Here is a 96,202-nt window from a genome sequence, read left to right as displayed (position 1 = left end):
CACTGCATTCACACTGCAGGGGTCGCAAGTTCGAACCTTGCATCGCCCACCATTCTTAGAACAGGCTCCCCAGGCTTCCGCCCTGGGCCAGACCTGTGTAATTCCAGTGCAATTTCAGCCAAAGGCCCGCTTCATGGCCTCGCGCTGCTGCTTGACCTGCAGGTGGGCGTAGCGCGTCGTCGTCTGGATGTTGGAGTGCCCGAGGATCTTTGCCACGGTGTACAGATCGGCCCCTGACGCCACCAGCAGGGACGCGGCCGAGTGCCGCAGATCGTGGAAGTTGACGTGCTCCATGCCGGCAGCTTTCCGACCGCGCTGGAACCCCGTCTTCAGCCCCTCGAAGTTCTTGTAGGGCAGGGGCAGGTACTTCAACCAGGGGCGCAGCGGCTTGACGATGGGAATGACCCGGGAACGCTTCGTCTTGGTGTTCTGGGCGTGGATCGTCAGCGTGTGCTTGGACACGTCCTCCGGCTGCATGGCGAGGATTTCTCCGCGCCTGGCCCCGGTGTACAGGGCGATCCAGATTGCAGCTTGAACGGACTCCGTACAGTGGCTGGCGAGGTGCTGGACCTGCGCGGGCGTGAGGAACACCTCGCGCTTGTTGTTGGGCGGCAGCGCCTTCACCGCGGCGCCGTAGTTGACCTCCGTCATGCCCAGTTCCCACGCCAGCGTCAGCGCCTTCTTGAGCGTGGCAAGACTGCGGTTGATCGTCGCTGGCGCATAGGCTGACTTCATGTCCCGGATGATGTTGGCGGCCACCTCGCGGACCTGAGACGCGCGAAACCCCTCCAACCAGGGCGCGATGCGTTGAGCGGCGATTTCTGCCACGCTCGTCCACTTGGAGTGCTTCGCGTGCTCCATGTACAGCGGCATGACTTCCACAAGCAGCGGATCGCTGTACTGGCCCGGCCTGCGGGTCAGTTGCTTTCGGAGATCAGCCTCAAGCTGCTTGGCATCACTCGCCGTCGCACCTTCTGGGAGGATGCGATGAACTCTTCGACCTTGGACCATGAGCCCGACATGCCGACGGCCTTGCTTGTCAGTCCAGATTGACATTGCTTTCTCGGTTGATGGGTGCGTAGCCAAGCCTTGCACTCGGCCAAATCGTAGCGTTTGGACCTGCCCACGGGCGTGCAGGGCAGGCCGTCCAGCTCAAGGCGCCGGACCGTGGACTCGCTGATGCGCAGCTTTACGCACAGCTCTTGACGGGTGAGTGATCGATCTTCCACCTCAACCCCCCGTTTCCTCGCGGGCAAACAAGTCACCGACGGCCTTCCTGGCGCGGCGTGTGGCCTGAGCGTTGACGGCCCGCATGGGTGCGTCCAGCTTGTTGTGGCACCGCTGGCATAGAGCGGCGAGGTTCGTTTCGTCGCAGTTCGCTGGGTCGGGATCATGCAGGTGCGCGATGGTCAGGACGATATCCACCATCTTTCCCGCGTCATAGTCGGCGAATCGCCTGAACCCGAGGTGCTTACCGCTGTTCGCGCAGTAGATGCAGCCATCGTCAGTCATGTAGGTATCGGCGTCTTCACCCTGGCCGCGCGCGATGCGCGTGTGGTTCTGGACGTTGCACTGCTCGCAGCGGTCACCCGCGCGGCGCAGAATTTCGGCTCGAATGTCCGACCAGTTGGCGGGGTAGCGGGCCTTGTTCTCGGGCTTGATCGGCACCTCACACCCCCTTCGCCCTGCTTGCGGCGTCCATTGCTGCTGCGGCTTTCACGATGGCGCGACGGGCTGCTGTGAGCGGTTCGTCCACATCCGTCTCTTCGACGTAGACCGACAGGCTGCCCGGAGTGACGGTTTGGGCACACGTGTTGCCCATGTAGTGGCGAACGGTGAGGTTCAGCTTCACAGCCAGCCGAAACGCTTCCGAATCGCTGATGAGCGGGTTCCAGTAGTACTCGTGCTCGGCGCGGTAGATGCCGCAATGGATCGGATTGTCGTTCTCGAAGTAGCGGCCCTCGATTCCCGCAGCCCTCGCCGCAGCCTCCAGCAGTTGCCTATCGTCCATTGCCATCCTCCCTGCCGGCGCGTGCCGAGTCGATGGCGGCGCGGAGATCGTGAGGAGACACGCACACGTCTCGGCTCCCGATTCGTCCGGTGCCAACGTCGATGATGTGGCCATCGTCGAGGTAGATGGTGTCCACCAGTTGCTCGGTCAGCCAGTCCAGCCGCTCCGCATCCGCCCTCAGCCCCTCGATCTCGCCTCGCTGCGCCTTCGTAAACCGCCCTAGTTCCTGGATGCGGTCGCTTGCCACCTTGGCCTCGGTTCTTAGCTGCTCGACCTGGGCCTGGAGGCGGTCATGGTCGGCGAGGAGGGCGCGGATCGTTCCGGGCTCGGCCTCGGTGATGTACCGTGCAACGACCGGCGCAACGAGCTTATTGGCGAGCACGTCTACGCGGATGTTCGGCCAGTCCTCGGTCTCGTCGATCTGGACTGCGGACTTGCTCTTGTGGAACGACCCGCAAGGCGCCATCGCATCCAGCGCCTTTCTCAAGGCTTCGTACTTCTCGCTCACTTCGTCTGCTCCTTGAGGGCGAGAACCGCATTGGCGAAATCTCGCTCGTCGGGGAAATCGCTGCCGCTCGCATTGCGGGCGCGAGCCAGGACCGCCTGCGCAGCCCGCTCCAGCGACTCCAGCACCCGATCAGCGGCGTACTGCTCAAGCTGGGTGGCGGTGTAGACGGCGCTGGTGCTGTGGCAGAGGCTGTGCGTCTGATCCCATGGCGCATGCTGGAAACTCATGATCCCGGCTTGCTTGAAGTCGGAGACATAGCCGAACGGCTCCGGCTTCTTCAGTTCACTGGGCATGGTCATCTCCAATCGGTTTGAAGAGGCACGGCACCGACGGCCAGTCGCTGTCGACCCACCATGTCTTTTCTGGCCAGGGCTTCCAACGGATGCCGCGATGGATGCCGCTGCTGCCCGGTTCGATCAGGAGCACTTCGACATTCGTTGGGCCGTAGGAGGTTTCTTTCCAACCAAGTTCTTTCAGCCGCTGGAATGCAGAGCACATCATGCGCGCGGCGTCTTGCTCGGTTGGCATCAAATCAGCACGGCGCGCCCTCTCGGCCTCGATTGAAGCCATGACGGCATTGGCCTCGCTCTCGTGCAGCGGCTCGTGACGGAAACTGCCGTCCTCGTTGCGGAACGTCTTGTGCCCGACGATGGGGTCGATATCGCTCATGCTGTCCACCCGTGAATCAGAGGTTTGATGATCGACCAGAGCCAGGGCAGGCCGTAGGCGACAGCAACGCCGAGCGCGAAGGCCGCGACGATGCAGACGATGATGAAGTTGACGATCGCTCGCGTGATGGCTTCACCGTACATGCTCACCTCCAGCCGCAGTGATGAGCCGCAAAACATCATCTGCGGTTTCAGCAACCTCGATAGTGTTGCCATTGAACAAATGCAGGTAGCAGCGGATGCCGTGCCATTGAGCCGACGGTCCCGCGGCGACGACGCGAGCGATATCTTGTGGACACACGTACCGCGTAGTAGAGGCCCCACGGTTGAGAGAAGTGAGTCGGAGGATCATTCCTGCTCACCTCCAGCGGGGCGGATGCCGACAGGCTTCCGATGCGAGCGCACGTACTCCTCGAAGGTCGGCGGGTTGACCATGAACATGCACGCCTGTCGCCATTCGCGTATCAAGCGGTCGTGCTCGCTTTGCGTGAGGTAGATGTCCGGCTTCTCGTCGATGATGCGGATGCTCATGCCTGCTCCTTCCTCTCGGCGGCCAGGGCGGCGCCATGTGGCGGGAGGCTGATCGGGATGAGCCGCAGTCCTTCGTCGTAGCAGTCCCTGAACTCCTGCGCGAGTGTGGAGTGAAGGATCGAACGGTCGCCCCCAATCAGCGCCCACTTTGCGGCTGATTCCTCGTCGAAAACGACCCCCTCGCCGCACGGAGCCATGACGATCCAGTGGGTCGGCTCCGCATCCCTCCTGTCCGCCTCGACCCTGGCGGCGTCGGGCTTTGCGGCTGCTGCGCTGGAGGCCCGCAAGAGGTGGTGCACTACGGCTACCGCGCGTTTCTGATCGTCGGTGCCTGCATCCTTGACCATGGCATCCAGTTCCTCGATCCACCACTGGCCCTCTTGAAACTCGGTCAGTGGTTCATCCCCGGACGCCCTGGCGGCGTCGGTGGGCGGTGGGGAGGCGTAGAGCAAAGTGCCAACAGGAGGCGTCTTCTTGAGCCATGCAATGTTGCTGCCGATGGTTGGCTTCACGACCTTTGCCACCCCATCCGGTCGCGTGGTGTCGGCAACCATTTTGCTGGCGTCAGCAATATGGTCCTGACCGCCCACCGAGGGCGCGGGAGGGGCGGGAGGGGCGGAGGTGAGCATGGCCTTGTAGGCATCAACAACCTCCGGCAAATACGGCTCGACGATGCCTCCGAGATCGGGCGCATCCATGAGCGCGCGGATGCCATCGCCGATCTGCTTGGGGGTCGGCTCTACTGGCACGAGCCGCCATCCCTCGGGCACAGCCTGCCCGCCTCTTTGCTGGGGTGCGTTCACAGCGCCTCCCCACGGCGAGCACGCGCAGGCTTGCGGACGACGAAATTGTTCGCGTCGTACACGTACACGTCCCCGTCGTAAAACTGCACCAGCACATCGCCATCCGCCAGTTGCCAGCAGCCGGCATAGGGCTTGCCACCAGGCGTTCGGATGTACATGAATCGCGTGCCCGGCTTGCGGTCGCACGGCTCATCGGTCAGGCGAATCTCGCCGCCTTCCTTGGTGGGCGAGGTCGCAATCACCTCGGCTTGGGCGCCAAGGCTCAGCAGGGCGCAGAGGATGAGGGTCAGGTGTTTCATGGTCACACCGCCAGGAAGGAGCGGCCAGAGGCCAGGGGGGCGAAAGGAATTTCGTCGAAATCGTCGCCGCCGGACGGCTGGCGAGGCGGCGGCGGCGGGGGAGGCGCGCTCGCCTCCTGGCGTTGACCACGCGCCATCTCGATCTTCAGCACCTTGCCTTCGAGATTCACGCCCTGGTTGCCGTCCTGCTTGCTGTACGCGCGGATGTGCACGTCCTCCAGCACTGCGTCTACCTGCTTGCCCTTCGTCAGGTATGGCGAAATGGCCTCGGCCAGCTTTCCCCAAAGGGCGGCGCGGACCCATTGCGTGGGTTGCTTGCCGTCCTGGCCCTTGCGGCCGTAGTTGTACCCAAGGGAGAGCGTTGCGACCTTTTGGCCGTCGCTGGTGGTCCGCAGTTCAGCATCTCGGCCAAGGGTGAAGAGTCCGGTGAGAATGGTCATGGTCAGGCTGCTTGTTGTGCTTGTTCAGGGGTGCCCAGCGCCTTGCGCAGGGCGGCTTCGTACTTGTCCACGAGACGGGCGAACTCCATCAGGTCCGTCTCCAACTTCTCGATGGCGTCCTCATCGCGGGTGATGCGATGGATTTCCATGTGGCCCAGATCAGGAGCCCACAGGACGAGATCGACCCATTGCCGGCCCAGCAGCCAGAGATAGCCCGTGCACTGGTCCATGTAGGCGCTCAGATCGCGTTCAGCGACGGCAGTAAACAGGGTGTCACTCGACACCATCGTCTTGATCTCCAGCACGCCGTCTTCGTCGATGAAGCCGTCCGGGCTGAGGCCGAAACGCATGTCCTCGGTCGTGAAGAAGCCGACTTCCTCGACCAGATTGCCGGTGCGGGCCTCGTAGGCGGCGCGGGCCAGCGGCTCCTGTTCGGTGCCGGTGCGCATCGCGGCGTTCTGGAACTTCGCCGGGGCGGTGCCGCCGCAGCGTTCACGGGCCAGATCCCGGGCGTAGTCCAGGCACGCCTTGGACGGGCGGCCATCGCGCAGCTTGTCCCGGCAGTCCTTGAAGCGCGAGCCGGTGATGGCGCCGCGGCGGACTTGCAGCCACTGCTCGCTGCCCTGCTCGTAGTTGTGGTGCAGGATGGTCATGCCTTGGCTCCTTCCGCATCGGCAGCCTTGGCGGCTTCTTTGAGCGCCGGCAGTTCCGCTTTGAGTGCGGCGCGGGCGCCCTCGGAGAGGGTCTTCCAGTAGGCCCGCAGAGCTTCGCTGCCGCCCATCGCGGCATCCCTGGCGGGTTGCATCAGTTCATCAGGGGCAGGCGTATTTCCGTCCGTATCATCGCCGCCCTCGGCCACGCCACAGATGGCTTTGAGCGTGTACCGCGAAAGGTAGGAGATGGCGCTGGCACGAGCCTGGATCGCGTTCTTCGCGCCACCAGCGTCCGGAGGGCCTCCCATGCTCACCGACTCGGAATGGCCGCCGACGTGCTTGAGCGTGCACGTCACTTCAATCCAGTCCTTGTCGTCGCGGGTCAGCTTCCACGAAGCGCTGAGGCCGTGACGGGACAAAGCCGGCGTGACGGCATCGACCACGCCATGAAGCTCGGCATAACTCTTGCCCTTGAGCGGCCCGTCCTCGACCTTCTTGCCCTTGACGATCCGGACCGCCTCGGCTTTGAAGGCCGCGAACGCAGCGTTGTACGCCTTTTGCGCTTCCCGCTGCTCCCATCGATCCTGCAGATCCATCATCTGCCCGATCTGCTCCGGGCTGACGCCTTGGGACAGAGCGGACATCATCATGGCGGCAGGCGAATTCGCTGCCAGTGCGCCAGTCTGCTGCATAGCGGGCGCCGGATGCTGGATCGGCTCTGCCACGTCCAGCAGCGTCATTTCTTCGGTTTGGGTGTTCACAGGTTCCTCGCAATCAAATGCACCACCAGGCAGACCAGCAGCACGGGAAGGGGAAGGAGTAGGGCAGGCATCAGCGCACCCATGGGTTGAAATCCACAGGCGGCAGCCCCGCGACAGCGACGACGAGGGCGAACGTCAGCGCCAGGATCACGGCCACGGTCAGCAGCAGCTTGGACCACGGCACGTACAGTTCCGCCTGGCGCCTCGCATGCCCCTCGTGCTTGGACTGCTCCAGGGCGAGCTGAGCGGTACTCACCAGGCCGGCGCGGTCGGTGTCGTAGGTCATGCGCGCCTCGCTTTCAGCATCTCGTCCGCGATGGCATAGGCGTACTCCGGCACCTCGGCCATGCGGTCAAGGGGTTCGCCCGTCGCGTTGATGAGGGCCTGCATTGCGAGCCCCGCGAAGTGGTCGCGCAGGGACATGCCCGGGTACTGCCACGTGGACCCGCTGTCCTGATGGCCTTCTTGCGGGCTCCGCGTGCTGACCGGGTACGCCGGGCCGCCGTCGTTGAGGTGCGCGTCCATCACGCCCCCAGCCCGTTGAAGCACAGCGCAGCAACAAAGCCCAGCGCCATGACCGCGTAGAAGCAGATCGATTCGAGGCGCTTCATGCCGGCAGCCCCTTCCAGTTCGCGCCCAGCAGGCGCACCATGCGCACCCACTTGCGGGCATAGTTGCGGTTGACCTCGCGCGACACGAAGTCGCTGCTGAAGTGCTTGCGCACCATGGTCAGGTACTTGGTGTTCATGGCTCAGTCCTCCCACTTCCCGCTGCGCATCTCGTCCAGATCGTCGGCGTGCTGCCCGATCCAGTACTTCGCCGCGGCGAGCTTGAGCGCCTTGACCATCGGCGCGTCATTGAAGAGCAGGGCGGTCAGGACGGCCTGCGTCTGCGTGTCGTACTGGATGGCCTCTTTGATCGCATCGAGCACCGTCACGTGCCAGACCTCGCTGTAGGTCGGGCGGAACATCGTGCAGTTAGGAATCTCCGGCTGGTCGATCTTGAGGATGCAGGTCTGCACGAACGGCACGACCTTCTCCAGCGGCGAGCACTGCGTGATCACGTTGGTGATCTCGCGCTCGGCCGGCTCGACTGTGGGCGTGAGGACCGCGCTCATTGGGAGGCCTCCTCTTCGTAGTTGGCCGGATCGGTGCACCAACTGCACGGCGGGCTCACGTTCGGCCAGGAGCACATGCACCCCGTGGGCTGGAAGTCGTCGGGCATTTCGACGTGCTTGCGGCCGTCGCGCAGTTGGGCAGACAGGCGTTCGTAGGCCTGGATGCCTTGCCGGATGGATCGCTCCATGCCCCGTACGGCGTCCCGCGCCTCGACTCTCTGAACCCATGAGGCAAGGGACTCGGCTGCGCGCTTCCCGTCCATGAGCGCTTGGTAGATGTCGCTCATCTCGCTCATTGGGAGGCCCCTTGAGCCTTGGCCGCGTCGGCCCGGGTCTGCAGTTGCGCCCACAACTCATCGGCGTCGGCGAACACGGCGTATGCATCCTCCTGCGAGGCGTACCGCGTGAACCGCTCATCGTGCAGATGGTGGTAGTCGGCGCCGACCTTGACGCACGTCACCTTGCCGTCGTACATCGGATACTCCAGCAGCGACGGGCCACCGTGGAAGTGCAGTTGCGTTGCCGCGTCCTGCCACATGTGAGGACCCTCGAAGGCCGCGAAGTGCGGGTGCTTCGGGTAGATGTAGGCGTAGACGCACCAGCGGTGCGGGCCTTCGCAGTACACGCCCATGTCGCGATCAGCCTGCGTCTGCGGCTCGGAGTGGCGCTTGACCTCGATGAGGAAGTCCGTGCCTCTGCGGTGCCACACGTCCTTGTGGTCCCAGTTCGCCGCGCTCACGGCCGCGCCTCCTGGGGGTGGGAGATCACAGGCCACCCGAACGTGTGGTCCTTCTGGGCGCGCTTGAGCAGCGCGATCTCGCGGTCCAGCGCGGTGAGGTGCTTGTCCATCACAGGGCCTCCCGAGCGATGGCTGCGCGGATGCGGTCGGCTTCGCGCTGGGCGGCGGCGGCAAGGGCCTCAGCTGCCGCAAGGCGTTCGCGCGGGGTACGTCCACAGGTCAACGCCGTCATGGCATCGTCGATGCTCATGGGGGCCGGGGTTTGCTGCTTGTCCATCTGCCATCTCTCCTTGGGGTGGGCGATGGGTGGACTTTAGCAAACTAAACAGATTAGTCAAGCGCACTGAACCAAAAGGTTGAGTGAACTAAATGGACATGCAGGTATACAGGTTGTCTATGCCCAAGCCCTCCCTCTCGCCCCGCCGCCTGCAAGCCCTCCTGATCGAGCGCATCGAGGCGCTACCTGGCATGGCCGGCCAGGTCACGGACGTGCACACGGGAGGGGTGCGCTGGGTGGACGCCGGCCCAGGCGAGCCGAACTGGTACGTGCCGACCGGCGCCCAGCGGGAGGACTACCGCCTAGACGTAGCCCGGGTCATCAAGCAGACGCAGCTGGAGTACGACCTGGACGTGGATTGAGGGCGTACAGTGGCGGCATGACCGATCCGCTCCACCTCACCATCAGGCGCTTCCAGAACCGGGCCGAGGCACTGGACGAGCAGGGCAGTACCAGGGGCCTGGACGACGCAATCGCTGATCTCGCGGCCTGGATGGACGTCGCACTCGTCAAGCTCGATGACGTGGACCGCGCGGCGCTGATCGACATCGGCGGCCTGCTCTACCGCGAGGGACTGCGGCGGATCATGGGGGAATGAAAAAGCCGCCCCCCCCGGTGGGGGCAGCTAGGGGCCAAAAAGCAAGGGCCCTACCGAAGTAGGGCCCTGATAGTCGCCGCACGGAATTGCAATCTTCGCTGTGCGGAGGCCCCCTTTCGGGGGACTTAAGCCCGATGCTTTGTGGCAGAGCGGGTGCGCAAAGTGTATGGAGTCAGAGGTGATCGGTCAAATGGCCCAGCCCAATCCCATGGAGCACGCAGGCGAGAATGGCGTCCAAGTCGGGCTTTTCCAACACCCTCAAGTCGTACTGCCTGGCGCCGGTCCTCGGGTCTTTGCCGAGTTGCGGAACGAACAGGCGCTGAAACGCGACCGTGTACACCATGTCCGCTTTGACCCACATTTCTTTCGCGTTGTACGGCGCAGGCATCACCGGGTCAAATACCAACTTGTGGTTGTAGGCGCATACGTCATAGGGCCTTGTCGTACTGCACGGGACCACGTTCACCAGGTTGCCCCGATTGCGCAGGCGTGGGCCGATGACGATGACTGGCCTGCGCTTGATGATTTCCGGTTCAATGAAGCCGTTGAAATCGCAGATTAGGATCGTACCGGGCTGGGGATAAAACTGGATCGCCATGGGGGTGTTTTAAGCCACATGATGCCCGAATTCTGACGCGACAAGACTATTGTTCGCATCAAGCCTCCCGCTCAGGGCCGCCCCTACTCACACCTAAACAGGACTTCGGCGGGGGATGGGGGTGGGACTAGCTGCCAATCTCAGCAAGAAAAGCCGTGATGTATGGGCCTGGAACGGCGAAGACTTGCTCCCCGCCAGCGCCCCAAATCTTCAGGCTGATGCCCTCCGTCTGCTTCGACCGCAGGTATGCGGCATCGATGTCGACGAGCACCAATTCACCATACGAGCAGTTGTGCGACATGCATCGGAACACGTCGCGGCGCACCGACTGAACCGGCCAGGCGCGCCCATCAACGGTGTTGGCTCGGTCGAAGTAGGCCCAGGTCTTCCCGAAATAGAAGAGCGATGCATAGACAACGATCTTTGCCGGCGTGTCGGGCCGCTCCGATGACTTGGCTGCGCGCAAGTGGATGGCACTCTGTCCTGCCTTGATGTCGCCGCCTTGAATGGTGGTGACTTTGGTGTAGGGGTCCGCTTTGGTCTTGATCTGCGCGCCCCACGCAGCATCGGTCATTGCCGCTGGTGGCGTGGGCGCCGGCCGGGCGGCGCACCCAGCTAGTACGGCCACGACAACCAGTGCGCCGCAGCGCGTCCATGCGTCTGTCATTCCCTCTCTCCTATTCAGGTCTCCACTGGCTTGGCGACACAACAGCCCCGACAGCTTGTATTCCGTCCAATTCGGCTGTCTCGAACGTCAGTCGCTCGCCCCCGTTGACCGACATCACCTCGATTGAGCCAGGGCGTTGAATCAGCAGTTCTTTGACCATCTTCCTGCCATCTCGAAGCTTGAGAAGGACGTACTCACCGACTTGCGGCGCTGCATTCGGCTTGACTAAGACGTACCAGCCATCTCGAATTGCGGGAAACATGCTTTGCCCGCGCACACGAAGCCCGTAGGCGTTAGGGTCGTCGATGGCAATCTCAATGTGGCCGTCGCCGGCCCCTGGAATCGAACTGATTTCGTCGTAGTAGCCATCCTCGCCCAGTTTGGCGGTGCCCACCACCGGCACCAAGCCCACGGGTATGTTGCCGGCAAATTCCACGGCATCCCCGCTCTTCTTGGGAAGCTTTCCGGTCGTCAGCCAGGACGCGCGGTATCCGGTCGCTGCCTCAATGGCCGCCGCTGTATCCCCCTTGAGGTTCTTGGTGGTTCCGTCCAGCCACTGAGAGACCGCGCCGGCGGTTCGGCCTGTTTTGCGCGCGAGATCGGCGGCGGACAGCGCCGCTCCGTCCATCGCTTCCTTGATTCTGTCCTTTAAAGCCATCAGTGGAATTAAGCCACCTAAATGCTTTAGGCCGCTTGACTCGTGACAGTTTAGTGCTCTATAGTTAAGCGCCATGAAGACCGCCGATGCCATCGACAAGGCGAAGACCGCAGCCGCGCTCGCCGACATGCTGGGGATCACCCCCAGTGCAGTCTCCCAGTGGGGAGATGAGGTGCCGGAGGCGCGCGTGTGGCAGTTGCGTGTGCTGAAGCCGGATTGGTTCAACCCAGCTTCGCCCGAACTCGCCACCCCCACCCCCGCAGAGGTGGCCGAGAGGGAGGTGTGAGATGGAGTACGTCTCTCCCATCCGCTGGGAAACCACCACGACCACCGTGCGCCGTGAGTGGATGCGCTCTACCACCAGCGAGAGGCTGGCGATGTGCCGCCGATTCACGAATCGGGAGTCGCGACAGGACGTGTGGTGCTTCCCGCTGAACTCGCCCGTGCCCGTCAAGCTGGATGTGTTCCGGGAGGACTGGCCGACTGAATCGTCGCTTCCAGAAGCTCCATCGCTCGGCGCATCGCAAAGACCTGTACGTCGCCCACTGTGGCGTTCTCTTTTCGGCGGATGACCACTGTGAAGCTCACTGTCTCCGCCCCCGAAACCACCTCGTTGCAGGTCACTCGCCAATGGGCGATGTCCTCGACTTGCACGTTCATTCCGGCCGTCAATCTGGTCATGTCCGCTCCTTCCGTTGATGGTTGCCTGAGAAACGCCATCGTAAATCGGGAGGATCGGGCACCCCACCTCCTGACCCCCAGCACCGGCCTCGTCACCGAGCCCCGCACCAATCCCAACCTCCAGCACTGCGACGACTGCGGCAGCCCCATCCGCAACACCGGGACATGGAACCGTCCCCGGTACGTCTGTGGTAACTACTCCTGCCCCAAGTGCCCTTTCCAGAGGGATCGGGTCAACACATCTTTCTCTGTGGTGGAGGGATGAGACGTGCGACTGACCGGCGACCGCAACCAGTGCCAGGGCTGCAAGCAGTTCTTCAACAGCACCTTCGCTTTCGAGAAGCACCGCACTGGCGAGCACGGCAAGGACCGTCGCTGCCTGACCGAAGCCGAAATGCTGGCCAAGGGCATGAGCGTCAACGCTGCCGGCTTCTGGATCACGTCCGCCATGCCGCGCGACGTGCTCGATGCCGTCATCCAAGGAGCCTGAATGGACCCCGCCGATTCCCTCGCTGGCTTCATCTGCGCCTTCGGTGCTGGTGTCTTCGGCAGCCTCGCCTGGATTGGTGAGGACGTGTTCATGGCTGGCCTGGCTGTGACCTTCGCTGGTGCCCTGTACGGCTTCGCTTACGAGGCGTTCGCGGGCATGCGTGAGCAGTTCGGAGAGAACGAGTAGGGCGGCTTCATGCGCGGTCTTCCAGATGTGTCCACCAGTCAGGTCCGTCGCCAACGGCGGGCCTGCCAAGGCTTCGGCCTGGCTGGTCGGGCGCATCTGAAAGCTCGTGATTTTTCGCGTCGTCATGGGCATTTAGTTTTGGCTACCCGCGACTGGTTAGCCAACTGGTTAGACGTTGATTTCTTTCTATCGAGAGGCCCCTTGATGGATCAGTTGGAGTTCAAGCTCCTTGGGCGAATCGACGCTCCTAGCGTCTGCCCAGAGCAGTGGGTGCGGAAGGCAGAGACCTACCGCGATGTTGTTCGGCTTGCGTGGACGCTGCGGCGCGCCAAGGGCGCGAAAGCGGTGGACCTGGCGAGGCATTGCGAATTTCACGCCCAGCACGTCAGTGACTGGTTGGCGATGGACGACAAGCCGAAGCGCCGGAGCTTGCCGGCACATCACATCCCCGCATTCGAGGACTTCGTGGGCAACACGCTGGTGAGCCAGTGGCTTGCCCGGCATGCCCAACTGACCGTGCTGGAAGAAATCACCGCGACGAAGGCAGCCGCGTGAACAAGTTCACCTACCTCGCATGGTTCGGCTACTGGCTGCTTCGGCAGCGCAGCTGGTCGCGTGCGAAGTGGGTGATGGACTACGAAGGTCGGAAGTGGAACTGAGCATCGAGCAAATCCGGACGGACGGCGGCACCCAGTCGCGCGAGGCCCTGCACGAAGAGACGTACATGGAGTACGCCGACGCGATGCTGGCTGGAGACAACTTCCCGCCTGTCACCGTCTTCTTCGACGGCGCTTCCTACTGGCTCGCTGACGGGTTCCATCGCTTCTTTGGCGCGCAGCACGCCGGGCTGGACACGATCCATGCCGAGGTGAAGCAAGGCACCCAGGCTGACGCGCAACTGTTCAGCTACGGGGCGAATGGGAGCCACGGCCTCAGGCGGACCAATGCCGACAAGCGTCGGGCTGTCACTGGCGCCCTGAAGCATGCAACCTCTTGCAAGTGGAGCGACAACCAGATCGCCAAGCACTGCGGGGTTCACCATTCGACCGTTGGCGAAGTTCGTCGATCACTTGCGGAATCCGCAAGTGAGAAGCCGACGGCCCGGACCTACACGACAAAGCACGGCACCGAAGCCGTGATGAAGACCGAGAACATCGGCAAGACGAAACCGGCGCCTGCGCCCGCTCCGGCACCCTCGGCGCCGCCTGCCGCGCCCGAAGAGAACTACGACCCAGAGGACGACGCCCTCAGAGAGGCGCAGCACACGATCTCCGAGGTGGCGGCCGAGAACGAGGAACTGCGCACGCGCCTGGCCGTCGGCGTCATGGAGGGGTCCGACGAAGAAAAGAGGGAGGCCGCCCAGCTCATCGCCGATCTTCGCCAGCAAGTCAAGACGCTGGAGGCTGAGAACGAAGCCCTTCGCTCAAGCCGCGACCACTACCAGCGCGAGGCATCAGAGCTGCGCAAGCAGATCAAGATGAACGAGAAGGAGTTGAAGAAGGCGAGGGCCGCGGCATGAGCCTTCAGCTCTACACCTATCAAGAGGGAATCCTGGCGAAGCTGCGCGCTGGGTTCGCCGAAGGTCATCACGCCCAAATGCTCGTGGCCCCGACTGGCGCCGGCAAGACCGAGATGGCTATTGCGTTGCTGGAGGCGGCGAAGGCGCGTGGGAATCGTGCAGCAATGGTTCTGGATCGGGTTGTCCTGTGCGACCAGACCAGTGGCCGGTTGCAGAAATACGGCATCGACCACGGCGTCATCCAGTCGGGCCACTGGCGCTATCGGCCCTATGAGCCGATCCAGATTTGCAGCGCGCAGACCCTGGAGAAGCGCGGCAGCTTCCCGGGCCTGAAGCTGTTGATTGTGGATGAGGCGCACCAGACGCGCGCCCAAACCATCCAGTTCATCAAGAACAACCCCGAGGTGCGCGTGGTGGGCCTGAGCGCCACGCCGTTTACCAAGGGACTCGGCAAGACCTATAGCAATGTCGTGTCCAGTGTGACCACGGGCGAATTGGTGCGCCTCGGGCGTCTCGCTCCTCTGCGCGTCTTCATCGCCAAAGAGATCGACATGGAGGGCGCGAAGAAGGTTGCTGGCGAGTGGTCGGCGGATGTTGTGACCGAGCGCGGCCTGAAGATCACCGGCGACATCGTGGCCGAGTGGGTGAAGAAGACGCACGAGGTATTCGGCGGTCCGAGAAAGACCGTGGTTTTCTGTTCCGGCGTGGCTCACGGTGCCGACCTAGCGCAGAAGTTCGGGGATGCTGGGTACAACTTCGTCAGCCTGTCCTACCGTGATGACGACTCCTTCAAGGACGACGCTATCAAGGAATTCACCAAGGCCGATTCCTCGATTCATGGCCTGATTGCCACGGACATTCTGACCAAGGGCTTCGACGTGCCGGACGTGATGATCGGCGTGTCGGCCCGGCCATTCAGCAAGTCCCTGAGTTCCCACATCCAGCAAATGGGCCGCGTCATGCGAGCGCACCCGGGCAAGGAATTTGCCCTGTGGCTGGATCACTCCGGCAACTACCTTCGGTTCCGTGATGAGTGGGATGACGTGTACGAGAACGGCATCCATTCGCTGGACGAAGGCAGGGAGAAAGCGAAGCCCGAGCCGACCAAGGCAGAGAAGGAAGCGGCGAAGTGCCCGAAGTGCTCGCACGTGTGGCCTTCGGGAACCGACACATGCCCTTGCTGCGGCCACGTCCGGGAGCGCAGGAACGACATCACCGCCGTACCCGGCATGCTGGAAGAGTTGGCAGCGGCAAATGCCGCCAAAGCCCAGCAACGCGAATGGTATGCGCAGCTTCTCGGCTATGCGGTCGCGCACAACTACGCGCGCGGCTGGGCCTATCACAAGTTCAAAGAGAAGTTCGGCGTCGAGCCGAAGTTCCGTGACGTGATGCCCCTGGAGCCAACCGCCGAGGTTGGCCGCTGGATTCGGTCCCGCAACATCAAGTGGGCCAAGAGCCGCCAGAGGGCCGCATGACCACGCGAGCCATTCAACGCCGGGAGTACATGGCCGCCTGGCGTGCTGCCAACCGAGAGCGGCTGAAGGCCTACTTCGCTGACCGCTACCTTGCGGAAAAAGAGGCTGGCGAAAGATCAACGCCGGAGTACAAGGCCAAGGCAGCCGAGTACTACGCGGAGAACAAAGAGCGGATCAACGCGCGCGGACGGGCATACAAGAGGCAGAACCCGGAGGCTGTGCGCAGGCACTACCAAAACCGCCGTTCGCGCTTGGCTGGAGCTGAAGGTCAATTGAGCCACGACATCGAGTCGCGGCTATTGAAGCTCCAGCGCGGCTGTTGCGCAAACTGCAGGGTCAAGCTGGCTCGCTATGAGCTTGACCACATCGTCGCTCTTGCAAGCGGCGGCTCAAACGTGGACGACAACATGCAGTTGCTCTGCCCGACGTGCAACCGCCGTAAGCACGCCAAAGACCCGATCGCCTTTGCACAGCAAGAGGGGAGGCTTCTGTAATGGACTTCGTGTCCTTCGTAAGAGCGCACGGCATCCTTATGGAGGCGCTACCGCCGATTGGGCGCTGGGTGCGATTGCCCACCGAGACGCACCCTCGCAAGAGAAATGGTGCGGTCAAGTTCATGGGTGACCACGGCTTCTGCCAAGAGCATTCGACCATGACGGCTGTATCCGTCTGGCGTGCTGACGATGCTTCCAAGATCGCACATCAGGAAGTGAGCCGCATCGCCCAGGAAGCGCATCAGCAGACGCTCAGGGCGCAAGCGACGGCGGCGAAGAGGGCCGCAGAGATCCTTCGTAGCACGCAACTCGCATTCCACCCCTACATCACAAGCAAGGGCTTCCCCGAGGAGCCTGTGAACGTCCAGAAGACCGATTCCGGGTTGGTGTGCGTGGTGCCGATGTACGTCGGCCGCGAGCTTGTGGGATGCCAACTCATCCAAGAGGACGGATCGAAGAAGTTCTTGTTCGGCCAGCGCAGCGGCGGCGCGCAGTTCGTCTTCGACAACCACGGCACCCATGTCTTGTGCGAGGGCTTCGCCACGGCCCTATCCGCCCGTCACGCCATGAAGAACCTGAAGGCCCGCTACACGCTGCACGTGTGTTTCTCGGCCGGGAATATGAAGAAGGTGGCTGCCGGGCTTCCTCGTGGGATTGTGCTGGCCGACAACGACGCCAGCGGGACCGGTGAGCGCGTGGCTCAGGAGATCGGCTGGCCGTACTGGATGAGCGACCGCCAAGGCGAGGACGCCAATGACTTCCATCTTCGGCGCGGCCTGTTCGCGCTGGCCCAGGGCATTCGGGGTGTGCTGCGGGAGGTCCGTGTGACGTAGCCGCACGCGCATCGAGCACTGCGCTGGTCGGGATAGCAAGTAACGGCAGCGGCGCAGGAAGACCCCCTACTGTGAGGAAGACGTGGAAGAAGGGGTAAGGGTGGCGAAGGTAGCGCCCGAACGTCGAACGGCTGCCGGGTCATGTAACGCGACGGGTCAGTCGATGCATGTGAAGGCCCATCCAAGGAAGGCTGGGTCTGTCCGCTCGGGGTCAGTGAAGGGGCTCTGACAGCGGTTCTATAGGTAACAGGAGATGAGATGTACGGAATGCGCGAACTGGAGATTGAAGGTGCCTGCGACGTTGGACAAGTACGGCGACATGGCTCGGGGTGGATTCGGGCTGTGCTCGGTGTCACCGCCCGGGAGTTTCAAGTCGGCCTTGCACCGCTGCGACCGCCACAAGCCAGCCCCTGCGGAGGTGACTGTGCCTCGTGTGCGGTTTCTGAAGGCGATGGGCTTGGAATCAATCGACAAGGAGAAGTGAGATGAGCAACGGCTACTACAACGTCCTGCGCCCGATCCACACGGGCACCGGAACCTACTTCACGACCATCGACGCCAAGACCGGCCAGATGGTCAAGCGTGAGTGGTACGCGACGTCATGGCAGCGTCTCGGGACGGCGCTGAGCATGGAGGATGCAAAGGCGCAGTTCGGCGGGGCTCCTGTGCTGGAGTGGGTGCCGGCATGAACCGTGTCTACATCGCCGGGCCGATGTCGAACATGCCCGACCTGAACTATCCCGAGTTCCATCGCGTGGCCGGCCAGCTTCGGGAGCTGGGCTACCACGTCGAGAACCCGGCGGAGAACCCGGTGCCTCGCTGTGGCTCGTGGGAGGGCTACATGCGGCTGGCAATCGCTCAGCTCGTGACGTGCGACGAAATCCACATGCTGCGGGGTTGGCAGGGATCGCGAGGCGCGCGGATGGAGCATGGCATCGCCCGGGAACTGGGGTTGGTGGTGTCGGGAGCGCCGGCATGAAAGCTATGTTGCTGCGTACCCCGAGCGGTCTCCGGGGCGCCACTCCTGCCGATCAGGACGCCTGGTCCAAGTTTCGCCGCCGCCTGGAGACGATGAAGCCCGGCAAATGGCTCCGGGTGGAGTTCTCCAGCCCGCGCCACGGCAAACACCACAGGAAGTTCATGGCGCTCCTGCAGTTGATCGTGGAGAACTCCGAGGTGTACGACACGATCCCGAAGGCGTTGGTCGCCGTGAAGCTGTGCGTCGGGCACTTCGACCTGATGGTGGACCCGACCACGGGCGAGATCAGCAAGGTCCCGCGCTCGATCAGCTACGAGTCGATGCCGCAGGAGGAGTTTGACCAGTTCTACAGCCAGGCCATCGATGCCGTTTTGCAGCACGTCTTGCCGACGATGGATCGGGACACGGCGGATCGGCTGATGGACATGGTGGTGGAGGGCTGGGCGTGACCGTCTACGTCGATGACATGAAGGCCCAATACGGCCGTATGGTGATGTGCCACATGGTGGCGGACACCGAGGCGGAACTACACGCGATGGCCGACAAGATCGGAGTGGATCGCCGCTGGTATCAGTACCCGCACAAGTCGCGCTGGCCTCATTACGACATCGCGCTCAGCAAGCGCGCTCTGGCGGTGCAGGCGGGCGCGCAAGAAATCAGATGGCGGGATGCTCCAGAGGTTGCTCGGCGCTGCATTGGCGACATCAAAGCCAGGGCTGCTGCGCGCGACGTTGACCTGCACTATCGCGAGGCGGCATGAGGATCGAACTCCCCTGGCCCGACGCGCGGCTGAACCCCAATCGGTCGAAGGGGCGGCATTGGGCGGCGGTCCACCATGTGAGGGGGAAGGCCCGGCGCGATGCTTGGGCGCTGACCCATCAGGCAAGCCGCAATGGTCCCTCCTACGAGGTCGGTGTGCCGGTGCCACTGCGCATCACGTTCGTGCAGCCTGACCGGCGCCAACGTGACCGGGACAACCTATTGGCCGCCATGAAGCCGAGCCTTGACGGGATCGCGGACGCCTTGGGCATCAACGACTATCAATTCGATCCCATCACGATCCGGCGTGAGTATGGGGCGAAGCCAGGCGCGGTCATTGTGGAGGTGGGCGATGTTCCGCTCTGAAAAGCTCCGTCGCGCCGTGGCTGATCTCCCTTGCGCCCATTGCGGCCGGGAAGGGGCTACGCAGGCCGCTCACGCGAATCTCTTGGAGTACGGCAAGGGCAGAGGCATGAAGGCGTCAGACGCTGCCCTGATGGCCCTGTGCGCCGACTGTCACCGTGAGTTGGATCAGGGACGGTCGATGGACAAGGCCGAGCGCCGGGAATTTCAGCAAACCATGATCGCCCGGACTCTGGTTCGGCTGATCGAGTCTGGCCGGCTGGTGCTGGCTTGAAGTCCAGCAATCACGGAACTTCTTTGCATGATCGAATTTCCTAAAAATCATTCGCGTGCCTCAGCATTTTCCTCCTGTGCTGTTTCGTCTTATCTTCGGAAATGCCACTTAGCAGACGCGATTCGCGTCCTCGGTCAGAGCGCCGATGGCATAGCAAACGGGCCTGCATGGGCTGCACTCACGAAACACTGGCGGCGCAATACCCGAACGCTTGCCAAACCGGCCTTCGCACAGGGACCGGAGCAAGGGAATGCTGAATGTGACGAGCCGAAGCAGCAGTTCCGAGCGAATGTGCGCCTCATGGGCACTTGGGCCTGCACCGACAGATGGGCGGACAGGCTGGAGAAGATGACTGCTACCAGTCACCCGGCTGTAGCTTTGATTTAGGAATTTCGAGGCGCTGGAAAAACATGACCAAGGTACACGAGATCGCCGAGTTGCTTGCGATGGATGGCAACCTCAGTGCTCAACAGGTAGCGAACCTGCTCAAGCGTGACGTGAAGGAAGTCCAGAAGCAACTGGCCTACATGCGCACGCGGGGCATGGTGAAGCAGCGGCCGTCGCAGTTCTCCCTGACCGACCAAGGCCGGGCCAAGTACGCGAAATGGAGCGTTCCTGCGCCATCGGGCAAGGTGAACAGCGTCTTCGCCCTTGGGGCGGTGGGAGGTGGGCAGTGAGCACGATGCGCGAGGAGTTCGAGGCGTGGGCTGCCGGCAAGGGCTTGCCCACCAAGCGCGATGCGTCGGGCACCTATTGGTCCTCGGCGGTCGAGGATCGTTGGGAGGCCTACGCCGCAGGGCAGAGGGCGGAGAGGGAGGAATGCGCTCGGATCGCGGAATGGACCCCGAGCGTGTCTACGGTTGTGAAGGACATCGCTGCCGCCATCCGCGCCAGAGACAAGGAGCAGGGATGCTGAACACCATCGCCACCGGCACCGTCTACGCAATCTGGTTTCTCGGCGCGCTCTGTGCGCTGCTGGGAGTCGGGCTGCTTCTCAGTCACCTCGCTTGGAAGTGCCTCATTCAGATCAAAGGCTGGCGAACCGTCCGCGAGGCGCTTGTCCAGTACCACAAAGCCCAAGATTTGAACGGTTGAGGGAGGACGCATGCTGATGAAGGTGAAGAACTACGTCGATTTCCATCAGGTCGAGCCGCACCAACGGGAGATCGATGCCAGGCTGATGAATTGGGCGCGCTGGTGCCGAGGAACGACGGTGCCGATGACCTCACCCATGTTCCGCATGGTCCCGCCGCCGCCCCGGGTCCGTGGCGACATGGCCTACCAGACAGCTGGCGCCGTGGTGGACCGGATGGACGCGGCCAAGATCGCAAAGGCGGTCGCTGCGCTGCCTCAAGGGCATCGGTCTGCGATCAACTGGCACTACGTCAAGCCGGTGAGCCCGACCAGGGCGTGCCAGGCCATCGGTGTCACCCAGGAGGGCTTGTTCACGCTGGTCCGGGACGCCCGGCAGATGCTGCTGAATCGGTCTGTATGAATACCCCTTGTTGCACCGCAAGTTTTCTGGTACAAACCGGGCAACTTGTGAGCGTGACCGCATAAGGCAAGCCCGTCCATGAATGGAGGCCGAGCCGTCGGTAAAGCTCAGTAGCTGAGCCCTCCATTGCGGGGGCTTTTCCGTTCATGGGCTGCGAGAATCGCCAGATGAGCGTCTCCGAACTCAGCGGCCGTGAGCTGGAAAGCCTGATCGCGAAGGCATTGGGCGATCCAGCTGAAGCGTCTTACCTCGCTGCTTGGCCGACCATGGACAAAGTGCTTGAACGGCACGCCATCCAAGTCGCTCCGATGCCGGGCAAGGACTGGATGTGGTGCGCGGTGGTGGTTGGTCGGCCTGGTGGCCTGCCTCCCGGCCCCTGGATCGAGGGGTTGACCCCGCGCTTAGCTGTCGGCCGCGCCATTGTTGCGGCTCGGTTTGGAAAGGATCTGGAGCGCAAGTAGCTCCTCTCGTTTGCGCCGGGGCAGGTCATCGACCACCATCTGCACTCTCCTGCATAGGCCTTGCCCCGGCCATCTACTGAGCAGCCGTCATGAACATGAGAAAGCGCAGGCGGCGCCAGAAGTTTCAAGGCCCACGTGTCTACCGAGACGTGAGGTTCATGGTTCGGATGATGCTCAAGCCTGATCGGCCGGTCGTCATCCAGCGCCGGAGAAGGGCGCGCTGAGTCTGGCCCTGTGGTGGGGCCAAGAGGGACCGCAGACGCCAGTGATAACACTGGATGGCTGTGCCGGGCCTAACCAGCTCTTCCCGCAGCCGGTGGAAGCCCGGCAACCTTTTCGGGCTGCGCGCAGGGGCGCAGGAAGGCCCTGCAAGCCATCCTTGGTCGGTTCGATACCGACGCGGTCCACCAGAACCAGTTGCCGGGAGGCTGGACGGGCGCGATGACGGCGCTCAAACAAAACCGGCGCCTTCACGCATGCGGATTTGTCCCGGGGATTTCGCCGGGTGCAGGCACTACGGGTGTTGAGCCGAGAGAGCCAGCCTCAAGAAGCAGTCCGCAGCCGTGAGGGTCAAGCACGTCAACCTGTGCAGGGTCGGGTTATCCCAACCGCCCTCAACCCGTCTCCTCGCCCACTTTGCAGGGCGCCTTGCCTGCCAGTCCTTGGATTGGTGGGCTTTTTCTTTTGGAGCCCACGATGGTGTACTACGGCTGGAATCTCCTCTACGGCTTCGATGTGCCGCCGCTGTGCGCCGGGATGTACTGATGGGCGCTCCGATATCGGTCAGCGTCCATGCGTCGGTTGCGTGGTGGCTTCGGCTCTATCTGTACGGCGTAGTCCTGACCGCGTGGCTGACGGGCGCGCAGCCTGACCAGGAGAAGGTCATGCGGGTGGCGAAGCGGGCGATCCGGTTGGAGGTGCGGTGATGCGGTTCGGTCTGCACAACGTGGCTCGCGGCACCCGTGTTTACGACGTGGACTCGGGCGAGGAAGTGCGGCGCGTGCTGGAGGTCAACACTTCGGCGAACTGGGTCAAAGTACACGCAGAGCCCCTGACGGTGACGGCCAAGGGCACGGTGGCTGAAAGGCGCATTCGGTTTCGCGCCATCCATCCGATCTTCGCGGGCAGCCCCGTGCCGTGCCTCTTCCATTGCTACGGAAGGCAGTCATGAACAACCTCACCAAGATCGCCAGTCTCCCCCAAGGTGGAGGCTGCAAGGCTGCTCTGGTGGGTGAGGTGCAGAGCAGGGCGCAGATGTCCGAGGACGCCCGCCGCACCTTCGCCAAGATCAGCGATCCAGGCAATGCCCACCTGTTCTCGCTTGAAGCCGTGCGTGAGGCGTTTGGGTTGCTGGGTGAAAGTGCTCGCTAACTGATCCTGATGGCCCTCGCCACCCTCAAGCCCAGGCTCCAGACCCTGAACATCAACAAGGTGAAGGTGCTGGACACCAAGGCAGGCGCCACCCAGATGGAGCGCGGCCGAGCCTGGATGGAGAAGAGGGAGCGTGTTGCACTGCGGCACGGATACCGATGCGCTGGGTGCGGCCGGGTGCTGCTGCCTAGGCAATGGGAGTGCGACCACAAGGTGCCGCGGGAGCAGGGCGGCAGCAACGACGAGTCCAACCTGCAGCCCCTGTGCACCGATCCATGCCACAAGGCCAAGACGGCGCGCGAAGCTGAGGCCAGGGCGCGAGGTGGAGCAGACTGAGATCGCGGCGCCTGCGGGCTCTGGTGGGCCGGCGGGGGCATCGAGGCAGGGGGGTGGGTCAAATCTTCCCGGGTCAAAGTCGAGGGAAACCGCCCGGTTCCTCATTCGCAGAATCAATCGCCCCTGGAGGGTAATCAGCAAATGGCCGGTGTGAAGGGTAGGAGTGGTGGTCCTCGTCCGAATTCGGGCGGAGCGCGCCCGGGAGCGGGTCGGAAGCCCAAGGAACCGGTGGTTTTGCACCTCGGGGCCATCTATGACGACCCGGAGAAGTTCCTGCGGGCCGTGATGAATGACTCTGGGTCGGATGCCAAGCTGCGCGTTGACGCTGCGAAGGCGCTGATGCCGTTCGTCCACATGAAGAAGGGTGAGGGCGGCAAGAAGGACGACCAAGCGGCCAAGGCGAAGCAGGTGGCCAGCCGGTTCGCAGCGGCAGCGCCGCCGAAGCTGGTTGCAGCGGGTGGCAAGAAGGTTTGATGGAGTGGTCTACCGCCTGCCCTGATTGGGCGGCTCGGCTGCGGGCGGGTGAATCGATCATCCCTGCTCCGTTGTTTCCGGACCAGGCGGCGCAGGCTCTCGCGATCTTCAAGCAGCTGCGGATCGTGGACGCACCGGGCAGCCCGACCTTCGGCGAGGCGAGCAAGAAGTGGGTGTTTGACTTCGTGGCTGCCATTTTCGGGGCCTATGACGCGGAGACGGGCCGGCGACTTCTTCGGGAAGTGCTGATGCTCATCCCGAAAAAGAACAGCAAATCGACCCTGGCGGCCGGGATCATGGTCACGGCGATGATCCTGAACTGGCGGCAGTCGGCCGAGATGATCATCCTGGCGCCCACGATCAAGATCGCGAACAACGCTTTCGCGCCGGCCAGGGACATGATCAAGGCCGACGACGAGCTGAATGACCTGTTTCAGGTTCAGGACCACTACCGGAAGATCACGCACCGAACGACGAACGCCACGCTGACCGTCCTGGCGGCGGACAGCGATACCGTGGGCGGCAACAAGGCCAGTTGGGTCTTGATCGACGAGGAATGGCTGTTCGGAAAGAAGGAGAAGTCCGAGGCGATGTTCCGGGAGGCCACTGGGGGGCTTACGTCCCGTCCCGAGGGCATCGTCATCAAGCTGAGCACGCAGTCGGACGAGCCGCCGAGCGGGGTGTTCAAGGCCGATCTGCAGCGGATGCGGGACATCCGGGACGGCAAGATCATCGATCCGACCTCCCTGCCGGTGCTGTACGAGCACCCGCCGGAGATGGTGGAGAGCGGTGAGCACCTGAAGCTGGAGAACCTGGCCCTGGTGAACCCGAATTTCGGGGCATCGGTGGATGAAGAGCACCTCCGTCGGGAGTTTGAGAAAGCCGAGCAGGAGGGCGAACAGTCCCTCCGTGGTTTCCTGGCGAAGCACGGAAATATCGAAATCGGCCTGAACCTCCGGTCCGACCGCTGGGTGGGGGCGGATTTCTGGGAGCAGCAGGGCCTGGAGCCCGCAATCTCTGTCGATTGGCTGCTGGAGAACTGCGAGGTCATCGACGCCGGAGTTGACGGCGGCGGGCTGGACGACTTGCTCGCCCTAGCCCTGATCGGCCGGCACAAGGTGTCAGGGAAATGGTACTTGTGGGCGCACGCCTGGGCGCACCCGTCCGTGCTGGAGCGCCGGAAATCAGAGGCGGCGAGGTTCCGCGACTTCGAGAAGGACGGTGACCTGACCATCGTTCAGGAGATCGGGGATGACGTTCTGGAAGTCGCTGAGATCGTGGGCCGAGTCGAAGAGGCTGGCCTGCTGGACAAGGTGGGTTGTGACCCTGCGGGCCTGGGCGGAATCGTTGAGGCCCTGGTAGATGCGGGCGTCCCACAAGAGAAGGTCATCGGCATCTCGCAGGGCTGGAAGCTCACGGGGGCGATCAAGACAACGGAGCGCAAGCTGGCCGAGGGTGGACTGATCCACTCCGGCAGCCCGCTCATGGCCTGGTGCGTCGGAAACGCAAGGGTCGAGCCGAAAGGGAACGCCATCGTGATCACGAAGCAAGCGGCCGGCACGGCCAAGATCGATCCGCTGATGGCCACATTCAACGCGGTGACGCTGATGTCGCTGAATCCCGAGGGAATCGGGAAGTCGTTCTGGGAAACCGCATGAAACTCTGGCCTTTCAGCCGAAAGTCGAACGAGGATGGCTCGATTCGCCACTCGCTCGATCTCTTCCGGCTGCTGTACGGCTGGATGGCGACGAAAAGCGGGGCGTCGGTCAGCCACAAGTCGGCCCTGGAGGTGTCGGTGGTGCTGGCTTGTGCCCGGGTGATCTCGGAGGGTATCGCCCAGGTCCCGTTCAAGCTCTACCGGGCAGACGGCGAGAAGATGGCGCCGGCCACGGATCATCCGCTGTACTCGATCTTGCATCGCCGGCCGAATAGCTGGATGACCAGCTTCGACTTGCGAGAGACGATGGCGCTGCACGCGGTTTTGACGGGGGATGCGGTGTCCTTCGTGAACCGCGTCCGCGGCGAGGTGCGGGAGATCATCCCCTTCGCCCCGGCCAACGTCACGATCAAGCAGGAGAACGACTATCGGCTGACGTACAGGCTCCAGGCGCCGAACGGGCAGAGCCAGGATTTCCCGCAGGAGGCGATCTGGCACTGGCGCGGGCCGAGCTGGGATGGTGTCTGCGGAATGGACGTGGTGAAGCTGGCCAGGGAATCGATTGGGCTGGCGATGGCAACCGAGGAATCCCAGGCCAGGATGACGAAATCCGGGGCCTCCATGTCCGGCCTCTATTCGGTCGAAGACAAGCTCAACCCGGACCAGTACAAGGCGCTCAGGGAGTGGATCGACAAGAACTTCGACGGCCCGCAGAACGTTGGTCGCACGAAGCTGCTGGATCGTGGGGCGAAGTACACGCCTACCAGCATGACGGCGGTGGATGCCCAGTTGCTGGAGACGAGAAAGCAGCAAGTCGAGGAGATTTGCCGGGCGTTTCGTGTCATGCCGATCATGGTGGGGTACTCGGACAAGACCGCCACCTACGCCAGCGCCGAATCGATGTTTCTCGCGCATGTGGTCCATACGCTGGCGCCTTGGTACACGCGCATTGAGCAGTCCGGGGAATGCCAACTGCTGACCGAGCGTGAACGGGAACAGGGCTACTTCATCAAGTTCAACGCGGCGGGCCTGATGCGTGGGTCGCACAAGGACCGCGCCGAGTATTACGCGAAGGCCCTGGGCGCTGGTGGCGCTCCTGGCTGGATGACGCAAGACGAGATTCGGGCTTTGGAAGAGTTGAACCCGATGGGAGGCGAGGCGGCTGTGTTGCCGAAGCCGACGAATGTAGCCGGCGACAAGCCGAAGGAAGGCGACGATGGAGAGTCTGATCTGCAACCTGCATGAGGTGAAGTTCGATCCGGGCGAAGGCGCCCAGAACATGAGCTTCACCGGCTATGGGGCCGTGTTCGGCAACGTGGATGCCCATGGGGACGTGATCGAGCCGGGGGCCTTCTCCAAGTTCCTGTCGGACGTGAAGAGCGGGAGTCAGCCGTGGCCGGCGATGCTGTCGCAGCATGGCGGCTGGCAGATGAGCGCGGAGGACATGACCCCTATCGGCGTTTGGACCGACTTCAGCGAAGACGGGCATGGGCTGAAGGTTTCGGGGCAACTAGCGGACACGCCTCGCGGACGCGAGATGCATGCCCTGATGAAGATGAGCCCCCGCCCGGCCATCGACGGCATGTCCATCGGATACATCGCCAAGGAGTGGGAGCCCCGCAGCAGGCCGGAAGACCCCAAGCGCCGGCTGAAGCGGATCGACCTGATCGAAGTGTCGCTGGTCACGCGGCCGGCGAACGGAAAAGCGCGCGTCGAGGCTGTGAAGTCCATCGACGCCATTGAAACGCTGGCGGACGCTGAGCGCTACCTGAGAGAGTCAGGCGGCCTGTCCAAGAGCGCCGCCGTGGCACTCGTGTCGCGGATCAAGAGCCTCAGTCGGAGTGATTCTGGCGGGCTGCAAGAGCTGGTCGAAGCCCTCAGAGGGCGAGAGCAGCACATCCCGCGCTGATTCAACAGCGTCACCCGCAACCAGCCGCCCACCGAGGCGGCTTTTTCATTTCCGAAAGGACCGAAGATGAGCGAAATCATCGAAATCAAGAGCCTGATCGAGAAGCAAGGTCAGGCATGGGAAGAGTTCAAGAAGACCAATGACGAACTGGTCAAGGCGAAGGCGGACGGGAAGGCTGTGGCTGACCTCGAAACCAAGCTCGCCAAGATCAGCGCGGACATGGACCAACTCGCCGAGCTGAAGGCCGAGTTCGACAAGTTCGTCACCGCTTCCCAGCGGCCGGGCAACTCCGGCGAAGAGAAGGCGAAGCTGGAAGAAGAGTGCAAGTCGTGGAACGCCATGCTGCGCGCCGACTTCCAGAGCAAGGGTCGTCCGGTGCCTGCCGATGTGTCTGCCGACGCATACGCCCAGTACAAGAGCGCATTCTTCAGCCTCATCCGTCACGGCGACATCGAGCGCCTGTCGGCTGATGAGCGCAAGGCCATGTCGGCGGGCTCGGACCCGGACGGTGGCTATCTGCTGCCCGCTCCGACTGTGGGCCGCATGGTCAAGCGCGTGTGGGAGCAGTCGATCATGCGGCAGATCGCGTCGGTGCAATCGATCTCCACCGACTCGCTGGAAGGCATCGTGGACAACGACGAAGCTGATGCTGGCTGGGTCTCGGAAATCGGCACGCGCAACGACACGGACACGCCGCAAGTCGGTAAGTACCGCATCGAGGCGCACGAGATGTACGCCCAGCCCAAGGTGACGCAGAAGCTGATCGACGATGCGGCCACCGACGTGGAAGCCTGGCTCGCCGACAAGGTCGCGGATAAGTTCGCCCGCATCGAGGGCAACGCCTTCTGGAACGGCAATGGCGTGGGTCAACCTCGCGGACTGGCTTCGTACCCCACCGCTGCGACGACCGACGACACCCGCCCCTGGGGCACCTTCGAGCACATCAATACCGGTGCGAGCGGCGCGTTCCACACGACCAAGGCTGATCCCATTCAGGATCTGATCGGTGCGTTCAAGGACCAGTACCTGCAAGGCGCGGCATTCGTGATGCGCCGCGAGGTGCGCACGCTGATTCGCAAGATGAAGCGCGGCACCACGGACGACACCTACCTGTGGGAGCCGGGCCTTCAAGCTGGCCAGCCTGACCGCCTGCTGGGCTACCCGGTGCGCATCGACCAGTTCATGCCGTCGCTGGGCTCCAACTCGCTGTCGCTGGCCTTCGGCGACTTCAAGGAGGCCTACACCATCGTGGATCGCATCGGTGTGCGCACCCTGCGCGACCCGTACACCGCCAAGCCGTACATCCGCTTCTATTCCACGAAGCGCACCGGCGGCGGCGCCATCAACTTCGAGGCGGTGAAGTTCCTCCGCTTCGCAAGCTCCTAATCAGCACGAAGGAAAGGACAAATCATGAGCCTCATTCATGACGTGAAGATCACGGTGGTGGCTGCTGCTGCTGCCGCTGCGCAGACCGAGGTCGTGTCGAGCGTCCTCGACATGCAGGGTTGGGATGGTGTCATGTTCGTTGCTTTGACTGGCGACGTGACGACCGACGCCGTGCTGACCCTGACCGTGAAGGGCAACACCGAGAACAGCACCAGCTCGCCCACGCCTGTGACGCAGGTTGCCACGTCCGCCTTCACGGCTGACGGCACGAATGCCGACAGCAAGGCCCTGGTGGTGGATGTGAACGAGCCCGCTCTGCGGTATGTGTTCGCCTCTCTCACCCGCACCGCGGCCAACGCTGTGGTGGGCGGCATCATCGCCATCCAGTACAAGGCGGCGCTCAAGCCGACCGTGCAGGATGCCACGGTGATTGCCAGCGCGGTCGGTCCCGGCACCGCCGGCTGATGCGTGTAGCGCCTTCGCAAGAGGGCGCTATGCAGATCATGAGCACCACACTCGTAACCCCCGCTGCATTTCTGCCGGTGACGCTTGAAGAAATCAAGCTGCATCTGCGGGTCGATGGCGATGATGAAGATGACCTGTTGGAGGTCTACATCCCGGCAGCGGTAGCGATGTGCCAGCAACAGATCAACAGCTCCATCATGCTCCAGACATGGAGGCTCACGCTGGAGCGATTCGAGGATTCTGTCCGGCTGCTGAATGCTCCGATTCAGGCCATCGACGCCATCACCTACGTGGATGTGAACGGGGCGACTCAAACGCTCGACTCTGGCGACTACGTTCTGACCGGCGACACCGTGACTCCCGCTGACCAATGGCCGGAAGTAAAGGCTGGCCCTGGCGCGGTGCAAATCACCTACAAGGCCGGCTTTTCTGCCGGGAACGAGGTGGCGCAGCAGGCTGCAGTCCCCGCCGCGATCAAGTCCTGGCTGATGCTGACCGTCGGCACGATGTACGCAAACCGGGAGAGCATCCTTGCCGGGGTGTCGGTGGCGAGCATCCAGGGACAGTTTGTGGATCGGCTGCTGGACCCATACCGGGTGTTCTGATGCGCGCCGGCACCCTCAACTCCCGCGTGACGATCAAGCGCCTCGTCTCAGGACAGGGGCCTGACGGTCAGCCGACCGACGTGTGGTTCGACCTGGCTACGGTGTGGGCCAACATCCGCAACAAGACCGGCTCCGAGGCGATCCGTGCGGACAAAGAGGTGTCCGTGGTGCAGACGAGCATCCGGATTCGGAAGCGCACAGACGTGACGGCGCCCATGAGGGTGCATCACGGCTCGACGGTCTACGAGATCAAGGCCGTTCTGCCGGATGAGGTGGAACGGGAGAAGATCGATCTCGTCTGCGAGGTCATCAATGGCTGACGCATTCCGCATTGAGTTGGACGACTCGGCGCTGAACGCTTCGATGGATCGAATCACGAAAGCGGCAGCGAAGGCCGTCCGGCCGGCCGCCCAGGCCGGCGCGGAGGAGTACTACTTCGAGGCGAGGCTTCGGTGCCCGGTATCAGCTGAGGCTCACTACTTCTACGGTCGCCAGTCGAAGAAGACCGGCGTCCGATACCTGTTCGAGCCTGGAAACCTGCGCAATTCGCTGTATCAGGTGTACTCGAAGGACAACAGCGGGCAGGGCCTGGCCGAGTATCACGTCGCCTGGAACCACCAGAAGGCGCCCTATGGGTTCATGGTGGAGTACGGCACGAGCCGGGCGCCTGCGCATCCGTTTTTGCGGCCTGCATACGCGGCGGTGCAGCAGCACGCCCTGCAGGTTGCCAACGCCGTACTGCTGGACGAGATGCGCAAGGAGCTGGCGTGACGGTAGAGACCGACATCTTCGCGGCCATCAAGGGGCTTGCGGCTGTGGATGGAGCCGGGCGCGCCTGCTATCCGGACGTGGCTCGCCAAGGTGCTCCGACGCCCTACATCGTCTATCAGCAGGTCGGCGGCGAAGCCCCGACGTTCCTGGAGAACGCTGTCCCGTCGAAGAAGAACGGGCGATTCCAGATCACATGCTGGTCGCCCAGCCGATCCGAGGCGGTCGCCAAGATCATCGCTGTGGAGGCCGCCATGGTCACTGCCACGGCATTCCAGGCTCGCCCAGTGGGTGCGCCCGTTTCCCTGTACGACGAAGACACCGGCCTGAGAGGGTCGGCGCAGGATTTCACGGTTTGGTCTAACCGATAGAGGACTGACCGCCAGAGCAAAGCCGCTTCCGGGCAACCGGGGCGGCTTTTTTGTCGCCCGCTGAGGGCATCCACCCCCAACCCGCCGCGTGCGGGTTTTTTCGTTACTGAAAGGCCCTCATCATGAGCGTGAGTCTCCCCAACGGCTCGACGGTCGCCATTGCCTCCGGGTATGGCTCGCCCGTCACCATCACTGCAATCACCAACGCCAATCCCGGCGTTGCAAGCGCAACTGCACATGGCTTCTCGGACGGCGATTATGTGGAAATCACCTCCGGGTGGTCGAAACTCACCGAGCGTGTCGTCCGTGTCGATGACTCCATCACCGACGCTTTCGACCTGGAGGGCGTGGACACCACGTCTACCTCGATGTATCCGTCCGGTGGCGGTGCTGGCTCTGCCCGGAAGATCACCGGCTGGACCCAACTGGCCCAGATCACCGATTCGTCCTCGGAGGGTGGTGAGCAGCAGTTCCTGACCTACCAGTTTCTGGAGTCGGACAGCGAGAAGCGCATCCCGACGACGAAGACCGCAGCTGGCATCACCTTCACGGTGGCCGATGACCCGACCCTGCCGGGCTACATCCTGGCGAAGCAGGCCAACGACGACCGCCTGCCGCGCGCCCTGCTGGTGACGCTCTCCAACGGCGGAAAGCTCCTCTACAACGCCTACATCAGCCTGTCGGTCATCCCGTCGCTGACCGTCAACCAGTTGATGACCGTGCAGGTCACGCTGTCGCTGCTGGGCGATCCGGTGCGCTACAGCTCCTGATGGGAGTTGCCATGGCCCGCTTCGGCGGGCCTTTTCATGCCCGCTGGGTCGCGCCCTTCGGGTCTTTTTCCTGACGAAAGACAACTATGGCAAAGCTCAAGCTGGTTCCCGATCCCACGTTCAAGGCCAAGGTGCCGATCCCTGTGCCCGGCGGCAAGACGACGCCCGTCGAGTTCACCTTCCGCTACCGGAACGCGGACGAGATGGCCGAGTTCGGCAAGACACTGGAGGGCCGGGAAGACCTGGACCTGATGCTGGACATCGCCAGCGGATGGGACCTGGCCGAGCCGTTCGACAAGGAAAACGTGGGGCTGCTGCTGAAGTCCTACGCCGGGTGCGCGTGGCCGATCCTGCGCACCTACATGGACGAACTGAACGCGGCCAAGGAAAAAAACTAAGGGCGGTCGCCGTCGCGCTCTACCGGCCTCCGCCAACCGAGGAGGAGGCGGCCCGCTTCGGGCTGACGGTGGACGAGGCGAGCGGCCCTGAAGTCGAAGTCTGGCCCTGCCACGAGCAGGCGCTGATGGTGTTCTCGAAGTTGGGAACCCAATGGCGCAGCGGAATGGCTGGGGCAACCGGACTTGACTATTCGGGCGTCGAGTCGGCGCTCCGAATGCTACGCATCCCCCGTACTGACTGGCCCGGCCTGTTCGACGACATCCATGTGATGGAGCAGGCCGCGCTGGAGTACATGCACCGCGACACCAAGAAGGGCTGACCCATGGCAGATATGCAATCGCAGATCAAGATGACTGCGGATGCGACTGGCGTTGAGACTGGTGTCGCCCGGGCGAAGCGTTCGATCCGCGATCTGGGCAACACCGCCCAGGTCGAGGGGAAGAAGGCCGCCGCCGGCCTGGAGAACATCAGTGCCGGCAGCGGAAAGGCCGCCACGAAGGTCGAGTCTGCGACTCGCTCGCTCATCGGGTCTATCCAGCGGACCACTGCTGCGATGGAGGCGGGAAGCAAGTCGAGTGCCGACTACTACCGAGCCCTTGCCCAGCAGCGCGGCATTTCGACACAGACGCTGGAACCGTACCTCAAGCAACTTGAGCAGGTCACGGCCAAGCAGAAGGCGGCACAAACAGCCCTGGCCGCCGGGAATGCAGTGCTCGACAAGACGGGGATCAGCGCCAAGCAGACATCTGCGGCGCTTCGTGGCCTCCCTGCACAGTTCACCGACATCGCCGTCAGCCTGCAGGGCAACCAGAATCCCCTCACCGTGCTGCTGCAACAGGGCGGCCAGCTCAAGGACATGTTCGGCGGCATCGGCCCGGCTGCGCGCGCCCTTGGTGGGTACGTGGCGAGCCTCATCACGCCATTCACCCTTGCGGCTGCCGGCGCCGGAGCACTGGCCTTTGCCTACTACCAGGCAACGGAACGCTCCATTGCCTTCAACAAAGCCCTCATCAACACCGGCAACTACGTCGGCAAGACCGCAGGACAGTTGGAGGACATGGCGCGGGCGATCTCGTCCAACATCGGCACGCAGGGGCAGGCAGCCGATGCGCTGGAGCAACTGGCCGCTTCCGGAAAGATCGCCGGAGACAACCTATCCCTTCTCGCTACGGCCGCGGTCGCGATGCAGCGGGAGATGGGCGTGGCGATCAAGGATTCTGTCGCCGACTTCGTGAAGCTGGCCGAGGAGCCCACCAAGGCGTCCGCCAAGCTCAACGAGTCCCTGCACTACCTGACCGAAGAAACCTACTCCCGCATCCGTGCGCTGGAAGAGCAGGGGCGCAAGGAGGAGGCTGCAGCCCTTGCTGAAACCTCCTACGCGAATGCTGCCATCCAGCGCATGCAGAAGGTGCGCGAGGAGTCGGGCTATCTGGCCCGGGCGCTGACGGGCGTCAAGGAGATCGCGCTGGGCATGTGGAACGCCGTTGCCAACGGGGTCGCCAGCATCGGCGCCCAGGCTTCGGCGGCGCAGAAGTTGGTCGATGCCCAGCGGAAGGTCGCCTACCTGCAACAAAACGGCAGCACTCCCCAGGCCCTGGCCAATGCGCAGGCTGATGTTGCCTCTCTGTCCCGCCAGGCGCTGCGCGAACAGGAGAACGCGTATGCACAGGGCGAGCGTGCGCGTAACGAGTCAGCGAAGATCGCGGCATCCGACCGCCTTGCCACGCTCACCAAGGAAATCCAGTCCAACGCTGACCGCCGGAAGAAGGCTCTGAAGCAGCTAGCGGACGACTACAGGACGCTGGGCAAATCGACGGACAGCGACGAGTATCGGAAGGCGGTCGCGGGCATCAATGAGCGATACAAGGATCCGAAGGGGCCCAAGGCAAAAGCGTACCAAGACGACGCCAGCACCAAGATGCTGGCATCCCTCAAGGAGACCGAGGCATCCCTGAAAGCCCAGCTAGAGGCATCCGACAAACTCACGTCTTCCGAGCAGCAGCGGGCGAAGTTCGTTCAGGAAGTCGCGGACCTGAAGGAGAAGCGGCAACTCACTGCCGAACAGAAGAGTCTTCTCGCGTCCAAGGATCAGATCCTCGCGCAACTGGATATCAATGTCGCGCTGGAGAAGCAAATCCAGGCCAAGGAGAAGGCCCGAAAGCTGGACGAAGAGGCCAAGCGTAACGCGGAGGAGTTCAAGCGGCAGATCGAGGCGATCAACCTCTCCATCCAATCAACGGCGCAGAGCCGCGCCGATCAGTACGACCGATCGCTGTCGGCATTCGGACTCGGTACTCGCGCTCGTGAACAGGTCGAAGCGCAGAAGTCCATCTTCCGGGAGTTCGAGCGCTACCAGCTCCAACTCAACAAGCAGGCAGCCGAGAAGAATCAGCTCGGGTCCGACGAGTACAAGGCCGAGTCCCAGCGCATCAAGGACGCCCTGAACGACGCCCTGAAGGCGCAGGAAGACTACTTCGCGGCGCTGAAGGATAAGCAGAGTGATTGGAAAAACGGAGCGAACGAGGCGCTGGCTGACTACATCGACCGCATCGACAATGCATCGGAGCGCGCGAGAGAGGCTATTACACAGGGGTTGGACGGCCTGACCGACTCCCTCACCGACACACTGATGGGCGAGGGCTCTGGCTCATGGGAAGACTTTGGCAAGAACATCGCCCGGCGACTGCTGAAGGGATTTGTCGAAGCTGAGATCACCAAGCCGCTCGCCCAGTTCTTGCAACAGAGCCTCGCTGACGGGTCTTCTGGTGTCGGCAGCGTTCTAGGCTCCCTGTTCGGCGGAAAGGGCTCGGGGGCACTTGCCAGCCTGCTTGGAGTGAAGGATGCCGCTGGAGCAACTTCGACGGCTGCCGCGGCAACTGCACAGGCTTCGGTGGCCACAAGCGCCACGGCGGCGACCACCGCGCTGACTGCTCTGGCCACTGCTGCTGCCTCGGCTGCCGCTTCGATGGGTGGATCGAGTCTCGCTGGCGCGCTCAGCGCCGCCAACGCTATCGGGGCTGGAGGCGGAGACGCCTTGGGTTCGCTGATCTCGTCAATGGGGTGGGCTGATGGCGGCTACACCGGGGCGGGCGGAAAGTACCAGCCGGCCGGAATCGTCCATGCTGGCGAATACGTCATCAACGCCGAGAGCACAAAGCGCATTGGCCTGAACTTGCTGGACAAGCTCAACCGGCGCGGCTTCGCTGATGGTGGGTTCGTGAACCCGGCGGCCATCATGGGCGGCGATCTTCGCGGCCCGGGCAACAGCACCACGCAGAACATCAACATCCACAACCACTTCGCCGCCGGCACGAGCCGCGAAACGGTTGACCAGGCTGTGCTGAGGATGTCCCGTGCGCTCCAGAAGGCCGGGAGGAACGCATGATCGTCCTCGATAACGTCATCTTCCCGAACAGCGTCATCGTGGCCGGGGTGACGGGCACGCGGTCGAGGCAGAACACCCGAACGCGGAACCAGGGCGGCTATGTCGATGTGTCGGTGGTGCGGGACTACACCCTGCGCTCCTGGCAGATCGGCACGGCTCCTCTGCGCATCCCGGCGTTCGAGCAACTGATCGCGGTTGCCGAGGTGACGGACTACGGGGCGTTCGGGATGCTGCTGGAAGACCCAATCGACAACACCGCGACGGTGGCGAACGGGGCACTTGTGGGCTACATGCTTGGGGTTGAGGCCGGGCCGGTGGGTTATGGCAATGGTTGCCCGGCCTACGGCTTCCGGAAGCTCTACACCATCGCAGGGGGAGCGAGGACCAAGGCGCATGCCCTGACCCGCACCCGCAATGCCGTCGTCTACCGCGGCGGCGTGGCGGTCACTGTCGGCTCCAGCGCCGGTAACATCGCGATCTCATCCGGGGTGCAGTACGTCACCTTCGTGCCCGATGCCACCCGCACGGTTTCGGGCGTGACGGTCGGTGCTACGACGCAAGTAACGCTGTCCTCTGCCATCGGTCTATCGGTGGGGCATCGCCTGTGGCTCCAGGGCCTGACTGGCGCTGATGCGGCCCTCCTGAACGGCCAGAGCCACGAGATCACGAATATCTCGACGGCCACCTACACCCTGGCCGTGAACACGTCTGGAAAGACGATCACGGCGGCCGGGCAGGGCCACAAGTACCCGCAGCCGGACGAGACGCTGACGTGGGCCGGCAAGTTCTACTTCCCCGTCCATTTCAGGGACGACAACCTCGAATGGGAGTTGGTCGTGCCCGGGCAGTATGACGCGCGCCACGTCACCATCCCGCAGACCTACCTCGATGAGGTAAGGGAAGCCTGATGCGGGCTATTTCATCGGCACTCGCGGCGCATTACGCCAGCGGGTCGAGGACTCTTGCGCGCTGCTGGCGCATCGAGCGCAAGGATGGGGCGGTGTTCTGCCTCACGTCTTGTTCATTCGACCTGCTGTACCTGGGCGAGGTCTACCGGGCAAAGGAAGGGCTAAACCCGAACGCCATCGAGCAGACCGCTGACGGGGCGGTGCCGAACTCGGAGATGACAGGGGTGCTGTCGTCCGACCTGGCGACGGAACAGGAGATTCTTGCCGGCGTGTGGGACGGGGCTCAGGTGTCCATCTTCGAGGTCAACTTCCGCGACCTGACGATGGGGCACCTCGTCATCGGGCTTGGGACGCTGGGAGGGATCGAGGTCGGGCGGCTGACCTTCAAGGCCGAGTACCGGGGCCTATCTCAGGCGCTCCAACTTACGACGGGCCGCACCTACTCCCCCATCTGCATGACCGACCTGGGCAGCTCGGAGTGCAAGGTAGACGTGGAGTCCATGCGCGTCACCAGCGCCGTGACCGCCGTCACCGACCGCCGCACGTTCTCGGACTCCGCCAACATCGAAGCGAACGACTGGTTCGGGGCTGGTGTCGTCACGTTCTCCGGTGGCGATCTGGATGGCTTCTCGATGGAGGTCTACAGCTACGACGGGGCGGGGAATTTCCAACTCGTCCTGCCGATGCCCGCGAACATCCCCGTAGGCCAGGCGTACAGCGTCATCCCCGGGTGCCGGAAGCGTCACGAGCGCGGCGCACGCAATCCCCTGGGTGTTTCTGACTGCGTGGACAAGTTCAACAACGTCATCAACTTCCGCGGCTTCCCGCCGAGCCAGTTCCCGGGCAACAACCGGATTCTCGGCTTGGGCAGCAACGCATCCACCTCGTACAACCCATGACGCAAGCAGAGCAAATCGTTGCCTCAGCTCGAAAGGCGATTGGCACGAAGTGGGTCCATCAAGGCCGTTCCGAGGATGGGCTGGACTGCGCCGGCCTGGTCATCAAGATCGGCAACGAGCTTGGCCTGTTGGACTGGGACATCAAGGACTACGAGCGCAAGGCGTCCATGTCCGCGATGCTGGATATCTGCCGAGAACACCTGACCGAGATTCCGCGTGTCGCGCTGCAACCGGGCGATCTCGTTGTTCTGCGATTCAAGGACACCAATCACATCGGCATCATCGGCGACTACCCCCACGGTGGACTGTCGATCATCCACGCCCAGGCCACTGCCCCTCGTCGGGTCGGCGAGAACCGTTTCTGCGATGACTGGATGAAACTGATCGGCTGTCGTCTTGCGGGCTGCTTCCGCTTTCCGGAGCGCGTGCGATGAGTGACGGCCGCACCTGGGGCACCGTCATTGGCGGGATCATTGGGTACTTTGTCCCGGTGGTCGGATGGGCTGCCGGCGCTGCAATCGGTGGTGCTGTCGGCGGCTTGTTGGAGCCGACGAAGAAGGTGGAGCAGGGTCGGATCGAAGACATGAAGGTGTCTGTCAGCCAGTACGGCGCAGGCATCCCGGAGACGTGGGGCAACAACGTTCCTCCTGCGACGTGGGTGTGGGCGACCGATGTCATCGAGATCGGCCAGACCCAGGGCGGGGGGAAGGGTGGGGGCGGGACGGAAGTCACGCAATACCGGCAGTTCATTCACGGCTACCTTGTGTTGGGCAGGACGCCCCCTGTCGGCTCCACGATCCAGATCCGCAAGGTCTGGGTAGACGGGAAGCTCAACTATGACGGGTCGTCGGGCATTTCACCCGCCCAGGCCCTTGCCTCCACGGAGAACCCCTTTGCTCAGATGAGCGTGCACCCAGGGTGGGAGGACCAGATTCCGCATCCCATCATGGAGTTCTATGAGGGCATTGGGAACACCCCTGCGTATCGGGGTGTGGTGGGCGTGTTCGTCTTCGGGCTGGAGTGCCCAGGTGGTCGCATCCCGCAATTGAGTTTCGAGATCTGCACCAACGCCGGCACGCAGGTTGTGAACTCCACCCTGCGCACGTTCACCTCGACATTTCTTGCGACTGTTTCCTGCATCGATGATCCCGCAGCATTCACCATGCTGTACGGCAGAGGGTGGGATGGCTTCTATGTCAACTACGAGGTCGAGGTCTGGCGGATAGGCCTTGACGGCACGCGGGCCATCCAAAACAGATTCACCGCACGCAACAACCGGGTTCCTGGGCGGGGACACTCCGACGAACCAAGTTTTGTGACGAATGGTGTGTCCGGCGATTCTCTGGACTACTACAACGCCGATGGATTCTCTAAAGCCTACTCGTTCCCGTTCACCGTGAACGCGGAGCAGACGGTCTATTGCAAACTTGGTGAGCGAGCCATCTTTGGATGGGGAACCACATTCAACAACGGACCTTACCTGTTCGATGAAGACCACGGTCGCAGGGACATGGCCCTTGGGTACGTCGCAGACGTGGCCATGACAGACGCCTACATCTATGTCCTGCGCAATGGATCGCTGGATCGGTACGACATCGAGAACCTTGCCTATGCCGGTCAGGTTTGCACCATTCCAGGAGGCGGATCGGGTGATCGCATGCACGTGGTGAATGACGAGGAGATCTATGTGCAGAAGGGTGGGACATCTGATGTTCTTCGTGTGATCGACGGTTCTCTGGTTGACTGGTTCGATGCCTTCTCGCGGAGCACGGTACTTGGGTCGGTGTTCAATGTCCGCGGCAACATGCTCATCGAAACCGATGGGTCGTCGATTTCTCCCACACGAATCAACATCTCTCAACGTGGCATGTCGCCAGTTGAGGCTCCGATTGATGAGGTCATTGAGTCACAGTGCGAGCGCGTCGGTCTCTCGGGGCAAATTGATGTCTCGACCATCGATGACACGGTGTGGGGCTACACCTTCAACAAGTCGCCCGCGAGCGCCAGGAACAACATTGCTCCGCTGCTTACCTATGCGGGTGTGGCGCAGGTCGAGGAAGACGGCATCATCCGGTTCTTCCATCGTGGCGACAAGACGACAGTGTCCGCGATCAGCTACGAAGAATTGGGATGCACCGAGGATGGACAGGAACCGGGCGATCCATTTCCACTGACTCGGACGCAAGAGGCAGAGTGCCCACGCTCGGTGACGGTGCAGTACGTCAACCCGTTCTTCGACTACCAGACCAGCGCCGAGACGGCTCGGCGGATCGTCACGGACTCGGAGCTTGACGAGACAGTGACCCTGGATGTGGCGATGACGCCCGACAAGGCGGCCACCATCGCTCACAGGACGCTGTACGAGCGGTGGATTGCCAGGGACACGCGATCCTTCAAGGTGTCGCGCAAGTTCGCGGCCTTGTCCCCTGGTGACGTGGTGACCATCGAGTATCCACGCGGCACTATTGGCAACTACATGCTCGCCAAGGTCAACGATACCGGGGCATTGATCGAAGCAGAGTGCGTGCCCGCCGACGCTGAGTTGCTGACGCAAAACGTGCCCGGAACCAACGGGTACAGCGGGCAGCAGATTTCCCCATTGCCATCGCCCACGATGTTGACCATTGTGGACTCCAGAATCCTTCGCGATGCCGACAACAACGCCGGTCTGTATGCAGCAATGGCTGGTCTAGGTTCTGCCTGGTCTGGCGCGGAGTTGTGGGCTGGAGAGGACGCCAATTCTCTCCTTTCCCGAGGGAAAGTCACATCCGCAGCGGTGCAAGGCATGTGCTTCTCGGTCTTGGGAAACTACACCCTTGGGAACGTCGATGAACACAATCTATTGACTGTGGATGTTGGGACTGGCGTCTTGTCGAGTACTACCAGGGACCTGCTGCTCAATTGGACGACAAACGTCGCAGCAGTCGGTGCGCCCGGCCGATGGGAGATCATCAAGTTCCAGCGAGTTGATGATCTTGGATCTGGCCGGTACATCCTGTCCGGGTTGCTGCGCGGACTTCAGGGATCCGAATTTGCAATTGGCCAGCACGCGGATGGTGATCGCTTCGTACTGCTGTCTGATGGTGGTGTGCTGAGGCCGAGTTTCGACACCGGAACCATCGGCCAGGATCTGGCGTTCAAGGCCGTATCGATTGGGAGGCGCTTCGATTCGGCGGGCGCTCAGACATCGACGAATACAGGAGAGGGCCTTCGTCCTGCGAGCCCGACAACTCCGCGCAAGAGCTACAGCGGGAACGACATTGTTCTCACCTGGCGCCGAAGGACGCGACTATCTCAACAATGGTGGCTGGGCAACGTGCCTCTCGGCGAGGAATCGCAACAGTACGAGATCGACATCTTCGCCGACGACACCTTCACGTCGTTGAAGCGCACGTTGATCGCCACGAGCCAGACCGTCACGTACACCTCTGCTCAGCAGATTGCCGACTTCGGAAGCAATCAGACCACGATCCACGTCCGCATCTACCAAATGAGCGGGACAGTGGGGCGCGGGCACGAACTCCAGCAGAGCATCTAGTCAAATTCGCATCAACACAGCCGCCTTCGGGCGGCTTTTTGTTCTGGGGAACCCATGACCACACTTACGACGATTGCCGCAGGAACTGGGGCGATCCCGGACATCAACGACAACTTCCTGGCGACTGGGCCTGCCGGGATGTATGCGCGTCGTGCCATCGCATCTTCTGGATTAGTTTGGGGCTACTACGGCGGAATCGCATTCGGCAACACGATTTCGAACGGAACAGTGACGCTCACCGCTTCGAGCACCAACTACATCGTTGCCGCTCGCTCGAATGGTGCGGTGTCTGTCTCCACGTCGAACACGAACTGGAACAACGCGACCGACTACTACAGGCTTTATCAGGTCGTCACCGGTTCTGCGTCCGTCTCAAGTTACACCGACCACCGCGACTTCACTAGCGGCGGCGGAGGGGCAACCGATTTCATCAGCCTCGGCGACGTTCCTGGCGCCTATACCGGCGAGGGCGGGGCCTACGTTCGGGTAAAGGCCACCGAGGACGGCCTGGAGTTTGTTCCGGGCGGATCGGGCGGTGACGCCGAAGACATCACGTATGACCCCAGCACGTCTGGCCTGAGCGCGACAGATGTTCAGGCGGCCATTGATGAGCTTGCCGCCGCGCCCACTCAGATGCAATGCATCCCTATTGCGTGCAGCGACGAGACGACCGCGCTTTCGGCGGGCACGGCCAAGGTCACGTTCAGGATGCCGTATGCCATGACGCTGACCTCTGTTCGCGCCTCTCTGACGACTGCGCAAAGCAGCGGCTCCATCTTCACCGTCGATATCAACGAGTCGGGATCATCAATCCTGTCCACCAAGCTGACGATAGACAACACGGAGAAGACAAGCACGACCGCAGCAACGCCGCCCGTGATCAGTGATTCGTCTCTCGCTGACGACGCGGAAATCACCATCGACATTGACCAGATCGGCAATGGGACGGCTGCGGGTCTCAAGGTCTATCTGATCGGGACGCCCTGATGCTGCTCAATCCGTATCGCTTCGGCGCCACGTCATGGAGCCCACTCAATCTATCCGGTCTGAGCGCTTGGTACATCTCCGACTATCCCGGAAACACCCTGACATCGGGTGAGCTTGCCACGATCTTTGATCGATCTGGGCGTGGAAACCACATGTCCAACTTGGGCGGAAGTTCCGCGAACCGTGCAACGATGGTTGCATCAGGACTCAACGGGCGCACGATATGGCGCAGCGATTCGGCGTCCAAGAGAGGCGCATTCAACTGCGCTGCGACCGACGGTAGAAGCATCACGACGAGTGTCAGCGGAGTGACGATGTTCGCGGTGCAGCGAATGAACCCTGCCCAAACTGTTGCCGCTGATGCTAGTGTTATCAGATTCACGACGGCGGGTGGCACGGCTTCCAGGGCAATGATTGGCCGAGGCGACACCGCCGTGAACGCAATCTATACCGGAGGCCGCAGGACTGATTCGGACAGCTACGCTGGCGCGGCCGACACGACCGATTATTCCAATAACTGGGCGGTGATCGTTGGCGTCATCGACTACGCCAATGCAAACGCATATGTTTCCGTCAATGGGACTATTACTGCCAACAATCCGTCGTTCCAAATTCCGTCAAATAGTGACACAGCCGTCAGCCAGTACTTCGCCGTAGGGCACAACGGCAACGGTGCAACACATGCATTTGGAGACTATGCAGAGTTGGGCGCTACCCGTTTGGCACTTGGATTGTCAGATCGGCAGAAGTTGGAAGGCTACTTGTCCTGGCAATGGGGCCTGGAAGGCGACCTGCCAGGTGGTCACCCCTATAAATTGTCTCCCCCCTAACCGCCTCCGGGCGGTTTTCTTTTGCCTGAAAGGTTGCCCAGTGCCAGCAAAGCAAGAACTCCATGACATCGCCATTGAGGCAGCCAAGGCATCCCCGGGGGTGTTGGTGTCCGGCATCACGCTCAATACCGTCGTGACGATAGCCACGCTGGTCTTCGTCGTCCTCCAAATCGCGTACCTCACCCGGAAGTGGATACGCGAGGAAACCGAGTGGGGCAGGAAGATCAAGCGGTGGGCTGAGCGGCACGGGATCTCGAAGCCGATGGAGCTGGACGAATGAAGACTCCTGGCGCACCGAGCATCCCCGCCTCGCTCGCGCGCAAGGGCGCGATCCCCGCTGCACTCCTCGCCGCGCTGACCAGTCCCCTGGCGTACACCACCCTGGAGCGCATGGAAGGCAACATCCTGCGGGTGTATCGGGACAACCTGGCTGGAGGCATCCCCACCTACTGCGCCGGCCGAACGGACTGGAATGCGAAGGTCGGGGAAAAGCTGACCGACGACCAGTGCCGCGAAGTGAACAAGGTCACTCTGCTGGAGTATGGCTACGCGATCCTGAGCTGCGTCTCGTGGGACTACCTGTCTGCCTCGCGCCTGATCGGCCTGACGATGTTCGCCGTCAACGTCGGGAAGGAGGGTGCCTGCGGCTCACAGGCGGTGCGCAACATCAACGCCGGCAGGGTGATGCAGGGGTGTGACCTGATCGCGCGAACCCCGGACGGGCGGCCGAACTGGTCGAACGCTGGCGGGAAGTACGTGCAGGGCCTGCAAAACCGTAGGCAGGCCGAGCGCAAGCTATGTCGGGAGGAGGCATGACCGAGAAGCTGCTTGAGAAGAAGTGGATCGTGACGTGCTACCTGCTGCTGATTCCCACGGTGCTGAGGCTGGTGGACAAGCTCACGGAATCGGGCCTGCTGACGATCTGGGGCCTTGCTGCCGGGGCGTTTCTCACCGCCGAAGTCGTCGAGAAGGCGACCGCGAAGGAGCCGTGATGCCCTGCACCCGCTGCGGATCGCCTGACCACACGGTGAGCAAGTGCCCGTGGCCCACCCCAATGAACCCAATCGTTCACCCAAATGGCACCCCAAAGGGCGGCGCTGGCCCGCGCAGCAGGCCACCCCTTTTGGTTGCACAAGGCCAACAAAATCAACCACTTGCGCGCATCGAGTCGGCGGCGCGGAGCCTCCAGGTGGCCACCCCTAAAACGGTGGATTTGCACCAAATTGCACCATGACCGCCCTCCTGAACTGGCGCCTGTGGGCTGCTGCTGGGGTGGCGATGCTGCTGGCCTGGACCCACTGGCAGGCGTACCGGCAGGGTGGGGCGAGCGCGAGGGTGGAGTTGTCCGACCTGCGCGCCAGCTACGCCGAGGCCGGCCGACACGCCGAAAAGGCCGAGCGCGCAAAGGAGCGCACCTGGGCCGAACGCATTGAGGAGGTATCAACCCATGCCGAAGCCGAGAAAAACGCCCTGGCGGCTGATCTGGCCGCTTCCCGCGCTGCTGCTGACGGCCTGCGCACAGCCGCTGCCAGTGCAGCCCGTAGAGCCTGCCCGCGTGCCGCCGCTGCCGACCCAGGCCAGGGTCAGCCTGGTGCCGACCCCCTCGATCTGCTGGTTGACGTGCTCGGTCGGGCTGACGCGCGAGCGGGAGAGCTGGCGGAGTACGCTGACCGCGCCCGAATAGCCGGGCAGGCGTGCGAGCGGGCTTACGACGCCATCACGAAGTAGCCCCCTGCCTCGGCACGACCCACGCATCCAGCCCGGCAGCGAGGGCAGCACAGGCAAGGGCGGTGCGCCGATCAATGGCGCGATCCCCCGCGATCCACTCCGCGTACGTGCGCCGTCCTATGCCCAGGGCCTCGGCGGCAGTGGTGTAGCTGTAGCCCATGTGGGCCTGCCAGGCGCGCAGGTCGGCGGGGGTCATGGCGCCTTGCCCTCGCGCATCCACGCATTGGCCTTGATGCCCCATCCGGGCGGCTTGGGCCGCTTGGCGGCCTCCAGCAAGGCTGCTTTGGTGTTGGGGTGCGCGGGCTTGCCGCGCTTGATCTCGGCCATCCTAGCCAGTGCCTCGGGCGATGCGGCGGCAGCACGCCCGCGGGCCGCTGCGTCCGGGGGCACACCAGTGCGCTCCTGCAGCAGCTTGCGCGTGCCGTCGGTGACGCGGCCCACGCCGAGCGCCTTGCGCCACATCCATACCGTGGTGGTGCTGACGCCCCACCAGTAGCAGACCGCCTCCGACGACTCCGTGTGGACGGCGCGGCTCAACTCAGCGGTCAGGATCAGCGAGGCGCGGCCACGCCTTTTATGGCGCGGCCAGGAGAGCGGCGCGGCGGTCCATCCGCCGACCTCCACGCGCCCGGCGATCTCGTCATCCAGCCAGTCGCCCGGGCGGCAGGCGGGTGGCTGGTAAGGGCCGGCAATCAGCTCAGGCGCTGGCATGGGAGAGCGCGGCCTGCGCCTTGCGCTGATCGAGCATGGAGACGGCGCCGGCGCGCATCATGACGAGGTTGCCCGTGGCCTTGTTGCGCGCCAGAGCGCCGATCTCGTCGCCGCGCTGCACGGTGCCCAGCATGTCCCAGCCGGGCGGCACGGCGTGCTGGTAGAGCCGCCAGGGGCCGCATGGCGTGATGATGAGACGAGCGCGGTTGCTCATGGCATCAATGCGCGCGCCGCCAGCCCTCGATGGGTCGCACAGTGGCGATGGCCTTGAGTGCGGCTTCGGGGCTGCGCCACATCTCGGCATGGGCGGCGGTCAGGCCGCGCACGTAGTCGCTGGCCTTGTAGATCGGACGGTAGGGCTTGCCGTTGCCCCGGGCGATGCTGTCCGCGTCCTTGACGTAGAGCGAGCCGTCGAAGTCGTCGTAGGCGTACTCGCGGACGAGGCCGTCCGCGTCGGTGATCGTGGCCTCTTGCATCGTCGGCTCCTTACTTGGCCATGCGGCTCTTGATGATCTGGATTTCGAGGTGGGTCACGCCGGCCTCGGCCTCGATCTTGGGCATGTCCAGCATGCTGATGTTGCCAGCCTTGCTGTACTTGGCCACTGCAGCGGCCCAGGCGGCGCGGTACTGGCCGATGTTGTCAATGATGTGCTGGATGCGGGCCTCGGACTTGGCGCGGGCCTCTTGCTCAATGGCGGCTGCGTGGGGGTTGTAGCCGTAGCCACCCTCGTTGTGGATGGCTGCGTGGCGGGCGGCTTGTTGCGCTGCGGACATTTTTCTCTCCTTGCCCCTCATCCCGGGAGGCGCCGGTGGACTGCGATGCGCTGTCCATGGGTGTTAATGTAGTGCGGAAATCGCACTAGGGCAAGCACTTTTTTAGGTGCTCGGCCCTAATCGCGGGGCCGCAGCACCCAGGACTGCGCGTAATCGTAAGGCACCCCAAGGTGGTCGATCCGCTCGAACCCGGCGATCACCAGCCGGTCGGGCGTCATCTCGATCACCCTGGCGTCCCATAGCTCCATCGACCCATCTTCCCATGTCGCCGTCGCGATGGTGATGACGCGCTGGCCCAGCTCCGGCTTGACGACCTCGCGCATGCCCACCGTGACCCCGCGCCGTCGTGTCGCGGGGAATGCGTGCTGCCACCCGGGGATCACCATCCCCTTCTCGCGGGTGTAGATCAGGTCAAACTGCAAGGCCATGATACTGGTTGAATATCCAGTATTATCCGGTCCAAGCCGCTCCACAATGGGCTCATGTGCAACCGTTACGAGTCGCCCGCCGAGCGCGAGATCGAGGACTTCTGGCACATCGGCCGGGCCAATCAGCCGCGGTGGTACGACACCCCGCGCGAGGTGTTCCCGCGCGCGCCTGGGCCGTTCGTGCGGCGCGCCAGGGGGGATTACGGCTATTCGCGCGAGCTGGTCGTGGGCCAGTGGGGTTTGATCCCCTGGTTCGCCAAGACCCCGAAGCTGACCTACTCCACCAACAACGCGCGCAGCGAGGAGTTGGAGGGCAAGGCCACCTTTAAGGACCCGTGGAAGCGCGGGCAACGCTGCATCATCCCCGCCTGGGCCTTCGACGAGCCCAACTGGGAGTCCGGCAAGAATGTCTGGTGGCGCTTCCGCCGTGCGGATGGGCAGCCCTGGGGCCTGGCCGGGCTATGGGCGACGTGGACCGACAGGACGACAGGGGAAGTCCACGAGTCCTACACCATGCTCACCATCAACGCGGATACACATCCCCTGATGCGCCGCATGCACAAGCCAGATCCGAAACTGCCACCAGATCAGCAGGACAAGCGGTCAGTGATCCCGCTGGAGCCGCAAGACTGGGATCAGTGGCTCGCCGGGACCACAGCTGATGCGCAGGCGCTCCTGAAACTCGCCCCCGTGGAGGTATTTGATGCCGGACCCGCAAGTGAGACTTGAGGCGCTTTTGGACGGTGCCACGCCCGAGCAACTGCACATCGCCCAACGGGCGGCGGAGCAAGCCCTAGATGCTGCCGGTGTGACACCAGCCCAAGCCTATGCGGCAGAGGTCGCCCTGCTGGACTGGGGCGACAGCGACACCAACGAGGCATTCCGACCATCGCCGGAGCAAAGCAGGGCGCTCGATGCTCTGGACCTGGCCGAGCGCGCAGCCAATGAAGCGCTCAAGATCCAGCCGGGCCAACTGGGCGTGATGCTGGATTGGGCGGAGTCGTGAACTTCCCCTCCCGACCGCAGTTGCCGCAGCGAGCGGTGTAGGTCTCGCCGGGCGGGGAGGGCTCCTGCCGGTGCAGTTCCCACGTCCTGGCGCACATCGGGCAGCGCAGGCGGATGTGGGTGGGCGAGAAGAGGTGGACGCCGAAGGTCAGCACGGCTGCATTCTGCCCCTCGAAGCGCAGGACGTAGAGGAGGCAGTACATGGGGCAATTCTGCCTGTGCAATTTCGGTGTAATTTCCTGAAAAATCTGGCTCATTCCAGCCTGTCAGGAGCGCCGCTTCCCCTCTGAGACGAACCTGCGGCATGGGTCGAACTGGCATTCACACTGCAGGGGTCGCAAGTTCGAACCTTGCATCGCCCACCATTCACAAGAAGCATTCCCGTTTCATCGACGTCCCACCCCGCGTGGGACGGATTCGGGGCGGCCGAACGGGCCCCATCGCCAAGCCGGGGGGCCCCGACACATGACGACGCGCTTCCTGGACAGATTCGTCAGCCGCGAACACCGCTTCACTCTTGGCGTCGACCGGCAAACCGGTCAATACTATCTTTCCACGCCCGTCTCCGGCATGAACCGGGCCGCCGAATGGGAGGCGTACTTCGTGATCGGCGAGGATCAGTTCCGGCTCTTCCAGGCCTCGCCCGGCGCTGCGGAGGGTTTCCTCGAGGACTGCCGCATGGGTCGCAATGACGCCCGGCTGATCCATCCGAAGTAGGGCGCCGGCTCCTGCCGAAGCACGACGCACTGCATCGGCAGCCAACATGGAAGGACCCTCATGAAATCCATGTCGATCTTTGGCGTCGCGGCGCTCGCCGCGTTCTGCTTCGGCCAGGCCCAGGCGCAGTTCGATCCCGGCGCCTCGATGGACCTGGGTGCCGGCATGGGCGCGACCGCCTTGGGGCAATCCACGCTGAGCGGCACCCGCAACATCGGCCAGGGCGGTCACGCCTCGGACGAGCTGTCGCCGACCATGAGGAAGTACTGCGCGCAATGGCCGGACGAAGGCGTGTGCAAGGCGGATCGCGCCCGCCGGGCGAGAGGCGGTCCTCAGGCGGCGGCGCCGCGCCGGGCTGCTGAACCGGATCAGGCGGCCATGATGCGTTCGCTTGCACCCGAATACCGGCGCCGCATCCGTGACCATGGCCAGGCGGAGGCAGACCGCTGGCTCGCGCAGACAGCCCGGGAAATGGGCCGGCGGGACGGCGTAGCCGCGCGTCGTGCCCAAGGCCGGTGAGGCGCTGCGCGGCACCACCATCCGGCAGGCATCGCGTGGTCCTCGGCCGACGCCCGGTCGCGGCGGCCTCCGCCTGCCGCGCATCGGCCGGATCGGCGCATCATCTGCAGCAAAGGAGGCCGCCATGCCAGACCTGCCCACGCCGATCACGCCCGACGATCCGGCCGAACTGCCCGTGGAGCCGGACCGCGGCCCCGCCATGCCCGCCGCGCCGCCCTCGGATTCGACGATTCCCCCGCCGGTCAAGCCGGACCACGGACAGGCGCTGCGTGCGTGGCGCCGGCTGACGCTGTCCAGGCACTTCATGCGCGCGGCCAACTTCCGCTGGCGGATGGTCTGAGCGCCGGTCCAGCGGCTAAGCTCGCCGCATGGACGAATTCGATTGCGCCGTCATCGGCGCCGGTGTGGTGGGCCTGGCCGTCGCGCGTGCGCTGGCGCTGCAGGGCCGCGAGGTCATCGTGCTGGAGTCTGAAGGCGCCATCGGCACCGGCACCAGTTCCCGCAACAGCGAGGTGATCCACGCCGGCATCTACTACCCGCAAGGCTCGCTCAAGGCGCGGCTGTGCGTTCAGGGCAAGGAGATGCTCTACGCCTACGCCGCCGAGCGGAACCTCCCCCATCGCCGCTGCGGCAAGCTGATCGTGGCCACGGCGCCCGCGCAGGCGGCGGCACTGGAGGACATCGTCCGCAAGGCGCGCGCGAACGGCGTCGACGACCTGCAGGCGCTCGATGCGCGGCAGGCCCGCGCGCTGGAGCCGTCGCTGTCCTGCGAGGCCGCCTTGCTTTCGCCCAGCACCGGCATCGTCGACAGCCACGCGCTGATGCTCGCGCTGCAGGGCGACCTGGAGAACGCGGGCGGCATGCTGGCGCTCAAGTCGCCGGTGGCGCGCGCCGTCTGCGGGCCGGCGGGGATCGACCTGGTCGGCGTCGACGGCACGCAGTTGCGCTGCCGCTCAGTGGTCAACGCGGCGGGTCTGGGGGCGCCGGCGCTGGCGCGGCGCTTCGACGGGCTGGACCCGCGGCACGTGCCCGCCGCCCACTGGGCCAAGGGAAGCTATTTCACGCTCGCCGGGCGCTCGCCGTTCAGCCGGCTGATTTATCCGGTGCCCGAAGCCGCGGGGCTGGGCGTGCACCTGACGCTGGACCTGGGCGGGCAGGCGAAGTTCGGGCCCGACGTGCAGTGGGTGGATTCGCCGGACGACCTGGAGGTCGATCCGTCCCGCGCCGACGGCTTCTATGCCGAGGTCCGCAAGTACTGGCCGGCCCTGGCCGACGGGGCGCTGCAGCCGGGCTACGCGGGCATCCGGCCGAAGATCTCCGGGCCGGGCGAGCCGGCCCGCGACTTCGTCATCCAGGGGCCGGCCGAGCACGGCGTCGCCGGGCTGGTCAACCTGTTCGGCATCGAGTCGCCTGGGCTGACCAGCAGCCTGGCGATTGCGGAATTCGTGGCCCGAATGCCGGACATATCCCACTAAAGCCGCGCGCATCACGGGGTAACATGGTCGGCACGCCGCTTGCAGGCGTGTCCACTGCCGGCGCTTCGCCGGCGTCGTGATCACACTGAGGGAAGGTTCATCACCCATGTCCGCAACCAAGAATCTCGAAGCAGCCGCCAACGCCGTGGTCGAAGACCTCGCCAGCGACGTCAAGGGGGTGCTCTCCAGCAAGGAACTGGAATCCGTGCCTCAGGTCAAGGCGCTCAAGCAGCGTGTCGAGGCCAAGCTGGCCATCGCCCGCGAGCTGGCGGCCGAGAAGAGCCGCATCGCCGCCAAGCGGGCCAAGGACGCGGCGCAGACCGCCAACGCCTACGCCCATGACGAGCCCTGGCAGATCGCCGCCGGCGCACTGGCGGTCGGCGTGCTGGTGGGCCTGCTGCTTGGCCGCCGCTGAGCGTCCGACCCTGTCGGCGGCCGGGCTCCGGCGCCGCGGGTTTGATCTGCAGGGAGCATGGAGGCGCGGCGCATGAAGCGGCTGCTGGGTCTTTTCGGCATCGACGAACGGATTGCCCGCGTGCGCTCCGCCGTGGGCGAGGGCGTGATCGCGGCGGAGGACCGTGCGCAACTGGTGCGCATGGCGCTCGCCGACCTGAAGACGCCGCTGCAACGCATGGCGGCGCTGCTGGTGGCGCTGGTCGGGCTGACCATCGTGATGGCGGTGCTGCTCTCGCTGGCGGTGATCGTGCATTTCTGGGACACGCCCCAGCGCAGCACGGCCGCCTGGATCGTGGCCCTGGTGTGGATCGTCCTCTGGGCGGGCGCGCTGGTCGGCCTGGTGACGTCGCTGCGCGGCGCCTCGTCGGCCGTGCAGCCGGCGCAGCTGGAGTTCGAGCGCGACATCGAGTGGCTGCAGGCGCGCTTCGGCGACGAGGACAAGCCGCGCGAGCCGCGCCCGGCCACCCTGGCCGAGCTGGTCGACCGCATCGAAGGCCAGCGCCGGCGCCTGGTCCTGGCCGAGCGCCTGGAGGCCGCCGCCGAGGCGGCGCAGGCGGAGGCTGTGGCGGCAGGCACGGCGCGCGAGCCGCTGCAGGCGCGGGCCACGCGCATGGCGCGCGAGCATCCGGTGGCGGCCGGCGCCGCGGCCGCGGTGCTGCTGGCGGCCGTCGGTCCGCGCCGGGTGCTCAAGGCCGCGAGCTGGGCGCTGCCGATCCTCTGGAAACTGCGCTGAGTTTTTCCGGGAAGCCGCCGAGCGCGTGATGCGCCGGCGGCTTTTTCTTTTTCGGCGGGCTGTCAGCCCCGGCGCAGCGCCTGCGCCACCTCGCGCACCAGCGCCGGGCCCTTGTAGATGAGGCCGGTGTAGATCTGCACCACGTCCGCGCCGGCGGCGCGCTTGGCCTGTGCGTCCGCGCCGCTGAGGATGCCGCCCACGCCGATGATCGGGAAGTCCGGCCCCAGGGCCGCGCGCAGGCCCGCCACGACGCGGTCGCTGGCCTCGCGCACCGGCGCGCCCGAGAGGCCGCCGGTCTCCCCGGCGTGGCGCATGCCCTGCACGGCGGCGCGCTCCAGCGTGGTGTTGGTGGCGATGACGCCGTCCATGCCGTGGCGGCGCAGCGTGTCGGCGATGACCGCCACCTGGTCCGCCACCAGGTCCGGCGCGATCTTGACGAACACCGGCACATGGCGGCCCTGCGCGGCCGCCAGGACGCCGCGCCGCTCGGCGATGGCGCCCAGCAGCGCGTCCAGCGCCTCGTCGCTCTGCAGGCTGCGCAGGTTGGCGGTGTTGGGGCTGGAGATGTTGACCGCCACGTAGTCGGCGTGCGGGTACACGCCCTCCAGGCCGAGCAGGTAGTCGTCCACCGCCCGCTCGATGGGCGTGGCGGCGTTCTTGCCGATATTCAGGCCCAGCAGCATCGGCGTGCGGCCGGCGCGCTGCGCCTGCTGGCGGAAGCGCGCCTTCTGCACATTGGCGACGAAAGCGTCCAGCCCCTCGTTGTTGAAGCCCAGCCGGTTGATCAGCGCCTGCGCATCGGGCAGGCGGAACATGCGCGGCTTGGGGTTGCCGGGCTGCGCCCTGGGCGTGACGGTGCCGACCTCGACGAAGCCGAAGCCCATCGCGGCGAAGGCGTCGATGCAGCGGGCGTTCTTGTCCAGGCCGGCGGCCAGGCCGACGCGGTTGGGGAAGGCCAGGCCGGCCAGCGTCACCGGGTCGTCGATGCGCGCCGAGGCGTACAGGCAGGCCAGCGGCGTGTTCTGCGTGCGCGCCAGGTTGTCGAGGGTGAGTTCGTGTGCGGCCTCGGGGTCGAGCCCGAAGAGGAAGGGGCGGGCCAGGCCGTAGGCGAGGGAGAGCATCGGATAATTCGCGGCTTCTTTTCTGTCGAGACGAACCCAGGATTTTCCGCCATGAACGCACCCGCACCGACCCAGGACGAACTCAAGGCGATGGTGGGGCAGGCCGCGCTGGCCTACGTGCCGCGCGGCGAGATCGTGGGCGTGGGCACCGGCTCCACCGTCAACAAGTTCATCGAGGCGCTGGCGACGATCAGGGGCGAGATCCGCGGCGCCGTCTCCAGCTCCGTGGCGTCGACCGAGCGGCTGCGCGCGCTGGGCATCGAGGTGTTCGACAGCAACGCGGTGGACGAGCTGGCCGTCTACATCGACGGCGCCGACGAGATCGACGGGCGCGGCTTCATGATCAAGGGCGGCGGCGCGGCGCTCACGCGCGAGAAGATCGTCGCCGCGCAGTCGAGCCGCTTCGTGTGCATCGCCGACGCCTCCAAGCGCGTCGACGTGCTGGGCGCTTTTCCGCTGCCGGTGGAGGTGATCCCGATGGCGGTGCGGCGGATCATGCGGCAGTTCGCGGCGCTGGGCGGCGTGGCGCAGGTGCGCGAGAAGGACGGCGCGCCGCTGGTCACCGACAACGGCCAACACATCCTCGACGTGAGCGGCCTGGCGATCGCCGATCCGCTGGGCTTCGAGAGCGAGGTGAACCAGTGGCCGGGCGTAGTCACCGTCGGCGTGTTCGCGCACCAGAAGGCCGACGTGTGCCTGCTGGCGGCGCCGCAGGGCGTGCAGACGCTCAGTTTCGGCTGAGCGCCGCCGTCAGAAGCGGATGCCGGCCGGGTTCGAGGGCGTGGGGCCGTTGGCGTCTGCCGGCGGGGGCGGCGCGGCAGGGGCCTCGGCCGGAGCGGTGGCCGCCGGTGCCGGCGGGGTGACGCGCTGCTGCGCCACCAGCGGCTGGGCCGGCGGGTTGCGGTAGCCGGGCGGCAACTGCACGCTCTTCGCATAGCCTGCCGAGTCCAGGTAGCGCGACCACTCCGCGTCCGCGAAGCCCTTGACCTGCTGCGTGCCGATGGTCAGCAGCGGCAGCGAATTCTGGCCCGAGAGACGTTCCAGCGCGGCGATGTCGTCCGGCGTCTTCACCGTGCGCTCGTCGAAGGGGATGCCGCGCGTGAGCAGCAGGTTGCGGCCCGTCTCGCAGGGAGCGCAGTCGTCACCCGTGTAGATCGTCACCGGGTAGCGCTGCACGACCTGGCGCAGTTCGTACGGCAGCAGGGCCCCGGCGCCCGCGCCGCTGCTGCCCGCCCGGCCGGGCGCGACCGGCTGGGCGCTGGCCGCCGGCGGCCGGTCGGTGTAGGTGACGCGGCCGTTGGCGTCCACCTGCCGGTACAGACCCTGCGCGGCGGCGCTGCCGGCGGCAAGGCAAAGGGCAATGGCGCTGAGTCTCGGGTGCAGGTGGCTCATGGGGGGGTAACGGGGTGGCGGAGCTGCGGAGATTACCGCAGCCGCGCCGCCCTCAGGCCGCCAGCGGCTCGGCCATGCCCTGGTGGCGCAGCAGCGCGTCGAGCTGCGGCTCGCGGCCGCGGAAGGCCTTGAAGCTCTCCATCGCCGTGCGGCTGCCGCCGGCCTCCAGGATCTGCTGGCGGTAGCGGCGGCCGGTCTCGATGCTGGGCGCGCCGTCCGGGCTCACCGTCTCCTCGAAGGCCGCGTAGGCGTCGGCGCTGAGCACCTCGGCCCACTTGTAGCTGTAGTAGCCGGCCGCGTAGCCGCCCGAGAAGATGTGGGTGAAGGTGTTGGGCGTGCGGCTGAAAGGCGGCGCCGGGAGCACCGCGACCTCGCTGCGCACCTGGTCCAGCAGCGCCATCACGGCGCCGGGCTGGGCGTGGGCGGCGTCGAAGTCGGTGTGCAGCAGCATGTCGAACAGCGCGAACTCGATCTGGCGCAGCGTCTGCATGCCGCTCTGGAAGTTCTTGGCCGCGGTCATCTTGTCGAACAGCGGGCGCGGCAGCGGCTGGCCGGTGTCGGCATGCGCCGTCATGTGCGAGAGCACATCCCACTCCCAGCAGAAATTCTCCATGAACTGGCTGGGCAGCTCGACGGCATCCCATTCCACGCCGCTGATGCCCGAGACGTCGTGCTCGTTGACCTGCGTCAGCATGTGGTGCAGGCCGTGGCCGAACTCGTGGAAGAGGGTGATCACGTCGTCGTGGGTGAGCAGCGGCGGCTTGCCGTCCACGCCCTCGGCGAAGTTGCACACCAGGTGCGCCACCGGCGTCTGCAGTGCGCCGGTGTCAGGGCGCAGCCAGCGGGCGCGCACGTCGTCCATCCAGGCACCGCCGCGTTTGCCGGTGCGCGCGGAGGGGTCGAGGTAGAACTGGCCGACCTTCGTGCCGGCGCGCTCGATGCGGTAGAACTCCACCGTCGGATGCCACACCGGCGCGCTGTCGCGCACGATCTTCACCTCGAACAGCGTCTCGACGATCTTGAACAGGCCCGCCAGCACCTTCGGCGCCGGGAAGTACTGCTTGACCTCCTGTTCGCTGAAAGCGTAGCGCGCCTCCTTGAGCTGTTCGCCGATGTAGCTCCAGTCCCAGGGCTGCGGGTCGGCGATGCCCAGTTCCTTCGCGGCGAACTCGCGCAGCTCGGCCACGTCGCGCAGGCCGTAGGGCCGGGCCTTGGCGGCCAGGTCGCGCAGGAACTTCACCACCTGGGCGGGCGACTCGGCCATCTTGGGCACAACCGACAGCTCGCCGAAGTTGCGGTAGCCCAGCAGCTTCGCCTCTTCCTCGCGCAGCGCCAGGATCTCGGTGATGAGCGGGGTGTTGTCGAAGGCCGCGTCGCCGAACTCGCTGGCACGGGTGACGTAGGCGCGGTAGAGCCGCTCGCGCAGCGCGCCGCTCCTGGCGAACTGCATCACCGGCAGGTAGCTGGGCATCTTGAGCGTGAGCTTGTAGCCGGGCTTGCCCTCCGCCTCGGCCGCGGCGCGGGCGGCGGCGATCACGTCTTCCGGCAGGCCGTCCAGTTCGTCGCGCTCGGCGTAGTGCGCGAAGGCATCGGTCGCGTCCAGCGCGTTCTCGCTGAACTTCTGGGACAGCTCGGCCTGGCGCTCCTGGATCTCGGCGAAGCGCTTCTTCGCTTCGCCCTGCAACTCGGCGCCGCCCAGCACGAAGTTGCGCACGGCGTTCTTGTGGGCCTGGCGCTGCTCGGCGTCGAGCGTGGCAGGGTCGATGGCCTTGTACTTGGCGTACAGGCGCTCGTCGGAGCCCAGGCGGGTCCAGAAGGCGGTCACGCGCGGCATCGCCTCGTTGTACGCGGCGCGCAGGGCCGGCGTGTCGGCGACGGCGTTGAGGTGCCCCACGGCGCCCCAGGCGCGGCCGAAGCGTTCGGTCGCCACGTCCAGCACGCGGGCGATGGCGGCCCACTCGGCCGGGAAGGCCGGTTTCGTCACTTCCTCCAGGGCTGCTTCGGCCTCGGCCAGCAGCGTGTCCACGGCCGGCGCGACGTGCTCCGGGCGGATCCGGTCGAACAGCGGGAGGTCGGTGAAGTCGAGGAGGGGATTGGCGCTCATGTCGGTCATCTGGAGGCGGGAGAAGCGGGCTTCAAGTCAGGCGGTGGCGCGCTCGGCCGCCTCGATGGTGTTGACCAGCAGCATGGCCCGGGTCATGGGACCGACGCCGCCGGGCACGGGCGTGATCCAGCCCGCCACCTCTTTCACGCCATCGAAATCCACGTCGCCGCACAGCTTGCCCTCGGCGTTGCGGTTCATGCCCACGTCGATGACCACCGCGCCGGGCTTGACCATGTCGGCCGTCACCAGGCCCTGCCTGCCCACCGCCGCCACGATCACGTCGGCCTGGCGCGTCATCGCACCCAGGTCGGCCGTGGCGCTGTGGCAGATGGTGACGGTGGCGCTGCGGCCGAGCAGCATCATCGCCATCGGCTTGCCGACGATGTTGCTGCGGCCGATGACCACCGCGTGCTTGCCGCGCAACTCGTAGCCGATGGAGTCGAGCATGCGCAGGCAGCCGTGCGGCGTGCAGGGCCAGAAGCCCGGCTGGCCGACCATCAGAGCGCCGGCGCTGGCGACGTGGAAGCCGTCGACGTCCTTGGCGGGCGAGATGGCCTCGATGATCTTGTGGCTGTCCATGTGCTTGGGCAGCGGCAACTGCACCAGGATGCCGTGTACGGACGGGTCCTTGTTCAGCGCGTCGATGCGCTCCAGCAGTTCGGCTTCGGCGAGGTCGGCGCCGTAGCGCTCCAGCTTCGCCGCCAGGCCGGTCTCGCTGCTGTCGTTGACCTTGTGCTTCACGTAGACCTGGCTGGCCGGATCGTCGCCGACCAGGATGATGGCCAGGGTGGGCTCGACGCCGCGCGCCTTGAGGGCCTGAGTGCGGCCGGCGACTTCGGCGCGGATCTGGCGGGCGAGGGCGTTGCCGTCGATGAGCTGGGCTGTCATGGGATGTCTGGACTCACAAGTGAAAACGCCCGCTCACGCAGGGGGCGAGGCGGGCGCTGGTCGCTGCTGAAGGCAGCGGGATCAGGGCGTCACGGCCTTGGCGGATGCGGCAGGCTGCGCGGGCGACTGGCCCAGTGCGATCTTGAGCAGGTCGGCCACGGTGTTGGCGTTGAGCTTTTCCATGATGTTGGCGCGGTGCGCCTCCACCGTCTTGATGCTGATGCCCAGGTCGTCGGCGATCTGCTTGTTCAGGCGCCCGGCGACGATGCGCTCGAGCACCTGCGCCTCGCGGCCGGTGAGCTTGGACAGCAGCGCGTCGCGGCTGGCCGACTGCTGGTGCTGTGCGAAGGCGGTGCGCGCGTGCTCGAGCATGCGCTCGACCAGGGCGACCAGGGCCTCGTCGTCGAAGGGCTTCTGGATGAAGTCCATCGCGCCCTTCTTCATGGCGTCGACCGCCATGGGCACGTCGCCGTGGCCGGTGATGACCACGATGGGCAGCGGCGACTTGCGCTCGATGAGCTTTTCCTGCAACTCCAGCCCGCTCATGCCGCCCATGCGGATGTCGACGATCAGGCAGGCCACCTCGCGCGGGTCGTAGCGCGAGAGGAAGGATTCGGCCGAGTCGAAGCAGCGCACCCGGTAGTCCTTGCCTTCGAGCAGCCATTGCAGCGAGTCGCGCACGGCCTCGTCGTCATCCACCACATAGACCGTGCCCTTCTTCGGAATCAGACTCATGCGTTGACCTTTACCTCGTCGCTCGCTACGGATTCAATAGCGCCGGACACCGGAATCCAGAAGGAAAAACGGCAACCGGCGATCTCCGATCCATTGTAGAGGTTCTCCGCCTGCATCCGGCCGCGGTGGGATTCGACGATGCTGCGGCACAGGTTCAGCCCGATGCCCATGCCCTCGCGCTTGGTGGAGAAGAAGGCCTCGTACAGCCGCTCCAGCACCTCCGGCGCCAGGCCCATGCCCGTGTCCTGCACCGAGAACTCCACCGTCGGCTGGCCGCCCAGCGTGCGGGGCACCACCCGCAGCTCGACGCTGCGCCGCGCGGTCGGCCGCTCGGCCAGGTCGATGGACTCGGCGGCGTTCTTCATCAGGTTGACCAGCACCTGCTCGATGAGGATGCGGTCCACGTTCAGCGCCGGCAGCCGGGCCGCCACATAGTGGTTCAGGCGCACGTTGCGGCGGCGCAGTTCGATGCCCGCCAGCTCCACCGCCTCGCTGACCATGGTGGCGACCTCGGCCGGCGCGCGGTTGGGCTCGCTGCGCCGCACGAAGGTGCGGATGCGCTGGATGATCTGCCCGGCGCGCTGCGCCTGCTTGGAGGTCTTCTCCAGCGCCGCGAGCAGCGCCTCGGTGTCGATCTGCTGGCCGCGCAGGCGCGACATCATGCCGTTGCAGTAGTTGGTGATGGCCGTCAGCGGCTGGTTCAGTTCGTGCGCCACGCTGGAGGCCATCTCGCCCATGGTGATCAGGCGGCTGGCGGCCTGCGCGCGGTCGGCCTGCACGGCGGCCTGCTCCTCGGCGTCGCGCCGGGCAGTGATGTCGGTGGCGATCACCAGCTGCGCCAGGCGCCCGTCCACCCAGGTCAGGTAACGCGAGCGGACCTCCAGCCACTTGCCCAGCTCGGGGATGTAGATCTCGTTGTTGGCCGGCTGGGCGGCCGTGAGCGTGTCCAGCGGCAGGCCGGCCAGCGGGTCGACGTCGTCGAAGGCGGAGTCCTGCGACTGGCTGCCGGGCACCCCGGCCTGGGCCACCATGTCCAGGTGGCCTTCGGAGTCGGAGCCGAACCACGAGCGGTACATCTTGTTGGCGAACAGCAGCTCCTCGCTGCCCAGCGGCGCCACCGAGACCGACGCATCCAGCGCCTCCAGCACCGTCGTGAAGCGCTCGTGCGAGGCCGAGAGCTGCTCGCGGATGCGGGTGGGCTCGGTGATGTCGGTCATCGAGGTCATCCAGCCGGCCTGGTGGCCGCGCGCGTCGATCAGCGGCGAGACGTACAGGCGGGCATTGAAGACGGTGCCGTTCTTGCGTTTGACGCGCACCTGGAAGCCGCCGGGCAGCGCGCGGCCGTGGATCTCCTCCTCCAGCCGTTCGCTCATCAGCTCGTGGTCGGACTCCAGCCAGTAGGGGAAGGGCGGCGTCTGCCCGACCAGTTCCTCTTCGCTCCAGCCCGTCATGGCGCAGAAGGCGGCGTTCACGTAGGTGATGCGGCCTTCGAGGTCGAGCACGCGCATGCCGGTGAGCATGGAGTTCTCCATCGCCCGGCGGAAATTCGTCTCGGCCACCAGCGCCTGCTGGGTCTGCAGGCGCCGCCGCGTGTGGCGCCAGGTGCCGATCAGCATCCAACTGGTCAGCATCGACAGCGCCACCACCAGCCAGAACAGGCCGTTGCCCACCAGCCCCTGCGAGGTGCGGTAGGCCTGGGCGCGGAACACCAGGCCGTTGCCCACCGGCGAGACGGGCACCTCGAACTCGTTGGCCGGCCGGTCCCAGGGCAGCAGGCGCAGTTCTTCCTCGCGCGGGTTGATGGTGTTGCCGGCGATGGTGTGCGCGTGGGCGTCCAGCAGCGACACCGCATAGCGCGCCGCCACTTCCGGCGGCACGCCGTAGCGCAGCAGCCCGTCGATGGAGAACTCGCCCAGCACCACGCCGGCGAACAGGCCCTGGTCGTACAGCGGGATGTGCAGCTGCAGCAGGCTGGGCGGCTCCTGCCCGGCGGTGGGTTGCGAGAACACCGGCTGGCGCAGTTCGCGCGCCAGGGCGTAGTTGCTTTCCGTTTCGCCGGGGCGCAGCACGTCGCCCGGCGGGCGCTGCTGCGCCGGGTGCACGCTGGGCGCGGCGTAGCTGGACTGCACGCGGCGCCGGTCGTCGATCCAGCTGACCACCTGCAGTTCGGGGTACTGGCTCACCAGCGATTCCGCCCGGCTGCGGAACTCCGCGGCGTCGATCTCGCGGTTGCCGGCATCGCGCGCCAGGCGCATCAGCTGCTCCTGGCGCTCCAGCAGGCGCAGGCGCAGGCGCTGCTGGGCGTATTCCACGTCGCGCTTGACAGATTCCTGCTCGCGCTCGAGTTCCTCGGCGCGCAGATAGGAGAAGGCCGCCACGATGGCCGCCAGGAACAGCAGCACCGCCACCAGCGGCACCAGCATCGCCACCCGGTCCTGCGACACCGGCGTCTGCCGCTTCCACCAGCGCCGCCACCACGACAGCGGCGAAGCGTTCACCGCATGGCGCGCCGCGGACAGGGGGTTGGAGAAGGGCATCGGCGAAGTGTAGGGTGAAGCCTCTCCCGCACCTTCCTGCGGAGACATTTCGCGGGCTGTTATTTCATATAAAGAAAATGACAAGCATAATTTGGAATGCCCATCTTTTTGTGAGACACTGCACGCGCTCCACGCGAGCGCGCACTAAATTACCGGACCACACATCGACGAAGGAGACACAGGATGTCGGCGAATCCCGAGAACCACTTCGGCGCGGCTGCCAACGATGCAGACGCCCAGGAAACCAAGGAGTGGAGGGATGCCCTCTCCGCCGTCATTCAGGCCGAAGGCCCCGAACGCGCCCACTTCCTGCTGGAAGAGCTGCTTGAGCATGCCCGCCAGAACAGCGTGGACATGCCGTTCTCGGCCAACACCGGCTACGTCAACACCATCGAGCCCAGCCAGGAGGCGCGCAGCCCCGGCAACCTGGAGATCGAGCAGCGCCTGCGCGCCTACATGCGCTGGAACGCCATGGCCATGGTGGTGCGGGCCAACCGCCACCATCCGCCCGAAGGCGGCGACCTGGGCGGCCACATCGGCTCCTTTGCCTCGCTGGCCAGCATGTTCGGCGCCGGCTTCAACCATTTCTGGCACGCCGAGAGCGAGAACCACGGCGGCGACCTGCTGTACATCCAGGGCCACGTCTCGCCCGGCATCTATGCGCGCGCCTACCTCGAGGGGCGCCTGACAGAAGAACAGCTCCTGAACTTCCGCCAGGAAGTGGACGGCAAGGGCCTGTCCAGCTACCCGCACCCGAAGCTGATGCCCGAGTTCTGGCAGTTCCCGACGGTGTCGATGGGCCTGGGTCCGATCATGGCGATCTACCAGGCGCGCTTCCTCAAGTACCTGCACGCGCGCGGCATCGCCGACACCAGCAACCGCAAGGTCTGGGTGTTCTGCGGCGACGGCGAGATGGACGAGGTGGAGTCGCTGGGCGCCATCGGCCTGGCGGCGCGCGAGAACCTGGACAACCTGATCTTCGTCATCAACTGCAACCTGCAGCGCCTGGACGGCCCGGTGCGCGGCAACGGCAAGATCATCCAGGAGCTGGAGGGCGAGTTCCGCGGCTCGGGCTGGAACGTCGTCAAGCTGATCTGGGGCAAGGGCTGGGACGCGCTCCTGGCCAAGGACCATGACGGCGCGCTGCGCAAGGTCATGATGGAGTGCAACGACGGCGACTACCAGGCCTTCAAGGCCAACGACGGCGCCTACGTGCGCAAGCACTTCTTCGGCCGCGACCCGCGCACGCTCAAGATGGTCGAGCACATGACCGACGACGAGATCTGGGACCTGCGCCGCGGCGGCCACGACTCGCAGAAGGTGTATGCGGCCTTCCATGCCGCACAGAACCACAAGGGCCAGCCCACGGTGCTGCTCGTCAAGACCGTCAAGGGCTTCGGCATGGGCAAGATCGGCGAGGGCAAGAACACGGTGCACCAGACCAAGAAGCTGGACGACGAGGACATCAAGGCCTTCCGCGACCGCTTCAACATCCCGATCCCCGACAGCCAGATCGCCGAACTGCCCTTCTTCAAGCCGGCCGAGGACACGCCGGAGATGAAGTACCTGCACGAGCGCCGCAAGGCGCTGGGCGGCTACCTGCCGCACCGCCGCACCAAGGCCGACGAGAGCTTCACCATCCCCTCGCTGGACACCTTCAAGGCGGTGCTGGAGCCCACGGCCGAAGGCCGCGAGATCAGCACCACCCAGGCCTACGTGCGCTTCCTCACGCAGCTGCTGCGCGACAAGGCCGTCGGGCCGCGCGTGGTGCCCATCCTGGTGGACGAGGCGCGCACCTTCGGCATGGAGGGCCTGTTCCGCCAGATCGGCATCTACAACCCGCATGGCCAGCAGTACACCCCGGTCGACAAGGACCAGGTCATGTACTACAAGGAAGACACCAAGGGCCAGATCCTGCAGGAAGGCATCAACGAAGCGGGCGGCATGGCCAGCTGGATCGCCGCGGCAACCTCGTACTCGACGAGCAACCGCATCATGATCCCGTTCTACATCTACTACTCGATGTTCGGGTTCCAGCGCGTGGGCGATCTGGCCTGGGCCGCCGGCGACATGCAGGCTCGCGGCTTCCTGCTGGGCGGCACCTCCGGGCGCACCACGCTCAACGGCGAGGGCCTGCAGCACGAGGACGGCCACAGCCATATCCTGGCCGGCACCATCCCCAACTGCGTCACCTACGACCCGACCTTCGCGCACGAGGTGGGCGTGATCCTGCACCACGGCCTCAAGCGCATGGTGGAGAAACAGGACAACGTCTTCTACTACCTGACGCTGCTCAACGAGAACTACGCCATGCCCGGCCTGCAGCCCGGCACGGAGGAGCAGATCATCAAGGGCATGTACCTGTGCAAGAGCGCGCCCACGCTGCAGCAGGCCAACGTGCCCACGGTGCAGCTGCTGGGCAGCGGCACCATCCTGCGCGAGTCGATCTTCGCCCAGGAACTGCTGGCCAAGGACTGGGGCGTGGCCGCCGGCGTGTGGAGCTGCCCGAGCTTCAACGAGCTGGCGCGCGACGGCCAGGACGCCGACCGCTGGAACCTGCTGCATCCGACCGAGACGCCGCGCGTGCCCTTCGTGGCCGAGCAGCTCGGCAAGAGCACCGGCCCGGTGATCGCCTCCACCGACTACATGAAGTCCTACGCCGAGCAGATCCGCCCCTTCGTCCCCAAGGGCCGCAGCTACCGCGTGCTGGGCACCGACGGCTTCGGGCGCAGCGACTTCCGCAGCAAGCTGCGCGAGCACTTCGAGGTCAACCGCCACTACATCGTGGTCGCTGCCCTCAAGGCGCTGGCCGACGACGGCGTGCTGCCCGCGGCCAAGGCCGCCGAGGCGATCAAGAAGTACGGCATCAACGCCGACAAGATCAACCCGCTCTACGCGTAACAACCATCACAACCACGAGCGCCTGGGGACGGGCGGGAGACAGAAGACATGGCAGCAGTCGAAGTGAAGGTGCCGGACATCGGCGATTTCAAGGACGTCGCGGTGATCGAGGTGCTGGTCAAGCCCGGCGACACGGTGCAGGCCGAGCAGTCGCTGATCACGGTGGAGTCGGACAAGGCGTCGATGGAGATCCCGTCGTCGGCCGCCGGCGTCGTCAAGGAAGTGAAGGTCAATGTCGGCGACAAGGTGAATGAAGGTTCGCTGGTGGTGATCCTGGAAGGCGAGGGCGGCGGCGCGGCACCGGCCCCAGCCCCCGCGGCCGAGGCGCCTGCGCCCGCCGCGCCGGCCCCGGCGCCCGCGAGCGCGGCACCCGCGCCCGCGCCGGCGGCCGCCTCCGGGCCGGTCGAGGTGAAGGTGCCGGACATCGGCGACTTCAAGGAAGTCGCGGTGATCGAGGTGCTGGTCAAGCCCGGTGACACGGTGCAGGTCGAGCAGTCGCTGATCACGGTGGAGTCGGACAAGGCCTCGATGGAGATCCCGTCGTCGGCCGCCGGCGTCGTCAAGGAAGTGAAGGTCAGCGTCGGCGACAAGGTGAGCGAGGGCTCGGTGGTGTTGGTGCTCGAAGGCGTGGCCGGCGCCGCGTCCGCCGCACCGGCACCTGCCGCCGCCGCGCCCCAGGCCGCGCCGGCACCGGCGCCCGCTGCGGCGACGGCGAGCGCACCGGCGGCCACGCCGGCTGCCGCCGCACCGCACGACCCGACCAAGGCGCCCAGCGGGGCGCTGCCCCATGCCTCGCCGTCCGTGCGCAAGTTTGCCCGCGAGCTCGGCGTGCCGCTGGAAGAGGTCAAGGGCTCCGGCCTCAAGGGCCGCATCACGCAGGAGGACGTCCAGAAGTTCACCCAGGCTGTCATGAGCGGCGCCGCGCAGACCCAGGCCCAGGCGGCCAAGGCGCCGGCGGGCGGCTCCGGCGCCGGCCTCGATCTGCTGCCGTGGCCCAAGGTCGACTTCGCCAAGTTCGGCCCGGTCGAGCGCAAGGACCTGTCGCGCATCAAGAAGATCAGCGGCGCCAACCTGGCGCGCAACTGGGTGATGATCCCGCACGTCACCAACAACGACGAGGCGGACATCACCGAGCTGGAGGCCTTCCGCGTCTCCACCAACAAGGAGAACGAGAAGTCCGGCGTCAAGGTGACCATGCTGGCCTTCGTCATCAAGGCCGTGGTCGCGGCGCTGAAGAAGTTCCCCGAGTTCAACACCAGCCTGGACGGCGACACCCTCGTCTACAAGCAGTACTTCCACGTCGGCTTCGCGGCCGACACGCCCAACGGGCTGGTGGTGCCGGTGCTCAAGGACGCCGACAAGAAGGGCATCCTGCAGATCAGCAAGGAGATGGGCGAGCTCGCCAAGAAGGCGCGCGACGGCAAGCTGGGCGCGGCCGACATGAGCGGCGGGTGCTTCTCCATCAGCTCGCTGGGCGGCATCGGCGGCACGCACTTCACGCCGATCATCAACGCGCCGGAGGTGGCGATCCTGGGCCTGTCCAAGGGCCAGACCAAGCCGGTGTGGGACGGCAAGCAGTTCGTGCCGCGCCTGGTGCTGCCGCTGTCGCTGTCGTACGACCACCGTGTCATCGACGGCGCCGCGGCGGCGCGCTTCAATGCCTACCTGGGCCAGTTGCTGGCGGACTACCGTCGCATCGTGCTCTGACACGCCGGTCGCGCCATGACAACCGTGGTGGTCGTTCGCAAGGGCGGCCAGGTGGCGATCGGTGCCGACACGCTGGTGACCTTCGGGGACACGCGCCTGACGCACCGCTCGGAGGACAACCGCAAGCTGTTCACCGTCGAGGGCGCGAACGGCCGCAGCGTCTTCGCCGCCTCGGGCTCGATCGCGCACTTCCCGGTGCTGCGTCATGCCCTGGCGGCCATGCCGAAGGCCGAACTGCGGCTGGGCAGCAAGGACGAAGTGTTCCTCACCTTCACCAAGCTGCACCCGGTGCTCAAGGAGACGTTCTTCCTCCAGACCAAGGAGGAGGACCACGATCCCTACGAGTCCAGCCAGTTCAGCCTGCTGCTGGCCAACGCGAGCGGCATCTACGGCGTCTACAGCTACCGCGAGGTGTTCGAGTTCAAGACGTTCTGGAGCATCGGCTCGGGCCGCAGCTTCGCGCTGGGCGCGATGCACGCGGCCTACGAGCGGGCGCGCAGCGCGCGCGAGGTGGCCGAGGCGGGGCTGGCGGCGGGCTGCGAGTTCGACCGCAGCACGGCCGGGCCGCTGGAGATCATCACCCTCAAACTGAAGGCGGGCGCCTGAGTCCGGCCGCCGATCCATTCACAGCCAATTCGACAAGGGGACACGCATGAGCGAGCAACAGGTCAAGGTGCCGGACATCGGCGACTTCAAGGACGTCGCGGTGATCGAGGTGCTGGTCAAGCCCGGCGACACCATCGCGGTCGAGCAGTCGCTGATCACCGTGGAGTCCGACAAGGCATCGATGGAGATCCCGTCCAGCCATGCGGGCGTGGTCAAGTCGGTCGCCGTCAACGTGGGCGACAAGGTCAGCGAGGGCTCGGTGGTGCTGACGGTGGAAGCGGCCGAAGGCGCCGCTGTCGCCGCGCCGGCGCCGGCGGCCCCCGCGCCGGCCGCCAGCCCGGCGCCGGCGGCATCCGCTCCGGCGCCCGCGCCCGCCCGCGCGCCTGCGCCGGCTGGCAGCTACGCCGGCAAGGTCGACATCGAATGCGACACGCTGGTGCTCGGCGCCGGCCCCGGCGGCTACTCGGCCGCCTTCCGCAGCGCCGACCTCGGTATGAAGACCGTGCTGGTCGAGCGCTACGCCACGCTGGGCGGCGTCTGCCTGAACGTGGGCTGCATCCCCTCCAAGGCGCTGCTGCACGTCGCCGCGGTGATGGACGAGGTCAAGCACTTCGCCGATCTCGGCGTCGACTTCGGCGCGCCCAAGGTGGACCGCGCCAAGCTGCTGGCGCACAAGAACAAGGTGGTGGGCAAGCTCACCGGCGGCCTGGCGGCGATGGCGAAGATGCGCAAGGTCACGACCGTGCGCGGCGTCGGCACCTTCCTCGACCCCTACCACCTGGAAGTCGACGAGACGACCGGCGACGGTTCCCAGACGACCGGCAGCAAGAAGGTCGTCAAGTTCCGCAATGCCATCATCGCGGCCGGCTCGCAGGCGGTGAGCCTGCCCTTCATGCCCAAGGACGACCCGCGCGTGGTCGATTCCACCGGCGCGCTCGAACTGGCGACCGACCCCAAGCGCATGCTGATCCTGGGCGGCGGCATCATCGGCCTGGAGATGGGCACGGTGTACTCCACGCTCGGCGCGCGGCTGGACGTGGTCGAGATGCTCGACGGCCTGATGCAGGGCGCCGACCGCGACCTGGTCAAGGTCTGGCAGAAGATGAACGCGCCGCGCTTCGACAACATCATGACCTCGACCAAGACCGTCGGCGCCGAGGCGACCAAGGAAGGCATCAAGGTCATGTTCGAGGGCGCCAACGCGCCCAAGGAGCCGCAGGTCTACGACCTGGTGCTGCAGGCGGTGGGCCGCAGCCCCAACGGCAAGAAGATCGGCGCCGAGAAGGCCGGCGTCGCGGTGACCGACCGCGGCTTCATCCCGGTGGACGTCCAGATGCGCACCAACGTGCCGAACATCTTCGCCATCGGCGACATCGTCGGCCAGCCGATGCTGGCGCACAAGGCGGTGCACGAGGCGCACGTGGCGGCGGAGGTCATCGCCGGCGAGCAGAAGGGCGACCGGGAACTGGCGAGCGCCGCCTTCAACGCCCGCGTGATCCCCAGCGTGGCCTATACCGACCCCGAGGTGGCGTGGGTGGGCCTCACCGAGGACCAGGCCAAGGCCGAGGGCATCAAGGTCAAGAAGGGGCACTTCCCGTGGACCGCGTCGGGCCGCGCCATCGCCAACACGCGCGACGAGGGCTTCACCAAGCTGCTGTTCGACGCCCAGACGCACCGCATCCTGGGCGGCGGCATCGTCGGCACGCATGCCGGCGACATGATCGGCGAGATCGCCCTGGCCATCGAGATGGGTGCCGACGAGATCGATATCGGCAAGACCATCCACCCGCACCCCACGCTGGGCGAATCCATCGGCATGGCGGCGGAAGTGGCGCACGGCACCTGCACGGACCTGCCGCCGCAGAAGAAGGGCTGAGCGTCCTGCGCGACGCGCACCCAACGAAAAATCCCGCCGACGGCGGGATTTTTTATGGGCCTTGCAGGCCCGGTGGAAAGGGCGGAGGGCTTATTCGCCCGACGCGCCGTCCTCGATGACCCGCCGCGCGCCATTGAAGCGGCGCTGCCAGTAGCTCACGTTCATGCTTTCCACGCGCACCTCGGCGCCCGTGCGCGGCGAGTGGATGAACTTGCCGTCGCCGATGTAGATGCCGACATGGCTGAAGGCGCGGCGCATGGTGTTGAAGAACACCAGGTCGCCCGGACGAAGCTCGCTGCGGTCGATCTTCTCGGTGGCGGCCGCCTGCTCCTCGGCGCGGCGCGGCAGCAGCTTGCCCACCGACTTGTCGTACATCGCGCGCACGAAGCCGCTGCAGTCGAAGCCCGTCTCGACGCTGTTGCCGCCGCGGCGGTAGGGTACGCCCAGGAAGCCCATGGCGCTGAGCACCAGTTCCGAAGTACGGTCGCTGACCGAATGGCGCACGTGCTCGATGCGGTCCATCAGCCCGGGGCGGGCCTGAATTCCCTCCGTCTCGTCGGTCGGGGCTGCGTGGGCGGAGGCGGCCAGGACGAAGGCGAGCAGGGAGAGGGGGATTCGGCGCATGGGCGCGTAGGATATTGATGACACTGAATCATGTCAATTTGGAAGTTACATTCGAAATCCTGCATAACTCTTTGAATCAAAAAGATTTTCTGCAGTGCAGCAAAATTAAAGTTGTAACAGGTGCGATCTAAATTGCCTTTGGTCATGCATGGGCAAGACACAGGTGTCACGGAAATGAGGTGCAAAGTGTTCCTTTCTGTGTGCAACGGGTGGCAAGAGATGACAACTTCCAAGGCGCGATCGCTGGGGCGAAACATCGCCTGGGCCCTGCTGGTGCTCGGTGCGTCGGTTTCGGCCCAGGCGCAGGCCCAGCCGCAGCCGCAGGTGGTGGCCGCGGGGCTGGAACACCCCTGGGCCGTGGCCTTCCTGCCGGAACAGCGCTTCCTGGTCACCGAGCGGCCCGGGCGGCTGCGGGTGGTCGAGGCCGACGGCCGGCTGGGCGAGCCCGTCGCCGGCGTGCCGGCGGTGGCCGCGGGCGGGCAGGGCGGCCTGCTCGACGTGGCGACGGACAGCGAATTCGCCCGCAACCGCACGCTGTACCTGTGTTTCTCGGAGCCGGATGCGGCCGGCCGCGCCAACGGCACCGCGCTGGCGCGCGCTCGGCTGTCCGACGACCTGCGACGGCTGGAGGGGGGGCAGGTCATCTTCCGCCAGCAGCCCAAGGTGGCCAGCCGCAACCACTTCGGCTGCCGCATCGTGGAAGGGCGTGACGGCACGCTCTTCCTCACGCTGGGCGACCGCTTCAGCCGCAAGGAGGATGCACAGACGCTGGACAACCACCTGGGCAAGGTCGTGCGCGTGGGCAAGGACGGCAGCGTTCCGAAGGACAACCCCTTCGTCGGCCGCGCCGGCGCGCTGCCGGAAATCTGGAGCTATGGCCACCGCAACAGCCAGGGCGCGACGCTCGGGCCGGACGGCCGGCTGTGGATGCACGAGCACGGCCCGCAGGGCGGCGACGAGATCAACCGGCCGCAGCCCGGCCGCAACCACGGCTGGCCGGTGATCACCTACGGCGAGAACTACGGCGGTGGCGCCATCGGCGAAGGCATCACCGCCAAGGCGGGCATGGAACAGCCGCTCAAGTACTGGGTGCCGTCCATCGCGCCCTCGGGCATGGCCTTCCTCACCAGCGACCGCTACGGGCCGGCCTGGAAGGGCAACCTCTTCGTCGGCTCGCTCAAGTTCGGCTACCTGGACCGCATCGAGCTCGCGGGCGACAAGGTGACGGCCGAGCACAAGCTGCTGGAGGCCGGCCGCGAGCGCATCCGCGACGTGCGCCAGGGGCCCGACGGCCTGCTCTACGTGCTGACCGACGCGCAGGACGGCAAGCTGATCCGCCTCGTGCCGCGCTGAAGCGTGCGGCCGCCGCGGGCCCGATCGCGGAGACAATGGCAGCCATGCTGCTCGACGCTTCCTCCTCCCAGCTCGTGCTGGTCGACTACCAGGCCCGCCTCATGCCCGCCATCCACCAGGGCGAGGCCGTGCTGGCCAACGCCGTGCGGCTGGCGAAGCTGGCGCAACTGGCCGAGGTGCCCGCGTTCGGCACCGAGCAGAACCCGGCCCGGCTCGGCGAGAACGCGCCCGAACTGCGCGCCCTGTGCCGCCGCACGCTGCCCAAGATGCATTTCAGCGCCGTGGCCGAGGGCTTGGCCGACTGGCTGCGCCCCCCGGCCCGCGCGCCGCAGGGCAACGCGCGCAGCCTGCCGCGCCACCTGCAGAAGGAACGCGCGGCCGCCGCGCCGGCGGCGCGCGAGAGTATCGTGATCGCCGGCTGCGAGGCGCATGTGTGCCTGCTGCAGACGGCGCTGGAGCTGCTGGAGGACGAGTTCGAGGTCTGGGTCGTCACCGACGCCTGCGGTTCGCGCACCGAGCGCAACCGCGACGCCGCCTTCGACCGGCTGGCCGGCGCGGGCGCCGAGCTGGTGACGACGGAGATGGTCGGCTTCGAGTGGCTGCGCAGCGCCGAGCACCCGGCCTTCAAGGCGCTTCAGGCACTCATCCGCTGACGCCCCGGCACGGGGCCGGCCAGCAGCGGCGGCTCGCCGGCCAGGCTGCGCAGCGCCTCCACGTCGCGCACGATCACCGTGTAGCCGGCCACCTCGATGCAGCCCAGCTCCGCCAGGCGGCGGAAGCTGCGCGACAGCGTCGCCTGCGCCATCACCAGCTGCTGCGCGATGGAGCGCTTCTGCACCGGCAGGTGGATCGCCGGCGCGTGGTCCGGCCCCGGCTGGCTGGGCTGGCGCAGCAGCCACAGCGCCAGGCGGCTGAGCACATCCTTGGTCGCGAGTTCGTGGCGGCCCTCGGTCAGCTCGCGCACGCGCTCGGCCATCACGCGGCCCATCGCGTGCAGCAGCGCGGCATCGGCCTGGGCGCAGGCGATCAGCGTCTGCAGCGGCAGGGCCAGCAGTGTCACCGGCACCGGGCAGGTGGCCGACTCGATCCAGGCCGAGTCCAGCCAGGCGCCGGCGATGTCGAACCACTGGCCGCGCTCGACGATGCGGTTCTCCACCAGGCCGCCGTCCTCGCCTGGCCGGCCCACCACGATGCGGCCTTCGGCCACCAGCCACCAGGCCGGCGGGAAGGCCGGCGGGGCGCCGCGGACCAGGCCCGGCGGCAGCAGGTGCGGCTGCAGCGCCGCGGCCAGCCGCTCCAGGCTCGCCTGCCGCAGGCCGGACGGGGCGAAGGCCATGCGCAGCAATTGCGCATCGGCGCGCAGGCCCGTCCCGGGCGCGGCCGCGGGGGGCCGGGGACGCGCGCAGGCCGGCCCGGGGGACGGCGGGCGCGGTGCGGGGGACAAGGCCGGCGGCATCGACGGAGACTCCTGCAGGTTGGCAAGGCAAAGGGAAAGAGGGATGCTGCGAATCTGCCAAGAGCCGGCGGCCGCGGGTTTGAGCCATCTCAAGGGTCGGGCCCGTGGCGGCCGTGATGCGGGTGGCGCGTGCGCCATGTCAGACATGCGCAAGGCCGCCTTCCATAATGGGCCGCATGCGGTGGCGCCCCTGGCGGCGCTCCTCCGCCCCCGATCCGAAAAGCACAAGGCGGCCCTGCGCTGCCAGGAGACAGCCATGAGCACCCGATTCGAGGACTTCTACCGCCGCTCCATCGAGGAGCCCGAGGCCTTCTGGGCCGAGCAGGCGCAGCTGATCGACTGGCACGTGCCGCCCCGGCAGATCCTCGACGCCGCCCGCCCGCCCTTCTACCGCTGGTTCGTCGGCGGGCAGACCAACCTGTGCCACAACGCGGTCGACCGCCACCTGGCCGCGCGCGGCGACCAGCCGGCGCTGATCGGCGTCTCGACCGAGACCGGCGCCGAGCGCACCTGGACCTTCCGCGAACTGCATGCCGAGGTGCAGCGCATGGCCGCCGGCCTGATGGCGCTGGGCGCGGGCCGCGGCGACCGGGTGCTGATCTACATGCCGATGATCCCCGAGGCGGTGTTCGCCATGCTGGCCTGCGCGCGCATCGGCGCCGTCCACTGCGTCGTGTTCGGCGGCTTCGCCAGCGCCTCGCTGGCCTCGCGCATCGAGGATGCCGAGCCGAAGGTGGTGGTCAGCGCCGACGCCGGCTCGCGCGGCGGCAAGGTGATCCCCTACAAGCCGCTGCTGGACGAGGCGATCCGACTGTCCGCCCACAAGCCGCCGGCGGTGCTGCTGGTGGACCGGGCGCTGGCGCCCATGGAACTGACCGCGGGCCGCGACCACCTGGCGGCCGACCTGCTCGCCCGCCATGCCGGTGCCGAGGTGCCCTGCGCCTGGCTGGAGGCCACGGACATCAGCTACACCATCTACACCAGCGGCACCACCGGCAAGCCCAAGGGCGTGCAGCGCGACGTGGGCGGCTACGCGGTGGCGCTGGCGGCCAGCATGAAGCACATCTTCGACGGCCGGCCCGGGGAGACCTACTTCTCCACCAGCGACATCGGCTGGGTGGTGGGCCACAGCTACATCGTCTACGGGCCGCTGCTGGCCGGCATGGCGACGCTGGTGTACGAGGGCCTGCCGACCCAGGGCCTGGACCGCCAGCCCAACGGCGGCATCTGGTGGCAGCTCGTCGAGAAGTACAGGGTCACCGTCATGTTCAGCGCGCCGACGGCGGTGCGCGTGCTCAAGAAGCAGGAACCGGCGCTGCTGAAGAAGTACGACCTCGCCAGCCTGCGCTCGCTGTTCCTGGCCGGCGAGCCGCTGGACGAGCCCACCGCGCGCTGGATCAGCGATGGCCTGGGCGTGCCCATCATCGACAACTACTGGCAGACCGAGTCCGGTTGGCCGATCCTCACCCTGGCCAATGCGGTGGAGCCCAAGGCGCCCCGCTTCGGCAGCCCCGGCGTGCCGATGTACGGCTACAAGGTGAAGATCCTGCACGAGGCCACCGGCGAGGAGCTGACCGCCCCGGGCGAGAAGGGCGTGGTCGCCATCGAGGGGCCGACGCCGCCGGGCTTCATGCAGACCGTGTGGCGCGACGACGAGCGCTTCGTCCAGACCTACTGGAAGAGCATCCCGGGCAAGCTGGTGTATTCCACCTTCGACTGGGGCATCCGCGACGAGGACGGCTACTACTACATCCTGGGCCGCACCGACGACGTGATCAACGTGGCCGGCCACCGCCTGGGCACGCGCGAGATCGAGGAGGCCATCTCCGGCCACCCCAACGTGGCCGAGGTGGCCGTGGTGGGCGTGGCCGACCCGCTCAAGGGCCAGGTGGCGATGGCCTTCGTCGTGCCCAAGGCCGGCGGCGCCGCCGGCGACGCGGCCGAGGCGCTGAAGCTGGAGGGCGAGATCATGCAGGCCGTGTCCGAGCGGCTCGGCGCCCTGGCCCGGCCGGCGCGGGTGCGCTTCGTGGCCGGCCTGCCCAAGACGCGCAGCGGCAAGCTGCTGCGCCGCGCCATCCAGGCCGTTTGCGAGCAGCGCGACCCGGGCGACCTGACCACCATCGACGACCCCGGCACGCTGCAGGCCATCCGGGCCCTGGTGACGGCCGGCTGAGCGGCCCGTGTTCGGGTCCGGCCCGCTTGTCCTGGCGGGCGCACGTGCCAAGAATGCCCTTTCTTCCCGGCGGAAAGACGGGATTCGCGCCGCGCCTGCGTTCCGAGGGGCGGCCGTCATCCATTTGACGTGGCACAATGCGAAGGTACTCAGGCCCTTCCCAGCCACAGTCGCATCCGCCAACCGGTTCAGCCGTGTCGCGGAAGGTTTTTCTAACCAGCTAATGCTTCCTGAAGGGAAGCGGAGGTCAGCGGAACATGAGTGATTCCCCGTCCATCTACACCGCCTATCAAGGCAATTCGTACCTCTTCGGCGGCAACGCGCCCTATGTCGAGGAGATGTACGAGAACTACCTCGCCAACCCGGGCAGCGTGCCCGACAACTGGCGCTCCTACTTCGACGCCCTGCAGCACGTGCCTGCCACGGACGGCAGCGACGCCAAGGACGTTCCCCACCAGCCGGTCATCAACGCCTTTGCCGAGCGTGCCAAGCAGGGCACCGCCAAGGTGGTGCAGGCCAACGGCGCCGACTCCGAACTGGGCCGCCAGCGCACCGCCGTCCAGCAGCTGATCGCCGCCTACCGCAACGTCGGCGCCCGCTGGGCCGACCTCGATCCCCTCAAGCGCACCGAGCGCCCCGCCATCCCCGAGCTGGAGCCTTCGTTCTACGGCTTCACCGACGGCGACATGGAGACGGTGTTCAACACCAGCAACACCTTCTTCGGCAAGGACACGATGTCCCTGCGCGACCTGCTGAACGCGCTGCGCGAGACCTACTGCGGCACCATCGGCGCCGAGTACATGTACACCACCGACCAGACGCAGAAGCGCTGGTGGCAGCAGAAGCTCGAAAGCGCCCGCACCAACCCCAAGCTGAGCACCGAGCAGAAGAAGCACGTGCTGGAGCGCCTGACAGCGGCCGAGGGCCTGGAGCGCTTCCTGCACACCAAGTACGTCGGCCAGAAGCGCTTCTCGCTCGAAGGCGGCGAGAGCTTCATCGTCTCGATGGACGAGCTGATCAACCGCGCCGGCGAGAAGGGCGTGCAGGAGATCGTGATCGGCATGGCCCACCGCGGCCGCCTGAACGTGCTGGTCAACTCCCTGGGCAAGGCGCCCAAGGACCTGTTCTCCGAGTTCGACCACACCGCCCCCGAGGACCTGCCCAGCGGCGACGTGAAGTACCACCAGGGCTTCAGCTCCGACGTGAGCACGCCCGGCGGCCCGGTCCACCTGTCGCTGGCCTTCAACCCCTCGCACCTGGAGATCGTCAACCCGGTGGTCGAGGGCTCGGTGCGCGCCCGCATGGACCGCCGCGGCGACGCCGAGGGCGACTCGGTGCTGCCGGTGCTGGTGCATGGCGACGCCGCCTTCGCCGGCCAGGGCGTGGTGATGGAGACGCTGGCGCTGGCCGAGACGCGCGGCTACTACACCGGCGGCACGGTGCACATCGTCATCAACAACCAGATCGGCTTCACCACCAGCGACCCGCGCGATTCGCGCTCCACGCTGTACTGCTCCGACATCGTCAAGATGATCGAGGCGCCGGTGCTGCACGTGAACGGCGACGACCCCGAGGCGGTGGTGCTGTGCACGCAGCTCGCCCTCGAGTTCCGCCAGGAGTTCAACAAGGACGTGGTGGTGGACATCGTCTGCTTCCGCAAGCTGGGCCACAACGAGCAGGACACGCCCGCGCTCACCCAGCCGCTGATGTACAAGAAGATCGCCAAGCATCCGGGCACCCGCAAGCTCTACGCCGACAAGCTGGCGGCGCAGGGCCTGGGCGAGACGCTGGGCGACGACATGGTCAAGGCCTACCGGGCTGCGATGGACGCGGGCAAGCACACGGTCGATCCGGTGCTGACCAACTTCAAGAGCAAGTACGCGGTCGACTGGAGCCCCTTCCTCAACAAGAAGTGGACCGACGCCGCCGAGACGGCCATCCCGCTGGCCGAGTGGAAGCGCCTGGCCGAGAAGATCACCACGGTGCCCGAGGGCTTCACCGTGCACCCGCTGGTCAAGAAGGTGCTCGACGACCGCGCCGCGATGGGTCGCGGCGAGATCAACGTGGACTGGGGCATGGGTGAGCACATGGCCTTCGCCTCGCTGGTGGCCAGCGGCTACGGCGTGCGCCTGTCGGGCGAGGACTGCGGCCGCGGCACCTTCACCCACCGCCACGCCGTGCTGCACGACCAGAACCGCGAGAAGTTCGACGTGGGCACCTACGTGCCGCTGTCGAACGTGGCCGAGAACCAGGCGCCGTTCGTCGTCATCGACTCCATCCTCTCGGAAGAGGCGGTGCTGGCCTTCGAATACGGCTATGCCTCCAACGACCCCAGCACGCTGGTGATCTGGGAAGCCCAGTTCGGCGACTTCGCCAATGGCGCGCAGGTGGTGATCGACCAGTTCATCGCCTCGGGCGAAGTGAAGTGGGGCCGCGTCAACGGCATCACGCTGATGCTGCCGCACGGCTACGAGGGGCAGGGCCCGGAGCACAGCTCGGCGCGCCTGGAGCGCTTCATGCAGCTGGCCGCCGACGCCAACATGCAGATCGTGCAGCCCACCACGGCCAGCCAGATCTTCCACGTGCTGCGCCGCCAGCAGGTGCGCAACCTGCGCAAGCCGCTGGTGATCATGACGCCCAAGTCGCTGCTGCGGAACAAGGACGCGACCTCGCCGCTGTCGGAGTTCATCAAGGGCGGCTTCCAGACGGTCATTCCCGACAGCAAGGCGCTCAAGGCCGAGAAGGTCAAGCGCGTGATCGCCTGCTCGGGCAAGGTCTACTACGACCTGGCCAAGAAGCGCGAGGAAAAGGGCACTGACGACGTCGCGATCCTTCGCGTGGAACAGCTCTATCCCTTCCCGCACAAGGCCTTCGGCGCCGAACTGAAGAAGTACCCCAACGCCGTCGACGTGGTGTGGTGCCAGGACGAGCCGCAGAACCAGGGCGCCTGGTTCTTCGTGCAGCACTACATCCACGAGAACATGCTCGAGGGCCAGAAGCTGGGCTACGCCGGCCGTGCGGCCTCCGCCTCGCCGGCGGTGGGTTACTCGCACCTGCACCAGGAACAGCAGAAGGCGCTGGTCGACGGCGCCTTCGGCAAGCTGAAGGGTTTCGTGCTCACCAAGTAAGGAAGACCTGTCGGAGGCCGGCCCCAGCGCCGGCCTTCGCGCATGCACGCCCACGGCGCACGTGCCGCTCCCCAGAACGAACATCAGAGAACACACATGTCCATCGTTGAAGTCAAGGTTCCCCAGTTGTCCGAGTCCGTGGCCGAGGCCACGATGCTGCAGTGGAAGAAGAAGGCCGGCGAAGCCGTCGCGGTCGACGAGATCCTGATCGAGATCGAGACCGACAAGGTCGTGCTCGAGGTGCCGGCGCCGGCCGCCGGCGTGCTGGCCGAGATCGTGGCCGGCGACGGCGCCACCGTGGTGGCCGACCAGTTGATCGCCAAGATCGACACGGAGGGCAAGGCCAGCGCCGCCGCCCCCGCGCCGGCCGCTGCTGCAGCTCCGGCGACCGCGCCCGCCGCCGCTTCGTCCGCCTCGCCGGCGCCCACTGCCGCCGGCAAGGGCGACGTGGCCATGCCCTCGGCCGCCAAGCTGCTGGCCGAGAACAACCTCACCGCCGCCGACGTGGCCGGCACCGGCAAGGACGGCCGCGTGACCAAGGGCGACGTGCTGTCGGCCGTGGCCCGCGGCGCCGGCGCGCCGTCCGCCGCGCCCGCCGTGCAGATTCCCACCGGCGCGCCGAAGGCCGCGCTGCCGCAGGTGTCCGCCCCCGGCGGCAAGCAGGACCTGGGCGAGCGCCCCGAAGAGCGCGTGCCGATGAGCCGCCTGCGCGCCCGCATCGCCGAGCGCCTGCTGCAGTCGCAGGCCACCAACGCCATCCTGACCACCTTCAACGAGGTCAACATGGCGCCGGTGATGGAACTGCGCAAGAAGTTCCAGGACGCGTTTACCAAGGAGCACGGCGTCAAGCTCGGCTTCATGAGCTTCTTCGTCAAGGCCGCGGTCCACGCGCTCAAGAAGTACCCGGTGATCAACGCCAGCGTGGACGGCAACGACATCGTCTACCACGGCTACTTCGACATCGGCATCGCCGTGGGCTCGCCGCGCGGGCTGGTGGTGCCGATCCTGCGCAACGCCGACCAGATGAGCTTTGCCGACATCGAGAAGAAGATCGCCGAGTTCGGCAAGAAGGCGCAGGAAGGCAAGCTGGGCATCGAGGAGATGACCGGCGGCACCTTCTCCATCTCCAACGGCGGCACCTTCGGCTCGATGCTGTCCACGCCGATCATCAACCCGCCGCAGTCGGCCATCCTGGGCGTGCACGCCACCAAGGACCGCGCCGTGGTCGAGAACGGCCAGATCGTGGTGCGCCCGATGAACTACCTGGCGATGAGCTACGACCACCGCATCATCGACGGCCGCGAGGCCGTGCTGGGCCTGGTGGCCATGAAGGAGGCGCTGGAAGATCCGTCGCGCCTGCTGTTCGACCTGTAAGGAGCGGCGAATGGCAGACAGCAAGCAATTCGACGTCGTCGTCATCGGCGGCGGCCCCGGCGGCTACATCGCCGCCATCCGCGCGGCGCAGCTCGGCTTCAACGTCGCATGCATCGACGAGTGGAAGAACAAGGACGGCAAGCCCGCGCCGGGCGGCACCTGCACCAACGTGGGCTGCATCCCTTCCAAGGCGCTGCTGCAAAGCTCGGAGCACTACGAGCATGCCGGCAAGCACTTCGCCGAGCATGGCATCAACGTCAAGGGCCTGGAACTGGATCTGGCGAAGCTCCTCGGCCGCAAGGACGCGGTCGTCAAGCAGAACAACGACGGCATCCTGTACCTGTTCAAGAAGAACAAGGTCGCCTTCTTCCACGGCCGCGGCTCCTTCGTGAAGGCCGCCGAGGCCGGCTACGAGATCAAGGTCGCCGGCGAGAAGGAGGAGAGCATCGTCGGCAAGCAGGTCATCGTCGCCACGGGCTCCAACGCCCGCGCGCTGCCGGGCGCGCCCTTCGACGAGGAGAACATCCTTTCCAACGACGGCGCGCTGCGCATCCCCGCCGTGCCCAAGAAGCTGGCGCTGATCGGCTCCGGCGTGATCGGGCTGGAGATGGGCTCCGTCTGGCGCCGCCTGGGCGCCGAGGTGACGGTGCTGGAAGCCCTGCCCACCTTCCTGGGCGCGGTGGACGAGCAGATCGCCAAGGAGGCCAAGAAGGCCTTCGACAAGCAGGGCCTGAAGATCGAGCTGGGCGTCAAGGTCGGCGAGGTCAAGTCGTCGAAGAAGGGCGTGTCCATCGCCTGGACCAACGCCAAGGGCGAGGCGCAGACGCTGGAAGTCGACAAGCTGATCGTCTCCATCGGCCGCGTGCCCAACACCGTCGGCCTGAACGCGGAAGGCGTGGGCCTGAAGCTGGACGAGCGCGGCGCCATCGTGGTCGACGACGAGTGCCGCACCAGCCTGCCGGGCGTGTGGGCCATCGGCGACGTGGTGCGCGGCCCGATGCTGGCGCACAAGGCGGAGGAAGAGGGTGTGGCCGTGGCCGAGCGCATCGCCGGCCAGCACGGGCACGTCAACTTCAACACCATCCCGTGGGTCATCTACACCAGCCCCGAGATCGCCTGGGTCGGCCGCACCGAGCAGCAGCTCAAGGCCGACGGCGTGAAGTACAAGGCCGGCACCTTCCCCTTCCTGGCCAACGGCCGCGCGCGTGCGCTGGGCGACACGACCGGCATGGTCAAGTTCCTGGCCGACGCGGCGACGGACGAGATCCTCGGCGTGCACATCGTCGGCCCGATGGCCAGCGAGCTGATCTCCGAGGCCGTCGTGGCGATGGAGTTCAGGGCCAGCAGCGAGGACATCGCGCGCATCTGCCACGCGCACCCCTCGCTGTCGGAGGCGACCAAGGAGGCGGCCCTGGCCGTCGACAAGCGCACGCTGAACTTCTGATGCGCTGAGCCGAGCCCCAGCCGCTCGCCGCCGGGCCACGCGCCTGCGCGAGCGGCTTCTTCGTTCCACGTCCCCCGGAATCCTCTTGCAGTCCGTCAAGCAAGCCTACGAAGCCGAACTGAAGGCGCGCGGCTACACCGCCGACCCGGCGCAACTGCGCGCCGTCGACGCGCTGGACCGCTGCGCCCGCGAATGGGTTGCCTACAAGGCCCAGCGCTCCAATGCCTTCAAGAAGCTGATCAACCGTCCCGAGATCCCGCGGGGCGTCTACATGTACGGCGGGGTGGGCCGCGGCAAGAGCTTCCTGATGGACTGCTTCTTCAACGCGGTGCCGCTCAACCGCAAGACGCGCCTGCACTTCCACGAGTTCATGCGCGAGGTGCACCGCGAGCTGGCCGAGCTGCAGGGCATCCAGAACCCGCTGGACGAACTTGGCAGGCGCATCGCGAAACGCTTCAAGCTGATCTGCTTCGACGAGTTCCACGTCGCCGACATCACCGACGCGATGATCCTGCACCGGCTGCTGGTGGCGCTGTTCGACAACGGCGTGGGTTTCGTCACCACCTCCAACTTCAAGCCCGACGACCTGTACCCCGGCGGCCTGCACCGGGACCGGATCCTGCCCGCCATCGACCTGCTCAACCGCAAGCTGGAGGTTATCAACGTCGACAACGGCACCGACTACCGCCGGCGCACGCTGGAGCAGGTGCGGCTGTACCTCACGCCCAACGACGCGGCGGCCGAGAAGGAGATGCGCAAGACCTTCGAGAAGCTGGCGGAGAAGGGCGACGACAACCCGGTGCTGCACATCGAGCGGCGCGAGATCCGTGCGCGCCGCCGCGCCGGCGGCGTGGTCTGGTTCGACTTCAAGACCCTGTGCGGCGGCCCGCGCTCGATGAACGACTACCTGGAGATCGCCAGCCAGTTCCACACCGTGCTGCTCTCGGACGTGCCCGCCATGCCGGTGCGCATGGCCTCGGAAGCACGCCGTTTCACTTGGCTGGTGGATGTGTTCTACGATCGGCGCGTCAAGCTGATCATGTCCGCCGAGGTGCCGCCCGAGGCGTTGTACACCGAAGGGCCCCTGGCGCACGAGTTCCCGCGCACGGTCTCGCGCCTGAATGAAATGCAATCCAAGGAGTTCCTCTCGCAGGAGCGCCGTGTCGTCGATACCCGCCTGACATGAAACTGGCCCCCACGCTCATCGCTTCGCGTATCGCTGCCCCCCGGAGGGGAAGCGTCGGCGCCTTCGGGCGGCCGGGCGGTGCCGGCATGAAGCTTCTGCGTGCCCTCCTTCTCCTGCCGGCCCTGCTGGGCGGCGCGCTCGCCGGCGCGCAGGAGGACTTCCAGGCCGAGCGCGACCGCATCGCGGCCGAGCGGCAGGAAGTCGAGACGCGCTTCCAGCAGCAGGAGACGGCCTGCTACCAGCGCTTCGCCGTCAACGACTGCCTGAGCCAGGCGCGCCGCGCCCGCCGCAGCGCCGAGGACGACCTGAAGCGCCAGGAAGCGGCCATCAACGACATCGAGCGCAAGCGCCGCGGCGCCGAGCAGTTGCGCCGCATCGACGAGCGCCAGGCCACGCCGCGGACGCAGGACCGTCCCGAGGAGCAGCAGAAGGCCCGCGAGGCGCAGCAGGCGCGCGAGCAGCGCGCCGCCGACCACGCGGCCAGCCGCGCCGCCATGGCGGCCGAGGAGGCGCAGAACCGCCAGGACGCGGCCGGCAAGCAACGCCAGTTCGCGGAGGACCAGGCGCGCGCCGCGCGCCAGCGCGCCGAGGCACCCACCGAGCGAGAGCGCTTCGAGAACAAGCAGCGCAGCGTGCAGCAGCGCCGCGCCGAGCGCGAACGCAAGAACGCAGAGCGCACCAAGCCGCCTGCGGCCCCGCTGCCGCCGCCGCCGCGCTGAGGCGAGGGGACGGGCGGGGCGCCTAGGCTTGCGGCGTGTGCCGCGGCAGGGGGTCCAGCCGGACGATGACCACCGACAGGTTGTCGCCCGTGCCGCGGGCGCGCCGGCGTGCCTCGTCCACCAGCAGTTGCACCGCCTCGCGCGGCGATTGCTCGGCCACCACGGCGCCCAGCTCCTCGGGCGTGAAGTAGTGCCACAGGCCGTCGCTGCAGGCCAGCAGCGCATCGCCGGGGCCCAGTTCTTCCAGGGTGTGCACGTCCAGCGGCGGCGGCGTGCTGCGCATGCCCAGGCAGCCGACCAGGATGTTGGCCTGCGGATGCAGCATCGCCTGGTCCTCGGCCAGTTCGCCGCGCTCGATGAGCACCTCGACGTAGGAGTGGTCGCGCGTGCGCCGCACCAGCCGGCCCTTGCGGAACTGGTAGATGCGCGAATCGCCGGCGTGCACCGCCGCGCCGCGCCCGTCGGGCGTCAGCAGGAAGGCCGCGAGGGTGCTGTGCGGCTCCTGTTCGCTGGCCGCGGCCGTGAGCTTGATGACGGTGTGCGCGTCCTCGACCAGGCGGCGCAGCAGCTCCTGGGGGGTGTCGCGGTCCGGCGAGAAGCGGGCGAAGAGCTGCTGCGCGGTCAGCAGCACCTGGTCGGAGGCCTTGCGCCCGCCGCTGCGTCCGCCCATGCCGTCGGCCACCACCGCGAGCACGCAGCCCGGCACGCGCGGGTGGCTGAGCAGCGCGACCTGGTCTTGCTGGTAGGGGCGGTCGCCCTGGTGCAGGCCAGTGGCGGCGGCAAGTCGGAAGCCTCGGGGCATGAACGCGGCGATCGCGGCCGCGAGGCCTGCGGGTGCGTGGACGAAGCGCTTATTATCAGTCGATCGTTCCCTCCGGCCCGCGTCCTCGGGCCCCGCGCATTGGACTCCAACCTTCATTCCGTCACGCGCCGACTGATTGAGTTGCGCATGGAGCATGCCGACCTGGACGCCAGCATCGACCGGCTGGCCGAGACCGCGCCCGCCGACGAACTGCTGCTGCGCCGCCTGAAGAAGCGCCGGCTCGCGCTGCGCGACGAGATCGCGCGGCTGGAACTGCTGGCCGACCCGCAGGAACCCGCCTGATGCCCTTGCGCGAGGAGGTCGAAGGCGCCTTCGCCGAGCAGGGTGCGCTCGCCCGCGCGGCGGACGCGTTCCGCGTGCGCCCCGGCCAGACGCACATGGCGCTGGCGGTGGCCGACACCATCGAGCAGGGCGGCGTGCTGGTGGCCGAGGCCGGCACCGGCGTCGGCAAGACCTTCTCCTACCTCGTGCCGGCGCTGCTCAGCGGCGAGCGCGTGCTGCTGTCCACCGCCACCAAGGCGTTGCAGGACCAGCTCTTCGGCCGCGACCTGCCGCGGCTGCTGGAGGCGCTGGAGCTGCCCCTGCGCAGCGCGCTGCTCAAGGGCCGGGCCAGCTACCTGTGCGTGCACCGGCTGGAGCAGGCGCGGCAGGACGCCTCCGTCGAGCGCGGCGCGATACGCACGCTGGCGAAGATCGAGCAATGGGCCCAGGCCACCCGCACCGGCGACCTGGCCGAGCTGCCGGGGCTGGACGAGCGCTCGCCCGTCATCCCGCTGGTGACCTCCACCCGCGACAACTGCCTGGGCGCGCAATGCCCGAAGTTCAAGGGCTGCCACGTCAACCTCGCCCGGCGCGAGGCGATGGCGGCGGACGTGGTGGTCATCAACCACCACCTGTTCTTCGCCGACCTGGCGGTGCGCGAGTCCGGCATGGCCGAGCTGCTGCCCAGCGTGCGCGTGGTGGTGTTCGACGAGGCGCACCAGCTCAACGAGACCGGGGTGCAGTTCCTCGGCCTGCAGCTGGGCACCGGCCAGGTGCTGGACTTCGCGCGCGACCTGCTGGCCGCCGGCCTGCGGCTGGCCCGCGGCCTGGCCGACTGGATGCAGTTGGCCAGCGCGGTGGAGCGCGCCGCGCGCGAGCTGCGCATGGCCGCCGGCAAGCCGTGGCAGGGCAGCCGGCTGAAGTGGGCCGGCGCGGCGCCCGAGGGGGTGGAGGCGGGCCCGTGGCTCGACGCGCTCGAGGCCGTGCGGCAGGCGGCCCAGGAGGCCGCCGCCGCGCTGGACACCGTCAGCGAGATCGCGCCGGACTTCGTGCGACTGCACGAGCGCGCCGTGCGGACCGCCGAGCGCGCCGCGCACTTCGCGCAGGACTGCGAGGCGCCCTCCGTGCGCTGGCTGGACGTGGGCACGCAACTGCGGCTGGTGGAGTCGCCGCTGGACATCGCCGAGACCGTGCGCCAGCGCCTGCTGAAGACCGACGCCTCGGCCGAGCAGCCCGCGGGCAGCCGTCCGCGCGCCTGGGTCTTCACCTCGGCGACCCTGGGCGACGACTCGGCGCTGCGCTGGTTCACCGAGCCTTGCGGCCTGGAGGACGCGCAGATCCTGCGCGTGGTCAGCCCCTTCGACTACGCGCAGCAGGCGGCAGTGTTCGTGCCGCGCGGCTTCCCGAAGCCGAATGAGCCCGGCCACCCCGCCGCGGTCGCACGGCTGGCCGCGCACGGCGCGGCGCGCCTGGGCGGCCGCACCCTGGTCCTCACCACCACGCTGCGGGCGCTGCGCGCCATCGGCGAGCAGATGCGCCGCGAGGCGGAGGCGGCGGGCATGCCTTACGAGGTCATGGTCCAGGGCGAACTGCCCAAGCGCGTGCTGATGGAGCGCTTCCGCGAAGGCGGCCAGGGCGGGCGCGCCGGCTGCGTGCTGGTGGCCTCGGCCTCCTTCTGGGAGGGCTTCGACGCACCCGGCGATGCGCTGCAACTGGTGGTCATCGACAAGCTGCCCTTCCCGCCGCCGGGAGACCCGCTGGTCGAGGCCCGCGCGCGCCGGCTGGAACTGCAGGGGCGCAGCGGCTTCAACGACTACTTCGTGCCCGAGGCGGCGGTGGCGCTCAAGCAGGGCGCAGGGCGCCTGATCCGCCGCGAGAGCGACCGCGGCCTCCTGGTGCTGTGCGACACGCGGCTGCTGAGCATGGGCTACGGGCGCCGCCTGCTGGGCGCGCTGCCGCCGATGCGCCGCCTGGACGACCCGGCACAGTTCGAGGCCGAACTGGACGCGCTCGCCGCGACCGCCGGCCAGGACCACGCCTGACCAGCGCCCGGACGTGGAAACGGCCGCGCGAGGCGGCCGTTGCGGATCGGATCAGCGCAGGCGCGCCGTCGTCATCACCAGAGCTTCCACCACGGGTCGTCCTTGGCGCGGAAGCCCTGCGTGAGGTAGGTGCTGTTCGGGTAGTTGGTGGTCAGCACGCGCTTGGCGTCGTCGCGCAGGTCCGTCATGCCCAGGGCGTCGTAGGACTGGACCATGATGTACAGCGCCTCTTCCAGCGCCGGCACCTCGCGGTAGTCGGCCAGCGCGATCTGCGCGCGGTTGATCGCCGCCAGGTAGGCGCCGCGCGTGTAGTAGTAGCGGGCGACGTGCACCTCGTACTGCGCCAGCGAGTTGACGACGTAGTTCATGCGCTGGCGCGCGTCCTGCGCGTAGCGCGACTCGGGGAAGCGGGTCACCAGCTCCTTGAAGGCCAGGAAGGACTCCTTGGCCGCCTGCTGGTCGCGCTCCGACAGGTCCTGGCGCGTGAGCCACGCGAACATGCCCAGGTCGTCGTTGAAGTTGATCACGCCCTTGAGGTAGAGCGCGTAGTCGATCGCGGGGCTGGCCGGGTGCAGCTTCATGAAGCGGTCGACTGTCGCGATGGCCTGGGCGCGCTCGCCGCTGCGGAACTGCGCGTAGGCCTTGTCGAGTTGCGCCTGCTGCGCCAGCGGCGTGCCGGCGGCGCGGCCCTCCAGCTTCTCGAACAGCGGGATGGCCTTGTCGTAGGAGCCGCCGTCGGCTTCTTCCTTGGCTTCCTGGTAGATGCGGTTGGGGCTCCAGTTCGCGGTGCGGTCCTCCTGCGTGGAGGAGCATCCGGCGATCAGGGCGGCAGCGCCGCACAGGGCCAGCAGGGTGGGGGCAGCCGATAATTTGGCGCGCAACGTCACAGGCAGCTTTCGTGAAGGAAACCCTTTCAATTATATCGGCCGGCCCCCTGCCGGAAGACCCGGCGCAGGCCCTGCAGGAGGAGGGCGGCGAGGCGGCCGAGGCGAGCGAGCTGCGGCTCTTTTGCATCGACGCCGCGCTGCACGGGCAGCGCCTGGACCGCGCCCTGGCCGTGCTGGTGCCGGAGTTTTCGCGCAGCTATCTGCAGCAGCTCGTCGAGGCCGGCGCCGTGCAGTTGCAGGGCCGCACGGTGCGCAAGCCGTCGACGGCCGTGCGCGCCGGCGAGCGCGGCAGCGTCGAGCTGCGGCCCACGCCGCAGAGCCAGGCCTTCCGGCCCGAGCCGATGGCGCTGGAGGTGGTCCACGAGGACGCTCACCTGCTGGTGATCGACAAGCCCGCCGGCCTGGTGGTGCATCCGGCGCCCGGCCACTGGAGCGGCACCCTGCTCAACGGCCTGCTGGCGCGCGACGGCGCCGCCGCGCGTCTGCCGCGCGCCGGCATCGTGCACCGGCTGGACCGCGACACCAGCGGCCTGATGGTGGTGGCGCGCACGCGCGAGGCGATGGAGGCGCTGGTGCGCATGATCGCGGCGCGCGAGGTCACGCGGCAGTACATCGCGCTCGGGCACGGCCGCTGGAGCGGCCCGGCCGCGCGGCAGGTGGATGCGCCCATCGGCCGCGACCCGCGCAACCGGCTGCGCATGGCGGTGGTCGACCCGCGCCAGCACGCCGGCAAGCCGGCCCGCACGCTGATCGAGTCGCTGGGCGGCACCGACGAGCTGTGCCTCGTGCGCTGCACGCTGGAGACCGGGCGCACACACCAGATCCGCGTGCACATGGCATCGATCGGCCATCCGCTGGTGGGCGACGAGGTCTACGGCGGCCGGCCGGTGGACGGCCTGGCGCGCCAGGCGCTGCATGCATGGCAACTGGCATTCGTGCATCCCGTCACGGGCGAGGCGATGCGCTGGCGCCGCCCGCCGCCGGCCGACCTGGCGGCGCTGCTGCGCTCGCGGGGGCTGGACTACAATCGCACCTGACGGCTCGCCCTGCCGCCGGTGACAGCCCACCGGACCGCGCCTCCCCTGTCGCGCCTGACGCGGCGCCACTGCCGTCCCACCGCTTCTTTCTCTTTTCTGTGTTCTGAACGCGCGCCTTCGCCGGCGCCTCTTCCCGGACGACGCGAACCATGAATACGGCGGATGCCAAGCGCATTCTCGAAACCGCCTTGCTCTGTTCGGCGCAGCCGTTGCCGCTGCGGGACCTGCGCGCGCTGTTCAACGACGAACTGGGCGCCGACACCCTCAAGACGCTGCTGGCGGAGATGCAGGAGGACTGGACGCAGCGTGGCCTGGAACTGGTGAGCGTGGCCTCCGGCTGGCGCTTCCAGAGCCGCCCCGAGATGCGCGACCACCTGGAGCGCCTGCATCCCGAGAAGCCGCCGCGCTACACCCGTGCGGCGCTGGAGACGCTGGCCATCATCGCCTACCGCCAGCCCGTCACGCGCGGCGACATGGAAGACATCCGCGGCGTGACCATCAATTCGCTGATCCTCAAGCAGCTGGAGGATCGCAACTGGATCGAGGTCATCGGCCACCGCGAGACGGTCGGCCGCCCCGCGCTGTACGCCACCACGCGCCTGTTCCTCGACGACCTGGGCCTGGCCTCGCTCGACCAGTTGCCGATGATCGAGGCGCCCCGCCAGCCGGGCCTGCCCGACGGCGGCGAACAGTCCTCCCTGCCGATCGACGAGCCCGAGGCGGCTGCGCCCGCGCAAGCGGACGCGGCAGCGGAGCAGGGCGGCACGGCCGACGAGGCCGCGGCCGCCGCCTCGGACGCGCCGCCCGCGGCCGACGCCGATCCCGCCATCGCACCCGACGAGCCCCAGGCTCCGGCGGTGCCCGATCTCCCTCCCGAAGCATCCTCCCCCGAGAACCAGCCATGAGCGCCTCCGATCCCGACAGCCTGCCCGACGAGCCGATGGGTGCCGAGGACAAACCGGCGGCCCCGCCCGTGCCTGCGACGGACGCGGAAGTCGCCGGCCCGCCGGCCGAGCCGAAGCCGCGGCGCCGCAAGCGCGCGCCGGCCAAGGCGGCGCAGGAGGCTGCCGATGCGGTGGAAGACGCGCCGGTCGTGACCGACGCGCCGCCGCCGCCTGCCGACGAGCGTCCCGCAGAGCGCATCGAGGACGTGGACGGGGAAGACGTCGACGATGAAGAAGAGGACGAGGACGAGGATGACGATGACGACGAGTTCGACCGCGCCCGCCGCGCCGCCGAGCGCGAGCAGCGCAACGCGCCGCCGCCGGAGCCGATCCAGTTCGCCGACGTCGTCTCCGGCCGCTTCGACGAGGACGAGCAGCACCCCGAAGTCGCGCTGCCCAAGCGCGTGCTGCTGCCGCAGGCCGACGCGCCCAAGCTGCACAAGGTGCTGGCCCAGGCCGGCCTGGGCTCGCGCCTGGAGATGGAGCGCCTGATCCTCGAGGGCCGCATCTCGGTCAACAACGAGCCGGCCCACATCGGCCAGCGCATCCAGTACGGCGACCAGGTCAAGTTCAACGGCAAGCCGATCCGCTTCCGCATCGCGCCGCCGCCCCCGCGCGTGATCGCGTACCACAAGCCGGTGGGCGAGGTCGTCACGCACGACGATCCGCAGAACCGTCCCACCGTGTTCCGCAGGCTGCCCCGGCTGCAGCAAGGCAAGTGGCAGTCGGTCGGCCGGCTGGACCTGAACACCGAGGGCCTGCTGCTGTTCACCAACTCGGGCGAACTGGCCAACCGGCTGATGCACCCGCGCTTCGGCCTGGAGCGCGAGTACGCCGTGCGCGTGCTGGGCGCGCTGTCGAACGAGGAGAAGCAGCGCCTGCTCGACGGCGTGCAGCTCGACGACGGCCGGGCCCAGTTCGGCACCATCGAGGACGGCGGCGGCGAAGGGTCGAACCACTGGTACCGCGTGACGATCTCCGAGGGCCGCAACCGCGAGGTGCGCCGCCTGCTCGAGGCGGTGGGCCATGCCGTCAGCCGGCTGATCCGCATCCGCTACGGCGCCATGGTGCTGCCGCGCGGTCTCAAGCGCGGCGCCTGGCTGGAACTGGACGAGCGGGACATCCGCGCCCTGACCAAGGCCGCCGGCGCCGAGGCGCTGCTGGCGCGCTCGGGCCCCGGCGAGGCCGGCGGCGGGCGCAACGGCGGCAACCGCAACAGCAACAACAAGCGCCGCCGCGGCGGTCCCAAGGGCAGCGGCCCGCGCCCGGCCACGCCGGGCGGAGCGCGCGGCTTCGGCGGCGGCGGTGGTGGCGGAGGAGGGCAGGCGGCCGGCCGCAAGAGCCGCGGCAATGGCCCCAAGGGCGGCGGTGGCGGCGGCAGCAGCGCCCAGCCGGATCCGATGAAGACCTCCTTCGGCTACATCGGCAGCGACAGCTTCTCGCGCCAGCAGCGCGGCCCGGGTGGCGGGCGCGGCGGCCCGGGCGGTGGCATGCCGGGCGGCGGCGGTGGCGGCGGGCGCCGCCGCAAGCGTTCGCGCTGAGCGGCCACATTCAATCGCCGGGCCAAGTCACGGATTCCGCTGCGGTTTTTGCCCGCGGCGACGGCCGGGACGTCATTCGTCCGGGCTAAAATAACGGGCTTTGTCGAGGCCGGGGGTGTCTTTCCCGCACGGCCTTGCGCATCCGAACAACCACGCATTTCCGATTCAACAGAAAGCACTTCCATGGCCATCGAACGCACCCTGTCCATCATCAAGCCCGACGCCGTCGCCAAGAACGTCATCGGCAAGATCGTCTCCCGCTTCGAGGCCGCCGGCCTGAAGATCGTGGCCGCCCGGCTGGTGCACCTGTCGCGCGCCCAGGCCGAGGAGTTCTACGCCGTCCACAAGGAGCGTCCCTTCTTCAAGGACCTGGTCGACTTCATGATCTCCGGCCCGGTGTTCGTGCAGGCGCTCGAAGGCGACAACGCGATCGCCAAGAACCGCGACCTGATGGGCGCCACCGACCCGAAGAAGGCCGCGCCCGGCACCATCCGCGCCGACTTCGCCGACAGCATCGACGCCAACGCGGTGCACGGCTCCGACGCGCCGGAGACGGCCAAGGTCGAGATCGCCTTCTTCTTCCCCGAACTGAAGTAAGCCCGTCGGCGACCGCACGGGCGCACGCATGAACACCGCCGTCAACCTGCTCGACTTCGACCTCGAGGGGCTGGCTGCGTTCTGCGAGCGCCTGGGCGAGAAGCGCTTCCGCGCCACGCAGCTGTTCCGCTGGATCCACCAGCGCGGCGCGAGCGACTTCGGCCAGATGTCCGACCTGGCCAAGTCGCTGCGTGCCAAGCTGGCCGAGACGGCGACGGTGCAGGCCCTGCCCGTAGTCTCGCAGCAGATCTCGGCCGACGGCACCATCAAGTGGCTGTTCGACGTGGGCGACGGCAATGCCGTCGAATCCGTTTTCATTCCCGAGGAGGACCGCGGCACGCTGTGCGTCTCCTCGCAGGCCGGCTGCGCGGTGGGCTGCCGCTTCTGCTCCACCGGCCACCAGGGCTTCAGCCGCAACCTGACCACCGGCGAGATCGTCGCGCAGCTGTGGTTCGCCGAGCACTTCCTGCGCCGGCACCTGCAGCGCAGCGACCGCGTCATCACCAACGTGGTGATGATGGGCATGGGCGAGCCGCTGCAGAACTACGCGGCGCTGGTGCCGGCGCTGCGCACCATGCTCGACGACAATGCCTACGGCCTCTCGCGCCGCCGGCTCACGGTGTCGACCTCCGGCGTGGTGCCCATGATGGACCGCCTCGGCGCCGACTGCCCGGTGGCGCTGGCCGTGTCGCTGCATGCGCCGAACGACGCGCTGCGCGACGACCTCGTGCCGCTGAACCGCAAGTACCCGCTGGCCGAGCTGCTGGCCGCCTGCCGGCGCTACCTGGCACATGCGCCGCGGGACTTCATCACCTTCGAGTACTGCATGCTCGACGGCGTGAACGACCAGCCCGAGCACGCCAGGGAGCTGGCGGCGCTGGTGCGCGAGCACGGCGTGTCGTGCAAGTTCAACCTCATTCCCTTCAATCCCTTCCCGGCCTCGGGCCTGCTGCGCTCGCCGGCTGCGCGCGTGCAGGCCTTCGCGCGGCTGCTGGCCGACGCCGGCATCGTCACCACGGTGCGCAAGACGCGCGGCGACGACATCGACGCCGCCTGCGGCCAGCTCGCCGGCGACGTGAAGGACCGCACCCGGGCGGCCGAGCGCATGGCGCAGCGCCGCACCGTGGTTCTGCACCGGTCGCCGGCCGGTGCGCCTGCCGCCCTGGCGGCCCATGCCAGTGAGCGCCCCCAGGGCCGGGCTGCGCCCAGCCTGCCCCCCGAGGGGGGCAAGAAAACTTGGGGCGGCCCGGCGTTTTCTTGTGAGGAGCACTGACCCGATGACATCGCCCTTCCCGCCAGTCGCCGCACGGGGCGTGCGCAGGCTGTGGTGCACCGTGGCGCTGCTCGCGCTGGCCGCCGGCTGCACCACCACCACCACGACCACGACCACGCTGGCCGACACGCGCCATGCGGGGCCGCCGGTGGCCGAGCCGGCCGATGCGGCGAACATGCAGCGCCGGGCCGAATTGCGCATGCAGCTGGCGCTGGGCTATTTCCAGCAGGGCCAGCCGGAGGTGGCGCTGGGCGAGGTCAACCAGGCGCTGGCGGCCGATCCCAACCTGGCCGCCGCCTACAACCTGCGTGGGCTGATCCACATGCGCCTGGACGAGCCCGAGAAGGCCGAGGACAGCTTCCGCCGCGCCATCGCCCTGAAGCCGCGCGACGCCGACGCACGCCACAACTACGGCTGGCTGCTGTGCCAGCAGAAGCGCTACGCGGATGCGAGCCGCGAGTTCGCCGCCGCCCTGGCCGTGCCGACCTACCAGGAGGCGTCCAAGACCCTGATGACCCAGGGCGTGTGCCAGATGCAGGCCGGCGACCGTGCGGGGGCCGAGAAGACGCTGATGCAGGCCTACGAGATGGACGCGGGCAACCCGGTCATCGGCTACAACCTCGCGCTGCTGCTCTACCAGCGTGGCGACTTCGCCCGCACGCAGTTCTACGTGCGGCGCATCAACAACGGCCCGACGGCCAATGCCGAATCGCTGTGGCTGGGCATTCGCACGGAGCGCCGGCTGGGCAACCGCGAGGCGGTGGGCCAACTCGGCACGCAGCTGCAGCGGCGCTTCCCGCAGTCGCGCGAGGCCCTGGCCTACGAACGTGGCAGCTTCGATGATTGAGCGGGCCAGCGAGTTCGGCGCGTCCCTCTCGCAGCCGCTGAGCCCGGGCGACACCTCGCAGCTGAGCGCCGGCGACATGCTGCGCCAGGCGCGCGAGGCGCACGGCCTGCATGTCGAGGTGGTCGCCGCGGCGCTGAAGGTGCCGCCGCAGCGCATCGAGGCGCTGGAGAACGACGACATCGAGGCGCTGCCCGACCCCGTGTTCGCGCGGGCCCTGGCCGCCAGCGTGGCGCGCGCCCTGCGCATCGACCCGGCGCCCGTGCTGGCCAAGCTGCCGGGCGCCCAGAAGGTGGCGCTGGCGGAGGCCGACCGCAGCCTGGGCGGCAGCATCCGCAGCCATGTGCCGGGACACGGCGGCGGGCTGGGCGGCTGGGTGCCGTCGCGGCCGCTGATGGGCGGCGTGGCCGTCCTGCTGCTGGCGGCGGCCGCGGTGTTCTGGCTGCCCCAGTCGGCCTTCGACCGGCTCGGCGCCTGGGTGGGCGATCTCACATCCGGAGCCGGCGGCAGCGCCGAGAACGGCGCGCCACCCGCTGCCGCGCCTGTGGCGGCGGCCGCGCCCGGCACCGTCGTCGAATCGGTGGCGCCGCCGACCGCTGCGGCCCCGGCCGGGCCGGCAGGCGCTGCGGCGCCGGAGGGCACCGCGGCCGCATCGGCGGCGCCCGCTCAGGACGTGCCCGCGGCCCCCGCCACGGCCGAGCCGCTGGTGCTGACCGCCGCGCGCGGCGAATGCTGGGTCACGGTGACGGATGCCGGCGGCAAGGTGCTGCTGCAGCGCATCCTGGCGGCCGGCGAGACGGTGCACCTCTCGGGCGCGCTGCCGCTGTCCGTGGTGCTCGGGCGCGCCGCCAGCGTCGACGCGCGGGTGCACGGCGAGGCCTTCGACCTCGCGCCGCTGACCAAGTCGGGCGGCGTGGCGCGCTTCGTGGTCAGGTCCTCGTGAGGCCGCACCGGATTTGGAGCGCCGAGTGACTTCTTCCCTGCAGCAGCCCATCGCCCCGGCCTCGCCGCAGCCGCGCCGTTCGCGGCAGGCGAGGGTGGTCTGGGGACCGCGCGTGGTCACCGTCGGCGGCGACGCGCCGGTGCGCGTGCAGTCGATGACCAACACCGACACGGTGGACGCGATCGGCACGGCCATCCAGGTCAAGGCGCTGGCGCAGGCCGGCTCCGAGATGGTGCGCATCACGGTGAACACGCCCGAGGCCGCCGCGCAGGTGCCCTACATCCGCGAGCAGCTCGACCGCATGGGCGTGGACGTGCCGCTGGTCGGCGACTTCCACTACAACGGCCACCGCCTGCTCACCGAGTACCCGGCCTGCGCCGAGGCGCTGTCCAAGTACCGCATCAACCCCGGCAACGTGGGCAAGGGCGACAAGAAGGACAGGCAGTTCGGCCAGATGATCGAGGCCGCGATGCGCTGGAACAAGCCGGTGCGCATCGGCGTCAACTGGGGCAGCCTCGACCAGGAGCTGCTGGCCAGCCTGATGGACGCCAACAGCCGCCGCACGCCGCCCTGGGACGCCAAGAGCGTGATGTACGAGGCGCTGGTCACCTCCGCCATCGACTCGGCGAAGCTGGCCGAGTCGATGGGCATGGACGGCGACCAGATCATCCTGAGCTGCAAGGTCAGCGGCGTGCAGGACCTGATCTCCGTCTACCGCGAGCTGGCGCGCCGCTGCGACTACGCACTGCACCTGGGCCTCACCGAAGCCGGCATGGGCACCAAGGGCACGGTGGCCTCGGCCACGGCGCTGTCGATCCTGCTGCAGGAAGGCATCGGCGACACCATCCGCGTGAGCCTCACGCCGCAGCCGGGCGAGTCGCGCACGCAGGAAGTCGTGATCGCCTCCGAGATCCTGCAGGCGCTGGGGCTGCGGGTGTTCGTGCCCAGCGTCACCGCCTGCCCGGGGTGCGGGCGCACCACCAGCACCACCTTCCAGGAGCTGGCCAAGCAGATCGACGACTACCTGCGCATGCAGATGCCGGTGTGGCGCAACAAGTACCCCGGCGTCGAGGCGATGAAAGTGGCCGTGATGGGCTGCATCGTCAACGGCCCCGGCGAGAGCAAGCACGCGGACATCGGCATCAGCCTGCCCGGCACCGGCGAGGCGCCGGCGGCGCCGGTCTTCATCGACGGGCAGAAGGCCTTGACGCTGCGCGGCGAGAACATCGCCGCCGAGTTCCACCAGATCGTCGAGAACTACATCGAGAAGCGCTTCGGCCAGGCCCACGCCGCCGAAGCCTGATTCCTGCATCCCATGGCTGAAAAGATCAGTGCCGTCAAAGGCATGAACGACATATTGCCGGCCAGCGTGCCGCGCACCGACAAGCTGCCCGATTCGGCGCTGTGGCACTGGTTCGAGTCGACCGTGCGCCGCGTGCTGGCGCGCTACGGCTACCAGTACATCGTCACGCCGGTGGTGGAGCCCACGGCGCTGTTCGTGCGCGGGCTGGGCGAGGTCACCGACATCGTGGAAAAGGAGATGTACTCCTTCACCGATTCGATGAACGGCGACCGCCTGACGCTGCGCCCCGAGGCCACCGCCGGCATCGTGCGCGCGATGGTGGAGCACAACGCCCTGTACAACGGGCCGCTGCGGCTGTGGACGCTGGGCCCCATGTTCCGCCACGAGAAGCCGCAGAAGGGCCGCTACCGCCAGTTCCACCAGCTCGACGTGGAGGCGCTGGGCTTCCCGGGGCCGGACGTGGATGCCGAGCTGATCCTGATGGTGCGCGCGCTGTGGCGCGAACTGGGCCTGGTGGAAGGCGAGCACGTGCGGCTGGAGATCAACAGCCTGGGCCAGCCGGCCGAGCGGCAGGCGCACCGCGAGGCGCTGATCCGGCACTTCGAGGCGCACGCCGGCCTGCTCGACGCCGACGCGCAGCGCCGGCTGCACAGCAACCCGCTGCGCATCCTCGACACCAAGAACCCGGCCATGCAGCCGGTGGTCGAGGCGGCGCCGCAGCTGATGGACTTCCTGGGCGCCGAATCGCGCGCGCACTTCGACGCCGTGCGCGCGGTGCTCGACGCCGCCGGCCTGGCCTACCGCATCAACCCGCGCTTGGTGCGCGGCATGGACTACTACAACCTCACCGTCTTCGAGTGGGTGACCGACCAGCTCGGCTCGCAGGGCACGGTGTGCGGCGGCGGCCGCTACGACGGGCTCATCGGCCAGATGGGCGGCAAGCCGGCGCCTGCCGTGGGCTTCGGCCTGGGCATCGAGCGGCTGCTGCTGCTGATCCAGGAACTGCGGCTGCCGGTGCCCGACGCGGCGCCGGACGCCTATGCCATCGTGCCCTCGGCGGCGGCGCTGCCGCAGGTCATGGCCGTGCTCGAACAACTGCGCGCGGCCGGCGTCGGCGTGGTCCAGCATGCGGGCGGCGGCGGCATGAAGGCGCAGTTCAAGAAGGCCGACGCCAGCGGCGCGCGTTTCGCGCTGATCTTCGGCGACGACGAACTCGCCCGCGGCGAAGTCACGGTGAAGGCGCTGCGCGACGGCAGCGGCGCCCAGCTCGCCCGCCCGCTGGCCGACGTGGCCGCCTGGGCCGCCACCCTACAATCGCCGGCTCCCTCCAACTGACAGCGCATGGCGACCCATCTCGACCTCGAAGAACAGGAACAGCTCGACCGGCTCAAGGCCTTCTGGAACACCTACGGCACGCTCATCACCTGGGTGGTGCTGCTGGTGGCCGCTTCGGTGATGGCCTGGAACGGATGGCAGTACTACCAGCGCCGCCAGGCCGCGCAGGCCGCCGCCCTCTACGACGAACTGGACCGTGCCGTGCAGGCCGGCGAGGCGGACCGCGTGCAGCGCGCCTTCGACGACATGAAGGCCCGCTTCCCGCGCACCGCCTATGCGCAGCAGGGCGCCCTGCTGGCGGCCCGCAGCCTGAATGACAAGGGCCGCGCCGAGCCGTCGCGGGCCGTGCTGGCCTGGGTGGCGGAGCAGGGCACCGACCCCGGCTACAAGGCCATCGCCCGCCTGCGCCTGGCGTCGGAGCTGATGCAGGCCAAGTCCTGGGACGAGGCGCTCAAGCAACTCGCCGCACCCGTGCCGAAGGAATTCGAGGCGCTGGTGGCCGACCGCCAGGGCGACATCCATGCCTCCCGCGGCCAGCGCGAGGAGGCCGCCGCCGCCTACCGCAAGGCCTGGACCGCCTTCGGGCCCGGCAACGAATACCGCCGCCTGGTCGAGATCAAGCTCAATTCGGTCGGCGTCGATCCCGCGACGCTGGCCGCGCCCGCAGCCGGCGCCGCCAAGACCACCCCCTGAAGCGAACCGCCGAACGCACCATGAATCTCAAGCGTCTCATGCCCGCAGCGCCTGCCCTCCGAACGGGGGCCGCCATGGTCCTGATCGCCGCGCTGGCGGCCTGCTCCGGCACCCCGAAGCCGAAGCCGGCCGAGCTGCAGCCCAACCCGTCGACGCTGGGCGTGCGGCAGGCCTGGACCGCCAAGCTGCCGGCCGTGGACATGCCGCTGCAGGTGGCCGTCAACGGCGACACCGTCACCGTGGCCGCGGCCGACGGCACGGTCGCCGCCATCGACGCCCGCTCGGGCACGCAGCTGTGGCGCGCCAGCGTCGGCTCCGAACTGATTGCGGGTGTCGGCAGCGACGGCCAGACGGCCGCCGTCGTCACCCGCGACAACGAGGTGGTGGCCCTCGCCGGCGGCAAGGTGCTCTGGAAGGAGCGCCTGTCCGCCGAGACCTTCACCGCGCCCCTGGTGGCCGGCCGCCGCGTCTTCGTGCAGGCGGCGGACCGCAGCACCACCGCCTTCGACGGCGCCAGCGGCCGCCGGCTGTGGACGCAGCAGCGCACCGTGGGCGATTCGCTGGTGCTGCGCAAGCCGGGCGTGCTGCTGCCCGTCGGCGACACGCTGGTGGCCGGCGTGGGCGCCCGCCTGGTGGGCATGAACCCGGCCAACGGCCTGTCGCGCTGGGAGGCGCCCGTCGCCGCGCCGCGCGGCACCAACGACGTGGAGCGCCTGGTCGACCTGACCGGCACCGTCAGCCGCGTGGGCGACACCGTGTGCGCGCGGGCCTACTACGCGGCGGTCGGCTGCGTCGACACGGTGCGCGGCATGCTGCTGTGGACCAAGCCCTCGGTCGGCTCCGACGGCGTGGGCGGCGACGAGCGCGCCGTCTACGGCACCGAGAACAACGGCACCGTGGTGGCCTGGCGCCGCAACGACGGCCAGCCGATGTGGTCTGCCGATCACCTGCGGCTGCGCACGCTGACGGCGCCGCTGGCGGTCGGCCGCACGCTGGTCGTCGGCGAGGACACGGGCACGGTGCACTTCCTCTCGCGCGAGGACGGCAAGACGATGAACCGCGTCACGCCCGACGGCTCGGCCATCGCGGCCACGCCAGTGGTGGCGGGCAACACGGTGGTGGTCGTCACGCGCAACGGCGGCGTGTTCGGCTATAGGCCGGAGTAAGAGCCCACCCCCGTTTCTCCCGGACTTCGTTCCGGTCGAATCCCCCCTCAAGGGGGCACACCCGACGGCCCGGCCCTTCGGCAGGCTCAGGACAGGCCAAGGCCGGTTCCCTGGGTGTTCCCGCATGGCCTGCTCCGCGGCCTTCTGATCCGCCAGCCACGGCATTTCCGCAGCCCACGCCGATTCCGGCGGCGGGATACATTTAGCCCATGAAACCCGTCATCGCCCTCGTCGGCCGTCCGAACGTC

The 96,202-nt window shown here is 66.8% G+C and carries 121 protein-coding genes and 1 pseudogene; 82 read left to right on the top strand and 40 right to left on the bottom strand.

Features of this window, described 5'->3' with window-relative positions; translation table 11 throughout:
• Positions 1–114: 114 nt before the first annotated feature.
• From ACIY1X_RS00610 to ACIY1X_RS00515, 20 genes are all read right to left on the bottom strand, one after another.
• Positions 115–1,056 (bottom strand): tyrosine-type recombinase/integrase, encoded by a 942-nt coding sequence (locus tag ACIY1X_RS00610; RefSeq protein ID WP_399677224.1) that lies wholly within the window; start codon positions 1,054–1,056, stop codon positions 115–117.
• A 174-nt stretch (positions 1,057–1,230) separates the two neighbouring features.
• A complete protein-coding gene (locus ACIY1X_RS00605) occupies positions 1,231–1,668 on the bottom strand; it encodes a hypothetical protein (protein ID WP_399677223.1) in 438 nt (145 codons plus the stop codon).
• A gap of 1 nt (position 1,669) precedes the next feature.
• Positions 1,670–2,011 (bottom strand): hypothetical protein, encoded by a 342-nt coding sequence (locus tag ACIY1X_RS00600; protein ID WP_399677221.1) that lies wholly within the window; start codon positions 2,009–2,011, stop codon positions 1,670–1,672.
• Complete coding sequence (locus tag ACIY1X_RS00595; protein WP_399677220.1) at positions 2,001–2,519, bottom strand: hypothetical protein; 519 nt, start codon at positions 2,517–2,519, stop codon at positions 2,001–2,003. Before ACIY1X_RS00595 ends, ACIY1X_RS00600 begins: the two co-directional genes overlap by 11 nt.
• Positions 2,516–2,812 carry a hypothetical protein gene (locus tag ACIY1X_RS00590; RefSeq protein WP_399677219.1) on the bottom strand — a complete coding sequence of 99 codons (297 nt, stop codon included), beginning with the start codon at positions 2,810–2,812 and terminating at the stop codon, positions 2,516–2,518. Before ACIY1X_RS00590 ends, ACIY1X_RS00595 begins: the two co-directional genes overlap by 4 nt.
• Positions 2,802–3,188, bottom strand: a complete 387-nt coding sequence (locus tag ACIY1X_RS00585) for a hypothetical protein (RefSeq protein ID WP_399677218.1) — start codon at positions 3,186–3,188, stop codon at positions 2,802–2,804. The genes ACIY1X_RS00590 and ACIY1X_RS00585 overlap by 11 nt, the downstream gene beginning before the upstream one ends.
• Complete coding sequence (locus ACIY1X_RS00580; protein WP_399677217.1) at positions 3,185–3,403, bottom strand: hypothetical protein; 219 nt, start codon at positions 3,401–3,403, stop codon at positions 3,185–3,187. Before ACIY1X_RS00580 ends, ACIY1X_RS00585 begins: the two co-directional genes overlap by 4 nt.
• 132 nt (positions 3,404–3,535) lie before the next feature.
• Positions 3,536–3,718, bottom strand: coding sequence for a hypothetical protein (locus tag ACIY1X_RS00575; RefSeq protein WP_399677215.1), 183 nt, complete (start codon positions 3,716–3,718; stop codon positions 3,536–3,538).
• Positions 3,715–4,521 carry a hypothetical protein gene (locus tag ACIY1X_RS00570; RefSeq protein WP_399677214.1) on the bottom strand — a complete coding sequence of 269 codons (807 nt, stop codon included), beginning with the start codon at positions 4,519–4,521 and terminating at the stop codon, positions 3,715–3,717. Before ACIY1X_RS00570 ends, ACIY1X_RS00575 begins: the two co-directional genes overlap by 4 nt.
• Positions 4,518–4,820, bottom strand: coding sequence for a hypothetical protein (locus ACIY1X_RS00565; protein ID WP_399677212.1), 303 nt, complete (start codon positions 4,818–4,820; stop codon positions 4,518–4,520). Before ACIY1X_RS00565 ends, ACIY1X_RS00570 begins: the two co-directional genes overlap by 4 nt.
• 2 nt (positions 4,821–4,822) lie before the next feature.
• A complete protein-coding gene (locus tag ACIY1X_RS00560; RefSeq protein WP_399677210.1) occupies positions 4,823–5,260 on the bottom strand; it encodes a single-stranded DNA-binding protein in 438 nt (145 codons plus the stop codon).
• A gap of 2 nt (positions 5,261–5,262) precedes the next feature.
• Entirely contained in the window at positions 5,263–5,913 is a 651-nt protein-coding gene (locus ACIY1X_RS00555) for a lambda exonuclease family protein (RefSeq protein WP_399677209.1), read from the bottom strand.
• On the bottom strand, positions 5,910–6,674 hold the full coding sequence (locus ACIY1X_RS00550; RefSeq protein ID WP_399677207.1) for an ERF family protein: 765 nt from the start codon (positions 6,672–6,674) through the stop codon (positions 5,910–5,912). The genes ACIY1X_RS00555 and ACIY1X_RS00550 overlap by 4 nt, the downstream gene beginning before the upstream one ends.
• 70 nt (positions 6,675–6,744) lie before the next feature.
• Positions 6,745–6,960, bottom strand: a complete 216-nt coding sequence (locus tag ACIY1X_RS00545) for a hypothetical protein (RefSeq protein ID WP_399677205.1) — start codon at positions 6,958–6,960, stop codon at positions 6,745–6,747.
• Positions 6,957–7,199, bottom strand: coding sequence for a hypothetical protein (locus tag ACIY1X_RS00540; protein WP_399677204.1), 243 nt, complete (start codon positions 7,197–7,199; stop codon positions 6,957–6,959). Before ACIY1X_RS00540 ends, ACIY1X_RS00545 begins: the two co-directional genes overlap by 4 nt.
• A gap of 82 nt (positions 7,200–7,281) precedes the next feature.
• Positions 7,282–7,422, bottom strand: a complete 141-nt coding sequence (locus tag ACIY1X_RS00535; protein ID WP_399677202.1) for a hypothetical protein — start codon at positions 7,420–7,422, stop codon at positions 7,282–7,284.
• Positions 7,423–7,425: 3 nt separating this feature from the next.
• Positions 7,426–7,791 (bottom strand): hypothetical protein, encoded by a 366-nt coding sequence (locus ACIY1X_RS00530; protein WP_399677200.1) that lies wholly within the window; start codon positions 7,789–7,791, stop codon positions 7,426–7,428.
• Positions 7,788–8,078 carry a hypothetical protein gene (locus ACIY1X_RS00525; RefSeq protein ID WP_399677199.1) on the bottom strand — a complete coding sequence of 97 codons (291 nt, stop codon included), beginning with the start codon at positions 8,076–8,078 and terminating at the stop codon, positions 7,788–7,790. Before ACIY1X_RS00525 ends, ACIY1X_RS00530 begins: the two co-directional genes overlap by 4 nt.
• Before the next feature lie 5 nt (positions 8,079–8,083).
• Positions 8,084–8,530, bottom strand: coding sequence for a hypothetical protein (locus tag ACIY1X_RS00520; protein ID WP_399677198.1), 447 nt, complete (start codon positions 8,528–8,530; stop codon positions 8,084–8,086).
• Between the two features lie 109 nt (positions 8,531–8,639).
• Complete coding sequence (locus tag ACIY1X_RS00515) at positions 8,640–8,807, bottom strand: hypothetical protein (protein WP_399677196.1); 168 nt, start codon at positions 8,805–8,807, stop codon at positions 8,640–8,642.
• Positions 8,808–8,926: 119 nt separating this feature from the next.
• Between ACIY1X_RS00515 and ACIY1X_RS00510 the strand changes: the two genes are divergently transcribed.
• Together ACIY1X_RS00510 and ACIY1X_RS00505 are read left to right on the top strand one after the other, a co-directional pair.
• Complete coding sequence (locus ACIY1X_RS00510; protein ID WP_399677194.1) at positions 8,927–9,169, top strand: hypothetical protein; 243 nt, start codon at positions 8,927–8,929, stop codon at positions 9,167–9,169.
• A 17-nt stretch (positions 9,170–9,186) separates the two neighbouring features.
• A complete protein-coding gene (locus ACIY1X_RS00505; protein WP_399677193.1) occupies positions 9,187–9,405 on the top strand; it encodes a hypothetical protein in 219 nt (72 codons plus the stop codon).
• Positions 9,406–9,577: 172 nt separating this feature from the next.
• On the opposite strand, the gene ACIY1X_RS00500 is transcribed toward ACIY1X_RS00505, so the two are convergent.
• From ACIY1X_RS00500 to ACIY1X_RS00490, 3 genes are all read right to left on the bottom strand, one after another.
• Complete coding sequence (locus ACIY1X_RS00500) at positions 9,578–10,003, bottom strand: type II toxin-antitoxin system PemK/MazF family toxin (protein WP_399677192.1); 426 nt, start codon at positions 10,001–10,003, stop codon at positions 9,578–9,580.
• Between the two features lie 127 nt (positions 10,004–10,130).
• The gene (locus tag ACIY1X_RS00495) at positions 10,131–10,670 is read right to left on the bottom strand and encodes a hypothetical protein (RefSeq protein WP_399677190.1); all 540 of its coding nucleotides are present in this window, start codon (positions 10,668–10,670) and stop codon (positions 10,131–10,133) included.
• Between the two features lie 10 nt (positions 10,671–10,680).
• On the bottom strand, positions 10,681–11,328 hold the full coding sequence (locus ACIY1X_RS00490; protein ID WP_399677188.1) for a S24 family peptidase: 648 nt from the start codon (positions 11,326–11,328) through the stop codon (positions 10,681–10,683).
• Positions 11,329–11,401: 73 nt separating this feature from the next.
• Between ACIY1X_RS00490 and ACIY1X_RS00485 the strand changes: the two genes are divergently transcribed.
• Complete coding sequence (locus ACIY1X_RS00485; RefSeq protein WP_399677187.1) at positions 11,402–11,614, top strand: Cro/CI family transcriptional regulator; 213 nt, start codon at positions 11,402–11,404, stop codon at positions 11,612–11,614.
• A 164-nt stretch (positions 11,615–11,778) separates the two neighbouring features.
• Here the strand turns inward: ACIY1X_RS00485 and ACIY1X_RS00480 are convergent, their stop codons facing one another.
• Entirely contained in the window at positions 11,779–12,009 is a 231-nt protein-coding gene (locus ACIY1X_RS00480) for a hypothetical protein (RefSeq protein WP_399677185.1), read from the bottom strand.
• Between the two features lie 268 nt (positions 12,010–12,277).
• On the opposite strand from ACIY1X_RS00480, the gene ACIY1X_RS00475 reads away from it, so the two are divergent.
• The 45 genes from ACIY1X_RS00475 (at position 12,278) to ACIY1X_RS00255 (ending at position 44,123) form a co-directional block, all read left to right on the top strand.
• Positions 12,278–12,499, top strand: coding sequence for a hypothetical protein (locus ACIY1X_RS00475; protein ID WP_399677184.1), 222 nt, complete (start codon positions 12,278–12,280; stop codon positions 12,497–12,499).
• Positions 12,500–12,685 carry a hypothetical protein gene (locus ACIY1X_RS00470; RefSeq protein ID WP_399677183.1) on the top strand — a complete coding sequence of 62 codons (186 nt, stop codon included), beginning with the start codon at positions 12,500–12,502 and terminating at the stop codon, positions 12,683–12,685.
• Positions 12,686–12,886: 201 nt separating this feature from the next.
• Positions 12,887–13,240 carry a hypothetical protein gene (locus ACIY1X_RS00465; protein WP_399677182.1) on the top strand — a complete coding sequence of 118 codons (354 nt, stop codon included), beginning with the start codon at positions 12,887–12,889 and terminating at the stop codon, positions 13,238–13,240.
• Positions 13,241–13,334: 94 nt separating this feature from the next.
• Positions 13,335–14,204 carry a hypothetical protein gene (locus ACIY1X_RS00460; protein ID WP_399677181.1) on the top strand — a complete coding sequence of 290 codons (870 nt, stop codon included), beginning with the start codon at positions 13,335–13,337 and terminating at the stop codon, positions 14,202–14,204.
• Entirely contained in the window at positions 14,201–15,679 is a 1,479-nt protein-coding gene (locus tag ACIY1X_RS00455; RefSeq protein WP_399677179.1) for a DEAD/DEAH box helicase, read from the top strand. Before ACIY1X_RS00460 ends, ACIY1X_RS00455 begins: the two co-directional genes overlap by 4 nt.
• Complete coding sequence (locus ACIY1X_RS00450; RefSeq protein WP_399677178.1) at positions 15,676–16,173, top strand: HNH endonuclease signature motif containing protein; 498 nt, start codon at positions 15,676–15,678, stop codon at positions 16,171–16,173. The genes ACIY1X_RS00455 and ACIY1X_RS00450 overlap by 4 nt, the downstream gene beginning before the upstream one ends.
• Positions 16,173–17,006 (top strand): toprim domain-containing protein, encoded by an 834-nt coding sequence (locus ACIY1X_RS00445; RefSeq protein ID WP_399677176.1) that lies wholly within the window; start codon positions 16,173–16,175, stop codon positions 17,004–17,006. Before ACIY1X_RS00450 ends, ACIY1X_RS00445 begins: the two co-directional genes overlap by 1 nt.
• A 485-nt stretch (positions 17,007–17,491) precedes the next feature.
• A complete protein-coding gene (locus ACIY1X_RS00440; protein WP_399677174.1) occupies positions 17,492–17,695 on the top strand; it encodes a hypothetical protein in 204 nt (67 codons plus the stop codon).
• Complete coding sequence (locus ACIY1X_RS00435; protein WP_399677173.1) at positions 17,692–17,985, top strand: DUF4406 domain-containing protein; 294 nt, start codon at positions 17,692–17,694, stop codon at positions 17,983–17,985. The genes ACIY1X_RS00440 and ACIY1X_RS00435 overlap by 4 nt, the downstream gene beginning before the upstream one ends.
• Positions 17,982–18,434 carry a hypothetical protein gene (locus ACIY1X_RS00430; protein ID WP_399677172.1) on the top strand — a complete coding sequence of 151 codons (453 nt, stop codon included), beginning with the start codon at positions 17,982–17,984 and terminating at the stop codon, positions 18,432–18,434. Before ACIY1X_RS00435 ends, ACIY1X_RS00430 begins: the two co-directional genes overlap by 4 nt.
• A complete protein-coding gene (locus ACIY1X_RS00425) occupies positions 18,431–18,745 on the top strand; it encodes a DUF4031 domain-containing protein (protein ID WP_399677170.1) in 315 nt (104 codons plus the stop codon). Before ACIY1X_RS00430 ends, ACIY1X_RS00425 begins: the two co-directional genes overlap by 4 nt.
• Positions 18,742–19,110, top strand: coding sequence for a hypothetical protein (locus ACIY1X_RS00420; protein ID WP_399677168.1), 369 nt, complete (start codon positions 18,742–18,744; stop codon positions 19,108–19,110). Before ACIY1X_RS00425 ends, ACIY1X_RS00420 begins: the two co-directional genes overlap by 4 nt.
• Positions 19,097–19,381, top strand: coding sequence for a hypothetical protein (locus ACIY1X_RS00415; protein WP_399677166.1), 285 nt, complete (start codon positions 19,097–19,099; stop codon positions 19,379–19,381). The genes ACIY1X_RS00420 and ACIY1X_RS00415 overlap by 14 nt, the downstream gene beginning before the upstream one ends.
• Positions 19,382–19,791: 410 nt before the next feature.
• Positions 19,792–20,058 (top strand): hypothetical protein, encoded by a 267-nt coding sequence (locus ACIY1X_RS00410; protein WP_399677165.1) that lies wholly within the window; start codon positions 19,792–19,794, stop codon positions 20,056–20,058.
• Positions 20,055–20,297: a hypothetical protein gene (locus ACIY1X_RS00405; protein ID WP_399677164.1), complete on the top strand. Its 243-nt coding sequence runs from the start codon at positions 20,055–20,057 to the stop codon at positions 20,295–20,297. Before ACIY1X_RS00410 ends, ACIY1X_RS00405 begins: the two co-directional genes overlap by 4 nt.
• Positions 20,291–20,476, top strand: a complete 186-nt coding sequence (locus tag ACIY1X_RS00400) for a hypothetical protein (protein ID WP_399677162.1) — start codon at positions 20,291–20,293, stop codon at positions 20,474–20,476. The genes ACIY1X_RS00405 and ACIY1X_RS00400 overlap by 7 nt, the downstream gene beginning before the upstream one ends.
• Before the next feature lie 16 nt (positions 20,477–20,492).
• On the top strand, positions 20,493–20,876 hold the full coding sequence (locus ACIY1X_RS00395) for a hypothetical protein (protein WP_399677160.1): 384 nt from the start codon (positions 20,493–20,495) through the stop codon (positions 20,874–20,876).
• A 167-nt stretch (positions 20,877–21,043) separates the two neighbouring features.
• The gene (locus tag ACIY1X_RS00390; RefSeq protein WP_399677158.1) at positions 21,044–21,337 is read left to right on the top strand and encodes a hypothetical protein; all 294 of its coding nucleotides are present in this window, start codon (positions 21,044–21,046) and stop codon (positions 21,335–21,337) included.
• A 925-nt stretch (positions 21,338–22,262) separates the two neighbouring features.
• Positions 22,263–22,508 carry a hypothetical protein gene (locus tag ACIY1X_RS00385; RefSeq protein ID WP_399677157.1) on the top strand — a complete coding sequence of 82 codons (246 nt, stop codon included), beginning with the start codon at positions 22,263–22,265 and terminating at the stop codon, positions 22,506–22,508.
• Positions 22,505–22,708: a hypothetical protein gene (locus ACIY1X_RS00380; RefSeq protein WP_399677155.1), complete on the top strand. Its 204-nt coding sequence runs from the start codon at positions 22,505–22,507 to the stop codon at positions 22,706–22,708. Before ACIY1X_RS00385 ends, ACIY1X_RS00380 begins: the two co-directional genes overlap by 4 nt.
• Before the next feature lie 9 nt (positions 22,709–22,717).
• Complete coding sequence (locus ACIY1X_RS00375; RefSeq protein WP_399677154.1) at positions 22,718–23,044, top strand: HNH endonuclease; 327 nt, start codon at positions 22,718–22,720, stop codon at positions 23,042–23,044.
• A gap of 228 nt (positions 23,045–23,272) precedes the next feature.
• Entirely contained in the window at positions 23,273–23,518 is a 246-nt protein-coding gene (locus ACIY1X_RS00370) for a hypothetical protein (protein ID WP_399677152.1), read from the top strand.
• Positions 23,518–25,176, top strand: coding sequence for a terminase large subunit (locus ACIY1X_RS00365; protein ID WP_399677151.1), 1,659 nt, complete (start codon positions 23,518–23,520; stop codon positions 25,174–25,176). Before ACIY1X_RS00370 ends, ACIY1X_RS00365 begins: the two co-directional genes overlap by 1 nt.
• On the top strand, positions 25,173–26,420 hold the full coding sequence (locus tag ACIY1X_RS00360) for a phage portal protein (protein ID WP_399677149.1): 1,248 nt from the start codon (positions 25,173–25,175) through the stop codon (positions 26,418–26,420). Before ACIY1X_RS00365 ends, ACIY1X_RS00360 begins: the two co-directional genes overlap by 4 nt.
• The gene (locus tag ACIY1X_RS00355; protein ID WP_399677147.1) at positions 26,392–27,084 is read left to right on the top strand and encodes an HK97 family phage prohead protease; all 693 of its coding nucleotides are present in this window, start codon (positions 26,392–26,394) and stop codon (positions 27,082–27,084) included. Before ACIY1X_RS00360 ends, ACIY1X_RS00355 begins: the two co-directional genes overlap by 29 nt.
• Before the next feature lie 66 nt (positions 27,085–27,150).
• Positions 27,151–28,470 carry a phage major capsid protein gene (locus ACIY1X_RS00350; protein WP_399677146.1) on the top strand — a complete coding sequence of 440 codons (1,320 nt, stop codon included), beginning with the start codon at positions 27,151–27,153 and terminating at the stop codon, positions 28,468–28,470.
• 24 nt (positions 28,471–28,494) lie between these two features.
• Complete coding sequence (locus ACIY1X_RS00345; RefSeq protein WP_399677145.1) at positions 28,495–28,935, top strand: hypothetical protein; 441 nt, start codon at positions 28,495–28,497, stop codon at positions 28,933–28,935.
• A gap of 38 nt (positions 28,936–28,973) precedes the next feature.
• A complete protein-coding gene (locus ACIY1X_RS00340; RefSeq protein ID WP_399677143.1) occupies positions 28,974–29,540 on the top strand; it encodes a head-tail connector protein in 567 nt (188 codons plus the stop codon).
• Positions 29,540–29,860: a phage head closure protein gene (locus tag ACIY1X_RS00335; protein ID WP_399677142.1), complete on the top strand. Its 321-nt coding sequence runs from the start codon at positions 29,540–29,542 to the stop codon at positions 29,858–29,860. The genes ACIY1X_RS00340 and ACIY1X_RS00335 overlap by 1 nt, the downstream gene beginning before the upstream one ends.
• Positions 29,853–30,311, top strand: a complete 459-nt coding sequence (locus tag ACIY1X_RS00330; RefSeq protein WP_399677140.1) for an HK97-gp10 family putative phage morphogenesis protein — start codon at positions 29,853–29,855, stop codon at positions 30,309–30,311. The genes ACIY1X_RS00335 and ACIY1X_RS00330 overlap by 8 nt, the downstream gene beginning before the upstream one ends.
• Positions 30,308–30,679 carry a DUF3168 domain-containing protein gene (locus ACIY1X_RS00325; protein WP_399677138.1) on the top strand — a complete coding sequence of 124 codons (372 nt, stop codon included), beginning with the start codon at positions 30,308–30,310 and terminating at the stop codon, positions 30,677–30,679. Before ACIY1X_RS00330 ends, ACIY1X_RS00325 begins: the two co-directional genes overlap by 4 nt.
• A 122-nt stretch (positions 30,680–30,801) precedes the next feature.
• Positions 30,802–31,449, top strand: a complete 648-nt coding sequence (locus tag ACIY1X_RS00320) for a phage tail protein (protein WP_399677136.1) — start codon at positions 30,802–30,804, stop codon at positions 31,447–31,449.
• A gap of 86 nt (positions 31,450–31,535) precedes the next feature.
• Positions 31,536–31,847, top strand: a complete 312-nt coding sequence (locus ACIY1X_RS00315) for a phage tail assembly chaperone (RefSeq protein WP_399677134.1) — start codon at positions 31,536–31,538, stop codon at positions 31,845–31,847.
• Entirely contained in the window at positions 31,790–32,167 is a 378-nt protein-coding gene (locus ACIY1X_RS00310; RefSeq protein ID WP_399677132.1) for a DUF1799 domain-containing protein, read from the top strand. The genes ACIY1X_RS00315 and ACIY1X_RS00310 overlap by 58 nt, the downstream gene beginning before the upstream one ends.
• Positions 32,168–32,170: 3 nt before the next feature.
• The gene (locus ACIY1X_RS00305) at positions 32,171–35,233 is read left to right on the top strand and encodes a phage tail tape measure protein (protein ID WP_399677130.1); all 3,063 of its coding nucleotides are present in this window, start codon (positions 32,171–32,173) and stop codon (positions 35,231–35,233) included.
• Positions 35,230–36,141 (top strand): hypothetical protein, encoded by a 912-nt coding sequence (locus tag ACIY1X_RS00300; RefSeq protein ID WP_399677129.1) that lies wholly within the window; start codon positions 35,230–35,232, stop codon positions 36,139–36,141. The genes ACIY1X_RS00305 and ACIY1X_RS00300 overlap by 4 nt, the downstream gene beginning before the upstream one ends.
• Positions 36,141–37,040 carry a DUF2163 domain-containing protein gene (locus tag ACIY1X_RS00295; protein WP_399677127.1) on the top strand — a complete coding sequence of 300 codons (900 nt, stop codon included), beginning with the start codon at positions 36,141–36,143 and terminating at the stop codon, positions 37,038–37,040. The genes ACIY1X_RS00300 and ACIY1X_RS00295 overlap by 1 nt, the downstream gene beginning before the upstream one ends.
• Positions 37,037–37,474, top strand: coding sequence for a C40 family peptidase (locus ACIY1X_RS00290; RefSeq protein ID WP_399677125.1), 438 nt, complete (start codon positions 37,037–37,039; stop codon positions 37,472–37,474). The genes ACIY1X_RS00295 and ACIY1X_RS00290 overlap by 4 nt, the downstream gene beginning before the upstream one ends.
• A complete protein-coding gene (locus ACIY1X_RS00285; RefSeq protein WP_399677123.1) occupies positions 37,471–40,578 on the top strand; it encodes a phage tail protein in 3,108 nt (1,035 codons plus the stop codon). Before ACIY1X_RS00290 ends, ACIY1X_RS00285 begins: the two co-directional genes overlap by 4 nt.
• A gap of 54 nt (positions 40,579–40,632) precedes the next feature.
• Positions 40,633–41,565 (top strand): hypothetical protein, encoded by a 933-nt coding sequence (locus tag ACIY1X_RS00280; RefSeq protein WP_399677121.1) that lies wholly within the window; start codon positions 40,633–40,635, stop codon positions 41,563–41,565.
• A complete protein-coding gene (locus tag ACIY1X_RS00275; RefSeq protein ID WP_399677120.1) occupies positions 41,565–42,395 on the top strand; it encodes a hypothetical protein in 831 nt (276 codons plus the stop codon). The genes ACIY1X_RS00280 and ACIY1X_RS00275 overlap by 1 nt, the downstream gene beginning before the upstream one ends.
• Before the next feature lie 40 nt (positions 42,396–42,435).
• Complete coding sequence (locus ACIY1X_RS00270; RefSeq protein WP_399677118.1) at positions 42,436–42,675, top strand: hypothetical protein; 240 nt, start codon at positions 42,436–42,438, stop codon at positions 42,673–42,675.
• Positions 42,672–43,211 (top strand): glycoside hydrolase family protein, encoded by a 540-nt coding sequence (locus ACIY1X_RS00265; protein WP_399677116.1) that lies wholly within the window; start codon positions 42,672–42,674, stop codon positions 43,209–43,211. The genes ACIY1X_RS00270 and ACIY1X_RS00265 overlap by 4 nt, the downstream gene beginning before the upstream one ends.
• Positions 43,208–43,387 carry a hypothetical protein gene (locus ACIY1X_RS00260; RefSeq protein ID WP_399677113.1) on the top strand — a complete coding sequence of 60 codons (180 nt, stop codon included), beginning with the start codon at positions 43,208–43,210 and terminating at the stop codon, positions 43,385–43,387. The genes ACIY1X_RS00265 and ACIY1X_RS00260 overlap by 4 nt, the downstream gene beginning before the upstream one ends.
• A 238-nt stretch (positions 43,388–43,625) precedes the next feature.
• A complete protein-coding gene (locus ACIY1X_RS00255) occupies positions 43,626–44,123 on the top strand; it encodes a DUF2514 family protein (protein WP_399677111.1) in 498 nt (165 codons plus the stop codon).
• Here the strand turns inward: ACIY1X_RS00255 and ACIY1X_RS00250 are convergent.
• The 6 genes from ACIY1X_RS00250 to ACIY1X_RS00225 form a co-directional block, all read right to left on the bottom strand.
• Entirely contained in the window at positions 44,113–44,319 is a 207-nt protein-coding gene (locus ACIY1X_RS00250; RefSeq protein WP_399677110.1) for a helix-turn-helix domain-containing protein, read from the bottom strand. The genes ACIY1X_RS00255 and ACIY1X_RS00250 overlap by 11 nt on opposite strands.
• Positions 44,316–44,834, bottom strand: a complete 519-nt coding sequence (locus ACIY1X_RS00245; RefSeq protein ID WP_399677109.1) for a hypothetical protein — start codon at positions 44,832–44,834, stop codon at positions 44,316–44,318. Before ACIY1X_RS00245 ends, ACIY1X_RS00250 begins: the two co-directional genes overlap by 4 nt.
• The gene (locus tag ACIY1X_RS00240) at positions 44,821–45,048 is read right to left on the bottom strand and encodes a hypothetical protein (RefSeq protein WP_399677108.1); all 228 of its coding nucleotides are present in this window, start codon (positions 45,046–45,048) and stop codon (positions 44,821–44,823) included. Before ACIY1X_RS00240 ends, ACIY1X_RS00245 begins: the two co-directional genes overlap by 14 nt.
• 4 nt (positions 45,049–45,052) lie before the next feature.
• Entirely contained in the window at positions 45,053–45,310 is a 258-nt protein-coding gene (locus ACIY1X_RS00235; protein ID WP_399677107.1) for a hypothetical protein, read from the bottom strand.
• Between the two features lie 10 nt (positions 45,311–45,320).
• Positions 45,321–45,608 (bottom strand): hypothetical protein, encoded by a 288-nt coding sequence (locus ACIY1X_RS00230; RefSeq protein ID WP_399677105.1) that lies wholly within the window; start codon positions 45,606–45,608, stop codon positions 45,321–45,323.
• A 116-nt stretch (positions 45,609–45,724) separates the two neighbouring features.
• Entirely contained in the window at positions 45,725–46,036 is a 312-nt protein-coding gene (locus ACIY1X_RS00225) for a hypothetical protein (RefSeq protein WP_399677103.1), read from the bottom strand.
• Between the two features lie 54 nt (positions 46,037–46,090).
• Between ACIY1X_RS00225 and ACIY1X_RS00220 the strand changes: the two genes are divergently transcribed.
• From ACIY1X_RS00220 to ACIY1X_RS00185, 8 genes are all read left to right on the top strand, one after another.
• A complete protein-coding gene (locus tag ACIY1X_RS00220; protein ID WP_399677101.1) occupies positions 46,091–46,765 on the top strand; it encodes an SOS response-associated peptidase in 675 nt (224 codons plus the stop codon).
• Positions 46,740–47,042, top strand: coding sequence for a hypothetical protein (locus tag ACIY1X_RS00215; protein ID WP_399677100.1), 303 nt, complete (start codon positions 46,740–46,742; stop codon positions 47,040–47,042). Before ACIY1X_RS00220 ends, ACIY1X_RS00215 begins: the two co-directional genes overlap by 26 nt.
• Before the next feature lie 464 nt (positions 47,043–47,506).
• Positions 47,507–47,758, top strand: a complete 252-nt coding sequence (locus tag ACIY1X_RS00210; RefSeq protein WP_399677098.1) for a hypothetical protein — start codon at positions 47,507–47,509, stop codon at positions 47,756–47,758.
• A gap of 60 nt (positions 47,759–47,818) precedes the next feature.
• Positions 47,819–48,277, top strand: a complete 459-nt coding sequence (locus ACIY1X_RS00205) for a hypothetical protein (RefSeq protein ID WP_399677096.1) — start codon at positions 47,819–47,821, stop codon at positions 48,275–48,277.
• A 124-nt stretch (positions 48,278–48,401) separates the two neighbouring features.
• On the top strand, positions 48,402–48,617 hold the full coding sequence (locus ACIY1X_RS00200) for a hypothetical protein (RefSeq protein WP_399677094.1): 216 nt from the start codon (positions 48,402–48,404) through the stop codon (positions 48,615–48,617).
• A gap of 28 nt (positions 48,618–48,645) precedes the next feature.
• Entirely contained in the window at positions 48,646–49,752 is a 1,107-nt protein-coding gene (locus ACIY1X_RS00195; RefSeq protein WP_399677093.1) for an NAD(P)/FAD-dependent oxidoreductase, read from the top strand.
• A 106-nt stretch (positions 49,753–49,858) separates the two neighbouring features.
• Entirely contained in the window at positions 49,859–50,167 is a 309-nt protein-coding gene (locus tag ACIY1X_RS00190; protein WP_038210216.1) for a DUF883 family protein, read from the top strand.
• A gap of 72 nt (positions 50,168–50,239) precedes the next feature.
• Positions 50,240–50,941: a phage holin family protein gene (locus ACIY1X_RS00185; protein ID WP_399677091.1), complete on the top strand. Its 702-nt coding sequence runs from the start codon at positions 50,240–50,242 to the stop codon at positions 50,939–50,941.
• A gap of 62 nt (positions 50,942–51,003) precedes the next feature.
• Here ACIY1X_RS00185 and ACIY1X_RS00180 read toward each other — a convergent pair whose 3' ends face one another.
• Entirely contained in the window at positions 51,004–52,062 is a 1,059-nt protein-coding gene (locus ACIY1X_RS00180) for a quinone-dependent dihydroorotate dehydrogenase (RefSeq protein ID WP_399677089.1), read from the bottom strand.
• Between the two features lie 51 nt (positions 52,063–52,113).
• On the opposite strand from ACIY1X_RS00180, the gene rpiA reads away from it, so the two are divergent.
• Positions 52,114–52,803, top strand: coding sequence for a ribose-5-phosphate isomerase RpiA (gene rpiA, locus ACIY1X_RS00175; protein ID WP_399677087.1), 690 nt, complete (start codon positions 52,114–52,116; stop codon positions 52,801–52,803).
• A 9-nt stretch (positions 52,804–52,812) separates the two neighbouring features.
• On the opposite strand, the gene ACIY1X_RS00170 is transcribed toward rpiA, so the two are convergent.
• The 5 genes from ACIY1X_RS00170 to ACIY1X_RS00150 form a co-directional block, all read right to left on the bottom strand.
• Positions 52,813–53,454, bottom strand: coding sequence for a glutaredoxin family protein (locus ACIY1X_RS00170; RefSeq protein ID WP_399677085.1), 642 nt, complete (start codon positions 53,452–53,454; stop codon positions 52,813–52,815).
• Between the two features lie 52 nt (positions 53,455–53,506).
• On the bottom strand, positions 53,507–55,558 hold the full coding sequence (locus tag ACIY1X_RS00165) for a M3 family metallopeptidase (protein ID WP_399677083.1): 2,052 nt from the start codon (positions 55,556–55,558) through the stop codon (positions 53,507–53,509).
• Between the two features lie 36 nt (positions 55,559–55,594).
• On the bottom strand, positions 55,595–56,446 hold the full coding sequence (gene folD / locus ACIY1X_RS00160) for a bifunctional methylenetetrahydrofolate dehydrogenase/methenyltetrahydrofolate cyclohydrolase FolD (protein ID WP_399677082.1): 852 nt from the start codon (positions 56,444–56,446) through the stop codon (positions 55,595–55,597).
• A gap of 81 nt (positions 56,447–56,527) precedes the next feature.
• Positions 56,528–57,181 carry a response regulator transcription factor gene (locus ACIY1X_RS00155; RefSeq protein WP_038210239.1) on the bottom strand — a complete coding sequence of 218 codons (654 nt, stop codon included), beginning with the start codon at positions 57,179–57,181 and terminating at the stop codon, positions 56,528–56,530.
• A complete protein-coding gene (locus tag ACIY1X_RS00150) occupies positions 57,178–59,718 on the bottom strand; it encodes a PAS domain S-box protein (protein WP_399677080.1) in 2,541 nt (846 codons plus the stop codon). The genes ACIY1X_RS00155 and ACIY1X_RS00150 overlap by 4 nt, the downstream gene beginning before the upstream one ends.
• A gap of 183 nt (positions 59,719–59,901) precedes the next feature.
• On the opposite strand from ACIY1X_RS00150, the gene aceE reads away from it, so the two are divergent.
• The 4 genes from aceE to lpdA (ACIY1X_RS00130) are packed head-to-tail and all read left to right on the top strand — an operon-like array spanning position 59,902 to position 66,808.
• Positions 59,902–62,619, top strand: coding sequence for a pyruvate dehydrogenase (acetyl-transferring), homodimeric type (gene aceE, locus ACIY1X_RS00145; RefSeq protein ID WP_399677078.1), 2,718 nt, complete (start codon positions 59,902–59,904; stop codon positions 62,617–62,619).
• A 48-nt stretch (positions 62,620–62,667) separates the two neighbouring features.
• Positions 62,668–64,326, top strand: a complete 1,659-nt coding sequence (gene aceF, locus ACIY1X_RS00140; RefSeq protein WP_399677076.1) for a dihydrolipoyllysine-residue acetyltransferase — start codon at positions 62,668–62,670, stop codon at positions 64,324–64,326.
• 15 nt (positions 64,327–64,341) lie between these two features.
• Positions 64,342–64,932: an MFS transporter gene (locus ACIY1X_RS00135; RefSeq protein ID WP_399677075.1), complete on the top strand. Its 591-nt coding sequence runs from the start codon at positions 64,342–64,344 to the stop codon at positions 64,930–64,932.
• A gap of 46 nt (positions 64,933–64,978) precedes the next feature.
• Positions 64,979–66,808: a dihydrolipoyl dehydrogenase gene (gene lpdA / locus ACIY1X_RS00130; RefSeq protein WP_399677074.1), complete on the top strand. Its 1,830-nt coding sequence runs from the start codon at positions 64,979–64,981 to the stop codon at positions 66,806–66,808.
• A 90-nt stretch (positions 66,809–66,898) separates the two neighbouring features.
• Here the strand turns inward: lpdA (ACIY1X_RS00130) and ACIY1X_RS00125 are convergent, their stop codons facing one another.
• Entirely contained in the window at positions 66,899–67,432 is a 534-nt protein-coding gene (locus ACIY1X_RS00125) for a C40 family peptidase (protein WP_399677073.1), read from the bottom strand.
• Between the two features lie 219 nt (positions 67,433–67,651).
• Between ACIY1X_RS00125 and ACIY1X_RS00120 the strand changes: the two genes are divergently transcribed.
• Positions 67,652–68,785, top strand: a complete 1,134-nt coding sequence (locus ACIY1X_RS00120) for a PQQ-dependent sugar dehydrogenase (RefSeq protein ID WP_399677071.1) — start codon at positions 67,652–67,654, stop codon at positions 68,783–68,785.
• Positions 68,786–68,829: 44 nt separating this feature from the next.
• Positions 68,830–69,438 carry an isochorismatase family protein gene (locus ACIY1X_RS00115; RefSeq protein ID WP_399677070.1) on the top strand — a complete coding sequence of 203 codons (609 nt, stop codon included), beginning with the start codon at positions 68,830–68,832 and terminating at the stop codon, positions 69,436–69,438.
• On the opposite strand, the gene ACIY1X_RS00110 is transcribed toward ACIY1X_RS00115, so the two are convergent.
• Positions 69,420–70,121, bottom strand: a complete 702-nt coding sequence (locus tag ACIY1X_RS00110) for a Crp/Fnr family transcriptional regulator (RefSeq protein ID WP_399677069.1) — start codon at positions 70,119–70,121, stop codon at positions 69,420–69,422. The genes ACIY1X_RS00115 and ACIY1X_RS00110 overlap by 19 nt on opposite strands.
• Here ACIY1X_RS00110 and ACIY1X_RS00105 point away from each other — a divergent pair.
• The 6 genes from ACIY1X_RS00105 to ACIY1X_RS00080 all read left to right on the top strand — a co-directional run bounded on the left by ACIY1X_RS00105 (position 70,120) and on the right by ACIY1X_RS00080 (position 80,265).
• Complete coding sequence (locus ACIY1X_RS00105) at positions 70,120–72,414, top strand: propionate--CoA ligase (RefSeq protein WP_399677068.1); 2,295 nt, start codon at positions 70,120–70,122, stop codon at positions 72,412–72,414. The two genes, ACIY1X_RS00110 and ACIY1X_RS00105, sit on opposite strands and share 2 nt — an antisense overlap.
• A 257-nt stretch (positions 72,415–72,671) precedes the next feature.
• On the top strand, positions 72,672–75,542 hold the full coding sequence (locus ACIY1X_RS00100; protein WP_399677067.1) for a 2-oxoglutarate dehydrogenase E1 component: 2,871 nt from the start codon (positions 72,672–72,674) through the stop codon (positions 75,540–75,542).
• A gap of 96 nt (positions 75,543–75,638) precedes the next feature.
• The gene (gene odhB, locus ACIY1X_RS00095; protein ID WP_038210271.1) at positions 75,639–76,916 is read left to right on the top strand and encodes a 2-oxoglutarate dehydrogenase complex dihydrolipoyllysine-residue succinyltransferase; all 1,278 of its coding nucleotides are present in this window, start codon (positions 75,639–75,641) and stop codon (positions 76,914–76,916) included.
• Positions 76,917–76,926: 10 nt separating this feature from the next.
• On the top strand, positions 76,927–78,360 hold the full coding sequence (gene lpdA / locus ACIY1X_RS00090; protein WP_399677066.1) for a dihydrolipoyl dehydrogenase: 1,434 nt from the start codon (positions 76,927–76,929) through the stop codon (positions 78,358–78,360).
• An 85-nt stretch (positions 78,361–78,445) separates the two neighbouring features.
• Positions 78,446–79,546 carry a cell division protein ZapE gene (zapE, locus tag ACIY1X_RS00085; protein ID WP_399677065.1) on the top strand — a complete coding sequence of 367 codons (1,101 nt, stop codon included), beginning with the start codon at positions 78,446–78,448 and terminating at the stop codon, positions 79,544–79,546.
• Between the two features lie 86 nt (positions 79,547–79,632).
• Positions 79,633–80,265, top strand: a complete 633-nt coding sequence (locus ACIY1X_RS00080; protein ID WP_051953598.1) for a hypothetical protein — start codon at positions 79,633–79,635, stop codon at positions 80,263–80,265.
• A gap of 22 nt (positions 80,266–80,287) precedes the next feature.
• On the opposite strand, the gene ACIY1X_RS00075 is transcribed toward ACIY1X_RS00080, so the two are convergent.
• Positions 80,288–81,067 carry a PP2C family protein-serine/threonine phosphatase gene (locus ACIY1X_RS00075; RefSeq protein ID WP_399677063.1) on the bottom strand — a complete coding sequence of 260 codons (780 nt, stop codon included), beginning with the start codon at positions 81,065–81,067 and terminating at the stop codon, positions 80,288–80,290.
• A gap of 99 nt (positions 81,068–81,166) precedes the next feature.
• Between ACIY1X_RS00075 and ACIY1X_RS00070 the strand changes: the two genes are divergently transcribed.
• Both ACIY1X_RS00070 and ACIY1X_RS00065 read left to right on the top strand, forming a co-directional pair.
• Positions 81,167–81,370, top strand: coding sequence for a DUF465 domain-containing protein (locus tag ACIY1X_RS00070; protein ID WP_038210281.1), 204 nt, complete (start codon positions 81,167–81,169; stop codon positions 81,368–81,370).
• Positions 81,370–83,391 carry an ATP-dependent DNA helicase gene (locus tag ACIY1X_RS00065; protein WP_399677061.1) on the top strand — a complete coding sequence of 674 codons (2,022 nt, stop codon included), beginning with the start codon at positions 81,370–81,372 and terminating at the stop codon, positions 83,389–83,391. The genes ACIY1X_RS00070 and ACIY1X_RS00065 overlap by 1 nt, the downstream gene beginning before the upstream one ends.
• 74 nt (positions 83,392–83,465) lie before the next feature.
• Here ACIY1X_RS00065 and ACIY1X_RS00060 read toward each other — a convergent pair whose 3' ends face one another.
• Entirely contained in the window at positions 83,466–84,272 is an 807-nt protein-coding gene (locus ACIY1X_RS00060) for an outer membrane protein assembly factor BamD (protein ID WP_051953600.1), read from the bottom strand.
• Between the two features lie 17 nt (positions 84,273–84,289).
• Between ACIY1X_RS00060 and ACIY1X_RS00055 the strand changes: the two genes are divergently transcribed.
• The 11 genes and pseudogenes from ACIY1X_RS00055 (at position 84,290) to bamB (ending at position 95,954) form a co-directional block, all read left to right on the top strand.
• Positions 84,290–85,315 carry an RluA family pseudouridine synthase gene (locus ACIY1X_RS00055; RefSeq protein ID WP_399677059.1) on the top strand — a complete coding sequence of 342 codons (1,026 nt, stop codon included), beginning with the start codon at positions 84,290–84,292 and terminating at the stop codon, positions 85,313–85,315.
• Between the two features lie 149 nt (positions 85,316–85,464).
• Positions 85,465–86,220, top strand: a complete 756-nt coding sequence (scpB, locus tag ACIY1X_RS00050) for an SMC-Scp complex subunit ScpB (protein ID WP_399677057.1) — start codon at positions 85,465–85,467, stop codon at positions 86,218–86,220.
• On the top strand, positions 86,217–87,800 hold the full coding sequence (locus ACIY1X_RS00045) for a pseudouridine synthase (protein WP_399677056.1): 1,584 nt from the start codon (positions 86,217–86,219) through the stop codon (positions 87,798–87,800). The genes scpB and ACIY1X_RS00045 overlap by 4 nt, the downstream gene beginning before the upstream one ends.
• Positions 87,801–87,983: 183 nt before the next feature.
• A complete protein-coding gene (gene ndk, locus ACIY1X_RS00040; protein WP_038210293.1) occupies positions 87,984–88,397 on the top strand; it encodes a nucleoside-diphosphate kinase in 414 nt (137 codons plus the stop codon).
• Between the two features lie 28 nt (positions 88,398–88,425).
• A pseudogene (gene rlmN, locus ACIY1X_RS00035) lies at positions 88,426–89,529 on the top strand (23S rRNA (adenine(2503)-C(2))-methyltransferase RlmN); the annotation flags it as partial.
• Between the two features lie 145 nt (positions 89,530–89,674).
• Positions 89,675–90,517, top strand: a complete 843-nt coding sequence (gene pilW, locus ACIY1X_RS00030; protein ID WP_399677055.1) for a type IV pilus biogenesis/stability protein PilW — start codon at positions 89,675–89,677, stop codon at positions 90,515–90,517.
• A complete protein-coding gene (locus tag ACIY1X_RS00025; protein WP_399677054.1) occupies positions 90,510–91,457 on the top strand; it encodes a helix-turn-helix domain-containing protein in 948 nt (315 codons plus the stop codon). Before pilW ends, ACIY1X_RS00025 begins: the two co-directional genes overlap by 8 nt.
• A 25-nt stretch (positions 91,458–91,482) precedes the next feature.
• A complete protein-coding gene (gene ispG, locus ACIY1X_RS00020; RefSeq protein WP_399677053.1) occupies positions 91,483–92,760 on the top strand; it encodes a flavodoxin-dependent (E)-4-hydroxy-3-methylbut-2-enyl-diphosphate synthase in 1,278 nt (425 codons plus the stop codon).
• 12 nt (positions 92,761–92,772) lie between these two features.
• Entirely contained in the window at positions 92,773–94,095 is a 1,323-nt protein-coding gene (gene hisS / locus ACIY1X_RS00015) for a histidine--tRNA ligase (protein ID WP_399677051.1), read from the top strand.
• 6 nt (positions 94,096–94,101) lie between these two features.
• The gene (locus ACIY1X_RS00010; RefSeq protein ID WP_399677049.1) at positions 94,102–94,788 is read left to right on the top strand and encodes a YfgM family protein; all 687 of its coding nucleotides are present in this window, start codon (positions 94,102–94,104) and stop codon (positions 94,786–94,788) included.
• 20 nt (positions 94,789–94,808) lie between these two features.
• Positions 94,809–95,954 (top strand): outer membrane protein assembly factor BamB, encoded by a 1,146-nt coding sequence (bamB, locus tag ACIY1X_RS00005; RefSeq protein WP_399677047.1) that lies wholly within the window; start codon positions 94,809–94,811, stop codon positions 95,952–95,954.
• Positions 95,955–96,202: the final 248 nt, after the last annotated feature.

This window comes from Xenophilus sp. (genome assembly GCF_044462705.1).
Classification (GTDB): domain Bacteria; phylum Pseudomonadota; class Gammaproteobacteria; order Burkholderiales; family Burkholderiaceae_C; genus Xenophilus; species Xenophilus azovorans.
Note: the sequence above shows the minus strand (reverse complement) of the source record. Positions and strands in the feature narration are given on the sequence as shown.

Coding starts and splice junctions, on each gene's coding strand:
- ACIY1X_RS00285 (WP_399677123.1), top strand. CDS start 37,471: ATGAGTGACGGCCGCACCTGGGGCACCGTCATTGGCGGGATCATTGGG.
- ACIY1X_RS00235 (WP_399677107.1), bottom strand. CDS start 45,310: ATGCAAGAGGCCACGATCACCGACGCGGACGGCCTCGTCCGCGAGTAC.
- ACIY1X_RS00350 (WP_399677146.1), top strand. CDS start 27,151: ATGAGCGAAATCATCGAAATCAAGAGCCTGATCGAGAAGCAAGGTCAG.
- ACIY1X_RS00250 (WP_399677110.1), bottom strand. CDS start 44,319: ATGACCCCCGCCGACCTGCGCGCCTGGCAGGCCCACATGGGCTACAGC.
- ACIY1X_RS00330 (WP_399677140.1), top strand. CDS start 29,853: ATGGCTGACGCATTCCGCATTGAGTTGGACGACTCGGCGCTGAACGCT.
- ACIY1X_RS00575 (WP_399677215.1), bottom strand. CDS start 3,718: ATGAGCATCCGCATCATCGACGAGAAGCCGGACATCTACCTCACGCAA.
- ACIY1X_RS00180 (WP_399677089.1), bottom strand. CDS start 52,062: ATGCTCTCCCTCGCCTACGGCCTGGCCCGCCCCTTCCTCTTCGGGCTC.
- ACIY1X_RS00365 (WP_399677151.1), top strand. CDS start 23,518: ATGGAGTGGTCTACCGCCTGCCCTGATTGGGCGGCTCGGCTGCGGGCG.
- ACIY1X_RS00455 (WP_399677179.1), top strand. CDS start 14,201: ATGAGCCTTCAGCTCTACACCTATCAAGAGGGAATCCTGGCGAAGCTG.
- rpiA (WP_399677087.1), top strand. CDS start 52,114: ATGAACGCACCCGCACCGACCCAGGACGAACTCAAGGCGATGGTGGGG.
- ACIY1X_RS00165 (WP_399677083.1), bottom strand. CDS start 55,558: ATGAGCGCCAATCCCCTCCTCGACTTCACCGACCTCCCGCTGTTCGAC.
- aceF (WP_399677076.1), top strand. CDS start 62,668: ATGGCAGCAGTCGAAGTGAAGGTGCCGGACATCGGCGATTTCAAGGAC.
- lpdA (WP_399677074.1), top strand. CDS start 64,979: ATGAGCGAGCAACAGGTCAAGGTGCCGGACATCGGCGACTTCAAGGAC.
- ACIY1X_RS00045 (WP_399677056.1), top strand. CDS start 86,217: ATGAGCGCCTCCGATCCCGACAGCCTGCCCGACGAGCCGATGGGTGCC.
- ACIY1X_RS00545 (WP_399677205.1), bottom strand. CDS start 6,960: ATGACCTACGACACCGACCGCGCCGGCCTGGTGAGTACCGCTCAGCTC.
- ACIY1X_RS00480 (WP_399677185.1), bottom strand. CDS start 12,009: ATGACCAGATTGACGGCCGGAATGAACGTGCAAGTCGAGGACATCGCC.
- ACIY1X_RS00200 (WP_399677094.1), top strand. CDS start 48,402: ATGCCAGACCTGCCCACGCCGATCACGCCCGACGATCCGGCCGAACTG.
- ACIY1X_RS00340 (WP_399677143.1), top strand. CDS start 28,974: ATGAGCACCACACTCGTAACCCCCGCTGCATTTCTGCCGGTGACGCTT.
- ACIY1X_RS00155 (WP_038210239.1), bottom strand. CDS start 57,181: ATGAGTCTGATTCCGAAGAAGGGCACGGTCTATGTGGTGGATGACGAC.
- ACIY1X_RS00530 (WP_399677200.1), bottom strand. CDS start 7,791: ATGAGCGCGGTCCTCACGCCCACAGTCGAGCCGGCCGAGCGCGAGATC.
- ACIY1X_RS00435 (WP_399677173.1), top strand. CDS start 17,692: ATGAACCGTGTCTACATCGCCGGGCCGATGTCGAACATGCCCGACCTG.
- ACIY1X_RS00190 (WP_038210216.1), top strand. CDS start 49,859: ATGTCCGCAACCAAGAATCTCGAAGCAGCCGCCAACGCCGTGGTCGAA.
- ACIY1X_RS00600 (WP_399677221.1), bottom strand. CDS start 2,011: ATGGACGATAGGCAACTGCTGGAGGCTGCGGCGAGGGCTGCGGGAATC.
- ACIY1X_RS00440 (WP_399677174.1), top strand. CDS start 17,492: ATGAGCAACGGCTACTACAACGTCCTGCGCCCGATCCACACGGGCACC.
- ACIY1X_RS00345 (WP_399677145.1), top strand. CDS start 28,495: ATGAGCCTCATTCATGACGTGAAGATCACGGTGGTGGCTGCTGCTGCT.
- ACIY1X_RS00415 (WP_399677166.1), top strand. CDS start 19,097: ATGTTCCGCTCTGAAAAGCTCCGTCGCGCCGTGGCTGATCTCCCTTGC.
- scpB (WP_399677057.1), top strand. CDS start 85,465: ATGAATACGGCGGATGCCAAGCGCATTCTCGAAACCGCCTTGCTCTGT.
- hisS (WP_399677051.1), top strand. CDS start 92,773: ATGGCTGAAAAGATCAGTGCCGTCAAAGGCATGAACGACATATTGCCG.
- ACIY1X_RS00170 (WP_399677085.1), bottom strand. CDS start 53,454: ATGAGCCACCTGCACCCGAGACTCAGCGCCATTGCCCTTTGCCTTGCC.
- ACIY1X_RS00080 (WP_051953598.1), top strand. CDS start 79,633: ATGAAGCTTCTGCGTGCCCTCCTTCTCCTGCCGGCCCTGCTGGGCGGC.
- ACIY1X_RS00240 (WP_399677108.1), bottom strand. CDS start 45,048: ATGAGCAACCGCGCTCGTCTCATCATCACGCCATGCGGCCCCTGGCGG.
- ACIY1X_RS00390 (WP_399677158.1), top strand. CDS start 21,044: ATGAGCGTCTCCGAACTCAGCGGCCGTGAGCTGGAAAGCCTGATCGCG.
- ACIY1X_RS00565 (WP_399677212.1), bottom strand. CDS start 4,820: ATGAAACACCTGACCCTCATCCTCTGCGCCCTGCTGAGCCTTGGCGCC.
- ACIY1X_RS00430 (WP_399677172.1), top strand. CDS start 17,982: ATGAAAGCTATGTTGCTGCGTACCCCGAGCGGTCTCCGGGGCGCCACT.
- ACIY1X_RS00585 (WP_399677218.1), bottom strand. CDS start 3,188: ATGAGCGATATCGACCCCATCGTCGGGCACAAGACGTTCCGCAACGAG.
- ACIY1X_RS00385 (WP_399677157.1), top strand. CDS start 22,263: ATGCGGTTCGGTCTGCACAACGTGGCTCGCGGCACCCGTGTTTACGAC.
- ACIY1X_RS00450 (WP_399677178.1), top strand. CDS start 15,676: ATGACCACGCGAGCCATTCAACGCCGGGAGTACATGGCCGCCTGGCGT.
- ACIY1X_RS00245 (WP_399677109.1), bottom strand. CDS start 44,834: ATGCCAGCGCCTGAGCTGATTGCCGGCCCTTACCAGCCACCCGCCTGC.
- ACIY1X_RS00065 (WP_399677061.1), top strand. CDS start 81,370: ATGCCCTTGCGCGAGGAGGTCGAAGGCGCCTTCGCCGAGCAGGGTGCG.
- bamB (WP_399677047.1), top strand. CDS start 94,809: ATGAATCTCAAGCGTCTCATGCCCGCAGCGCCTGCCCTCCGAACGGGG.
- ACIY1X_RS00185 (WP_399677091.1), top strand. CDS start 50,240: ATGAAGCGGCTGCTGGGTCTTTTCGGCATCGACGAACGGATTGCCCGC.
- ACIY1X_RS00395 (WP_399677160.1), top strand. CDS start 20,493: ATGAAGGTGAAGAACTACGTCGATTTCCATCAGGTCGAGCCGCACCAA.
- ACIY1X_RS00075 (WP_399677063.1), bottom strand. CDS start 81,067: ATGCCCCGAGGCTTCCGACTTGCCGCCGCCACTGGCCTGCACCAGGGC.
- ACIY1X_RS00525 (WP_399677199.1), bottom strand. CDS start 8,078: ATGAGCGACATCTACCAAGCGCTCATGGACGGGAAGCGCGCAGCCGAG.
- ACIY1X_RS00485 (WP_399677187.1), top strand. CDS start 11,402: ATGAAGACCGCCGATGCCATCGACAAGGCGAAGACCGCAGCCGCGCTC.
- ACIY1X_RS00125 (WP_399677073.1), bottom strand. CDS start 67,432: ATGCGCCGAATCCCCCTCTCCCTGCTCGCCTTCGTCCTGGCCGCCTCC.
- ACIY1X_RS00590 (WP_399677219.1), bottom strand. CDS start 2,812: ATGCCCAGTGAACTGAAGAAGCCGGAGCCGTTCGGCTATGTCTCCGAC.
- ACIY1X_RS00505 (WP_399677193.1), top strand. CDS start 9,187: ATGACCGATCCGCTCCACCTCACCATCAGGCGCTTCCAGAACCGGGCC.
- ACIY1X_RS00105 (WP_399677068.1), top strand. CDS start 70,120: ATGCGCAGCAATTGCGCATCGGCGCGCAGGCCCGTCCCGGGCGCGGCC.
- ACIY1X_RS00360 (WP_399677149.1), top strand. CDS start 25,173: ATGAAACTCTGGCCTTTCAGCCGAAAGTCGAACGAGGATGGCTCGATT.
- ACIY1X_RS00315 (WP_399677134.1), top strand. CDS start 31,536: ATGGCAAAGCTCAAGCTGGTTCCCGATCCCACGTTCAAGGCCAAGGTG.
- ACIY1X_RS00305 (WP_399677130.1), top strand. CDS start 32,171: ATGGCAGATATGCAATCGCAGATCAAGATGACTGCGGATGCGACTGGC.
- ACIY1X_RS00215 (WP_399677100.1), top strand. CDS start 46,740: ATGCCGGACCCGCAAGTGAGACTTGAGGCGCTTTTGGACGGTGCCACG.
- ACIY1X_RS00580 (WP_399677217.1), bottom strand. CDS start 3,403: ATGGCAACACTATCGAGGTTGCTGAAACCGCAGATGATGTTTTGCGGC.
- ACIY1X_RS00540 (WP_399677204.1), bottom strand. CDS start 7,199: ATGGACGCGCACCTCAACGACGGCGGCCCGGCGTACCCGGTCAGCACG.
- ACIY1X_RS00255 (WP_399677111.1), top strand. CDS start 43,626: ATGACCGCCCTCCTGAACTGGCGCCTGTGGGCTGCTGCTGGGGTGGCG.
- ACIY1X_RS00490 (WP_399677188.1), bottom strand. CDS start 11,328: ATGGCTTTAAAGGACAGAATCAAGGAAGCGATGGACGGAGCGGCGCTG.
- ACIY1X_RS00210 (WP_399677098.1), top strand. CDS start 47,507: ATGACGACGCGCTTCCTGGACAGATTCGTCAGCCGCGAACACCGCTTC.
- ACIY1X_RS00295 (WP_399677127.1), top strand. CDS start 36,141: ATGCGGGCTATTTCATCGGCACTCGCGGCGCATTACGCCAGCGGGTCG.
- ACIY1X_RS00205 (WP_399677096.1), top strand. CDS start 47,819: ATGAAATCCATGTCGATCTTTGGCGTCGCGGCGCTCGCCGCGTTCTGC.
- ACIY1X_RS00275 (WP_399677120.1), top strand. CDS start 41,565: ATGCTGCTCAATCCGTATCGCTTCGGCGCCACGTCATGGAGCCCACTC.
- ACIY1X_RS00230 (WP_399677105.1), bottom strand. CDS start 45,608: ATGTCCGCAGCGCAACAAGCCGCCCGCCACGCAGCCATCCACAACGAG.
- ACIY1X_RS00195 (WP_399677093.1), top strand. CDS start 48,646: ATGGACGAATTCGATTGCGCCGTCATCGGCGCCGGTGTGGTGGGCCTG.
- ACIY1X_RS00535 (WP_399677202.1), bottom strand. CDS start 7,422: ATGAACACCAAGTACCTGACCATGGTGCGCAAGCACTTCAGCAGCGAC.
- ACIY1X_RS00555 (WP_399677209.1), bottom strand. CDS start 5,913: ATGACCATCCTGCACCACAACTACGAGCAGGGCAGCGAGCAGTGGCTG.
- lpdA (WP_399677066.1), top strand. CDS start 76,927: ATGGCAGACAGCAAGCAATTCGACGTCGTCGTCATCGGCGGCGGCCCC.
- ndk (WP_038210293.1), top strand. CDS start 87,984: ATGGCCATCGAACGCACCCTGTCCATCATCAAGCCCGACGCCGTCGCC.
- ACIY1X_RS00225 (WP_399677103.1), bottom strand. CDS start 46,036: ATGGCCTTGCAGTTTGACCTGATCTACACCCGCGAGAAGGGGATGGTG.
- ACIY1X_RS00320 (WP_399677136.1), top strand. CDS start 30,802: ATGAGCGTGAGTCTCCCCAACGGCTCGACGGTCGCCATTGCCTCCGGG.
- ACIY1X_RS00610 (WP_399677224.1), bottom strand. CDS start 1,056: ATGTCAATCTGGACTGACAAGCAAGGCCGTCGGCATGTCGGGCTCATG.
- ACIY1X_RS00290 (WP_399677125.1), top strand. CDS start 37,037: ATGACGCAAGCAGAGCAAATCGTTGCCTCAGCTCGAAAGGCGATTGGC.
- ACIY1X_RS00515 (WP_399677196.1), bottom strand. CDS start 8,807: ATGGACAAGCAGCAAACCCCGGCCCCCATGAGCATCGACGATGCCATG.
- ACIY1X_RS00010 (WP_399677049.1), top strand. CDS start 94,102: ATGGCGACCCATCTCGACCTCGAAGAACAGGAACAGCTCGACCGGCTC.
- ACIY1X_RS00375 (WP_399677154.1), top strand. CDS start 22,718: ATGGCCCTCGCCACCCTCAAGCCCAGGCTCCAGACCCTGAACATCAAC.
- ACIY1X_RS00025 (WP_399677054.1), top strand. CDS start 90,510: ATGATTGAGCGGGCCAGCGAGTTCGGCGCGTCCCTCTCGCAGCCGCTG.
- ACIY1X_RS00420 (WP_399677168.1), top strand. CDS start 18,742: ATGAGGATCGAACTCCCCTGGCCCGACGCGCGGCTGAACCCCAATCGG.
- ACIY1X_RS00150 (WP_399677080.1), bottom strand. CDS start 59,718: ATGCCCTTCTCCAACCCCCTGTCCGCGGCGCGCCATGCGGTGAACGCT.
- ACIY1X_RS00510 (WP_399677194.1), top strand. CDS start 8,927: ATGCCCAAGCCCTCCCTCTCGCCCCGCCGCCTGCAAGCCCTCCTGATC.
- pilW (WP_399677055.1), top strand. CDS start 89,675: ATGACATCGCCCTTCCCGCCAGTCGCCGCACGGGGCGTGCGCAGGCTG.
- ACIY1X_RS00220 (WP_399677101.1), top strand. CDS start 46,091: ATGTGCAACCGTTACGAGTCGCCCGCCGAGCGCGAGATCGAGGACTTC.
- ACIY1X_RS00495 (WP_399677190.1), bottom strand. CDS start 10,670: ATGACAGACGCATGGACGCGCTGCGGCGCACTGGTTGTCGTGGCCGTA.
- ACIY1X_RS00500 (WP_399677192.1), bottom strand. CDS start 10,003: ATGGCGATCCAGTTTTATCCCCAGCCCGGTACGATCCTAATCTGCGAT.
- ACIY1X_RS00135 (WP_399677075.1), top strand. CDS start 64,342: ATGACAACCGTGGTGGTCGTTCGCAAGGGCGGCCAGGTGGCGATCGGT.
- aceE (WP_399677078.1), top strand. CDS start 59,902: ATGTCGGCGAATCCCGAGAACCACTTCGGCGCGGCTGCCAACGATGCA.
- ACIY1X_RS00560 (WP_399677210.1), bottom strand. CDS start 5,260: ATGACCATTCTCACCGGACTCTTCACCCTTGGCCGAGATGCTGAACTG.
- ACIY1X_RS00260 (WP_399677113.1), top strand. CDS start 43,208: ATGACCGAGAAGCTGCTTGAGAAGAAGTGGATCGTGACGTGCTACCTG.
- ACIY1X_RS00470 (WP_399677183.1), top strand. CDS start 12,500: ATGGACCCCGCCGATTCCCTCGCTGGCTTCATCTGCGCCTTCGGTGCT.
- folD (WP_399677082.1), bottom strand. CDS start 56,446: ATGACAGCCCAGCTCATCGACGGCAACGCCCTCGCCCGCCAGATCCGC.
- ACIY1X_RS00400 (WP_399677162.1), top strand. CDS start 20,291: ATGCTGAACACCATCGCCACCGGCACCGTCTACGCAATCTGGTTTCTC.
- ACIY1X_RS00265 (WP_399677116.1), top strand. CDS start 42,672: ATGAAGACTCCTGGCGCACCGAGCATCCCCGCCTCGCTCGCGCGCAAG.
- ACIY1X_RS00280 (WP_399677121.1), top strand. CDS start 40,633: ATGACCACACTTACGACGATTGCCGCAGGAACTGGGGCGATCCCGGAC.
- odhB (WP_038210271.1), top strand. CDS start 75,639: ATGTCCATCGTTGAAGTCAAGGTTCCCCAGTTGTCCGAGTCCGTGGCC.
- ACIY1X_RS00445 (WP_399677176.1), top strand. CDS start 16,173: ATGGACTTCGTGTCCTTCGTAAGAGCGCACGGCATCCTTATGGAGGCG.
- ACIY1X_RS00300 (WP_399677129.1), top strand. CDS start 35,230: ATGATCGTCCTCGATAACGTCATCTTCCCGAACAGCGTCATCGTGGCC.
- ACIY1X_RS00355 (WP_399677147.1), top strand. CDS start 26,392: ATGGAGAGTCTGATCTGCAACCTGCATGAGGTGAAGTTCGATCCGGGC.
- ACIY1X_RS00335 (WP_399677142.1), top strand. CDS start 29,540: ATGCGCGCCGGCACCCTCAACTCCCGCGTGACGATCAAGCGCCTCGTC.
- ACIY1X_RS00110 (WP_399677069.1), bottom strand. CDS start 70,121: ATGGCCTTCGCCCCGTCCGGCCTGCGGCAGGCGAGCCTGGAGCGGCTG.
- ACIY1X_RS00380 (WP_399677155.1), top strand. CDS start 22,505: ATGAACAACCTCACCAAGATCGCCAGTCTCCCCCAAGGTGGAGGCTGC.
- ACIY1X_RS00115 (WP_399677070.1), top strand. CDS start 68,830: ATGCTGCTCGACGCTTCCTCCTCCCAGCTCGTGCTGGTCGACTACCAG.
- ACIY1X_RS00410 (WP_399677165.1), top strand. CDS start 19,792: ATGACCAAGGTACACGAGATCGCCGAGTTGCTTGCGATGGATGGCAAC.
- ACIY1X_RS00120 (WP_399677071.1), top strand. CDS start 67,652: ATGACAACTTCCAAGGCGCGATCGCTGGGGCGAAACATCGCCTGGGCC.
- ACIY1X_RS00100 (WP_399677067.1), top strand. CDS start 72,672: ATGAGTGATTCCCCGTCCATCTACACCGCCTATCAAGGCAATTCGTAC.